Below are 110608 nucleotides of genomic sequence, written 5' to 3'. Positions count from 1 at the left end.
GACACCGTGCACGTCCTCATGAAGGTCGAGACGCACAACCACCCGACGGCGATCTCGCCCTTCCCCGGCGCCGCGACCGGGGCGGGGGGCGAGATCCGCGACGAGGGGGCGACCGGGCGGGGCAGCGCACCCAAGGCCGGGCTCACCGGCTTCGCCGTGTCCCACCTGCATCTCCCCGGGACCGACGAGCCCTGGGAGAGTGCCGATCCGGGCCCGGGCGCGCCCGAGCACCTCGCGACCCCTCTGGACATCATGATCGAGGCGCCGCTCGGTGCCGCGGCCTTCAACAACGAGTTCGGTCGGCCCGGGCTCGGCGGCTTCTTCCGGGTCTACGAGCAGACCGTCGACGGCGTGCGCCGCGGCTACCACAAGCCGATCATGAGCGCCGGTGGCCTGGGGGCGATCAGCGCCGACCAGACGGAGAAGGTCCGCTTCCCCGCCGGCACCCTGCTCGTGCAGCTCGGGGGTCCCGGCATGCGGATCGGCATGGGTGGCGGGGCGGCGAGCTCGATGGCGGCCGGCACCAACGCCGCCGAGCTCGACTTCGACTCGGTGCAGCGCGGCAACCCCGAGATGCAGCGGCGCGCGCAGGAGGTCATCAACCACTGCTTCTCGCGCGGCGCCGACAACCCCATGCTGGCGATCCACGACGTCGGCGCGGGCGGCTTGTCCAACGCCTTCCCCGAGCTCGTCGACGACGCCGGGGCTCGGCGCCCGCTTCGACCTCTCCCAGGTGCCCCTGGCCGAGTCCGGGCTCTCGCCCAAGGAGATCTGGTCCAACGAGAGCCAGGAGCGCTACGTCCTGGCCATCGCCCCGGCGTCGCTGGACTCCTTCGCCGCCCTCTGCGCGCGCGAGCGCTGCCCGTATGCCGTCGTCGGCGTCGCGCAAGCCGAGACCGAGCTGGTCGTGACCGGTGGCGCGGAGGAGGCCGACGGCGCGGTGGCGGAGGCCGACGACCCGGTGGACATGCCGATGGGCGTGCTCCTCGGCAAGCCGCCGAAGATGACCCGGGACGTCCACCGCCTCACCCGCCGGACCCCCGAGCTCGACGTGGACACCCTCGACGGCGAGGCGCTGCGGGAGGCGGCGTATGCCGTGCTCCGTCACCCGAGCGTGGCCTCCAAGCGCTTCCTCATCACCATCGGTGACCGCACCGTGGGCGGCCTCAGCCACCGCGACCAGATGGTCGGCCCGTGGCAGGTGCCGGTCGCCGACGTCGCGGTCACGCTGGCCGACCACGTCGGGCTGGCCGGGGAGGCGATGGCGAGCGGGGAGCGGATGCCGCTGGCCGCCGTCGACGGCCCCGCCTCGGGGCGGATGGCCGTCGGCGAGGCATTGACCAACCTGCTGGCCGCCCCCGTCACCCTGAGCGGGGTCAAGCTGTCCTGCAACTGGATGGCCGCCTGCGGCGAGCCCGGTGAGGACGCCGCCCTGCACGACACCGTGCGGGCCGTCGCGCTCGAGCTCTGCCCGGCCCTGGGCATCTCGGTGCCGGTGGGCAAGGACTCGCTCTCGATGCGGACCCGGTGGACCGAGGAGCAGGCCGGGCGCGGCGTCGTCCAGCAGGTGACCTCACCGGTCTCGCTCGTGGTCTCGGCCTTCGCCGCGCTGCCCGACGTGCGGGGCACGTGGACCCCGCAGCTCGGCGCCGACGACGCGCTGCTGCTCCTCGACCTCGGCGCCGGGGCCGACCGGCTCGGCGGCTCGATCCTGGCGCAGGTCCGCGGCGAGTTCGGCGGCACCGTCCCCGACCTCGACGACCCGACCCGGATCACCGGCCTCGCGACCGCGCTCGGCGAGCTGCGCGCAGCGGGCCTCGTCACGGCATACCACGACCGCTCCGACGGTGGTCTCTGGGCGACCCTGTGCGAGATGGCCTTCGCCGGGAGCGTCGGCGTCGACGTCACGCTCGGCGACGGTGTCGGAGTGGCAGGGCTCTTCGCCGAGGAGCTGGGGGTCGTGCTGGGCGTGGCCGCCGGTCGCGTCGAGGAGGCCGAGGGGATCCTGGGCCGCCACCTGGACGAGGGCCTCGTGCGCCGGCTCGGCCAGGCGACCACGAGGCGGCGGGTGGTCGTGCGCGGCGAGCGCGTGGCCCTGGAGGAGCCGGTCGCCGACCTCGCGCAGGCCTGGGACGACGTGTCCTGGCGGATCGCGACGCTGCGGGACCACCCGGCGTGCGCGCAGGAGGAGCACGAGGCCGTCGGTCGCGACGAGCCCGGTCTCGTCGTGGCGCCGACCTTCGACCCGACGCAGGACGTCGCGGCGCCCTACGTCTCGCGCGGCGTCCGCCCCCGGGTCGCCGTGCTGCGCGAGCAGGGCGTCAACAGCCACGTGGAGACGGCCTTCGCCTTCGACCGCGCCGGCTTCGACACGCTGGACGTGCACATGACCGACCTCCAGGCGGGCCGTGTCGACCTCGCGGACCCGGCTCTGGTGGGGCTGGTGGCCGCCGGCGGCTTCTCCTACGGCGACACGCTCGGGGCGGGTGAGGGCTGGGCGCGCTCCGTGCTCTTCAACCCTGGCCTCACGGACGCCTTCGCCGGCTTCTTCGCGCGGCCGGACACCTTCGCCCTCGGGATCTGCAACGGCTGCCAGATGTTCGCCGCGCTGACCGAGCTGATCCCCGGGGCGTCGGCCTGGCCGCGCTTCGTGCGCAACCGCAGCGAGCAGTACGAGGCCCGCCTCTCCCAGGTCGAGGTGCTCGAGAGCCCCTCGCTGCTCTTCGCCGGGATGGCCGGGTCGCGGCTGCCGATCGCGGTGGCCCACGGCGAGGGCCGGGCCGACTTCTCCCGGCAGGGGGACGAGGCGGGCGTCGCGGCGGCCATGCGCTACGTCGACGGACGCGGCGACGCGGCGACCACCTACCCCGCCAACCCCAACGGCTCCCCCGGTGGGCTCACCGCGGTGACGACGCCCGATGGCCGGTTCACCGCGATGATGCCGCACCCGGAGCGGGTGGCCCGCAACGCCCAGCTGTCGTGGACCGACGGCGCCATCGAGGACCCCAGCCCGTGGCTCCGGATGTTCCGCAACGCGCGGGTCTGGGTGGGCTGAGGCGGCTCAGGTGTGCCGGGTCCAGGCGTCGAGGGCCGCCTGGACCTCGTCGTCGGTCATCGCGACCGGCGTGCCCATGATCCACTGGTGACCGAAGGGGTCACGGAAGCGGCCCTGGCGGGAGCCGTAGGGCTGGTCCGCGACCGGGAAGATCTCCTCGGCGCCGTGCTCCAGCGCCCGCGCCATGAGCGCGTCCGGGTCGTCGGTCAGCAGGTCGAGGATGACGCCCCCGCCGCCCTCCGGCGGGGCCGGGTCGGTGTCGTCGGCCTCCTTGAGCTGCAGCCGGCCTCCGTGCCGCAGCGCGAGCTCGGCGAAGACGACGGCCGGGCCCATGGCATACCTCGTGCGCAGCCGGGCGTCGAGCACCGCGCCGTAGAAGTCGATCGCCGCGTCGGCGCCCCGCACCGCGAGCTTGGGTGTGATGGTGAGATCGCCCATGCCCTCACCGTGCCACAGGAGCGTCGGTCGCGTCCCGTGGGAATCGGGACCGGCCGCGACTCCCACGGGACGATCCGGTGGAGGCAGAGGTCTGTCGGGGGTCGGGTCTAGGGTCGTCGGGTATGGAGCACACGTCGCCACCGCGCAGCGAGCGGCCGGCCCTGCCCGAGGGCTATGGCCTGCCCGAGTCGACCGACGGGCTGCTGGCCTGGGAGCAGGTGGAGCCCCGGCTGCGGGACTCCCAGCACTACTGGCTCTCCAGCGTGCGCCCGGACGGCCGCCCGCACGCGGTGCCGCGCTGGGGCGTCTGGCTGGACGGCCGGTTCTGGTACGACGGGGCGCCGACGACACGGCATACCCGCAACGTCGAGGACAACCCGGCGGTCACGCTGACCCTGGAGAGCGGCACCGAGGTGGTCATCGTCGAGGGCGAGTCGCACGCCACCCGCGCCGATCCCGACTACCTGGGCCCGCGCCTCTCCGCGGCGTTCGGCAAGTATGCCGAGTCCGGCTACACCCCCGGCCCCGACTCTTGGGCCGGGGAGGACGGCGGCGGGCTGCGGGTCATCACCCCGCACCGCGTGCTCGCGTGGTTCGCCTTCCCCACCGACTGCACGCGCTTCACCTTCACCGGCGGCTGAGCATGGGGTGGCGTGCGGGCGGGAGCCAGGAGCGGCCGGCGATCTTCTTCGACGGGCCGGAGGACTTCCGCGCCTGGCTGGAGGAGCACCACGAGAGCGCCGACGAGCTGTGGATGGGGTTGTTCAAGAAGCACGTGCCCGACCGCGGGCTGACCTGGGCGGAGGCCGTCCCGCAGGCGCTGTGCTTCGGCTGGATCGACTCGGTGAGCCAGCGGATCGACGACGACGCGCGTCGCCAGCGATGGACCCCACGCCGGTTGCGCAGCATCTGGAGCGCGGTCAACGTCGCGCACGTGCAGCGGCTCACCGCCGAGGGGCTGATGCGGCCGGCCGGGATCGCGGCGTTCGAGGCGCGCACCCCCGAGCGGACGGCCGTCTACTCCTTCGAGCGGCCCGACATCGAGCTGGAGCCGCACCAGGAGTCGGCGCTGCGGGCCGACCCGGCCGCGTGGGCGTTCTGGTCCGCGGCGACCCCCGGCTACCGGCGGATCGTCACGTCGTGGCTGAGCACCGCCAAGCGGGAGGACACCCGCGCCTCCCGGCTGGTCACCCTGGTGGAGGCCAGCGCCGCGGGGCTGCAGATCCCCTCCCAGCGCTTCGGTGACACCCCCGCCTGGCAGGGGCGTGCCGCGGCGGCAGCGCAGGCGGCGTCAGCCGCGCAGGCGGCGCCAGCCGCGCAGGCGGCGCCAGCCGCGCAGGCGCCGACCGGGCGTGACGACCGCGATGAGGCCGGTGAGGGTGACGCGAAGGCGACCACCGAGGGCGACATGAAGACGACCACCGAGGGCGACGCGAAGACGACCACCGAGGGCGACGCGAGGATGGCGACCGCGGGTGTCGACGCAGACGCGGAGGGGCGCCCGTGAGCGCTGGCGGTGCGGGGCGCGGCTGGACCCTGGCCGACGTCGCCCGGATGCGGGTGCTGTCTCAACGACTGGTCGACCCGATGCCCGACCCCGCAGCGGTGGTCCGCCACCTCACCTGCACCCAGGGTCAGGACTACCCCGGCTCGACCACCTCCATCGCGCTGCGCACGACCTCGCGACGGCTCGCGGACGTCCGGGCCGCCTACGACGACGGCGAGATCGTCCGCAGCTGGCCGATGAGAGGCACCCTCTTCGTCGTGGCCGCCGAGGACCTCGGCTGGATGCTCGGGCTGACCTCCACCAAGATCCTGCGCGAGACCACCCGTCGCCGGGAGGCGCTCGGCCTCGACACCGCGACCCTGACCACCGCCGAGACGATCGCTCTGGAGGCCCTCGCGGGCGAGGGACTGACCCGCGGCGAGCTGCTCGCGGCCTGGGAGGACGCCGGACTGGCCCCGAGCGCCGGGCGCGGCTACCACCTGCTCTTCCACCTCTCCCTCCACGGGCTCATCTGCCAGGGGCCCACGAGCGGCAAGGAGCAACGTTTGGTCCTCATGGAGGAGTGGATCACCAGCCCCCGGTCGCTGGCCGGCGAGGAGGCGGTCGCCGAGTGGTTCACCCGCTACGTCCGCAGCCACGGGCCGGTCCCCGCCGCCGACTTCCTCTGGTGGACCAAGCTGCTCAAGCGCGACCTCGCGCCCGTCCTCCCCGCCGCGAGGGAGGAGCTCGAGGTCATCGAGGTCGACGGCGTCGAGCACTGGGTCGACCCGCAGGTGCTCGCGCGGCACGCCGAGTCCTCCCGACCCAGCGCGGCACCCCTGCTCCTGCCCGGGTTCGACGAGCTGGTCCTCGGCTACGGCGACCGCCGGGCCGTCCTCGACCGGGCCGAGGAGGAGCTGGTGGTGCCGGGGCGCAACGGCGTGTTCCGCCCCACCGTGGTCAGCGCCGGCAAGGCCTTCGGCACCTGGAAGCGCCCCACCCGCCGGGGCGCCCCGGTCACCGTGGACCCCTTCGGCGCCACCCTGCCCGGCCCGCTCGAGCGGGCCCTCCCCCGGCTCACCGCCGACCTCCCCGCCTGAGCGCGGCCCTCCCCACCTGTCCCCACGGCATACCCCGTCCCCCTCGCCCGCCCAACCCCGCCCTGCCCCGCCCGCCCCTGCGGGAGTGACCACGGGATAGCACGGGCTTCATCGGGAAGTTCGCCGATGAAGGTCGTGCTAGGCCGTGGTCGGTCCGTCGTCGGGGGGCGCGTCCTGCGCCTCGCGCAGCACCAGCCGCAGGCGCTCCAGGTCGCGGCGCATGGCCCGCTTCATCCCAAGCGTCACCGCGCCGGAGGCGAGCGTCGTCATCGCCTTGGGGCGGCCGGCGTTGCGCAGGCTCATCCCGGTGCGCGCCGGCCCACCCTCCTGCGCCGGGTCCTCGTCCCACCACGTGTAGGTCGTCTCCATCGGGAACGGACCGTCGTCGGTCCGCATGACGAGCCGCTCGTCCGGCACCAGGTCGACGATCTCGTAGGTGTAGGCCAGCTGCCGCCCGAGGAAGCGCGCCACGAAGTCGACCCGGGCGCCCTCGACCACCTCCGGCGCCGACTGCCAGCGCACGGAACGGATGTTGGCATACCACCGCATCGCCTGGTCGGGGTCACCCGCGATCGCGGCGACCAGCGGCCGCGGCGCGTCGAAGGTGGTGGTGACGGTCACATCCATGGAGGACACAGTATGCCGCCGCGCAGCGGGGTGCCCGGCGTCCACCGCCGGCAGACCGCGCCTGCGGGGAACGGCACGCCTCCGAGGTCGTCACCCCAGGCGTGCGCCTGCGAGCACGAGCCTCCGGCAGGGTCAGGCCTCCTCGCGCCCGAGAAGGTCGTGCCGGACGATGACCTCGTCGCGCCCGGGACCGATCCCGATGACCGAGATCCGGGCGCCGATGAGCTCCTCCAGCCGCTCGACGTAGCGCTGCGCGGCCTCCGGCAGGTCACCGAACTCACGGGCCGCCGTGATGTCCTCGCTCCACCCGGGCATCTCCTCGTAGACCGGGCGCGCGTGGTGGAAGTCGGACTGGTTGACCGGCATCTCCGCGAAGCGCTCGCCCTGCACGTCGTAGGCGACGCAGATCGGGATGGTCTCCAGACCGGTGAGCACGTCGAGCTTGGTGAGCACGACGTCGGTGAGGCCGTTGATCCGGCGCGCGTAGCGCCCGATGACGACATCGGCCCAGCCGCAGCGACGCGGACGGCCGGTGGTCGTGCCGAACTCCGTACCGACCTCCCGCAGGTGCCGACCGTTGTCGTCCTCCAGCTCGGTGGGGAACGGCCCCTCCCCGACCCGGGTGGTGTAGGCCTTGAACACCCCGATCACGCGGTCGATGCGGGTGGGTGGCACCCCCGACCCGGTGCAGGCCCCGCCCGCGGTGGCGTTGGAGGACGTCACGAAGGGGTAGGTGCCGTGGTCGACGTCGAGCAGGGTCGCCTGGCCCGCCTCGAAGAGCACGGTCTTGCCCTCGTCGAGTGCCTCCCCGAGCTCGAGCGCGGTGTCGGTGACCATGGGCCGGATCCGCTCGGCGTGCCGCAGCAGCTCTTCCATGACCTCATCGACCTCGACGGCCCGGCGGTTGTAGATCTTCAGCAGCACCTGGTTCTTCATGTCCAGGGCCGCCTCGACCTTCTGCCGCAGGATCGACTCGTCGTACAGGTCCTGGACGCGGATGCCGACCCGGCTCATCTTGTCGGCATACGTCGGCCCGATACCCCGGCCCGTGGTGCCGATCCGGCGCTTGCCGAGGAAGCGCTCGTTGACCTTGTCGAGGACGCGGTTGTAGGGCGGGATGACGTGCGCGCTCGCGCTGAGCCGCAGCAAGGAGGTGTCGATCCCCCGCGCCTCCAGCCCGTCGAGCTCCTCGATGAGCACGCCGAGGTCGACGACCACGCCGTTGCCGATCACCGGGGTGCAGCCCGGTGAGAGGATGCCGCTGGGCAGCAGGTGCAACGCGTACTTCTGGTCCCCGATGACGACGGTGTGCCCGGCGTTGTTACCGCCGTTGAACTTCACGACGTAGTCGATGTCGGAGCCCAGCAGATCGGTCGCCTTGCCCTTTCCCTCGTCACCCCACTGGGTGCCGACCAGGACGATCGCTGGCATGGCTCGGTGCCTTCCTCTCGTGGCAGCTGACCCCTCACTCTATCGAGGCCGGGCGCCGTCCCCGACCACGAGTCAGTCGACCAGCCCGCGGCGGCTCACGGCGAGACCCAGCTGGAACCTCGTGTCGGCCCCGTGCTCGTCCATGAGGGCCGCGATCCGCCGTCGCACCGTCCGCAGGCCCAGGCTCATCTGGCGGGCGATCGCCTCGTCCTTGAACCCCAGCGAGAGCAGCTCGAGGAGCTTGACGTCCTGGGCCGAGGCGTCCCGCGACATGACCGGCTCCGCCCTCCTCCACAGCTCGTCGAAGAGCGCGACGAAGGCGTCGATGATGGCCGGCGCCCGCAGCAGGAGGAAGTCGGCGTCCTCACCGGGCTCCTCGAGCATGACCCCCGACCGGCCGAAGATGCCGAACTCCACCCGGATCGCGTCGTCCGCGAGGTAGCGCTGATGCTCCCCCGCGCGGGCACGCCACTGCGCGAAGGAGTGCCACTGCGGGTCGGTGAGCACCGACAGGGGGAAGATGGCACGCAGGTCCCGGCCGCTGCTGGCCGCGCCCTCCCACTGCCGGCGCACCGACTCCTCGTGCCCCGGACCGGTCCCGATCTTGGCGCTCACCTGCATGATCGGACCGCGGGACGTCCGCGACAGGTGCTCGACGACGGCCGCCGCCTCGGTCGGGGCGACCTGCTCCCACGGGGGCACCCGCGGCCCGGAGAGCTGGAGCCCGCGGCGGTAGTCGGACTCGAAACTCTCCAGGGACTCCCGCAGGTTGAGCAGCCGGCGCCGGCGGTCGTCGAGCTCGGACTCCTCGGAGTCCAGCAACCGCCCGACGCTGGCCCGAGGGTCATCGACCTTGACGGTGCCGTCGGCGACCCGGCGCGCGAGGCGCATCCGCTCCAGGTCGCCCATGACCCGCTGCGCCTGGGAGGCCCTCCACCCCAGGGTCTCGGCGTGCTCGCTCAGCGTGGCCGGGGTGGAACGTAGGACGTGACGATAGAGCTGTTCCGCGTCGTCGGACAGGCCGACGGACCCTGGTTGACCGTTCATCTATGGCAGGATAGGGCCACTGGCACAGTTGGGACAGCCACGGGCTTCTCCTCATGGTTGTATGTGCTGGTCGGACCGCACGTCAGGGGACGCGATCGATCCGACGCATGGGGAGCGAGCGGCACCCGGGGCGGTCACGGACCCGGGCGCCGCTCGCACATGTCAGGGGTTCAGAGACCGAGCTCACGGGCCGCGGTCGCCGAGGACGCGCGGAGGAACTCCGTGCACCGGTGCTCCTCCTCGCTCTCACCGATCCGCCCCGCAGCCTTCGCGAGCGCCCCCAGGGCGCGCAGGAAGCCCTGGTTGGGCTCGTGCTCCCACGGCACCGGACCCTGGCCACGCCACCCGGCGCGGCGCAGCTGGTCCAGCCCCCGGTGGTAGCCGGTGCGGGCGAAGGCATACGCCGCCACGTCGTCGCCCTCGTGCAGAGCGTCCTCGGCGAGCATCGCCCACGCCAGGCACGAGGTGGGGTATGCCGCCGCGACCGTCCGCGGGTCACCCTCGGCCAGCGCCCGCGCGGCGGGGTCCTCGGGCAGCTCGGTGACGGGGATGCCGAGCAGGTCGGAGGACCCGGGGCCGGCGCTCATCGGTGGGTCCCGGCGGAGCGGAGGTTCTCGCAGGCCTCGACGACGCGGGCCGACATGGCGGTCTCGGCCACCTTGCCCCAGGCGCGCGGGTCGTACTGCTTCTTGTTGCCCACCTCGCCGTCGACCTTGAGCACGCCCTCGTAGTTGGACAGCATGAAGCCGGCCACCGGTCGGGTGAAGGCGTACTGCGTGTCGGTGTCGATGTTCATCTTGACCACGCCGTAGTCGACGGCGTCGGAGATCTCCTGGGCGCTGGAGCCCGAGCCACCGTGGAAGACGAGGTCGAAGGGCCGGCTCTCGGCGTCGCGGCCCAGGGCCTTCGCCGCCGCCTCCTGCGCGGTCTGCAGGATCTCCGGGCGCAGCTTGACGTTGCCCGGCTTGTAGACCCCGTGCACGTTGCCGAAGGTCAGGGCCGTGAGGTAGCGGCCCTTGTCACCGGCACCGAGCGCCTCGATCGTGGCGACGGCGTCCTCCGGCGTGGTGTAGAGCTGGTCGTTGATCTCGTTGGCGACGCCGTCCTCCTCGCCGCCGACGACCCCGATCTCGACCTCGAGGATGATCTTCGCGGCCCGGCACTGCTCCAACAGCTCCTCGGCGATCTGGAGGTTCTCCTCCAGCGGCACCGCCGAGCCGTCCCACATGTGCGACTGGAAGTAGGGCAGGCCGCCGTCCTTCACCCGCTCGACCGAGGCCGCGAGCAGCGGACGCACGAAGCCGTCGAGCTTGTCCTTCGGGCAGTGGTCGGTGTGCAGCGCGATGTTGACGTCGTACTTCTTGGCGACCTCGTGGGCGAAGGCGCTGAAGGCCAGGGAGCCGGTGACCATCTCCTTGACGCCCTGGCCGGACCAGTACTCCGCGCCGCCGGTCGAGACCTGGATGATGCCGTCGGAGCCGGCGTCGGCGAAGCCCTTGATGGCGGCGTTGAGGGTCTGGCTGCTGCTGACGTTGATGGCCGGGTAGGCGAAGCTGCCGGCCTTCGCCCGGTCGATCATGTCGGCATAGACCTCGGGGGTGGCGATGGGCATGTGGTCCTCCTCGGGACGCGGATGACGTCAGGTCAGCACCCATGCTTCCACAGGGCGCGGGGGGCCTCCTCTAGGGTTGCGCCATGACAGGCGCGTTCACCGACTACCCGACCACGCCGTCCATCTACGACGAGACCGTCGCCCACCGCGGCGAGGTCAGACCCGGCTACGAGCAGATCGCCACGCAGTTCGACACCTTCGGCCTCGAGGACGTCCGCAACCGCGGCGAGTACGTCAGCAAGAGCTACCACGACCAGGGCGTCACCTTCGACTACGAGGGCGAGGAGCGGCCCTTCCCGCTCGACATCGTGCCGCGCGTCATCGACGCGCAGACCTGGTCCCACGTCGAGGCCGGGGTGGCGCAGCGCGTCACCGCGCTGGAGGCCTTCCTCGCCGACGTCTACGGCCCGATGCAGATCATCACCGACCGGGTCATCCCCCGGCACATCGTCACGACGAGCAACCACTACCACCGGGTCGCCTTCGACATCCAGCCCGGCAACGGCGTGCGCGTCCACGTCTCGGGGATCGACCTCATCCGCGACGGCGAGGGCGCCTTCCGCGTGCTCGAGGACAACGTCCGCATCCCCAGCGGGGTGTCCTACGTCCTCACCAACCGCCGGGCGATGACCTCGACCCTGCCCGAGGTGGTCGGGACCCACCGGATCCGGCCGGTCGCGGCATACCCCAGCCGTCTGCTGCGGGCCCTGCGCGCGGCCGCACCGTCGGGCATCACCGACCCCGAGGTCGTCGTGCTCACCCCCGGGCCCTACAACTCGGCCTACTTCGAGCACTCGCTGCTGGCGCGGCTCATGGGCTGCCGCCTCGTCGAGGGCCGCGACCTGGTGACCCAGGGCGGGCGGGTGCTCATGCGCACCACCCACGGCCTGCAGCCGGTGCACGTCATCTACCGGCGCGTCGACGACGACTTCCTCGACCCGGTGGCCTTCCGCAACGACTCGGTGCTCGGCTGCCCCGGCGTGCTCAACGCCGCCCGCGCGGGCAACGTCACCATCGCCAACGCCGTCGGCAACGGGGTCGCCGACGACAAGCTGATGTACTCCTACGTGCCCGACATCATCCGCTACTACCTGGGTGAGGAGCCGATCCTGCCCAACGTCGACACCTGGCGGCTGGAGGACCCGACGCACCGCGAGGAGGTCCTGGACCGCCTCGACGAGCTCGTGCTCAAGCCGGTCGACGGCTCGGGCGGCAAGGGCATCGTCATCGGCCCGCAGGCGAGCAGGGCCGAGCTCGACCAGCTGCGCGAGACCGTCAGCGCCTCCCCCCGCGGCTGGATCGCGCAGCCGGTGGTCCAGCTCTCGACCGTGCCGACGATGGTCGACGACGGGCTGCGACCCCGGCACGTCGACCTGCGACCGTTCGCGATCAACGACGGCGAGAAGGTCTGGGTCCTGCCCGGCGGCCTGACCCGGGTCGCGCTGGGCGAGGGCGAGCTCATCGTCAACTCCAGCCGCGGCGGCGGGTCCAAGGACACCTGGGTGCTCTCCGGCGACGGCCGCCGCACCCGCGTCGAGCCCCGCGCGCAGCGCCAGGTGCAGATCGGCACCGCCCCCCAGGTCGCGCTCAAGCGCTCGGAGGCCGAGCCGGCCGAGCAGGAGCAGCAACAACAGCAGCAGCTCGCGGACCAGGAGGTGGGACCGTGCTGAGCCGGATCGCCGAGTCGCTCTTCTGGATCGGGCGCTACCTCGAGCGCGCCGAGGACACCTCGCGCCTGCTCGAGGTGCACCTCACCCTGCTGCTGGAGGACCCCGTCGTCGACGAGGAGGCCACCAGCGAGGTCCTGCTGCGGGTCATGGGCATCGACGGCGAGGCCAGCCCCGACCACCAGACCGTGCTGCAGCTCCTGGGCTGGGACGAGACCTCCCTCACCTCCATGGTCGCCGCGTTCTACGGCGCGCGCGAGAGCGCCCGCCGCTCCCGCGAGACGGTGTCGCTGGAGATGTGGGAGGCGGTCAACACCACCTGGAACATGATGCGCGGCAACCGGTTGCAGCACGTCCCCGCGCACCGCGCCTGCCAGCTGGTCCGCGAGCGCTGCGCCGTCGTCGGAGGCATCGCGGACACGACGATGACCCATGACGAGGGCTGGCAGTACATGATGCTCGGCCGGCAGCTGGAGCGGGTCGACATGACCTCGCGGATCATCGAGTCCGCGGCCTACAACGCCGAGAGCCCGTATGCCTGGACGCAGACCCTGCGCGCCTGCGGGGCCCACCACGCGTTCATCCGCACCTACCGCGGCGCGGCGACCGACGCCCAGGCGGCCGAGTTCCTGCTGCTCGACCGGATGTTCCCCCGCTCGGTGCTCGTGTCGTTGCAGGCCGCCGAGGACGCCCTGGCCTCGTTGGAGTCGACGACCGGTGGTCGTCGGACCGGCCTGACCGGTGAGGCGCTGCGCGCGCTGGGCCGGGCCCGGGCCGAGCTGGAGTTCGGATCGTTGGAGGAGACCATGGCCCACCTGCCCGAGCGGATGAGCCGGCTGCAGCGCACCTGCAGCGCGGTCAACGACGCCGTGTCCGACCACTACTTCGACGGCGCCGGCGCGTCCGTCTGGCGGGCGGGGGTGCGCTGATGCTGCTCCGGATCGTGCACCGCACCGGCTACGAGTACGCCGGCATGGCCTCGCACTCCTTCAACGAGGCCCGGATGTCGCCGCGCTCGACCCTGCACCAGGCGGTGCTGCATACCAAGGTCGACATCTCCCCCACGGCGTGGACCAACACCTACACCGACTACTGGGGCACCACGGTGACGCAGTTCGAGGTGCACGAGCCGCACCCGCGGCTGGCGGTCACCGCCTCCGCCACCGTCGACGTGCAGCGCCCGGAGGTCACCGGTCACGGCCTCGGCTGGGACGCCGTGCGCAGCTCGGAGGTCTTCGACGACCTCAGCGAGTACCTCCTGCAGTCGCCCATGGTCGAGCCCCCGGCCGAGCTCAAGGCCAGGGTCGAGGAGATCGCCGGGCGCAGCGCGACCCCGGGCGACTGCGCCCGCGAGGTCGTCGAGCTCGTCCACGACGAGATGGAGTACGTCTCCGGGTCGACCGGGGTGCACACCCGCGCCTCGGAGGCGTGGGCCAACCGCTCGGGCGTCTGCCAGGACATGTCCAACCTCACGATCGGCTGCCTGCGGGCGGTCGGCATCCCCGCCTGCTACGTCAGCGGCTACCTCCTGCCGGCCCGCGAGCCGGAGATCGGCACCCCCTACACCGGGGAGTCGCACGCGTGGGTGCGCTGGTGGGACGGCGAATGGGTGGGCATGGACCCGACCAACGCCATCCAGCCCGGCGGGCGGCACGTCGAGGTCGCCAAGGGCCGGGAGTACGGCGACGTCCCGCCGCTGCGCGGGATCTACACCGGCACCAAGAGCAGCTCGATGTTCGTCGAGGTGGAGCTCACGGCCCTGCGGCCCTGAGGCCGGTCGGTCTCAGCCGATCGACACCGTGCCCTGGTGGTCGTCGGTCGGCAGGTCGCCGTCGACGGCAGCGCTGACCTTGAGGGTCCGGAAGGTCAGCCCGCCGGAGTGCACGGTGAGGAAGGACGTCTCGCTCGCGTCGGCCCCCGCGCAGATGCGCACGAGGGACTCCCGCGGCGCCAGGCGGGTGGGGTCGACCACCACCCAGCGGTCCTCGACCGCGGCCTCGACGACGGCGTGGAAGTCCATCGGGGAGAGCCCGGGGGCGTAGCAGGCGACGAGACGGCTCGGTATGCCGCGCGCCCGGAGCAGCGCGAGCGTCAGGTGGGCGAAGTCGCGGCAGACACCCCGCCGGGCGAGGTAGGTGTCGCTGGCGCCGTCGGTGACCGTGGAGGATCCGATGACGTAGCGGACGTGGTCGTGCACCCACGCGGCGACGTCGAGCACCCCCTGCTCGCCGACCACGTCGCCCACCTCGGCCCGCGCGACGGACTCCAGGCGGTCGAGGTCGACGTAGCGGCTGGGGCGGACGTAGTGGATGCGCTCCAGCGGGCTCACCGCGGCGGCGGCGCCCCCGTCGGTGACCGTCGCGGCGTAGCTCACGGCCAGCTCCCCCGGGGCCACGTCACGCACGACGTGCCACCGGGTGCCGGACGCCTCGTCGAGGACGTCCTGCACCTCGACCGGCGCTCCGTCGAGGGTGACCGAGAAGCGCTCCTCGCCACGGGTCACCTGGTCGGCGACGGTCACCCCGATGGTGGCCTCGACCGGGCTGGTCACGGTGGCGGTCAGGTCGGCGGTGAGGTTACGGCGCATCCGCTCATGGTGTCAGGTCGCCGGCGTGCTCCAGCGCCCAGTGGTACATGACGATGGCCGCCGCCGCGCCCGCGTTGACCGACCGCGTGGAGCCGTACTGCGTGATCGCCAGGACGTCCTGGCAGCCCTCGACCGCCTCGGCGCTCAGACCGGGCCCCTCCTGGCCGAGGAAGAGCACGCAGTCGCGGGGCACGGCATACCCCTCCAGCGGCACGGAGCCGGGGACGTTGTCGACGCCGAGGACGGGCAGGCCGTTCTCGCGCGCCCAGGTGAGCAGGCCCGCGACGTCGGCGTGGTGATGCTCGTGGAGGTAGCGGTCGGTGACCATCGCCCCGCGCCGGTTCCACCGACGCCGTCCGACGATGTGGATCGCCGCGGCGTTGAAGGCGTTCGCGGTGCGCACCACCGACCCGATGTTGAAGTCGTGCCCCCAGTTCTCGATCGCGACGTGGAAGCCGTGGCGGCGGGTGTCGAGGTCGGCGACCACCGCCTCGTGGCTCCAGTAGCGGTAACGGTCGAGCACGTTGCGCCGGTCGCCGGTCGTCAGGAGCTCCGGGTCGAGGTGCGCCGGCAGCTCACCGGAGGCCGTCGTCGGCCACGGTCCGGCCCAGGGGCCCACACCCACGGGAGGCTCGCTCGGCTCGCTCATCCGCAGGATTGTCGCACCGCAGCGTCCCGCTGCCATGGCCGACCTGCAGGTTTCGCACTACGGTGGAGGTCGGTCGCGGGCACCAGCCCGCCACAGACCCGACATGCGGCCCCGCAACGGGCCGCCGAACGGAGGGACCACGATGGACAGCCCAACCGCCTGGATCCTGTTGATCCTGCTGCTGCTCCTCATCGGCATCGTCGTCTTCTGGCTGCTGCGCCGCCCTGGCGACGACGGGGACGCGGCGCTCGACGCCCGCGACCGTGACCGTGACGAGATCGGCAGCCACGACGCCCGCGACACCACGACCACCGGGGCCGGCACGACCACCGACCCCGCGCTGAGCGAGGACCTGCACCGCGATGGCGCGGGTCGCGACGCCCACCTGGACCGTGACGCGGACCACCAGGTGACCGGGCAGACCGGACCGGCCCCGATGGGTGAGCCCGTCGGCGGGACCGAGACGCACCAGGGCGCCGATGCGCACCGGGCGACGGACGCCCACCAGGAGCCGGACGCTCACCTGGAGCCGACGCACGAGGACTCCGCCCCGCTGACCTCGGCCGAGTCGCGCTACGACGCCCAGCCGCAGGAGCCGGTCGGTGACGGGACCCAGGAGCCGACCTTCGACGGGACGCCCGACGCGACCGCCGACGGCGAGGACGACCCCGGCCGCTGGCGCGAGGCCGCCGCGATCGGTGCCACCGGGGCAGCGGGCGGAGCCACGGCAGCCGCTGCGCACCGGGACGGGCAGGACGACACGCTGCGGGACGCGCAGGGTGTCGACCCGGTCGCCCAGGACGGCTCGGCCTACGAGGACGAGTCGACCTACCAGGAGGGCGCGGCGACCTACCAGGACGACGCCGACGGCCGCTCGATGACCCAGGACCAGGGCGTGCAGCCCCTCTCCGACGAGCAGATCGACGCCGGGGCGAGCGACGAGCCGCTCACCGCCGATGAGGTGCTGGCCTCGCAGGGTGGGGGCTCGACCCAGGAGTACCCCGTCGGGGACGACGCGACCACCTACCGCGCCGACCAGGGTGACGCCGTGGCCATGGGTGAGGGCGAGCGTGGTCGCGACGACCTCGGCACCTACGACGATGGCGATGCAGGCGTGGGCCGGAGCGATGAGTTCGCTGCGACCGAGGACCACGGTGACGCCGGGGACGACGAGCGCCGCTCGGACGACGGCTGGGGCACCGCCGGTGCCGCTGGCGCTGCCGGAGCAGGTGCAGCCGGAGCGGGTGCGATCGACGCGGCGGACGACGAGCGTCAGCCCGACCTGTGGAGCGAGACCGGCACCCCGGACACCGCCGACCCGGCCACCCCGGTGACCGACGACCGCGACACCTACGCCGGTGACGACCTCCAGGGCCAGGACGGGAGCCCCGACGACACGTGGGTCACCCCGGACACCGCGGACACCGCCACCCCGGTGACCGACGACCGCGGCACCTTCGCCGGTGACGACCTCCAGGGCACGGGCCAGAATACCTGGACGACCCCGGACATTGCGGACACCGCCACCCCGGTCACCGACGACCGCGGCACCTACGCCGGCGACGACGGCGGCACCTACGCCGGCGACGACCTCCAGGGCCAGAGCCGCGACCAGGACGACGCCTGGGCCTCCACCGGTGCTGCCGGCGCGGGCGCGGCCGGGGTGGCTGCTGCTGCCGGGGCCGCGGGAGCTGGTCAGCAGGAGCGCCAGGACGACACCTGGGGTTCCACCGAGACGGCCGACACCGCCACCCCCGTGACCGACGACGGCTCGTCGGCCACCGGTGACGAGGCGCCGGTCTTCGCGGAGTCGATCTACGGCGCGGGCTCGGCCGAGCCCCTCGAGGACGGCTCCGGGCCCTCCGGCTGGACGGTCAAGGGCAACGCCGGGTCGATGCTCTTCCACACGCCCGACTCGCCGAGCTACGACGGCGTGCGCGCGGAGGTGTGGTTCGAGAACGAGGAGGCGGCGCGGGCCGCTGGCTTCGCACACTGGGACCGTCGCCAGCGCTGAGCTGAGCCACGCCCGACGGGGCCTGTCGCCACCTGGCGGCGGGCCCCGTCGGCGTCTGCTCGCCGTGACTGGTGACCGGCTACAGGCCGAGGTCCCCCAGCGAGTAGGCCGCGCGGTACTCGATCCCCTGCTCCTCGACCCTCTCCTGGGCGCCGCTCGCGCGGTCCACGATGACGACGACCGCGACCACCTCGGCACCGGCGTCCCGGACGGCCTCGACCGCGGTGAGCGGGGAGTTGCCCGTCGTCGAGGTGTCCTCCACGACGACGACCCGGCGACCGGCGATGGCCGGCCCCTCGATGCGCTGCTGCAGCCCGTGGGCCTTCTCGGCCTTGCGCACGACGAAGGCGTCGAGCGGTCGGCCGTCGCGTCGGGCCGCGGCGTGCAGCATCGCGGCCGCGACCGGGTCGGCGCCCATGGTGAGGCCGCCGACGGCGTCCACCTCGAGGTCGTCGACCAGGTCGAGCATGACCTCGCCGACCAGCGGGGCGGCCTCGCCGTGCAGCGTCACCCGGCGCAGATCGACGTAGTAGTCGGCCTCCGCGCCGGAGGACAGGGTCACCCGGCCGTGGACGATCGCCAGGTCGGTGATGTGGTCGAGGAGCAGGTCGCGGGAGCTCGTCATGGCACCCACCCTAGCCAGCGGCCCCCGGTCGGAGCGCGAGCACGACCAGGGCCGCGGTCCACGCGAGCGGGGCCACGGCCGCCGGGTCGCCGTCGTGCAGGACCTTCTCGGGCAGCGCGCCGGCGTCGGTGCGGTGCTCGTCCAGCCAGGTGACCCACCGGGCGGCCTCCTCCGGGTGGGCGTTGTGGGCTGCCGCCACCGCCTGCAGCGCCGTCTGCGGGGTCCAGCTCACCCCGTCGTTGCGCCACCCGGCACCGGCGCCACTCCCCCGGCCGGCCGGGCCTGGCCGCCTGGGAGCGCCGCCGCGCGGCGTCCGCCCCGCGGACCGGCTCGTCGACGAAGGGCGGAGCAGCAGGGTGACCGCGGCGTCGGGGCGGCCGCCGACGTGGCGGGGGAAGCCGGGCCCGAAGTCCGCCTCGATCCGGGCCCGGGAGTCCCGCAGCCGCGGGGCGAGGGCAGCCGGGTCGACCCCGCCGTCCAGCCACGCCACGTCCGGCACCAGGCCGCGCGCGTGCAGCTCCGCTGCGGCCTCGAGCCCCATGAGGCTCGTGGCGGCGATCCCCAGCGTGAGGTGCTCCTCCGGCCGCTCCCAGTAGTCCGGTGAGGGGCGCGGCAGCCCGGTCGCGGGGTCGGTGCGCTCCAGCAGTCGACTCGCCGAGCGCACCACCAGCGGCGTCAGCTGGGCGGCCACCTCCCGTTGCGACGCGGCGGACGCACCCGACCCGCGCCGTGCCTGCGGCGTCGCCGCCGCGGACCCGCCGGACGGCATACCCGACTCGATCACCTCGACAGCCGCCCACAGCACCCACCCCGGGCCGTCCTCTTGGGCGGGCCGGTCGTCCGGCACCCCGCCGTCGCCGGCCGGCAGGTAGCGCGCCTGCAGCGACCCGTCGTCGGCCTGCAGCTCCTGCAGCAGGAGCAGGGTGTCGAGAGCGTCCTGCTGGTGGCCCGTCCGGGCCAGCGCCACCGCGACGCACGAGGCGTCCCGCGGCCAGACGAAGCGCCAGGCGGGCGAGGCTCCCGCCAGCACGGCCCCGGGAGCGGCGCCCGCCGGTGCGGTGAGGGTATGCAGATCGCGCAGGGCCGTGCGCACCATCGCCGCGTGCGGGTCGGCCGGGTCGGGCACCCACCCGGAGGCGAGCCACGCCTGCACCCCGGCCTCGCGGGCGGCGAGCACCGACACCTCGAGGGGCACGGTCTCGGGGTCGGTGGACAACGGCAGCCACCCGTCGGCCGAGCGTCCGGGCGCCACCTCGACGAGCTCGCCCCAGGCGTCCACGGTGACCGCCTCCTGGTGCAGCAGGACCTGCCGGTGGCTGCCCTGCCAGACCAGGGCCCCGCCACTGGCCAGGAGCACCACGAGCGCGGCGGCCAGCCGGCCCCGGCGGGTCATCCCCGCCGTGCGCCGGCTCGCCGCCGCGTCGCGAGAGAGCTGGCGACCGACCGGGTGACCCGACGAGGCAGGACCCGCAGCACACCCACAAGGGCGGTGTAGGGCACCGAGGGCACCGACACGACCGAGCCCCGGGCGACGTCGTCGAGGCCCGCCCGCACCACCTCGGCCGCGTCCAGCCAGAGCGCGTCCGGCAGCCGGGCCATGTTCATCTCGGCGCGTTGGTGGAACTCGGTGCGCACGAACCCCGGGCACAGCGCCGTCACCGCGACACCGTGCGGCGCCAGCTCGGTCGCGAGGGCCTCGGAGAAGACGGTGACGTAGGACTTGATCGCCGAGTAGTGCCCCATGACCGCGAAGGACGCGACCGAGGAGACGTTGAGGATGGCCCCCCGACGACGCTCGCGCATGGCACCGCCCGCGGCGTGCGAGAGGACCATGACCGCGCGCACCATGACGTCCAGCGCGGCCTCCTCCTCGGCGAGCTCACCCCGGACGAAGCCGCGGCGGCTCCCGAAGCCCGCGTTGTTGACGAGCAGGTCGACCGGGCGGTCACGGTCGGCCACGCGAGCGGCGACCGTGGCGAGGGCAGCGCGATCGGACAGGTCGGCCGCCAGGACCTCGACGTCGACGGCATACCGGGCACTGAGCTCGTCCGCGAGGGCGCGCAGCCGCGCCTCGTCGCGGGCGACGAGGACGAGGTCGTGGCCGCGCCCCGCGAGCTGGCCCGCGAACTCCCGTCCGAGTCCCGCCGAGGCTCCGGTCACCAGCGCTGTTCCCATGGGCCCCAGGGTATGCGGTGGCGCCAGGCTAGAGGTGCTCGCGCAGCCAGTCGAGGTCGGCGACGTGCTCGCTCGCCCCGCCGGGTGTCTCCACCACCACGGGCGCACCGGCGGCCCGGACGACGTCGGCCAGCTCGTCCGGCGGCACCTGCCCCGCACCCAGGTTGGCGTGCCGGTCGGCGCCCGAGCCGGCCGCGTCGCGGGAGTCGTTGGCGTGCACGAGGTCGATGCGGCCGGTGATCGCGAGCACCCGGTCGACGACGTCGTCCAGCGCGATGCCCCCGGCCCAGGCGTGGCAGGTGTCGAGGCAGAACCCGACCTTGTCGGCGCCCTCCGCGGCCCCGACCGCGTCCCACACCCGGGCGATGCGGTCCAGGTGGCGGGCCATGGCGTTGTCGCCGCCAGCGGTGTTCTCGATGAGGACAGGGGTGTCGCCGATGGTCAGCGACTCGATCGCCTTGCGCCAGTTGTCGTAGCCCTTCTCCGGGTCGTCCTGCGCCCCGACGTGGCCGCCATGGACGATGAGCCCCTTGGCGCCGATCTCGGTCGCGGTGTCCAGGTGCTGCTGGAGGAGCTTGCGCGAGGGGATGCGGATCCGGTTGTTGAGGGTGGCGACATTGACGATGTAGGGCGCGTGGACGTAGAGGTCGACGCCGGCCTCCTGCGCCGCGGTCCGCAACGCCTCCGCGCCGCCGGGGTAGCGCACCTCAGGGCCCTTGTAGCCCTGCGGGTCCCCGAGGAAGAACTGCACCAGCGGCGCCCGCCGGGCCTGCGCCTCGGCGATCGGGTCGGACTGCTCGACGTGTGCCCCGAGGGCGGGTGTGCTCATCCCTGCATCGTAGGCACCCTGTGGCCTAGGGTGAGGCATGGCCGAGTTCTGGTTCGACGTGCTGGTCCCCGGCTCCCCCGAGCAGGTGTGGGCGCGGTTGTGGGACCTCGACCGGCACACGGCGGCGATCCCCCTCACCACGACCCTCGGCGGCCCGCTGGGCGCGGGCGCCGACTTCGTGGCCCGCACCCGTCTGGGCCCGCTGCGGGTCGACGACGAGATGCACGTCCGTGAGTGGGAGCCCCACCACCGTGCCGTCGTCGACAAGGTGGGCCGGCCCCTCGGCGGCCGGATCACCGCCACCCTGCGCCCCGCCGGCCCCGACACCCGGCTGCGTTGGGAGCAGAGGTATGCCGTGACCGGGGTGCCCGACGCCCTCGCGGCGCTGGCGGCCCCGGTCGTGCGGGCGGCATACCTGCGCGCGGTGAAGCAGATCACCCGACCCTGATGAGCTCAGGTCTCGGTCAGTGGTTGGCCGGGCCGGGTCAGCCTCCCCAGACCGACGTGGCGCCGCTGTGCCCGGCGAGGGTGACGACGACGACCGTCCAGACCGCCACGAGCGCGGCCAGCACCCCGAGGCCGGTCCCGACCCATCCCGGCCAGCGCGCCGCCCAGCGCGAGCGACCCCGTTCCGAGGTCACGACCCAGTGCAGGATGCTGAGGCCGCCGAGCACCAGGCCGGCCAGCCCGGCCTGAGCCCCCCACTGCTGGTGCTCGACCAGCGCCTGGCTGCCTCCGCCCGTGCCCATGAGGATCTCGCCGTAGCTCTGCGCCACCCGCCCGGACACCGCGCCGGCGCCGGCGAGCAGCGGCATACCCCAGTCGAACCAGCGCCGGAAACGAGGCACGGCGACCGCGAGCACCTGGGCGCCCGCGGCGAGGAGGAGCAGGACGATGGCGAAGTGGACGAGGAGCGGGTGCGCCGGGAGTCCCATGACCATGGACGGCCACCTCTTTCCGGGGTCGGGGGTGAGAGACGTCCGGCGCCTCGGTGCGGCGGCGTCTCACCTGTCGTCGAGGTTTTCGGTGGCACCGATGTCGGCGGATGTCGGGCCGCCGGGAGCGTCGGGCCGGGCGCATAGGCTGACCCGATGCGCATCGCCACGTGGAACTGCAACAGTATCCGGACCCGCGTCGACCGGGCGGTCGCCTTCCTGGAGCGGCACGACGTCGACGTGCTGGCCCTGCAGGAGACCAAGTGCAGGGACGACCAGTTCCCGCTCCTGCCCTTCGAGGAGGCGGGGTATGAGGTGGCGCACGTCGGGCTCAACCAGTGGAACGGCGTCGCCGTGGTGAGCAGGGTGGGGCTGGAGGATGTCGAGATCGGCTTCCCGGGGCAGCCGACGTGGAGCTCGGGCGAGGCGGACCCGGTGCGCGAGGCGCGCGCGCTCGGGGCGACCTGCGGCGGGGTGCGGGTGTGGAGCCTCTACGTCCCCAACGGGCGCTCGCTGGACGACCCCCACCTGGACTACAAGCTGGCGTGGTTGGAGGCGCTGCGCCAGGCGGGGCAGGGGTGGCTGGCCGGGGACGGTGACGCGCCGATCGCGCTCATGGGCGACTGGAACATCGCGCCGCTCGACGAGGACGTCTGGTCGGTCTCCTACTACGAGGGCAAGACGCATACCAGCGACGCGGAGCGGGCGGCCTTCCGCGGCGTGGTCGAGGCGGGGTATGCCGACGTCACCCGCGAGCACACGCCCGGGCCGGGCACCTTCACCTACTGGGACTACACCCAGCTGGCCTTCCCCAAGCGGCGCGGGATGCGCATCGACTTCTGCCTGGGGTCGCCGGCGCTGGCCGCCCGCGTCGAGGGGGCCTTCATCGACCGCGAGGAGCGCAAGGGCAAGGGCGCGAGCGACCACGCCCCGGTGGTCCTCGACGTGCGGCCGACAGCCCCCTGACCCTCCGGGAGTGACCACGGGATAGCACGGGCTTCATCGGGAAGTTTGCCGATGGAGGTCGTGCTATCCCGTGGTCGGTCCGGCTCCGGGAGGGGTGGGGCGGGGCCGGCGTGGGTATGGGGTCGGGCTGGTCAGGCGCGGGTGCGGACCAGGGCGAGCGGGAGGGTGAGGAGGGAGATGAGGGCGACGAGCGCCATACCCCAGCCGAAGCCGGCGCCGACGGCCACCCAGCCGACGAGCAGGGCACCGGTGGCCGTGCCGGAGTCGAAGCCGGCGTTCCACACGGTGCTGGCCGTGCCGACCCGGCGCGGCCCGGCGGCGGCGAAGGCCTGGAGCATCGTGAGGTTCTGCAGCGCGCCGTAGCACAGGCCCACCACGGCGCACGTCGCGATCCAGGCGGCGGCCTGCGCGGAGGTCACCTCGTCCCGCACGAGGAGGGCCATCACCCCGAAGACCACGGCGGTGAGCACGACGAAGGGCGCCACGAGGCGGTCCACGCCGATCCGGTCGGTGACGGTGCCGATGCGCCACCGGGTGATGGCCGAGACCACCCCCATCGCGAAGAGGCCGGCCGCCGAGAGCCACGGCTGCGCCACCAGCTGCGGGGCGAAGGTGATGACCGCGCCGCCGGCGAGGGTGACGGCCAGCAGGATGATCGTGGGCCGCAGCAGCGCCAGGTAGGTGCTGGTCGTGGCCTCGGGCTCGTCCGCCGCGGGGTGCCTCGGGTCGTGGGTGGCGCGCGCGGGCAGGTGCCGGGCGACCTCGAGGCAGGCGGGGATGCCGAGCAGCGGCAGCGCACCGACGACGAAGACCGGCCAGAAGCCGAGCGCCGAGGCGGCCCAGCCCCCGAGCGGCATGAAGATGACGTTGGGGATCGACAGGGCGGCGGAGTATGCCCCGACGGCCGCACCGCGGCGCGAGGGCTCGACGAGGAGCACGGCGGCGGCGTTGGCGGCGACGGTGAGGATGCCGAAGCCGATGCCGCGCACGGCCGACAGCGCCAGCGTGGGCAGGAGCGCGTCGGTGAGGCCGTGCAGCAGGGAGGGGACCCCGAGGAAGACCATGCCCAGCGACAGCACCCAGGCCCACCCGGCCCGGCTGATCGACCAGGGCACGGCGAACTGCGTCGCGACCGTCATCCCGAGCAGGACGAAGTTGACCAGCCCGGCTCCCCCGCTGTCGGCCCCGCCCTCGACCGCCCACAGCGGCGCGACCGGCAGCAGCGCGGCATACCCGGAGAAGCCGATGAGCGCCACGAGACCGAGCGCGACCATGCCGGGCGCGGACCACACCGACGGGGTGCGCGTCGCCGGCTGCTCCGGCGGGACGGGAGGTTCGGGGGCGTGAGCGGTCACGCCTTGGCAGCCTTGGCGGCGGCCTTCTTCTCCTTCTTGTAGGCCCTGACCTGCTGGAGCGAGGCGGCACTGGTGACGTCGGCGATCGACATGTGCACGCCGTCCGTGCCGTAGTCGCCCGCCGCCTCGCGCCAGCCGTCGGCAGCGAGGCCACGCTGCTTGCCGAGCAGGGCGAGGAAGATCTTGGCCTTCTGGTCACCGAAGCCGGGCAGCGCCTTGAGCCGCTTGAGGACCTCCGCGCCATCAGGGTCGCCGTCGGTCCAGATCGCGGCGGTGTCGCCGTCGTAGTCCTGGACCACCGAGGTCGCCAGATCGTGCACCCGCTGGCCCATGGACTTGGGGAACCGGTGGACCGACGGCGGCGTCGCGCAGAGCGCGATGAACTCCTCGGCGTCGGTCGCGGCGATGACCGCCGGATCGATCGAGCCGAGCCGCTCCACGATCTTGCGAGGGCCGTCGAAGGCGACCTCCATCGGGATCTGCTGGTCGAGCAGCATGCCGGTCAGCAGCGCGAAGGGATGCTCGGAGAGGATGCGGTCGGCCTCGGCCTCGCCGACGAGGTGCAGGGTGTCGCTCATACCCCCAGGGTAGGGGGTGGGTGGGGCGGCGGCCTGCCCGCAGGCGACCCGGCAGCGACCCCCGGGGCGCTGGCGCGGCCCGGGGCCTCGCTGCGTCTAGGGTTGCCGCCATGACTCTGGTTGCCGGCGCTGACGGATCTGCTCTCGGGAATCCCGGCCCGGCCGGGTGGGGATGGTTCATCGACGACGAGCGCTGGGCCAGCGGCGGGTGGGAGCGCGGCACCAACAACATGGGCGAGCTCACTGCGGTGCTGGACCTGCTCCAGCAGACCGCCGACGTCGAGGAGGACCTGCTCGTCTACTGCGACTCGCAGTACGCCATCAAGTCCATCACCCAGTGGATGCCGGGGTGGAAGCGCAAGGGCTGGCGCAAGGGCGACGGCAAGCCCGTGGCCAATGTCGAGATCATGAAGGCGCTGGACGCGGCGATGCGGCCCAACGTGCGCTTCCAGTGGGTCAAGGGGCACGCCGGGCACGAGCTCAACGAGGCGGCCGACCGGCTCGCCAACGCCGCCGCCCAGGCGTATGCCGCGGGCCGGGAGCCCGAGGCGGGTCCCGGTTTCGCCGGATCGCCCGCGGACGGCGGGGGGCGGTCCGAGCACGCGTTCGTCGTGACCGGCCGGGAGCCCGAGGCCGACCTCTTCTCGCTGGCCGAGGAGGTGAGCGACGAGGACCAGGTCGTGGCCCTGGAGCGCTCGCTGCTCACTGACGAGGTGCGGGCCGACCCGGCTGGCGTCGCCGGGCTGCTGCACCCCGCGTGGCAGGAGATCGGCCGGTCGGGGCGGCTGTGGACGCGCGAGGAGATGCTCGCGCAGATCGCCCCGCTGCCCGGGCCGGTGGACCTCGAGGTCGTCGGCACCCACCGTCTGGGCAGCGATGTCATCCTGCTGGTGTGGCGCAGCACTGGGGACGGGGCCGGCGCCCTGCGCAGCTCGCTGTGGCAGCGCACCGGCCAGCAGTGGCAGCAGCGCTTCCACCAGGGCACCCCCGAGGACTGATCGCTCAGGGAGGCGGTGGTCGGTGACTGGTCCCGCCGACCGCGCGGAACCCCAGGCCGAGCGCGAGCAGGGCCGCCAGCGCGGCGGCATACCCCGCTCCGGTGAGGACGGTCTGCACCTGCACCACGGCGGCGTCGAGCAGGGCGTCGGTGTCGGTGGGGTCGGCGAGCGTGCCGACCTCGAGGTGGAAGCGGCGCAGACCGAGCGAGGTGAGCAGCGCCAGGCCGACCACCATGCCGACCATGCGGGCGACGACGACCAGTGAGCTCACCGTGCCGTGGCCGTCCTCGCGGGCGTCGGCGAGCGCGGCGTCGTTGACCGGCGCGATGGCCAGCCCCACGCCGAGACCGGCGCCGACGAGCGCGAGGGTGGTGCCGACGAGCTCCTCGAGCGAGGCGCGCTCCCAGCGCGCCATCGCGAAGATCGACACGGCCGCGATCGCCAGGCCCGTGGCAGCGACCAGCGCGGGCCCGACCCGGCGCAGCATCCACCCGCCGAGCAGCGCACCGACCGGCACGGCGACGAGGAAGCGCACGAGCACGAGGGCGGCGTCGGTCTCGTCGGTGCCCTGGGTGAGCCGGGAGAGCAGCGGCACGTCGACGACCACCGCCACGATCGCCGCGCCGACCAGCAGGCTGACCCCGAGCGCCGGCCAGACGCGGCGGCGCACGACGCCTGACGGGATGAGCGGGTGGGCTGCGAACCGCTGCCGGAGGAGGAAGGCGAGCGTGGCGGCAGCCCCGAGCGGCAGCAGCCATACCCCCCAGGGGCCGAGCACCTCGGTCTCGGGGTTCGCGGTCGAGAAGGTCAGGACGAGCGAGCCGAGCGCCACCGCCACGAAGGTCGCCCCCAGCAGGTCGGCACGGAGCAGCAGCGGCAGCCAGCGCGGCAGCGTGAGGAGCACGAGCAGCAGGCTGACGGCTGCGGCGGCGAGCCCGATCGGCGTCGCCACCCGGGAGGTCGAGTCCGGATCGAGCGGGACGAACGGCAGCCCCAGCTCGATCGAGGTCGTCAGCGCCTGCGGGGCCCAGAGGGTGAGAGTCCAGAGCGCGGCAGCGAGGGCGGCGAGGAGGTATGCCGTGCCCGTCACCCACCATCTGCGACGCTCGGTGGCCCCGTGAGCAACCATCTGCGGCGCTCGGTCGGGGGTGGGAGCAACCATCTGCGGCGCTCGGTCGGGGATGGGCGCTTGGTCGGGGGTGGGCGCTCGGTGGGGGGTGGGGTCGGGGGTGGGGGTGCGGATGAGGGCCACGCCGAGCAGCGCCAGGAGGCCGAGCGCGACATTGAGCCAGAAGATCTCGCGCCAGCCGGCGACCGCGAGCACCAGCGCACCGAGCAGCGGACCGAGCACCGAGCCGAGCTCCTGGACGGCGCCGACGATGCCGAGCGGCATACCTCGTCGTCCGGGTGGCCACAGATCCGCCACGAGGGCGAGGGTCGCGGGCACCAGCCCGCCACCGCCCAGGCCCTGCAGGAAGCGCCCGCCGACCATGACCGGCAGCTCGACCGCCGCTGCGGTGACCGCCGAGCCGATGACGAAGATCACCAGGCACCACAGCAGGATGCGCCGCCGGTCCACGAGGTCGGACAGTCGGCCGATGAGCGGCAGCACGGCGATGTAGCCGAGCAGGAAGCCGGAGATGATGGGCGTTCCGCGCTGCAGCGACTCGATGCCCACCCCGACCCCGGCCATCATGTCGGTCAGGGCGAGGACGACGACGTAGGTGTCGGCGGCGGCCAGCGCGACCGCGAGCGCGGCGACCGTGAGCAGGGCGCGGGCCCCGCGCGCCGGGCGATCCTGCCGCGGCCCTCCCGGGCCGGCGGCGTCTCCGGGAGCTACCGGCTGCTCGCCCGGCATCCTCAGGGCTTGGTCACGGTGACCGGCTCGCCGTAGGCGTCCAGGGTCACGGTGTAGGTCGAGGTGGTCGGCGGGTAGAAGGGGCCGGTGATCTCCACGCTGCGCACCTCCCAGGACTCCTCGACCAGGCCGTAGGTCACGTCGAAGTCGGACTCCGCGTCACCGACGTAGAGCAGGTCGGTCACCGCCTCGCCGGGGAGCGTCCCGACGACCTCCTGCACGACCTCCGACCCGGCCCGGGCCCGCTCGCCGAACTCTGGGTCCCCCGTCTGGTCGAGCAGACCGACCAGTCCCACCTCGGGGTCGAAGAGGGTCGCCGGGTCGGGCACGCCCAGCTCGGCGGGGTCGGTGTTGACGTGGGCGGGGACGTAGGGGAGCTTCACCCACAGCTCGCCGTCCAGCGCGACCGTCGGGATGTCCGCCTGCACGCCCGCGACGACGGCGGTGATCGTGCCGTCGAAGGCCGGGGGCTCCATCGTCCCCGAGCCCTCGGCGCTGATGATGTAGGACGTCTCGTCCTCGGGCAGGTCCGCACCGGCCAGCGTCATGCTCACCGAGCCCGCCTCCACGAGGACGTCGTGCGCCTGGGCGAGCCGGTCGGCGGCCGTGGGTGGAGGTGGCGCCGAGGTGGTCGCGGTCTCCTCGGTGTCGTCGCTGCAACCCACGAGGACGAGCGCGGTCGCCGCGAGCACCGCCCCCACGCCCCGGGTGCGCGTATGCCGTCCGACCAGTGACTTCATACGCCCAGTATCACGCACGGTCCCCACGGCCGTCGCGCCATCCGACGGCCGGTCGGGGTGCCGACCTGACGCGCGACGCGTGCGTCCACCGGCACGGCGGCTCCTGATCCGACCGGGCCCGTGCCGCGGTTGGCCCAGTCACACTCATCCCACCCGCACCCACCTGCCGGGAAACGAGGATCTGCCTGCGTCAGGATCCCCCGCAGATCCTCATGTCCCGGCACCACGGTGCTGCTGTGACTGCTGCGACGCCGCCGCCGGGCGGGCGCCGTGCGGATCAGCCGAAGCGGCCGGAGATGTAGTCCTCGGTCGCCTGCTGGCTGGGGTTGTTGAAGATGTTCTGGGTGGAGTCGTACTCCACGAGCTCGCCGGGCTTGCCGGTCGCCTCGAGGTTGAAGAAGCCGGTCTTGTCCGACACCCGCGCGGCCTGCTGCATGTTGTGGGTGACGATGACGACGGTGTAGTCGACCTTGAGCTCGTTGATGAGGTCCTCGATCGCCAGGGTCGAGATCGGGTCCAGGGCCGAGCACGGCTCGTCCATGAGGATGACCTCGGGCTGGATGGCGATCGCGCGGGCGATGCACAGCCGCTGCTGCTGACCACCGGACAGGCCCGACCCGGGCTTGTCGAGCCGGTCCTTGACCTCGTTCCACAGGTTGGCCCCGCGCAGCGCCTTCTCGGTGAGCTCGTCGGCGGCCTTGCCCGAGATGCGCTTGCTGTTGAGCCGCACCCCGGCGAGGACGTTCTCCTTGATGGACATCGTCGGGAACGGGTTGGGCCGCTGGAAGACCATGCCGACCTGGCGCCGCACGTCCACCGGGTCCACCGTGCGGTCGTAGAGGTTCTGGCCGTCGATGGCGACCTGACCCTCGACCCGGGCACCCGGGATGACCTCGTGCATGCGGTTGAGGGTCCGCAGGAAGGTCGACTTGCCGCAGCCGGAGGGGCCGATGAAGGCGGTGACCGAGCGGGGCTCGATCGACATGGTGACGTCCTTCACGGCGTGGAAGTCGCCGTAGAAGATGTCGAGGTCGGTGACGTCGATGCGCTTGGACATGGGTATGCAGTGTCTCCTGTGGTCAGCGGCCGGTCTTCGGCGCGAACAGCGTGGCGATGAGCCGGGCGAGCAGGTTGAGGGCGATGACGAGCAGGACGAGCAGCAGCGCGGCGGCCCACGCGCGCTCCAGGCTCGGCTCCCGCACCGCCGGGCTGAGCGGCTTGGTGAACATGAAGTAGGCGTAGACGGCCAGGGTGTTCATCGGGCCGTCGAAGGGGTTCCAGTTGAGGCCGCGCGCGTAGCCGATGGCCACGAGCAGGGGCGCCGTCTCGCCGATGACGCGGGCGATGGCCAGGGTCACGCCGGAGGCCAGCCCGGAGGCCGCCGTCGGCAGGACCACCTTGGCGATGGTGCGCCACTTGGGCACCCCCAGCGCCAGGGCGGCCTCGCGCAGCTCGTTGGGCACGATGCGCAGCATCTCCTCGCTGTTGCGCACCACCGTCGGGATCATGAGCACCGACAGCGCCACCGCTCCGGCCAGACCCATCTTGGCGTCCCGGATCCCGAAGATCTGGGTGAAGAGGGCGAAGGCGAAGAGGCCGGCGACGATCGAGGGGATGCCGGTCATGACGTCGACGAGGAAGCGGATGCCCCGGCCCAGCCGCCCGCCGGCGCCGTACTCGACGAGGTAGATCGCGGTGAACATGCCGATCGGGACCGAGATGAGGGTGGCCAGGCCGGTGATGAGCAGCGTGCCCATGATGGCGTGGTAGGCACCGCCCACGAAGCCTGCGCTGCCCTCGGCATACTCCTGGTCGTTGAGCCCGGTGACGCCGTTCATCGTCTGGTTGAGGAAGTCGGGGTCGAAGGCGCGGCCAGCCCCCTGGCCGATCACCGTCCACAGCACCGAGGCCAGCGGCACGACTGCGCAGACGAAGGCGAAGTAGACCAGGCTGCGGACGAGGTGGTCGACGGCGACCCGCGCCCCACCGATCCGGCGGTAGGTCGCGTAGATCGCGCCGAGGTAGAGCACGAAGGACAGGAGCAGAGCCGCGGCGACGTGGAGGCCGAGGCCGAGCCAGAGCACCAGGGCCAGCACGGCGGCCAGGCTCGCGATGACGATCGCCGGGCGACGCCCGGCAGGGTGCACCTGCGAGGGCACGATGCCGCTGACGTCGTCCAGCCGGGAGTGGTGGATGTCGCCACCGGAGGGTGGTGAGGCGGGGGTCTGGGTAGGCGTGCTCATCAGTTGGCTCCGGAGAACTCGGCGCGACGGTCCACGATCCATCGGGCGAAGAGGTTGACCCCGAGGGTGATGACGAAGAGCACCAGCCCGGCCGCGATGAGCTCGGACAGGCGCAACCCGGCTGCCTCGGGGAAGTTCAGGGCGATCTCGGCCGGGATCGTGGAGTTGCCGTTGCCGATGAGGTTCCAGGTGAAGACGCCGGGGGCAAGGATGATCGCCACCGCCATCGTCTCCCCCAGCGCCCGGCCCAGGCCGAGCATCGTCCCGCCGATGACGCCAGGCATCCCGAACGGCAGGACCGCGGTGCGGATCATCTCCCACTGGGTGGCGCCGAGGGCGAGCGCGGCCTCCTCGTGCAGGCGCGGGGTCTGCAGGAAGACCTCGCGGGACACCGAGGTGATGATGGGCAGGATCATCACCGCCAGCACGATCGAGGCGGTGAACAGGGTGCGGCCGGTCGAGCTCGCGTCCGCGAAGATGGGGACGAAGCCGAGGTACTTCTCCAGCCAGTCGAAGAGGGGCACCAGCCGCGGGGCGAAGACCGCCATGCCCCACATGCCGAAGACGACGGAGGGGACGGCCGCCAGCAGGTCGATGACGAAGCCGATGCTCTTGCCCAGCCGGCGGGGCGCGTAGTGCGAGACGAACAGCGCGATCCCCACCGCGATCGGGGTCGCGAGGACCATGGCGATGAGCGAGGCGACGACGGTGCCGAAGACCAGGGGGGCGACGTAGGACCAGAAGCCACGGCCACCGCTGATCTCCTCCGTGGGGCGCGGTGAGCGCCGGGATGGCCTCGACGACGAGGAAGAGGGCGACGCCGGCCAGGATGAGCAGGATGAGGACCGCGGAGCCGACGGAGGCGCCGGAGAAGAACAGGTCTCCGGGACGTCGCACCGCACGGGCGCTGCCGCGGTCACGCCGCGTGGGCGTGGCAGGGGCCTTCGCGTTCATGGGGTTCCTTCACGGGAGGAGAGAGGGGAGAGACGCGGCCCGACCGGCGGTCGACGCGAGGTCGACCGCCGGTCCATGGTGCCAGGTCGGACGCTCAGGTGTCAGCCGCCCTGGATGGTGTCGATGAGGGCCAACGCCTTCTCGCGGGTGTCCGCGGAGATCGGCGCGGAGCCGGCGGCGTCGGCCGCCGCCTGCTGGCCCTCCTCGGAGACGACGTAGGTCAGGACGTCCTTGACGAGGTTGGCCCGCTCCGGGTCGTCGTAGGAGGTGCAGGCGATGTGGTAGCTGACCAGGACGATCGGGTAGGCACCGGACTCGGTGGTGTCGCGGGCCAGCTCCAGGGCCATGTCGCCCTCGACGCCGGTGTCGGCCGGCTCGGAGGCGTCGACCACCTTGGCGGCGGCCTCCGGGGAGAAGTCGACGAACTCCTCGCCGACGCCCACCGCGGCGGACTGGCCGGTGACGACCGAGGCGTCGGCATACCCGATGGTGCCCTCGTTGTCATTGATCACCTGGATGACGCCGGTGTTCTGCGCGGCGGCCTCGGCCGGGACCGGCCAGGCGGCGTCCGCCTCGTGCGGCCAGGAGTCGGGGGCGGCGGCCGAGAGGTACTCCATGAAGTTCTCGGTCGTGCCCGAGTCGTCGGAGCGGTGCACGACGGTGATCTCGGTGTCGGGCAGCTCGGCGTCGGGGTTGTCCTCGGCGATGGCCGGGTCGTTCCAGGTCGTGATGTCCTGGTTCATGATCTGGGCCAGCGTGTCGGCCGAGAGCTGCAGGTTGTCGACACCGGGCAGGTTGTAGGGCACGGCGACCGGGGAGATGTAGACCGGGATGTGCAAGGCGCCACCCTCACCGCACGACTCCTTGACGGCCTCGCGCTCCTCCTCGTCGAGGTAGGCGTCGGAACCGACGAAGTCGGAGGCGCCGGCGATGAGGTTCTCCCGGCCGGCGCCGGACCCGACGGAGTTGTACTGCAGGGTGACCTCGGGCTGGACCTCGCTGTAACCGGCGATCCAGGCGGTCATCGCGGCCTCCTGCGAGGAGGCGCCGGAGGCGAGCACGTCGCCGGACATCTCCTCGGAGCCGCCCTCCTCCGCGCTGGAGTCCTCGGAGCCGGAGCCGCCCTCCGCGTTGGCGGTGGGGTCGTCGTTGCCGCAGGCAGCAAGCGTGAGGGAGGCCGCCATCGCAACGGCGACGGCGGGACCAAAGCGGTGAAGCTTCACGGGGTACCTCTCTGAAATGCGTCTGTCAGGTCCGCGCCGCGTCAGATGGGGCCGAGGGCGCGGAGGCGGCGTCGCCAACCGCGGTCGACGCTAGGGAGCGGACGTGACGCGCTCGGGCGCCTCAGGTGAATGCGGCGTGAACGAGGACCGAAGATCACGGACGCGCGCGGCTGACCCGCACCGCATCGGTGCAGGTCAGCCGCATCGTGAGAGGTATGCCGTCGGCTCAGCGCAGGAGCAGGTCGCCTCCGCTCTCGTCGACGTCGACGACGACCTGTGCGCCGTCCCGGACCTCGCCGGCAAGCAGCCCCCGGGCCAGCCGGTCCCCGATCTGGGTCTGCACCAGGCGGCGCAGCGGCCGGGCCCCGTAGGCGGGGTCGAAGCCACGCTCGGCCAGCCACCGGGAGGCCGCGTCGGTCACCTCGAGCCCGATCCGGCGGCCCTCCAGGCGGCGGCCCAGCTCGGCGACCTGGAGGCCGACGATGGTGGCCAGCTCGTCCTGGCTCAGCGGGTCGAAGATGACGACCTCGTCGAGCCGGTTGAGGAACTCGGGCTTGAAGTTGGCGCGGACGGCACCCATGACCTGCTCACGCTTGGTCTCCTGGTCGGTGGTGGGGTCGATGAGGTACTGGCTGCCGAGGTTGGAGGTCATGACGAGGATGACGTTGCGGAAGTCCACGGTGCGGCCCTGGCCGTCGGTGAGGCGACCGTCGTCGAGCACCTGCAGCAGGATGTCGAAGGTCTCCGGGTGGGCCTTCTCCACCTCGTCCAGCAGCACGACGGAGTAGGGCCGGCGGCGGACGGCCTCGGTCAGCTGGCCGCCCTCGTCGTAGCCGATGTAGCCGGGCGGCGCTCCGATGAGGCGCGCGACCGCGTGCCGCTCGGCATACTCCGACATGTCGATCCGGACCATCGCCCGCTCGTCGTCGAAGAGAAAGTCGGCCAGGCTCTTGGCCAGCTCGGTCTTGCCGACGCCGGTCGGGCCGAGGAAGAGGAAGGACCCGGTCGGCCGGTCGGGGTCGGAGATCCCGGCCCGCGCGCGGCGGACCGCGTCGCTCACCGTGCGCACCGCGAGCCGCTGCCCGATGAGCCGCTCGGCGAGGACGTCCTCCATCCGCAGCAGCTTCTCCGTCTCGCCCTCGAGCAGCCGGCCGGCGGGGATGCCCGTCCAGGCGGAGATGACGTCGGCGATGTCGTCGGCGCCCACCTCGTCCTTGACCATCGGCACGCCCTGGGTCTCGACGCTCAGCGCCGACTCCTCCTCCTGCGCCGCGACGAGCTGGGTCTCGGCGGCCGGGATCTCGCCGTAGAGCAGCCGCGAGGCACCCTCGTAGTCGCCCTGCCGCTGCAGCCGCTCGGCCTGGGTGCGCAGGTCGTCCAGCCGCGCCTTGAGCTCACCGACGCGGTTGAGCCCACCCTTCTCGGCCTCCCAGCGGGCGGTGAGCGCGGCGAGCTCCTCGCGCCGGTCGGCGAGGTCGGCGCGCAGCTTGGCCAGCCGCGCGCGGGAGGCGTCGTCGTCCTCGCGGGCGAGGTGCATCTCCTCCATCGTCAGGCGGTCCACCTGCCGCTGCAGCTCGTCGATCTCGACCGGGGAGGAGTCGATCTCCATCCGCAGCCGGGAGGCGGCCTCGTCGACGAGGTCGATGGCCTTGTCCGGCAGCTGGCGTCCGCTGATGTAGCGGTCGGACAGGTCCGCGGCGGCGACGAGCGCGGAGTCGGCGATGGCGACCTTGTGGTGCGCCTCATACCTCTCCTTGAGGCCGCGCAGGATGGCGACGGTGTCCTCGACCGAGGGCTCACCGACGAAGACCTGCTGGAAGCGGCGCTCCAGGGCCGGGTCCTTCTCGATGTTCTCGCGGTACTCATCCAGCGTCGTGGCGCCGACCATCCGCAGCTCGCCACGGGCGAGCAGCGGCTTGAGCATGTTGCCGGCGTCCATCGAGGAGTCGCCGCTCGCGCCCGCGCCGACGACGGTATGCAGCTCGTCGATGAAGGTGACCACCTGGCCGTCGCTGCCGGTGATCTCGGCGAGCACCGCCTTGAGCCGCTCCTCGAACTCGCCGCGGTACTTCGCGCCCGCGACCATCGAGCCGAGGTCGAGGGAGATGAGCGTCTTGTCGCGCAGCGACTCGGGCACGTCTCCGGCGACGATCCGCTGGGCCAGCCCCTCGACGACGGCGGTCTTGCCGACGCCGGGGTCGCCGATGAGGACCGGGTTGTTCTTGGTGCGACGGGAGAGCACCTGGACGACCCTGCGGATCTCGGAGTCGCGGCCGATGACCGGGTCGAGCTTGCCCTCGCGCGCCATCGCGGTGAGGTCGGTGCCGTACTTGCCCAGGGCGTCGAAGGTGGACTCGGGATCGGCGGAGTCCACCCGCTTGCCTCCGCGCAGGGCGGGGATCCGCTGCTCGAGCGCGGCGGCGTCCACTCCGGGGAGGGCGCCGGAGCGCGCGAGCGCGAGCAGCAGGTGGTCGGTCGAGACGAAGGAGTCGCCCATCGCGCTCATGGCGTCCTGGGCCTGCTTGACTACGCCGTGCATGGCGCGGGACAGCCCCGGGTTGCCCATGCTGGAGCCGCTGGCGGTCGGCAGCGAGCGCAGCGCGGCGGCCGCGGCGGCGCGCGCGTCGGCCGCTGAGCCTCCCGCCGCCTCGAGCAGCGGTGCGGTGGTGGTGTCGCCCTGCTGGGCCAGCGCGGCCACGAGGTGGGCCGGCTCGACCTGGGCGTGCCCGGCAGCGGCGGCGTCGCGCACCGCGGTCGACAGCGCCTCCTGGGCCTTGGTGGTGAGGTTGAGATCCATGGGTATGCGTTGCTCCTTCCGACCGCGCCACGCAAGGGGCGCGATCTCTGTCTGTCATCAAGGATGTCTACTCAGGACTACGCTCGTAAAGTTGAGTGCATTCCACTCAACTTTGCGTCTTGATCGTGGTCACAGGGCTGTCCGGGTGCGCAGGGCACCCGCTCGTGCCTAGACTGGCTGCCGGTTCGAGCCATGGCATGATCCTGCCTGGCCGACCTTCCACCCCGAGGACGAGCAGCGCCGACCAGGCCGAGGGCCACCTCACCGACGAGATCGCCTCGGAGCCGGAGCAGGTCCGTCGGTGCGAGACCCTGCCCGGCTCGACCTTCCCGTTCACCTTCCCGCTGCCGAGCGCAGGGAGCTGACCGTGGGCAAGGTGTCCGTGGACATCGAGGCGATGCGTGACCTCGTGCGTGGGCTCGAGGACGTCGAGGACGACCTGACGCAGGCCGAGTCCGACGTCCGGCAGTCCCTCGAGGCCCTCGACCTGCCGACCGGCTGCCTCTCCGCCCTGGGCGAGATCGGCGATTGGGCGACCCGCAAGCAGCGCACCCTGCGCAACCAGCTCTTCTACGCCGAGTGGCTCGCGGCCAGCGAGCCCGGCATCCAGCACACCGTGAGCTACGACCACACCGCCGTCCCGGACCTGCCCTACGAGAAGGCCAAGGAGTTCGCCGACCGCGCCCGCGACCTCATGGACGAGGACGTCATGCCCCCGCCGCGGGAGCTCATCGACCTGCTCGAGCGCTACGGCGGCGACTCCACCTTCGCCCTGCTGCTCCTGGACGGCTACCGCGAGGGCGACGGCTACGCCACCATGGACACCGGGCCGAGCATCGACGTGGACTACCTCGCGGCCCTCGACGACTCGCCGGCCGCGGAGCGCTTCCTGCAGCTCTACGCCGGCTCCCTGGGCGGGCTGAGCCGCGAGTTCGGCTTCCCGGGCGCGCAGGACGTCACCCATGCGCGCGCCTTCGCGCTGCTGGCCAGCCGTGGTGAGTTCTCCACCGACTGGCTCGTCGCGCTCGGCGACGACATCATCGCCCTCGAGCGGGAGGACCCCGAGGCGTGGTCGGCCGAGATGGCCGAGACCTCCCGGTTCCGCTACGACCGCCTGCCGGTCTTCCGGGACCCGCTCGGGGCCGACGTCATCGACCCGATGCCCTGGCTGCTGGAGGCGATGGGCCGCAACCCCGAGGCGCTCAAGGCCTTCCTCCTCGGCGGCGACGACGTCCCGATCCGCATCGAGGACGGTGACGACGAGCGTGACGTCGACATCCCCGCCACCCTGCGGCACCTCGCGCTGGAGCGCACGTGGATGCAGGACAAGGGGGCGAGCCTCGGCGCGGCCCTGGTCATGCTGGCCGCTGTCGACCCCGATGCCACCACCCCGCACCTGGAGAACCTCGACCGGCTCAAGCCGATGGACGGCTTCAACCCGCTGTCCTTCTTCACCCACCTCGGGCTGGACCTCGTCGGGCTGGTCCCCGGCCTCGGCGAGTGGGCCGACGGCGTCAACGTCTCGCTCTACCTCGGCGAGGGCAAGTATGCCGATGCCGGGTTCTCCGCCGCCGCGGCCGTGCCCGGAGCCGGCACGGGCTCGACCATCGCCAAGTGGATCAACCGGCTCAACAAGGCGGGCGATGCCGGCGGTGCGACGCTGACCGCCAAGGACATCCAGGACCTCATCCGCTTCCGCCACCACGTCCCCCAGGGCGAGAAGCAGGAAGGCCCGGGCCTGGACGTGCTCGACGTCACCGGCGTCGAGCAGCAGCACGTCGGTGGCTGGCAGGGCAACCGCGCCCGCTGACCATTCAGAGGCGCAGCAGGACCAGCGAGACCACCATGACCACCGCGCCGAGGAAGAGGCCGACCAGCACCTCGCGGTGACCGACGGCATACCTCCGCGCACCGGGCAGCAGCTCGAGCAGGCTGACCGCGATCATCATGCCCGCCACGAGGGCGAGCGAGAGGTCCAGCCAGCCCGGCGGCAGCAGGCTGCGCAGGAGGAGATAGCCCAGGAGCCCACCGAGCGGCTCCGCCAGCCCGCTGAGGGTGGCCCACAGCAGGGCCTGCGAGCGGCTGCGCGTCGCGGCGTAGATCGGCGCCGCCACGGCCAGCCCCTCGGGCACGTTGTGGATGGCGATGGCTACCGCCAGCACGAGCCCGCCGGCCGGGTCCTCCAGCGTCGAGACGAAGGTCGCCAACCCCTCCGGCAGGTTGTGCAGCCCCACGACGAGCGCGATGAGCACCCCGCTGCGCAGCAGGCCCGGGTCCAGCCCGCGGACGTCCGGGGTCGCGGCCTCAGCCCCCACGTGGCCGGAACCGTGCGGGAGCAGCCGACCGAGGGCCAGCACCACCGTCGCACCGAGCGCCATCACCCCGAGCACCGCGGCGAGGGCCGTCGAGGCGTCGACTACCGTGCTGAGGCTGCGCACCGACGCGGGAGCGATCTGCAGCAGCGAGATCGTCAGCATGAGACGGGCCGCGAACGCCAGCGCCGCCGCGAGGACGCCGGGCCGGACCACGGACGACCGGACCCCGAGCAGCCCACCCAGGCAGGTGGACAGGCCGGCCAGGAGCGTGACGGCCAGGGCGAGGAGCACGGCAGACCTCCGCACGGCGTTCGGGGCGACCGCGACGGTGGCCGCGGTCGGTGGGGTCGGGGTGGCGGCACGACGCTACCCCGGGCGCTCGGCGCAGACCGAGCCCACTGGCCTCGTCGACACCCGGACCTGCGGGAGGGCACGATGGGAGGTATGCGGATCACGGCGGAGCGCGGGGACCTCACCGAGGCCAGGGTGGACGCCGTCGTCAACGCGGCCAACTCGACCCTCCTCGGCGGGGGCGGCGTCGACGGCGCCCTGCACGCGGCGGCCGGGCCGGAGCTGCTCGAGGAGTGTCGGCGGGTGCGGGCGGCGCGCTGGCACGACGGGCTGCCTGTCGGCGAGGCGGTGGCCACCGGGGCCGGGCGTCTCCCGGCCCGCTGGGTCATCCACACCGTGGGTCCGAACCGGCACCGCGGCCAGACCGACCCCGCCCTGCTCGCCTCGTGCTTCCGGCGCAGCCTGGAGGTCGCGCAGGACCTCGGCGCGACCAGCGTGGCCTTCCCGGCGATCAGCGCCGGGGTCTACGGCTGGGCCGCGGCCGAGGTGGCGGACGTGGCGGTGGCAGCCGTGCGGCAGGCGGCGGAGCATGCGCCCTCGGTGGAGCAGGTGCACTTCGTGCTGTTCAGCGACGCGATCCTGGCGGAGTTCGAGCGCGCCCTCGCCGCGCAGCCCTGAGCCGTGGGGGCGCTCCTCTCGGCCTCGGTCGTGACGGGACCGGACGGTAGCGTCCCGCCATGACCCCGAGCCTGACCGAGACCCCCACGCTGACCGCCGACCTGGTCCGGTTGCGCCCGGTCACCGCTGACGACGTGCCGCGGCTGCATACCCTCATGCAGGACCCCGAGGTCGGGCGGCTCACCGGGTCGGCCCACTCCGACGACGAGGCGGGCGCCGTCCCGTGGACGGTCGAGCAGCTGCAGGAGATCTACGCCCGGTGGGAGGGCGAGGACGATCGTCTCGTGTGGGCGGTCGAGGACCTCGCCTCCGGGGAGGTCGTCGGCGAGGCGGTGCTGCTCGACCACGACCCGGGCAACGCCTCGATCGGCTTCCGCATCTGGCTCGGCGGGGCTCGGGACCGGGGGCTCGGCACGGAGGCGACCAGGCTGGCGGTCGGCCATGCCGTCGAGGTGCTCGGGGTGCACCGCGTCGAGCTGGAGGTCTACGCCTTCAACCCTCGGGCGCGGCGGGTCTACGAGAAGGTCGGGTTCACTCTGGAGGGCACGAAGCGGGAGGCGCTGAGGTATGCCGACGGCTGGGTCGACTGCCACGTCATGGCGATCCTGGCCCAGGACTGGCGTGGACCGAGCGACCCAGGGTCTCCGGTGCGCCCAGCCACACCAGCGCCCCGAGGACGCTGACGACGCCGGTTACGGCCAGGGCGGCGCCGAAGCCGACCAGGTCGACGACCGCCCCGATGAGCACCGGCCCGACGATGACGCCCACGTCGGTGGCCATCTGGTAGGTCGAGAGCACCGTGCCGCCCTTGCGCTCCTGGCCCACGATGTCGGCCAGCGCCGCCTGCTGCGCGGGGTTGACGAAGCCCGCACCGACACCGGAGACGAAGCTCAGGCCGAGCAGCACGGCGAGGGAGGCGGTGACGTCCAGCCCCGGCAGCAGGCTCAGGCCGAGCACCCCCAGCGACAGCCCGGAGGTGAGCATGCCGGCGATGATGAGCGGTCGGCGCCCGATCCGGTCGGCCAGCCGCCCGGTGATCTGCAGCGTGATGGCGGTGCCCAGCGCGGCCGTGGTCAGCGTCGCGCCCGCCACCCAGGGCTGGTCGAGCACGGCGGCGGCCAACAGAGGGATGACCGCCATCCGCACGCCGAGGTTGGCCCACCCGTTGGCCACACCGCACGCGAGCGCCGCCCGGTAGGCCCGGTCGCCCAGCGCCTCCCGCACGGTGAGGGAGGGTCGCCCGGCGTCCTCCGGCGGGGGACGCAACCGGGCGCCGCCCAGCCCGACGGCCACGACGAGCGCGGCGAGGACGAGGGCGACGGCATACACGAAGAAGGGCAGGCGCATCCCCCACCCGGCGAGCAGGCCGCCGATGACCGGGCCGACCATCGAGCCGATGATGAAGGAGCTGCCCCACAGGGAGGACACGCGTCCGCGGATGGTCGGCGGGGCGAGCCGGACCACGAGCGCGATCGCCGAGATGGTGAACATCGTCGACCCCAGGCCGCCCAGCCCGCGGAAGACGAGCAGCTGCCAGTAGGTCTGCGCGAAGCCGGTCGCGACCGAGGAGACGGCCACGACGAGCAGCCCGGTGAGGTAGACGGGCCGCTCCCCGAGCCGTTGCACCAGCGCCCCTCCCGCCGGCGCGAAGATCAGCCGGCAGAAGGCGAAGGCCGACACCACGACCGTCGCCGCGGTCGCGCCGACGTCGAAGGACCGGGCGAAGCCGGGCAGGACCGGTGAGACGAGGCCGAAGCCGACGGCGATGACGAAGGACGCGCCGACGAGGATCCAGATCTCGGAGGGTATGCGGACCCGCTCGGCGGTGGCGGCGCTCACCCGCGCCTCAGGTGCTCGCGCAGGTAGGGCAGCGCGACGTCGACCAGCCCGTGACCAGCCGGCACGATGAGCTCGCGGTCGATGAGCCGGCTGCGGACGACGTTGCCGTGCTGCTTGCTGATGTCCAGCCGCGCGGCGACCTCCCCCGTCGAGGAGGGGCCGTCGTCCTGGGCCATCGCCCGCAGGTAGTCCAGCTGGCCCTGCGGCACCTCCCGCAGGGCCGGGGTGTGGACCAGCCGGCTCATCCGGTCCACGACGATCGGCAGGGTGGTCTCGACGTCGGCGAGGGTGATGACCTCGTCGTCGCCCGCGGCCCGCCAGGCCTGGTAGCCCACGAGCTGGAGGAGGTAGGGGTAGCCGTGCGCGATCGCGGCGAGCCGCTCCACGGCCTCGGGGCTGATGACCCGGCCGGCCTCCCGGACCGTCCGGACCGCGGCGTCGCGGACCTCCTCGTCGCGCAGCGGCGCCAGGTCCACCCGCTCGGCGCGCCGCAGGAAGGTCGAGCCCTGCTGACCCAGCAGGCTCGCGATCCCGGTCGGCAGCCCGGCGCCGACGAAGGCCACCTCGCGCTCGTCGCGCAGCAGGTGCTGGTAGGCCGAGGCGAGCCGGGCGACGTCCTCGATCGGGGCGGCCTGGACCTCGTCGAGCGTGAGCAGGACCCCGGTGCCGTGCTCCTGGGCGATCTCGGTCAAGCGCTGCAGCATCGTGGCCACGCTCTGGGTGGCGGGGAAGGTCTGCGAGATCTGTGTGGAGACCGAGCCCACGGCACTGATGCTGCCCCCGGTGACGCGCCGCTGCTCGGCGGACGGGTCGTGCTCGGTGAGCTCGGCGGGCAGGACGCTGCGCTCCAGCTCGGCCACCAGCCCCGGGCCCTCCGGCAGCCGCAGGACGTGCCAGCCGCGGACCCTGGCCCGCTCCTCCAGCTCGTTGAGCAGGACCGTCTTGCCCATCCCCCGGGCGCCGCTGACGAGGATCGAGCGCATCGGGGAGCCGGGGCCCTCGTCCAGCGCGACGTCGAACTCCTCGAGCAGGTCGGTGCGCCCGGCGACGACCCGCGGACTGGTGCCGAAGCTGGGTCGGAAGGGGTTGCCCCGCACGTCGTCGCTCCTGCCTCGAAGGTGTGTTTTACCTGTTATACCACAGGAGGCGTGTTTGACCTGTTTTACTGCGCCACGAGCTGGGTGAACCTCTCGAGGTCGACGTTGCCTCCGGTGAGCACGACGCCGACCCGTTCGCCCGCCCGCACCGGGACCGCTCCGCTCAGCAGGGCGGCGAGACCGAGGACGCCGGTCGGCTCGACCACCTGCTTGAGGGTGCTGGCGACGACCCGCATCGCCTCCACGAGCTCCTCGTCGGTGGCGGTGACGACCGCCTCCACCCCCTCGCGCAGGATCGGGAAGGTCAGCTCGCCCAGGTGTTGGGTCTGCGCACCGTCGGCGATGGTCACCGGGGTGTCGATGTGGACGATCCGCCCCTGCTCCAGCGAGCGTCGGGCGTCGTCGCCCGCGGCAGGCTCCACGCCGTAGACCCGGGCCTGAGGGCAGAGTGCCCGCGCCGCGAGGATCGACCCCGAGAGCAGCCCTCCGCCCCCGAGCGGGACGACGAGCACGTCGAGGGCTCCCGCGTCCTCGATGAGCTCCTTGACGGCCGTGCCCTGGCCGGCGATGACGTGCGGGTGGTCGTACGGCGGGATCACGGTGGCCCCGCTCTCCGCGGCGATCTCGCGACCGATCTGCTCGCGGTCCTGGGTGTAGCGGTCGTAGCGGATGACGCGTGCGCCATACCCCTGCGTCGCGGCCACCTTGAGCGTGGGCGCGTCCAGCGGCATGACGATGGTGGCGGGTATGCCGAGCTCGCGGGCGGCGAGCGCGACCGCCTGCGCGTGGTTGCCGGAGGAGTAGGCGACCACGCCCGCCGCCCGCTGGCCGTCGTCGAAGGCGGAGAGCGCGGTGTAGGCGCCGCGGAACTTGAAGGCGCCCACCCGCTGCAGGTGCTCGGCCTTGAGCAGCACCCGCGCGCCGACCCGGTCGTCCAGCCTGGTCGAGGTGAGCACCGGCGTGCGGTGGGCGGTGCCGGAGATCGCGGCGGCCGCGGCCTGGACGTCGGCGTAGGTCGGGAGGGCAGCGGGCGTCATACCTGCAGCCTGCGTGATGCCGTAAGGATTCGGCAACACCGCGGGTCGCGGGGCCGCCCCACGCTGAGCGGTATGACACGTACCCCAGTGACCCTGCTCGCCGCCCTCGCCACCGCCCTGGCGGTCGCCTCGTGCGGCACCACGACCGAGGAGACCGACGCCGCGGCGCCCGCCTCCACCTCGGAGGAGATGACGGAGGAGATGGATGACGAGATGACCGAGGAGGAGATGGATGACGACATGGCGTCCGAGGAGATGACCGAGGAGGACGACATGGCCTCCGAGGACGACATGGATGACGAGATGACCGAGGAGGACGACATGGCCGGCGAGATGATGAGCGGCTACGTCGACTACGAGACCTACGCCGCCGACCCGGCCGCGCACGCCGCCGACGGCCACCCGGTCGTCCTCTTCTTCCACGCCGACTGGTGCCCCGACTGCCGGGCCACCGAGGAGAGCCTGACGGCCGAGGGCGTGCCCGAGGGGCTGACCTTCGTCAAGGTCGACTACGACTCGATGACCGACCTGCGCCAGCAGTACGGCGTCGTCCAGCAGCACACCTTCGTGCAGGTCGACGCGGACGGCGAGGAGATCACCACCTGGACCGGTGCGCGCTCCGGCGAGGAGATCCTCGCCCAGACCCAGGACTCCTGAGTGCTCGCCCTGCTGGGCGCACTGGTCGCGGGCGTCCTGACGACGCTCGCGCCGTGCGTGCTGCCCCTGCTGCCCGTCATCGTGGGCGGCTCCCTGGCGGGTGATGTCTCACGGGCGGCGCAGACCCGGCGAGCGGTCGTCGTGGCCGCCTCGCTGGGTCTGTCGGTGGCGGTCTTCACCCTGGTGCTCAAGGGCACGACCGCCCTCATCGGAGTGCCGCCCGGGGTCTGGCGGTGGCTCTCCGGCGGCATCCTGCTCGCCCTCGGTGCGGTGATGCTCTTCCCCGGGCTGTGGGAGCGGGCCAGCGCGAGCCTGGCGCTGGCCTCCCGCAGCCACGCCGGTCTGCATACCGCCCGCCGGCGCGAGGGCGTGGGTGGGCAGGTGCTCACCGGAGCGGCGCTCGGGCCGGTCTTCTCCTCGTGCAGCCCGCCGTATGCCTACGTCGTGGTCACCGTGCTCCCGGCCGAGTTCGGCTACGGCCTGACCCTGCTCATGGCCTACTGCATCGGCCTCAGCGGCACCCTGCTCGCCGTCGCCCTGGCGGGGCAGGGTCTGGTGCGGCGGGTGGGCTGGGCCGCGGACCCGCGCGGCTGGTTGCAGCGCAGCCTCGGGCTGGTCTTCGTGCTCGTGGGGATCGCCGTGGGCCTGGGCTGGGACCGTGAGCTGCAGGCGTGGATCCTGGAGTACTCCCCCATCGCCCCCTGGGAGCTGGACTCCGGCTTCATCCCCGAGGGCGGACCGTAAGGGCCCGAGGCGGACGGGGGTCGGCCAGCCCCCGCCGTCGCTCGCCTTGCTGCTGTTCGCCGTGCCATCGCTCCCCTACCGCCCGGGTCGGGCGCGCCCAGGCATGATGGACCGCGTCGATCCCCCTGACGAGAGGCCCTCCGCATGACGCACCGACCGACCCGCTGGGAGCTCGGCGGGGAGCAGAACGCCGGCTACGCCCGCCGCTTCGGCCAGCTCGTGGCCGACGGGGTCGACGTCGACGGGGAGGCCCGGCTGGCGGACGTGCTCGTCGGGAGGGGCGCCCGGATCCTCGACGTCGGCTCGGGTATGGGCCGGGTGGCCGATGCCCTCGCCCGCCGGGGGCACCGCGTGGACGCGGTCGAGCCGGACCCGGCCCTAGTGGAGCAGTCGGCCCGCACCTACCCCGAGCTGCGCGTCATACCGGGCGACATCCTGGAGGTCGCCCTGCAGCCGGGCTACGACCTCATCGTGCTGGTCGGCAATGTCATGGTCTTCCTCGCCGAGGGCACCGAGCGGGAGGTGCTGACCCGGGTGCGCGGGCTGCTGGCGCCGCAGGGTCGCGTGCTCGTCGGCTTCCACCCGGTCGACGGGCCAGAGACGGCCCGCGACTACGCGCCGGAGGACTTCGCTGCGGATGCCCGGGCCAGCGGGCTGCGCGTCGACCTGCGAGCCGGCTCCTACGAGCTGCACCCTCCGGCCGAGGACTACGCGGTCTGGGTCCTGGCGCGCGACGACAGCCCCCGCCCGGTCACATGGCTCGGGCACGCGTGCGGCCCGGGGAGCGCGCCCCCCGCAGCGGGCCGTTCCGACTGACCCACGTCTCAGCAATCACACCAGCACCGGGTTGCCAGGTCATGAGGATCTGCCCGGGACAACACCCCGCGCACAGCCGGATATCCCGGCACTCGGTAACTCGTGGGGCTGCTGAGGCCCGACCGGCGAGCCGGGCGCCGATGACGAGGCAGGCCGTCCGGGGTCGGCTACCGGGTGGCCAGGGCGTCGCCGGCGGCGGGCGAGAGGGGCAGCCGGACCGTCACGCGACATCCAGGTGGCCGGTTGACCAGCTCGATCGAGCCGCCGGCATCCTCCACGAGCGCCCGGGCGATGGTCAGGCCCACGCCGGCGCCCGCCCCGCTCGAGCGCGCCAGGCTCCCCCGCCAGCCGGGCTCGAACACGCGCGCAAGGTCGTCCTGCTCGAGGCCGCCGCACGCGTCGTCGACCTCCACGACGGCGTCCCGGCCCTCGGCCCGGACGGTGACCGCGACGGCATACCCCGAGGCCGTCTCGCGCACGGCGTTGCTCACGACATTGGCGACGACCCGCTCCAGCTGGCCGGGGACGCCATCGACGCCGACCGGGCCGGCCGCCGCCAGGTCGAGCCGCACCCCCTGCCCGGACGCGACCGGCTGCTGGCCGCCGACGACGCCGCGCACGAGCTCGGCCAGGTCGACTGTCTCCACGTGCCCCGAGGACATACCGGAGCGGATCCGGCTCATCTCGAGCAGGTCCTCGACCATGAGCGTCATCCGGTCGGCCTCCGCGCGGATGCGCCGGTGGTAGTCGTCCGGGTCGGGCGCCACGTCGTCCTCGAGCGCCTCGGACATCACCCGGATCGCCGACAAGGGGGTGCGCAGGTCGTGCGAGGCCCAGGTGATCATGTCCTGCTGCGAGCGGGCCAGGGCCACCTCGCGCTGCTCGTCGGCCAGCCGGGCCTGGGCCTGCCGGTCCAGCCGGCGGACGCCGCGGAAGAGCAGGACCCCGATCAGCAGCGCCACCGGCGCCGCAGCGAGCAGGACGAGGGAGATCAGGGCGGAGTCGTGCTCAGAGAGGAACATCGCGCGGGTCGTCACGACCACCCCCGCAGCGATGCTCGGCACCCCGACGACCGGCCCCAGGAGGGTCGCGGCCGCCGGCGAGCGCCGCGCCACGAGCAGCGTCAGGCCGGCCCCGGCCAGGCCGACCGCCCCCGCCGTGCCGGCGGCCAGGGCGACCGCCTCCAGCTCAGGTCTCATCGGCATACCCCTCAGGTATGCGGTCCCACCGGTAGCCCTGACCCCACACCGTGCTGATCCGGGTCGGGTGGGAAGGATCGGCCTCCACCTTCTCGCGGAGCCGCCGGACGTGGACGGTCACCGTCGAGCGGTCCCCGACCTCCCAGCCCCAGACGTCGCGCAGGAGGTCGTCGCGGTCGAGCACGACCCCCGGGTGGGTCATGAGGTGGACGAGCAGGTCGAACTCCCGGCTCGTCAGGGTCAGGTCGGTCCCACGGAGCGTGGCGCGGCGGGCGTCCCGGTCGACCACGAGGTCGCCCTCCCGCACCGTGCCGCCCGCCCGATCGGCGCCGGGGCCCGTCCCCGCTGCCCGCCGCAGCAGACCCTGGACCCGTAGCACCAGCTCGCGGGCGCTGAACGGCTTGGTGACGTAGTCGTCGGCCCCGATCTCCAGGCCCGCGATCCGGTCCTGCTCGGCGGCCTTGGCGGTGAGCATGAGGATCGGCACGGCCGGGTCGATCGCCCGGATCCGGCGCAGCACCTCGAAACCGTCGATCCCCGGGATCATGAGATCGAGGACGACGAGGTCGGGGCGCACGTCGGGGAAGGCGCGCACGGCCACCAGCCCGTCCGCGGCCTCGTGGGTCGGCAGCCCGGCGCGGTGCAGGTAGGCGCAGACCACCTCCCGCACCGTCGCCTCGTCCTCGACCACCAGCACCGTGCTCACCCGTCGAGGGTATGCCGCGCCACCCGACCCGAGGTCTTGCCGGACCCTTACGGCATACCGGGCTTCCGCACTGCCTCCCCTGCCCTGCCTCGGTGGCCTTCCCACCCCGCCCCTGCCGGAGTGACCACGGGATAGCACGACCTCCATCGGCAAGATTGACGATGAAGGTCGTGCTTTCCCAACGTTGGTCCGGATGGGTGAGGACTCGTCCGGGGCGGGTGGGTGGGGGTGGGGTTGCGGCTAGCGCTCGGCGTCGTGCACGAGGAGGGCGATCTGGACCCGGTTGGCCACCCCCAGCTTGGCCAGGATGCTCGACACGTGGGCCTTGACGGTCGGCACCGAGAGGAAGAGCTCGCGGGAGATCTCGGCGTTGGACCCGCCCTGCGCCACGGCGCTCGCGACCTCCTGCTCACGCTCGGTCAGCCGCGCCAGCGCCGCGGTGGCCCGGCTGGCACGGTCGTCACCGGCTCCGCCCGGGCGCCCGGAGACCTCACGGACCAGTAGTGCTGCGACCGACGGTGAGAGCGCGTGGTCGCCGGTCGCGACCTCGTGGACGGCGGCGACGAGCTGGGCCGGCGGGGTGTCCTTGAGCACGAACCCACGGGCCCCCGCCCGCAGCGCCTCCAGCACGAGGTCGTCGGCGTCGAAGGTCGTGAGGACGAGCACCTGCGTGTCGGGGTATGCCGCCAGCACCTGACGCGTCGCGCTCACCCCGTCCACACGCGCCATCCGGACATCGATGACCAGGACGTCCGGACGGTGCCGCCCGACGAGGCCCACGGCCTGGTCGCCGTCCTCCCCCTCGGCGACGACCTCGACCCCGTCTGGCCCGCCGAGGAGCATCCGCAGTCCCGCCCGCACCAGCGGGTCGTCGTCGATCATGACCACCCGGGGGCGGCTCGTCCGCTCGCTCATCGCGTCTCCCACGGCAACCACACTCGCACGCCGAAGCCCTCGCGCTCCGCACCGGCCCGGAAGGTGCCGCCGACGAGGGTGACGCGTTCCTGCATACCGGTCAGTCCACGCCCCGGCACCCCGGGATCGGCCGCCACCGGTCGCGGCACGATGTTGTGCACGACGAGGCTCAGGCCGGCGTCGGCGTCCCCGCCGAGATGCACGCGCACGGGGGCACCGGGCGCGTGCTTGCGCGCGTTGGTCAACGCCTCCTGGACCACCCGGTATGCGTGCCGGCCGACGCGGTCGGAGAGCTCGACGCTGCGGTCCCACAGCCCGGGGGCCACCGCCAGGTCGACCGGGTGTCCGCTGCTCGTGACCTCGGCCACGAGGGAGGGGACGTCGGTGAGGGTGGGCTGGGGAGCCTCGGTCGCCGACGCCCCGTCGGCCGGTTCGTCCTCGCCGCGCAGCACCCCCAGGACGTCACGGAGCTCCTGCAGCGCCTGGTGCGCGCCGTCGCGGACGATCTCGGCGCTCTGCCTCCGCTCCTCCTCGGTGAGGTCGGGACGGTGGGCCAGCGCCCCAGCGTGCATCGCCACCAGCGAGAGCCGGTGCCCCATGACGTCGTGCATCTCCCGCGCGATCCGGGCCCGCTCGGCCGTCCGCGCCTGGGCCACCCGCGCCGCCTGCTCCCGGTGAGCGGTCTCGGCCTGCGAGCGCCAGCTCGCGACGAGCTCGCGACGACCACCGATGTTCCACCCGATGAGGGCGACGGTCGCGAAGAGGAGGACGCTGATCATCGCGACGAGGCCGGCGTGCCACGGCGAGCTGAGGTCGGTCGCCATCTCGACGCCGAGCGCCCGCGCGACGACGAGCTCGTAGTAGATGCCCGCCACGACGTGGACCACGGCCACCGCCACCAACGGCCGCCAACGGCGACGGCTCGCCAGTGAGACGACGCACAGCATCGCCGCCGGGATCGCGAAGGTCGAGACCGCGAGCAGCGCGTTGGTCACCACGGCCACGGTGGTCGGGAACCTTCGTCGCCACAGGGCGAGCAGCACGGCGAGGTGACCCACCAGCAGGTCGACGAGGAGCAGGGCGTCCACCCGACCCGGGTAGTCCCCCGCCGCCTGGCCGGCCGGCGAGGCGGCGAAGGTGAGGACGAAGAGCAGCACACCCAGGACCCACGCCAGCGCGACGCGCCACGCGTGACCCCACCAACGCAACGGCGGTGGCCCGGGGACCGGGTGCGGGGACGGCGTCATACCGCAGAGCGTAGGCGGGTCGGCGGACCCGGCGCCTCGTCCACCCGTCGGAGCGACCCCCGACTTTGGTCGGGGGTCGGGCCACGGGCGCAGGACCAAAGACCGGCGGGTCACCGACCGCCGGTCGATGCGGCGGGGGTGGGGCGCGGCGGAGGCTGGAGCCATGATCGAGATCGAGAACCTCACCAAGAGATACGGCGCCTTCACGGCCGTCGACGACATCAGCTTCACCGCCCGCCCCGGGCGCGTGACCGGCTTCCTGGGCCCCAACGGCGCCGGCAAGTCCACCGCGATGCGGATGATGTGCGGCCTCACCCCGGCGACGTCGGGCACCGCCCGCGTCCTGGGACGGCCCTACGCCGCGCTGCCCAACCCGACCCGGCACGTCGGGGTGATGCTCGACGCCAGCGCACAGCACGCCGGGCGCACCGGACGGGAGATCCTCACCCTCGCCGCCATCCTCGTGGGCGCCGGTCGCGACCGGGTCGACGCCGTGCTCGACCGGGTGGGGCTCACCTCGCGGGAGGCGGAGCGACGGATCGGCAACTACAGCCTCGGTATGCGGCAGCGGCTCGGCCTCGGCGCCGCACTGGTCGGCGACCCCGGCGTGCTCATCCTCGACGAGCCGGCCAACGGCCTCGACCCCGGCGGCATCCACTGGATGCGGGGGCTGCTGCGCGACTACGCCGCCGAGGGCGGGACGGTGCTGCTCAGCTCGCACCTGCTGTCCGAGGTCGAGCTCATCGCCCAGGACCTCGTGCTCATCGGCCGGGGCCGGATCGTCGCCCAGGGCACCAAGGAGGAGCTGCTCTCCGTGGCCGGCGTCGTGGTGGACGCCACCGACCGGGCCGGGCTCGGGTCTGCGCTGGACCGGGCAGGACTGCAGCCGGTCGAGCGCGCCCAGGGCGGCTTCACCGCCCAGGCCGACCCCGAGCAGATCGGCACCCTCGCCCTGCGCGAGGGCCTCGTCATCACCTCCCTCACCCCAGCCGGGGGCGGGCTGGAGGAGATGTTCCTCACCCTGACCGCTGACGACGCCCGGGAGGTGGCGGCATGAGCACCACATCGACCCAGACGAGCAGGGAGCCCGCGGTCGAACCCGACGCGCGGACGGCATACCCCCAGAGCCGGGGCGGCGCGCTCGGCGACGAGCGGGGACTGCCCTTCGCCCGCCTGCTGCGCACCGAGCTCCGCAAGACGGTGGACACCCGAGCCGGGCGGTGGCTGCTCGTCGTCATCGCCGCCCTCACCGTCCTGGCGATGGGCCTGGCGATGTGGCTCGCGCGCGACGGTGGGGCGTCATACCCCATGCTGCTCACCACGGCGATCCTGCCGCAGGCCGTGCTGCTGCCGGTCCTCGGCATCCTCACCGCCGCCTCGGAGTGGAGCCAGCGCACCGCGCTCGTCACCTTCACCCAGGAACCGCGGCGGATGCGGGTCATGGCGGCCAAGACGCTGGCGGCGCTCGGGCTCGGTCTCGGCGTCGTCGCGCTGACCTTCGGGCTCGCGGCGCTCGCGCACGTGACGTCGGCCGGGCTGGCCGGCGGTGAGATCGACCTCGACGTGCCGTGGCACCTCTACGTCGGCGTGGTCGCGCTGCAGGTCATCTACGTCCTCATGGGCGTGGCCTTCGGTGCGCTGCTGCTCAACGTGCCGCTGGCGATCGCCGCCTTCTTCGTGCTGCCGGTGCTCATCAGCGTCGCCACCATGAGCATCGGCTGGCTGTCCGAGCGCGCGGGGTGGATCGACCCGAACGTGGCGGCGGCGCCCTTCACGACCCTCATGCAGGCCCCGACCGGCGAGCAGTGGCAGCAGCTCGGGGTGACCTCGATCTGGTGGGTGCTCCTCCCGCTGGCCCTCGGCCTGTGGCGCGTCGCCCGGCGCGAGGTGAAGTAGGCCCGCCCCCTTCGGAACCGACCACGGGATAGCACGAGCTTCATCGGGAAGATTGCCGATGAAGCTCGTGCTATCCCAACGTTGGTCCCGCTTCTGGCTCGGTGGCGGCCCGCCGCTGAGCCGACCGGGGCACCGTGCGCGGCGTCGTTGTGGATAACTTCTGCGGGCGGGCGGCGGTTCCGGTCACAGTGAGGTATGCCCGGACCCACCGCCAACGACACCCTCACCCCCGCGCAGCGCGAGGAGCTGCAGCGCCTGTTGGCCGCTGACCACGGCGCGACGACCTCGCGCGCACTGGCCGCGCTGGGCCTCGGCCCGGCGAAGAGAGAGGCGCTCGTCCGCCACGCGGTGCTGCTCCGCGTGGGTCGCGGCGCCCTCGTCGACGCTGCGGCATACGCCCTCGCCCCACCCCGGGAGCAGCACCTCCTGCGCGCCGTGGCCATCGCCCGCACCTGGCCCGCGGGTGTCGCGATCAGTCACATCAGCGCCACCCCTTTGCTCGACCTGCCCCTGCCGATCCAGCCGCCGGAAAGGGTGCACGGCTGCCGGATGTCGACGGGCCAGCACCGCAGGAACAGCGTCTACACGATCCATACCGGGTATGCGGGTGCGGCCTTCACCCACCTCTACGGGGTGGACGTGCTGGAGCCGCGATTCACCATCATGGGTGTGGCCGAGCAGCTCGGCCGGGATGCCGCCGTCATGGCCGCCGACGCCGCTCTGCACCGAAACATGGTGACGAAGGAGTCCCTCACCGAAGCCTGCGACGCTCGGCCCAACCACCCCGCCCACGCCACTCTCCAGCGCGCCATCGACCTCGCGGACGGGCGCACCGAGTCCCCGGGCGAGACGCGGAGCCGCCTGTTGCTGCTCGGACTCGGCTTCACGCCCATCCCTCAGGTCGAGATCCGGGACGTGGACGGCGACTTCATCGGGCGGGTGGACTTCCTGCTCGAGGGGACGCGGGTCATCGTGGAGTTCGACGGGATGACGAAGTACGGCAGCCACGAGGACCTCGTCGCCGAGAAGCGGCGGGAGCTCCGACTCCAGCGGGCGGGATATGTCGTGGTGCGGCTCGTGTGGGCCGACCTGGCCCACCCGGACAGGGTCCGCCACCTACTCAACGGGGCCCTGGCTGCTGCGGCTGCCTGAGCTCTGTGCCCTGGGCGCGGACTGGTGGCCGCCGCCTCTTCCCCGGCCCGGCCCTTGGCCTGCCCCCGATCAGCCCGCCGCCGCATACCAACCCCTCCTCCCACCGGGACTGACCACGGCATAGCCCGACCGTCATCGGGGTTCTTGCCGATGGAGGTCGGGCTATGCCGTGGTCAGTCCGGAAGGGGCCGGGCGCCGGAGGGAGCGATCCGGTGGTCGGTCAGGGAGCAGGCGACGGTATGCCGACCGCTCAGTCCGTGGGCCAGCCCCGAGGGCGCCAGAGGGCGAGGGCGGTGCTGGCCGGGCGTCCGTGCGGGCGCTGCCCGGCGCGGACGGCCACGACCTCCCCGCTGAGGTCGGCGGCGAAGACCCGGGTGCCCTGGACGGCGCGGTCGCGCAGCCGCTCGTTGTCGGCAAGGAGCTGGGCGACCCGGTCGCGCAGCGCCTCCACCTGCACCTCGAGCTCCATGATCCGCTGGATCCCGGCGAGGCTCACGCCTTCACCGGAAAGCCGCTGCACCTCCCGCAGACGGTCGACGTCGCGGGAGGAGTAACGGCGGCCCCCGCCCCGGGTCCGGGACGGCGTGACCAGGCCGAGGCGGTCGTACTGCCTCAGCGTCTGGGCGTGCATCCCGGCCAGCTCGGCCGCGACCGAGATGACGTAGACGGGGGTGTCGCGATCGACCATGGTCGCCTCAGCTCGTGGCCCGGGCGATGAGGTCGGCCCGCGGGTCGGTGCCGTCCTCCTCGGCGCGCAGGGCCTCGACGGCGTCCTTCGCGGCGTCCGAGAGCTTCTGCGGCACGACGACCTGCACCTTGGCGAGCAGGTCACCGGTGGCCTTGCTGGTCGCGATGCCCCGGCCCTTGACCCGCAGCACCCGCCCGGAAGGAGTGCCCGGAGCGACCTTGACCTTGACGGTCTTGCCGTCCAGGGTCGGCACCGTGACGGTGGCCCCGAGGGCAGCCTCGGCGAAGGTCACTGGGAGGTCGACGGTGAGGTTGTTGCCGTCCCGCCCGAAGACCGGGTGCGGGGTGACCGACACCTTGAGATACATGTCGCCCGGCTCGCCGCCCTGCATGGGCGCGGGCATGCCCTTGCCCCGGAGGCGGATCTTCTGGCCGTCCTTGACCCCGGCAGGTATGCGCGTGGTGATCCGTCCGCCGTCCGGCTTCGACAACGTGACGGTGTCGCCCGCTGCCGCCGACCGGAAGTCGAGCGTGATGGACGCCTCGACGTCCTGGCCGCGCGGCATACCTCCGCCGTAACCACGACCGGAGAACCCGCCGCCACCACCCGGAAAGCCTTGTGCCCCACCGGGAAAGCCACCCGGGAAGCCCTGGCCGCCGCCCTGCTGCTGGAACCCACCGGCCCCGCCGAAGGCGCCGAGCAGGTCCTCGAGGTCGATGCCGCCGGCGCCCTGACCACCGGCGCCGAAGCGGACGTTCTGCGCCCCTCCGGCACCGCCGAACATCTGGGCGAAGACGTCCTCGAACCCACCGCCGGCACCGCCCGGGCCGCCGGCGCCCGCGGTGAAGCGGGCGCCGCCGCCCATGGCGCGCACGGCGTCGTACTGCTTGCGCTGCTCGGGGTCGGAGAGCACCGCGTAGGCCTCACCGATGTCCTTGAACCGCTGCTCGGCCGCCGCGTCGCCCGGGTTGCTGTCCGGGTGGTGCTGACGCGCCAGCTTGCGGTAGGTCTTCTTCAGCTCCTTGGCGTCCACGTCCTTGCTGACGCCGAGGATCCCGTAGAAGTCCTTCTCGAACCAGTCCTGGTTCACCATGGGTGCTCACCTCCTCCTTGTCCTGGCAGGTATGCCGCTCAGCTCGGGTCCGCGACGGCGACGCGCGCGGCCCGGACGACCTGATCGCCGACCTTGAAGCCAGGCTGCATCACCTGCACCACGGTCATCTCGGTCGTGCCCTCGGGCAGCTGGGCCTGATCGGCCGGCAGATGCATGAGCGCCTCGTGGACGGTCGGGTCGAAGACGTCGCCGACCGCGCCGACCCGCTCGACGCCGAACCGGCCGAGGGCCTGCTCGAGCTTGTCGGCGATCGCCGCGAACGGGCTGCCCTCGGTGATGTCGCCGTGCTCCCGCGCGGAGTGCACGTCGTCCAGCACCGGCAGGAGTGCCTCGACGACAGCACCGGTGGCCCGGCCGCGGTCGGTCTCCCGCTCACGCTGGGTGCGGTTGCGGAAGTTGACGAACTCCGCCTGCATCCGGCGCATCTCCTCCAGCCGCTCGGCGGCGAGCTGGGTGTCGGGGTGCGCCTCGCCCTCGCCCGGGGTCACGGGCTCTGGCGTCTGCTCGTCCGCCGCCTGGCCGGCGTCGGACGTCGACCCCGCCTGCGCGTTGCTCTGGTCCGTCACAGCCTCTGCACCTTCCGTGCTCTGCCGCAGCTTGCCCGTCTCCGGGTCGATGCGGCGCTTGTCGCGGATGACCGGGCCCTGCCCCGGGCGCTCTTCATCGGAAGCGCCCGGGGTGGGGTTGCCCTGCGGCTGGTCGGTCACTTGGTGTCCTTGTCCTCGTCGTCCTCGACGACCTCGGCGTCCACCACGTCCTCGTCGGAGCCGGCGGTGCTGCCACCGGCCGCGTTCGGGTCGGCGTCCGCCGCCCCGGCGCCGTCGAAGCCAGCGCCCGCGCCGGCCCCGGCGCCCGCACCCGACTCCTGCTGAGCGGCATACATCGCGGAGCCCATCTTCTGGCTCTCGGTGGAGAGGGTCTCCATCTTGGCCTTGATGTCGTCCAGGCTGGCGCCGCTGTCGGCCTTGAGGGCGTCCTTGAGCGCGGTCAGCGCCTCATCGACCGGGCCGCGGGTGTCCGCGGGCACCTGCTCACCGGAGTCGGCGAGGAACTTCTCGGTGGAGTAGACGAGCTGCTCCGCGGAGTTGCGGGTCTCGGTCTCCTCGCGGCGGACCTTGTCCTCCTCGGCGTGCGCCTCGGCGTCCTTGATCATCCGCTCGATCTCGTCCTTCGGCAGCGCCGAGCCACCCGAGATCGTCATCGACTGCTCCTTGCCGGTGCCGCGGTCCTTGGCGGACACGTGCACGATGCCGTTGGCGTCGATGTCGAAGGTGACCTCGATCTGCGGCACGCCACGGGGGGCCGGGGCGATGCCGGTGAGCTCGAAGTTGCCGAGCAGCTTGTTGTGCGCCGCGATCTCGCGCTCACCCTGGTAGACCTGGATGCCGACCGAGGGCTGGTTGTCGCTGGCGGTCGTGAAGACCTCGCTGCGCTTGGTCGGGATGGCCGTGTTGCGCTCGATGAGCTTGGTCATGATCCCGCCCTGGGTCTCGATGCCCAGCGAGAGCGGGGTGACATCGATGAGCAGGACGTCCTTGCGGTCACCCTTGAGGACACCGGCCTGCAGGGCGGCGCCGACGGCGACGACCTCGTCCGGGTTGACGCCCTTGTTGGGCTCCTTGCCGCCGGTCATCTTCTTGACCAGCTCGACGACGGCCGGCATACGGGTCGACCCGCCGACGAGGACGACGTGGTCGATCTGGTCGACGCTGATGCCGGCGTCCTTGATGACCTGCTCGAAGGGCTGCTTGACGCGGTCCAGCAGGTCGGAGGTCATCTGCTCGAACTGCGCGCGGGTGATGGTCTCGTCCAGGTGGATCGGACCGTTCTCGCCCATCGAGAGGTACTGCAGGTTGAGGGAGGTGCTGGAGCCCGAGCTCAGCTCCTTCTTGGCCTGCTCGGCGGCGTCCTTGAGCCGCTGCAGCGCGATCTTGTCGGTGGACAGGTCGACGCCGGACTGGTTCTTGACCGTGGTGACCAGGTGGTCGATGACGCGCTGGTCCCAGTCGTCACCACCGAGCTTGTTGTCACCGTGGGTGGCCTTGACCTGGATGGTCGCGAAGCCGTCGTCGGCGTCCTTGCCCACCTCGAGCAGGGACACGTCGAAGGTGCCGCCACCGAGGTCGAAGACGAGGATGAGCTCGTCCTCCTTGCCCTTGTCGAGGCCGTAGGCGAGGGCCGCCGCGGTCGGCTCGTTGACGATGCGCAGGACGTTGAGGCCGGCGATCTCACCGGCGTCCTTGGTGGCCTGGCGCTCGGCGTCGTCGAAGTAGGCCGGCACGGTGATGACCGCGTCGGTGACGTCCTCGCCGAGGTAGGACTCGGCGTCCCGCTTGAGCTTCATCAGCGTGCGGGCGCTGATCTCCTGCGGGGTGTACTTCTTGCCGTCGATCTCGGTGCTCCAGTCGGTGCCCATGTGGCGCTTGACGGAGCGGATGGTCCGGTCGACGTTGGTGACGGCCTGCCGCTTGGCGACCTCACCGACGAGCACCTCGCCGTTCTTGGCGAAGCTGACGACGGAGGGGGTGGTGCGCCCACCCTCGGCGTTGGCGATGATCTCGGGCTCGCCACCGGTCAGCACGGCGACAGCCGAGTTGGTGGTGCCCAGGTCGATACCGACTGCACGTCCCATGAACTGCTCTCCTTGGTATGTCGTGGCGCACCTCATGCGCCCGGGGTTGACACGTCTGCACTCAACTCTGGCGATGGGCCGGCGTGTTGTCAAACCGAGGCTCACCGAAGTTGAGTTCACTAGGCTCAACTACGGGCCGGTCGGCGTTGTTCCCTGGTTGGGTCTCAGATTCCTCCGGGCGCGACTGTAGGTTCCGCCGTAACTTGTCGTTGTCCAGGTTTCTTGTCGTCGGCGTGTCGTTGTCCGGGGATCTTGTCGCGAGGTGGACCCTGGAGCCGTGGCCAGGGAGAAGCCGGGAAGGCTGGTCGAGGTCCGCTACACGTCCCGAGACGGCGAGGACGTCGTGACGACTTGGGATGCTGTCCGAGCGGACCTGGTGGTGCGCGGGCTCCCGGTTCGCCGGTTCGGGTCGTACGCGGGGATGGGTCACTACCCGGGCTGGTGGTGGGCGGCGACGATGGGTGACCTGGTCGGGTACGAGAGCCTGCTCGAACGGGACCGGCTCATGCTGGCTGACTTCGACCAGGACGTGGTCGCCGTAGCCAGTCAACCGTTCGGGCTCGCCGGTCGTGATGGCGACGTCGTGCGCCGACATGTCCCGGACTACCTGCTGCAACGACGTGATGGGTCGGTCGAGGTGGTCGACGTCAAGCCCGGACATCTGGTCGACAAGCCAGAGGTCGCCGAAGTTCTCGGCTGGACGGGCCGGGTGCTTGCTGAACGAGGGTGGCGCTACTCGGTGTGGTCCGGCACCGACTCGCGTCGGTTGACCAACGTCCGGTTCCTGGCTCAGGGGCGCCGGGCACACCTGGTGGACCCCGGAGCCACGATCCAGCTCCATCGCCACGGCGCCGTGGACCGGTCACTGGGCGAGTCGCTCAGGGCCGCGAGCCGCGCCACCGACTACACGGCGCACGCCCTGCGGGCAGCGATGGTTGGCCTCCTTTGGCACCAGGCGTGGGAGATCGACCTGGATGAGCCCCTCAGCTCGGCGACGCGGATCGATCGCGTCCGGGAGGTGTCCCGAGGGTGACAGGGTCCTTGCTTGAGGTCCGGGTCGGCACTCGACTGTGGTTCGACGGCGAGGGCTGGGCCGTCTGCGAGGTCCGCGGCACGTCTGTGCGTCTGCAGGGAGACGGTGGACGGTATCGGACAGCTGCGGTGACGGACCTGCTCGAAGGTGCCTCCGGACTGGACCCCGACAGTCACGCCGTCGATGCAGGGCAGCGGGACCTCCTGTCAGCTATCGGCCTGGAGTCCTTGACCCTCAAGCAGCGCACCCGGTTGGAGGCGGAGGTGGAGATCTTCGCTGAGCTGCTCGCGGTTCGAGGAGCTGACGAGGCGCCCGCCCGGATGCGCTCAGCGGCCACGAAGCTGGGGTTGTCGCTGCGAACGGTGCAACGGCGCCTGCGCCGGTTCGACGAGCTGGGCCCGGCCGGGCTGATCGATGAGCGGCTCCTGAAGGACACCAGGCGCAGCGTCGATCCCCGCTGGGATGATGCGTGCACCGAGGTCCTCTCCCGCTATACCAACCGGTCCACACCCTCGCAGCAGACGGTCATCCGGGAGACGAACCGGGTGTTCCTGGAGTCGGTACCCGACGGCGTAGTACCCACCCGGTCGGTGGCCTACGAACGCGTTGTCGAGCTGGACGCCGGCCGGCACACGTTCGGGGACGCTCCGCGGCGTCGTTCGGTTGCCAAGCGCCCGCAGGGTGTCCTGGGGCAGCTGCGTCCGAACCGTCCCGGTGAGTACGTGCTGATGGACGGGTACAAGCTGGACGTGTTCGCGATGGAGCCGGTGACGATGCGGTGGGTGAACACCGAGCTTACGTTGGCGATGGACCTGTACGACCGCTCCGTGAAAGGCCTGCGTCTGCGCCCGGTCGCGGCGAAGTCGGCGGACGTGGCCAGCGTGCTGCTGCAGTGCCTGACCCCGCAGCAGTGGGGACGGAGACCCGACTCCCCGTCAGGTCCGTACGCCGGCGTCCCGGAACACGTGGTCCTGGGGTCGGTCGGGGTGTTCCCGGACACCATCGTCATCGACCACGGCAAGGTGTACCTGTCTGAGCACACGATGGGGGTGTGCCGCCGGTTGGGGATCTCGGTGCAGCCGGCGATCCCGGACAAGCCGACCGACAAACCGGCACTCGAGCGGTTCTTCAAGAGCCTGCGATTGTCCTTGCTGGACAAGCTGTCCGGCTACAAGGGTCCCAACATCGCCTACCGCGGCAAGGACGTCGAGAAGGGCGCGTTCTACTACGTCACCGAGCTGGAGGACCTGATCAGGGAGTGGGTCGGTGACGTCTATCACCTCCGCGCGCACCGGGGGCTGCGGGACCCGTTGCTGCCGAAGGTCGACCTGTCCCCGCAGGAGATGTTCAACCGGGGCATCGAGTTCTCCGGGCTGCTGCGGCTCCCGGCGGCCGAGGACCTGCGGTATGAGTTGATGGAGGTCCAGTGGCGCAAGATCCATCACTACGGCGTCGACATCGACGGGCGCCGGTACGACGGTCCGGGCTTGAACACCTACCGGGCCAGGAGATCGGACTACGGCGGCGCCCATGCCGGGAAGTGGCCGATCCTGGTCGATGTCGACGATGTGCGGGCCGTCTACTTCCAGGACCCGGCCGATAAGAGGTGGCACCGCCTGGAGTGGCGGCTCGCCAGCGGGATCAACGCCCCGTTCAGCAAGGACGCAGCTGACTACACCCGCCGGATCAGCATCGCCGAGCACCGGCACGTCGACCCGCAGCAGGCTGTGGAAGACCTCCTGGCCCGGTGGGGCCGGGAGGAGGTGATGGGCCGCCGAGAACGCAACCTTGCGATCCGGCTGGCCACCCAGCCCAGCAGCCACGTGTTCGACGCAGGCGAGGTGACCGACCGCGCCTCCGTGCCCGGGGTGATCGACCTGCTCACCGCCCGCGAGGCCCGGAAGGCCGCGCCGACGCAGCACCCGGACGACCTGGACGTGTTCGAGCGCTACTACGCCGAGCACCCGGACAGCGAGGTGCTGGAGGTGTTCGACGAATGAGCAACCCGTGGGCCCGGTGGCTGGCCGTGCACGACACCGCCTTGTTCCAGATGTCCCGCAAGGCCGGGTGGGACGCGTTCGTGAACGCGGCTCCCCGGCCGGACTTCCCGACCTTGACCCTCGCCGAGATGGCCGATCTGAGTCCGGAGGAGGCCGAGGACTACGGCGAGGCCCGGGTTGTCTGGAACACCAACCCTCCGACGGTGCGCACCCAGCAGCTCGTCTCGGCCTACCAGGTGATCGATGAGGTGATGGCCTCCAACCGTCGCGATGCGGACAAGTTGCGCGGGTCGGTGGTCATCGACGCCGAGCCGTACCTGGGCAAGACCACGATCGCGACCCGGTACGCTCGCGACTTCCACCGGCGGATCTACCGCCGCTACGGGCACACCACGGCTGAGGGGAATCAGCGGCTGCCGGTGGCGTTCGTGCCGTTGAACGAGGGCATCACCCTCAAGGGCCTGAACCAGAAGCTGTTGGAGTTCTACGGCCACCCTGCGGCCCGTCGCGGCTCACGCACCGAGCTGACCGCACTGGCCATCGACTGCGTCGCCAGCTGCGACACCCGCCTGATCGTCATCGACGAGCTGCACTTCGTCGACTTCGCCGGGCGCCACGGCACCGAGGTGTCCAACCACCTCAAGGGCCTGGCCAACGAGCTACCGGTCACGTTCATCTACGTCGGGGTCGGGCTGCGTGAGCGACGCTTCTTCGACGAAGGTTTGCACGGCGACCAGGCCGTCCTGGCCCAGACCAGCCGGCGGGCTACCCGCTGCCCGGTCGTCCCCTTCTCCACTAGCACCGACGCCGGTGCCCGTGCCTGGGCCACGCTCCTGGCCACCCTGGAACCGCACTACAAGCTGGCGCGGGCCCGCCCGGGGATGCTGACCGACCACGCCGACCTGCTGCACAAACGCACCCAGGGTCGTATCGGGTCGCTGGCGACCCTGCTCGAACGTGCCTGCGCACGAGCAATCACCACAGGGACCGAGGTGCTCGACGCCGACGTACTGTCATCGGTCCGGATCGACAATGCCGCCGAGCATCTCAGCCAGAGCACCTGATCCCCTCCCCCGGCCGGTCACCGGGCGTGCCCGGGCGCGGCTGGTACCGGGCGGGTACGACATCACCCGGCTCCCGCTGGCCGTGCCTCCGGCCGCGGGGGAGCAGCTGGCGTCGTGGCTGGCGCGGTTGGCCCACCGATACAGGCTGCCGGTCTCCGGTCTTCTGAGCGAGCTCGGCGTGGCGGTCGTGGCCGGCCCGGCCGCCCGCGTCGAGGCGCACCTGGCACCGCACGTCCAGACCCTGGCCACCGCGGCGGGGCTCGACTCCCGCCCGCCGGGCACCGACTGCGGCGATGATGCGCTGCCTTCCCAGGTGGCCCGGTACCTGGGCGCCTATCACGGCCGTGGCCAGGTCGCCCCGGACCGGACCCGCTTCTGCCCCTCCTGCCTCGCCGAGACCGGCGGCATCTGGCAGCAGGCCTGGGCGGCACCGCTGAACCTGGTCTGCACGACGCACCGACGGCTCCTGGTCCGCCGCTGCCCGGCGTGCCACCGCGCACGGTTCACCAGCTCGGCATGGATGACCCACGACAACGCCCCCTGGGTCTGCAGCGAACCCGCGCCCGGACAGCACACCCCACGGACCAGGTACCAGGTGTGCGGGCACGACCTGCGCGAAGCCCCCGCACCGCCGGTCGACCAGGACGTGGCAGCTGTCCAGCTATGGCTGCACGCCGTGGCCCGACAAGCCGACGACGATCCGGCACACGTGATCCGGGCCTGCGGGTTCGAGGTGTCCCACGCGGACCTGTTCGACGCCGCCCTGGAGCTCGTCGTCGAACGGCTCGGCGACGTCAAGCACCTGACCCGTCCCGGCCGTGCCACCGGCGACCTGCTGGACGCGGTCCTGGCCGCACGAGCAGTGATCGCACAACCGGACCCGGCCGCCGCGGGAGCAATCGCCGACCGGCACGGGCTGCTGCACCCGGCCGGGCCGGTCACCCCCATCGGCCCTGACCACGTCCTGACCAAACGCCGGCGCAACCCTCTGCTGGCCGCGGTCCGCCTCACCTCCCTGAGAGAGCGACTACCCGCCAGCAGCCAACTGGTCTTCCGCACCGGAAGCGACAACCCGCGCTACCCCTGCCCTACCCAGCACGGTGCGCCCAGCCCGGCGCCGGGACAGGCACGGCTGGCATGGATCCCGCAGCTGCTCTGGCCCGGCACGCTGCACCCGTGGATCCGCGACAGCGACTACCGGGACCGGGCCGCCGCCAGCATGCTGCTGGCCAAGGTCGGCAGCACCCGGCCCTGGCGACTGATCGCGATCGACCTCGGCCTACCGGCCTCGTTCACGGTCCACCCACCGAACCTGGTCCGGCACCTGCGCCGCACCGGCGCCTGGCCATCCGTGCTGCGCCGCCTGGACGAGGTCGCGACCCTCCTGGAGGCCACTCCCCCGCCGATCGACTACCAAAGCCGCCGGTGGATCGCCGCCGACCAGGACCTGCTCGTCGCCGCGGTGAACCACACCCGCAGCCTCCTCTGCGCGTGCCACGGCTGGGTCAGCACCAGCGCCCTGGTCGAACTTTTCTGGTCCGTCTACACCGGCGGTGACCTACGGCTGGCCGCGCCCACCGAGGGAACACTGCTCAACCCCGACCTGTACCACCGCGACGACGAGGAGGGCGCCCACACCGACCCGACCGCCGACCCCGACCTGGCCCGATTCCTGGCCATGGTCGCCACCGCAGTCGCCGAGGCGGCCGGCCACAACCCTGGCGAACCGTTGACGTGGCGACCTCCTTGAAGCAGCCAGTCTCCCGGGCCGGCACGGCCGCCGGTACGAGATGACACCGGGTCAGCGCCGGCGTTGCTGCCATGGTCCGTGCACTGGGACCACTCCACGGTGATCAGCAGGACGGTCAGCATCCTCCTTGCCGAGGACGAACTACCGTCGCAGGCGTTCTCACCGGCTGCTGCGGCCGTCCTGGACAGCACCTACGGCATCACCAACCCCGACCTCCTGGCCCACCTCCTCCCCACCGCGCGCGCCACCTACCAGGCGCTGCGCGGCCTCCCGCACGACAAGCACATCGTCGACCCGCTGGTCCACCGACAGATCCGCCACACCCTCGCCCTCGACACTGAGGACCTATCCAGGCGCGGTCACATCACCTGGGAACTGGACGGGGACCACCGGGCAGCAACCCGAGGCTGAGACCCGCGGCCGCACATCAGCCCTCGTGTGGCAGGTTCTTGAGGGGCGCCTGCAGGACGACGCCACCGTCCCGCGTGAGAGTCTGGCGGTAGACCCCGGTCGTCTCTTGACCGCGTTGTTCGAGGTTCGCATCGATCGCGATCCACGCATCACCGATATCAGAGGGCGGTGTGTCGAAACGGACACTGGCACCGTGCTCGGCTCCCTCGACCCGGACTGCCTCGAGGCCTGGGATGACGCGTGCATCAGAGGTCGGAGCCCCTGCGGTGACGACGATGCTGTCCTCGGAGGTCCCGTCGTACGTGAGCACGATGTCGACGTCGGTGACGCCGTTCTTGGCCAGCTGGTCCCGTACTCGCGGCAGTAGATCGGCGACCGCGTCGCCGATCTCCGACTCATCCGCCACGAAGGTCTGCAGGGCTGCCAGTTGCAAGGTAGGTAGCGTGCCGAGCTCGAGGTTGTTCATGATCGTTCGGTGTCCTCTCTGGAGAGCGGTGAGGCGCTTTCGCACCTCCTTCAGACGCGCTGAGTCCTCGTCGATCTGGGCCACGAGCTCGTTCTCACGAGCTCGCAGGAGCTCCTTGAGTCGCCGCTCCGAGAGTTGCCCACCGAGAAGATCATTGATCGCGTCGAGGCTGAAGCCGACGGCTCTCAATGACGCTATCGCCCGAACCCGGCCAACTTGATTCCGCGCGTACCGGCGGTAGCCGGTGAACTCATCGACGGAGGCCGGCGCGAGCAGACCTACCTCTTCCCAGTGCCGCAGCATCCGCCGGGACACCCCGGTCACGTGCGCCATATGTCCGATACTCAGCATGTCGACAGCCATCTGACGCCCTTCCACAGTGTCAAGGTCAACACATGCCCTGGGCGCCCGTCCCCGGAGGGCGGGCGGTCGGCATCACGTGGTTGCTATCCTCCTCACCATGTTCCGCTCCTGACGTCGCCTCTCATCCCCACGTCATCGACCATTGGAACGGAACCCTCATGCCTTCTGACCTGCTCAGCATCACGCTGCCTGCGGCCGGCGATCCACCCGCCGCTCATCCCGCCGAGCGCCTCATGCCTCTCGATCAGTCCCAGCGTGAGAATCTGGCTCGGCTCTACCTGGCCAGCTACCCGCCCCAGGTGGGAGCCGAGGACCTGGACGACGCCCGACGCGAGATCGATGAGACCTTCACCGGCCAGTTCGGAACCCTGCGAACGGATGCGAGCTGGCTCGCGCGCGTTCGCGGCAGGCCGGCGGGCGCGATCCTGGTCGTCGAGCGTTCCATCTGGGACGACCACCTCGACGGGCCCTTCGTCATCGACCTGTTCGTGCATCCCGAAGCGCGGGGCCTTGGCTTGGGCCGGTCGCTGGTGCTGGCCGCGATGGAGGCCTGCACAAGCGCTGGCGACCGGCAGCTGTCGCTGCGCGTCGGGCAAGGCACTTCCTCCGCCGCGCACGGCCTATACCGCGGCCTGGGATTCACGACAGTGCAAACCACCTAGCGGAGGCCCGCGCTGGGGTGTGCTTTGCAGGTTCACAGGTGCATGCGCCGCCTTCGAGCTTGCTGAGCCCGGATTTCGAGCCTGAGGATTCCCTACAAGTTGGTGAGACAGCCCTCGTCTCACCATCTTGTCGCCCTGCAGGTCAACGAACCACTCCCCCGACAGATCGGCCGAGAACCTACATCTTGCCAGCTGTGGGATCTCATCTAACGTGTCGGTTTCTCACTTAACTGGCGGACGCGTGTCGGTCGTCCCAGTTAATGGCGGAGTGTCACGCTGAGTCTCGTGACAGTGGAACCGCTGCTGAGCACACGGTGTTGTGGGATTGCTGCTCGTGCCTGGTTCAGAGCATGGAGCCCAGGTCTGATCCGACGGTGGGGTAGGCGGCGGTCATCGACTTCAGCTGGCGGGTGGTGAGTCGCAGTTTCATGGCGAGGGCGAGGATGTTGACGAGTTCGGCGTACTCGGGTCCGAGCAGGTGTGCTCCCACGATGGTGTCGTCGGAGCGGTCGATGAGGATCTTGGTCGCGGCGGTCGTCTCCCCGATCCGGTAGTTGGAGTACCAGCTGCTGGTGTCGGTGTAGCGGACGTCGATGTCAATGCCCCGGTCGCGGGCTTCTTCCTCGAGCAGGCCGACCCGGGCGAGTTCGGGGATCGTGAACACCGCGGTGGACACGCCGGTGTAGTCAGGGGCGGTCGTGGTGCCCTTGAGCATGTTGGACGCGGCGACCTTGCCCTCGAACACGGCGACCGGGGTCAATGGCATGCCAGGGGTGCTGGCCGCGTCGCCGGCGGCGTAGACCGCCGGGTTGCTGGTGCTCTGCAGATGGGCTGCTACGCGGATCCCGTCCTCGTCCCACTGCACGCCGGCGGTCTCCAGGTCCAGGGTCGTCAGCTCGGGGACCCGGCCTGCGCCGTGCACGACAAGGTCGAACTCCCTTGTCGTTGACCGCCCTGGTTCATCGACGCTCACCTGATAGCCGGTGCTGGTCTTCTCCACGGCGGTGAGCGTCGCAGAGGGCCAGTTCTCGATGCCGGCCTTGGTGCCGCGGTCGATGAGGAGGTCGACGAGGTCGGGGTCGAAGGCCTTCAGCGGTCGTGGTTTGCGGTCCAGGATGACCGGGGTGCTTCCGGCCCGGGCGGCGATGTGCGCGAACTCGAAGGAGATGAAGCCACCGCCGACGAACAGGATCCGTCGCGGCAGCTCGGTCAGGTCCAGGAAGCCGGTGCTGTCCAGCAGGTGCTCGTGCCCGGGCAGGTCTAGCGGGCGGGGGCGCGCACCGGTGGTGATGAGGAAGTGTCGGCTGGTGCAGGGGGCGTCGTCGATGGCCACGGTCTGGGGACCGGTGAACCGCGCCGTCCCGTGCAGGGTGGTAACGCCGTTACCGGTCAGTCCTGCCTCCATACTGGCGGGGACGGGGTCGGTGAAGCCGTGCTTGTGCGCCATGAGGTCGGCCCAGTCGACCGACAGGCCGTCGTCGTTGATGCCCTTACCCCGCATCAGGCGGGCACTGTCGATGATCTCGGCACCGCGGCGCAGGATCTTCTTGGGATCACACCCTCTCAGGGCACACGTGCCGCCGTAGGGAAGGGCGTCGACGATCGCGACCTTCCATCCAGCGGCGGCGCACTTGTTCGCCGCCGTGACCCCGGCCATGCCGGCACCGATGACGATCAGGTCGTAGTCGTAGATCATCGCGTGACCTCCTGGGTCAGCCCCAGCGCTGCGTGTAGCTGTTCCAGGGTCGGTGCCCCAGCAAGGCCGTCGGCCGTGCGATAGACCCGGCAGGAGAGGCCAGCTGCTGAATCGGGTGAGCCGAACGCGTCGGCCCCGTCGACCAGGACGGTCGGTGAGCCCCGAAAGCCCACCCGCTCGGCCTGCTCGAGGGTCTCGACGCGCTGACGCCGGATCCTGACTTCGGGGTGTTCGGTCGCGATCGCGACCAACCTGCGGTCAGTCACCTTCCAGCTGGGGCAGTCCTCGAAGTAGAGCAGGCAGACGTCCATGCCCGCGACGCTAGACCTTGTACCGTGGTGCAAGGTCAAGCGCGAGAGGTGGGAGACGGGCGAATGCGGATCGGAGAGCTGGCCGAGTCGGCCGGAGTGAGGAGCTTGTCACGATGTTTGTGTAAGTGATGTGGGTCACATTGGGTTTACAGGTAGGCGTTTACGCGGTCGGGGTAGACGAGGGCGAGCTCGCCAAGGGCGGCTTTCCAACCGGTGACGGCGGCGCCTTCGATCAGGCGGGGCACCGACTTTCGGTCTTTGCCCTTGCTGGCCTGCTTGGCTCGTTCTCGGGCTCGTTTGTCCTCGATGTTCATGATTGCCAGCCAGAGCAGCTTGATCACGGCCTCGTCGCTGGGGAAGTGGCCGCGGTTCTTGATGATCTTGCGCAGCTGGTAGTTCAGGCTCTCGATGCTGTTGGTCGTGTAGATGACCTTGCGCAGCGCGGGCCCGAACGCCAGGAAGGGGATGAACCGGTCCCAGGCGTTCTCCCAGGTGGCGACCGCAGCGGGGTACTTCTTGCCCAGGTTGGAGTCGGCGAAGGCGGCCAGCGCCATGAGCGCTGCGTCCTCGTCAGCGGCGGTGTAGATCGGGCGCAGCATCGCGGCGACGGCCTTGCGGTCGGCGTAGGAGACGAACCGCATCGAGGCCCGGATCAGGTGCACCACGCAGGTCTGCACCATCGCGTGCGGCCAGGTCGCCTCGATCGCCTCGGCCAGGCCGGTCAGCCCGTCGCAGCAGACGATGAGCACGTCCTTGACGCCGCGGTTGGCCAGCTGGGCGCACACGCCGGCCCAGAACTTGGCGCCCTCGGTGGCCTGGACCCAAATGCCCAGGACGTGCTTGACGCCGTCCATGTCGACGCCGACGGCCACGTGCGCCGAGCGGTTGGTCACGTGCGACCCGTCGCGGACCTTGACCACCAGGGCGTCGAGGTAGATCACCGGGTAGAACGCCTCCAGCGGGCGGGACTGCCAGGCCTTGACCTCCTCGAGCACGGCGTCGGTGACGTTGCTGATCGTCTCGTGGCTCAGCTCGGTGCCCAGCGTCGCGCCCAGATGATGCTGGATGTCGCGAACGGTCATCCCGCCGGCGTACAGGGAGATGATCATGTCCTCCAGCCCGCCGAGGCGGCGGGCGCCCTTGGGCACCAGCGCCGAGGAGAACGTGGAGTTGCGGTCCCTCGGCTGGTCCAGGGCGATGTCACCGACCTCGGTGCCCACCGTCTTGGGGGTCGTGCCGTTGCGGGAGTTCCCCGAACCTCGGCCGGCCGCGTCGCCCTTGGCGTACCCGAGGTGGTCGGTCAGCTCGGCTCCCATGCCGCGCTCCAGGACGGTCTTGATCATCTCGGGCAGGAAGCCACCGGCCCCGGTCAAGGACACCCCGCGCTCACCGGTCGCCGCGAGCAACTTGTCGACCAGCTCGTCGTCGAAGAACTCCTCACGCAGCCGCGCAGCCGCGGCCCGATGCTCCACCTCGACCTGGTCCAGATCCTCGGCCCTCATCTCGTCGTGCGTCATGCTCACAGTCAATCTCCTTCTCGGTCGGAGACCCGGCACTTACACAGACCATCTGACACCCCCGGAGTGAGCAGTCAGACCATCCGCTTCTACGAGCGCCAGGGCCTGCTGCCCGAGGCCGAGCGAGGGGCGAACGGCTACCGCGTCTACGACGACTCCGCAGCAACACGGCTGCGCTACATCGCCATGGCGCAAGCGGCCGGGCTCACGCTGTCACAGATCCGCAGCATCCTGGACCTACGTGACCAGGGGTCCACCCCCTGCCAGCACGTCACCACGCTCCTGGACACCAAGCTCGCTGACGTTCGGACACGGATCCGCAACCTCCTCACGCTGCAGGCAGAGCTCGAGGCCCTGCTCCAGCGCAGCCAGCTGCTTGACCCCGGCCACTGCGCAGACCAGGACATATGCCACATCCTGTCCCCGTCGCAGTAACAGCCGCACAGGGTATGACCCCCCAGAACGAGAACGGGTGCACACCCGCAGCATTGGGCATCGCCCTGTAACAGGCGTGACTCGTGGGAATTCCGGATCCGCGAAGAGGATCGCCCGCCGGCCTCCTCTCCAGTCGGGAGAGAACATCCGGACATCGGCGTCATGCGTGAGAGTGATGTCACGACCATTGGCAAGGGGCTTGGGGGCGGCCCCCGACCGACTCTGAGAGTCTTCGCTGAGGATTCCGACAAGTTAGGGAGACCTGCGGCCTCTCATCAGCATGTCGCTCCGCAGGTCACGTACCCGCTCCCCCCGACAGATCGGCCGAGAATCTACAAACAGACCAGCCTGTAGGTTGCTCGCGCAAGTTGTCATAGCCACCCGGTGGTCGAGAATGGAGAGCCCGTTGACCAACTTGGTGCAGGGGTCAGGAGATGGAGGCAAGTGTTGCGACTCGAACTCTTCTACTTCGACGGCTGTCCGCACTGGACCGTCGCGAATGAGCGACTGTCCGAGGCGTTGACCCGACTGGGTCGTGTCGACGTTGTGGTCGAGCGGCGCAAGGTTGAAACACCTGAGGACGCCGAACGGGTTGGTTTCGCCGGATCACCCACGATCCGCATCGACGGCCACGATCCATTCTCCAGCGGCGCCGAGCAGGTCGGTCTGGCGTGCCGGGTCTACCAGATACCAGCAGGTCTCGCGGGCTCACCGACCGTAGATCAACTCACCGAGGTGCTCTCGTGAGGCGTGTACTGAGGCTGCTCGCTGGTGGCTACCTACTTCTCGCTCTCGGCAACAAGGCAGCCGAGGCGGCCGGAGCGATCAGGTGCGGCTGCGCGGAGGACTGCTGGTGCAGACGTCCTGGCCTGAATCTGTTCCGGTGGGTCTTCCCGTGGGGACACCGCAGCACCCACACCGCCCATGAAAAGGCCTCACTCGAGGTATCGCAGGAGTAGTCGCAGGTCGACGTCCGTCCCAACGCTTCCTTCGACGAACGCGACGCCACCGATTCGGATGTGCGGAGAAGCGGCCTACCGGTTTACCGCGGCTCGCTCGGGCGGTCAGCACCAAGGGTGTTCCGCGGAGGACCCCTTCGCCGGGTGCGCGAGGGTTGCCGCCAAGACAGCAGACTCGCCGTTAGGCCACTCATGTGGCGCCACGCCGGGCCTAGCCCTGGCCGTGACCAGGAGCAGGGCGCACCCAGGAGCCCCGGTGCCAACGACCCGGAGAGAAGCACGTTTGCTGGGTCAGCCTCGCTGAGCGGACGCTGTCACCTTCGGGGAAGGCGGGCGGCACCGCGCCCAGTGATGCGGTACCCGGGCTGCAGGACTGCGTGGCCGCCCACTTCTCCGTCAGCATGAAGCACTTCCACTTTCCAGCTCGAACCACCCGACCACGCCCGAACGCGAGCACGCCGCCCACGCATGAGGCAGGCATGCCCGCCCTAATGCGCTTGCCGTCACCGTGATCAATTCAGTCGTTGCTGTATTGTTCAGCGTGTGCTGACCGTTGCTTCTCGTCTCGATGTGATGAACCGGTTGGGTCGGGCGCTGGCCGATCCCACCCGGTCACGACTTCTTCTGGTGCTGCTCGAGCGGGCGGCCTACCCGGCGGAGCTGGCGAGCGACCTAGGGTTGACGCGCTCTAACGTGTCCAACCATCTCGCGTGCCTGCGGGACTGCGGCATCGTGGTCGCCGAACTCGAGGGCCGTCGGACGCGTTATGAGATCGCGGATCCACACCTTTCGCGGGCGCTGAACGCACTGGTTGAGGTCACTCTCGCAGTATACGAGAACGCGCCGTGCCTCGATCCTGCCTGCTCTATTGACGGATGCTGCATCGCCGAGGCGCGCGCATGATCCTGTCCTCGATCCTGCAGGCGATCGGCCTGTTCATCGCGACCAACATCGACGACATCATCGTGCTCTCGCTGTTCTTCGCCCGCGGTGCGGGACAGCCCGGGACGACCGCCCGGATCGCCGTCGGCCAGTATCTGGGGTTCGCGGGCATTCTTGGCGCGGCCGTGCTCGTCACCGTGGGCGCGGATGCGTTCCTGCCCTCGGAAGTTATCCCGTACTTCGGACTCATCCCCTTGGCTCTGGGTCTATGGGCCGCCTGGCAGGCCTGGCGCGGGGACGGTGACGATGATGACGACGCCAAGGTCGCCGGCAAGAACGTCGCGGTCTGGACCGTCGCCGGGGTCACCTTCGCCAACGGCGGGGACAACATCGGCGTCTACGTGCCGGTCTTCCTCAGCGTGGGACCGGCGGCCGTGGTGGCCTACTGCATCGTGTTCCTCGTGCTTGTCGCGGCCCTCGTCGTGCTGGCCAAGTTCGTGGCCACCCGCCCCCCGATCGCCGAAGTCCTCGAGCGGTGGGAGCACATCCTGTTCCCCATCGTCCTGATCGGCCTGGGCATCGCCATCCTGGTCGGTGGCGGAGCCTTCGGCCTCTGACCAGGGCCGACGGGGCTACGATCGTGCGCCAGTTACCCAGCCTCCGCGTTCCGAACACTCCTGACGTTCCACGGAAGCCGACGGGGCGCAGTGCGTCGATGAGTTACCTCTGTTGCAACGAGTCGCGGTACGGATGCCCATGGACTCTCACGGCACGTCAACCCTTGGATCAGTTCCGCAGAATCGGCCCCGAGGCGACCAGGCGTGGGATGGCCTTGACGTAGATCACCATGCCGAGGAGCTCGACCATGGTTTGGGTGACGACGACGAGCGGAACCAGGCCCAGGGGCGCCGGCAGGGCCAGCGCCAGCGGGAGTACCACTAGCGAGTTTCGAGTGGCGCCACTGAAGATCACGGCCCTCGTGCTGCCCGAATCGAGCCGTGCGACTCGTGCGCACGCCATCCCGAGGGGAACCATCACCACCAGAAAGGCTACGTAGAGAGGGACGACGGCCAACAGCGCGGTGACCTCTTGCCCAACTGCGTGGATCTGCGATGCGATCACCACAGCCAGTGTCGCCATCATGAACGGGACCATCATCGCCTGCACAACGGTCATCACGGTCTTGCCGGCTGCCTGTTCTCGGGACAACCACTGGGTCAAAGCCGCCAAGGTGAGCGGGACGATGATGAGCCCGATGAGCGCTTCGAGGAAGGGGCCTGGCTCGATGGCCGAGACGAGCTCCGGCCCGACGAAGAGGAGCAGGTAGAAGGGCAGCAACAGCATCTGGGCCAGCATGAGCAGCGGCGCTGTAGCGAGCAGACGCTCACTGGAGCCGCCGGCCAGCCCGGCGAAGACGATCACGTAGTCGATGCACGGGGTCAGCAGCACCAGCAGCACACCCACCAGCAGGGCCGGGCTGTCGGCCACGAACCGCGACAGGGCAAAGACCACGGCGGGAACGATGACGAAGTTGAGGACCAGGATCGTGGCGATGAAGCGCACATCGCGCACGGCCTGACCGATCGCCGAGAACGGGATCCCCAGGAACGTGGCGAACAGCAACAGCCCGAGCACGGGAGTGATGGCATTTTCAAGAGGCCCGGCGGCAGCGGGCAGCGAACCAGCCAAGGATCGCTCCACCTGCGATGGCGAGGAGATACAGGCCAATCTGGTGGCGCTCTATCGCTTGGATCAAGGGGGTCAACGGCACCGTGCCAGCGTAAAGAGGCCCGCGCTGGCGACTCGTACCTGGGGACGGGTCCACGCTCGGCGTGAGCGTTGTTCAGGCGCAGCAGCTGGTGGGGATGGTGGTCCGGAACAGGCCGGCCGCTATGCGGAGGGCTTCGCTCATCGTGAGGTAGGGCGCCCAGGTGTCGGCCAGGTCGTCGACGGTCAGCCCGAACTTGATGGCGTACGTCGCGGCGAGCATGAGCTCTCCGGCGCCGTAAGGTGCGGCGTGCACACCCAGGACCTTGCGGGTCTGGGCGTCGATGACGAGTTTGAGGACCCCCCGAGTGTCCTGGCTGACCAGTGCGCGCGGAATGTCCTGTGCACCCAGGATTCGGCAAGTCGCAGTCGTGGCCGAGCTCGAGGGCGCGGGCTTCGGTCAGTCCGGCGCTGGCCATCTGCGGAGTGGTGAAGGTGACCCCCGGCAGGCCGCGCGGTAGTCCACCGTGGAGGGCTCACCCAGCGCACCGGCCGCGGCAACTCGGCCAGTCTTCGCGGCGACGTAAACGTACTGCGGCGCACCGGAGACATCCCCGGCCGCGTGCACGCGGTGGTTGGTCGTGCGCAGGTTCTCATCCACGTGCGTCGGTGCCGATCCCGGCGGCCTCCAGCCCAAGACCGCTGGTGCTGGCGCGGCGGCCGGTGGCGATCAACAACCGCTGGCCATGGACTTGAACGCCGCTGTCGGTGGTGACGATGACCCCTCCGGCGTGAGGCGCTACTTCCCGCCCGCATTCCTCGAGCACCGTGATGCCCTCCTCCTGGAAGGCGGTGCGGAGCACGTCAGCGACCTCGGGTTCGGCGTAGGGGGGCCACTCGGCCCACGAGGGTGACGTCGACGCCCAGGTGTGCCCACAGCTGGGCCTGCTCCAAGCCGACGTACCCACCACCGAGCACGACCATGGAGGTGGGCAGGTCCTGTTGCTCCATGGCGGTGGTCGAGGTCAGGTCGGCCGGCTACGTAGATTTGGACTTGCAGCGATGATCGGTATTGGTCGATGCTAGCGTCCATGCGGGATGAACGGCAACGAGGCAAGACCGAGGCCCAGGGAGGGCAGCTGTGCTGATGAACCGGATCGAGACGATGCTCGTCGACAGCCCACCCCGGGCGTGGCTGCAGCGTTCGTACGAACTGCCGCTGTTGGAGCGTCTGGGCGCCCGGATCGCCGGCCTGCGCGTGGTCGAGATCGGTTGTGGGCGCGGCGCCGGTGCCGAGCTGCTGCTGCAGCGGTGGGGCGCCGCGCATGTCACAGCGGTGGATCTGGACCCGGTGATGGTCCAGCGTGCCCGGCGGCGCTTGGCGCGGTTCGGGTCGCGGGTCGATGTGCGCGTCGGTGACGCATGCGCGCTGCCGGTCGCCGACGCGGCGGTGGATGCCGTCGTGGACTTCGCGGTGGTCCACCACGTCCCGGTCTGGCGCGAGGCGGTGGCCGAGGCGGTGCGGGTGCTGCGCCCGGGCGGGCAGCTTGTGTTTGAAGAGGTCACCCGCCACGCGTTGCAGCGCTGGTCCTACCGCACGTTCCTCGAGCACCCGAAGGTCGACCGGTTCAGCGCCGAGGAGTTCGTCGAGGCGCTGGGGGAGCTGGGTCTCTCGCTGCCGGTCCCTGCTGTGACACGGTTCTTCGGTGACTTCGTCCTCGGCGTCGCCGTCAAGCCGGCGGCCGCGAGCCCAGGTCCGCTGTGAGCGGCCATGCGATCCTCGGTCTGGCGCTGTTCGTCGTGTGGGCCTTGCTCGCCGGGGGTGGGTCGCATGGCCGTCCAGCGGCGGCGCACCGGTGACAGCGGATTCCGCTTCGCGGCCGCCGCGCGCGGCACCCGGCAGTGGTGGGCCAATCGCATCAGCGGTGCGGGTTCTCTCCTGGTCGGCGTCGCCGCACCGGTCGCAGACCTACTCGGGCTCGACCCGGTGGTGTCACCGCTGAGCTCGCCGGCCCTGCGCACTGCAGCGGCCGCGGTGGCCGCGTCAGGCATCTTCTGCACCTACGCTGCGCAGCTGGCCATGGGCACCGCCTGGCGCATCGGTGTCGACCCGACAGAACGCACCGAGCTGGTCACCTCCGGGCCTTTCGCGTTCGTCCGCAACCCGATCTTCACCACCGCTCTTATCACCTTCACCGGGCTCGCGTTGGCCTCCCCGAACCTTGTTGCCTTGGCGGGCCTGGTCCTGGTCTATGCGGGCATCCAGATGCAGGTCCGCGCCGTCGAGGAGCCGCACCTGCTGGCCACGCACGGGCGGGCCTATGCCGACTATGCCGCCCGCGTGGGGCGGTTCGTCCCCGGGATTGGACGCCTGCGTCCGACTTCTTGAGTTCCAGGTAGCCACGCTTTAGGCCCTGGTGCCCCAGGGACATGACGTCGCTGGAGGCCAGCGATTGCGGGATGGCGTTTCAGGTCGGGTCCGTCTTGGCCACGGGCGTCGGTCACTTGACGGCCATGATCTTGCTGGTAGTGGTCGGAGTCGACGTTCTTGGGGTTGCTGGCGTTCATCAGCCGCATTCACGGTGTAGCGGAAGGCGTCACGTGCTCACCCCCGAGTAGCTGTGCAGGCCGGTGATGAGCAGGTTGACGACGGTGTAGTTCAGGATGATGCAGAGCATGCCGAGGAGTGCCACGTAGGTGGCGTGTCGTTTGGTCCAGCCGCTGGTGGCGCGGGAGTGCAGGTAGGCGGCGTAGACGACCCAGATGATGAAGGTCCAGATTTCCTTAGGGTCCCAGCCCCAGTAGCGGCCCCAGGCCACCTCGGCCCAGATCGCGCCGGTGATGAGGGTGAACGTCCAGAGCGGGAAGGCGAAGATGTGGATCCCGTAGGTCATCGTCTCCAGTTTGTCTGCCTGGGGCAGGCCGGCCAGCCAACCCCGGATGCGGTTTCTCTTCTCGGCTGAGTCGCGGAGCAGGAAGGCGACGCCGAGGGCGGCCCCGATGATGAACAGCGCCACGGACAGCGTGGCGAGGGTGACGTGGATGGACAGCCACATCGTGTTGTCCAGGGCGGGCATGAGTTGGGAGGCCTCGGTGTACCAGATCTTGCCAGCGCCAAGGACGGCCATGACTGGCAGCACGACGAAGGGACCGAGCCACAGCCGGTCGCGTTTCAGGCTCCACGTGGAGTAGACGATGAGGGCGAAGGATGCGGCGACGATCGCGAACTCGTACATGTTGCCCAGCGGCCAGCGTTGTACCGACAGGCCACGCAAGATCGTGCCGCCGACGACTCCGAAGGTCGCCAGCCAGGTGAGTTGGACCCCGATGATGCCCCAGCGGCGGGTGACCTCGGCGGGATGACTGACTGTTGGTGGCTCGACTGCGGCGGTGGTCGGCGTGGTCGAGTCCGTCAGTCCAGTGGCACAGTCGTCAACGACTGTGTCTGCTGGCTGCTCACCGTCGGCGCCAACACCCACGCGGACCTTCTCGCGGGCCTTGATTTTATCGTGGCGTTCCCTGGCGGTTCCGGTGACGGCCAGGTGTGCCGAGAAGGAGATGAGGGCCAGCGCGAGCACGGCCAGGCTGGCCCAGATGGCGATGTCGCTGGACAGGGCCAGCTGTGGGTCGGTCATACCGTGTCCTTGTCTCGATGGTGGGTTTTAGGAGTATTGGTCCGGCCACCCGTGGTCCCGGTGATCCGGAGCAGGACGTCGTCGACGACGGCCTGGAGTCCGGGGTCGCTGCCCTTGGACTGGCCACCGATGCTCACTAGTGTCTGCATCGGACCATTGATGGGGTGTTCAGGGTTGATCCGTACGTAGATCCGGCGTCGCTTGATACCGAGCATCAGGGCCAGGCCGACGGTGGTGGCGATCGCGAAGCCCAGGGCTGGTATCCGGCCCGGGTCGTGCCGCACCAGTAGCCCGGCCCAGCGGATTATGCCGTCGAACTCCACGGTGGTGCCGTCGGGTAGCTCGAAGTACTCGCCCGGGCGGATCAGCATCGCGACGGGGTTGCCCTCCTCGTCGGTGAGCTGGGTCATCTGGTCGGTGTCGATATTGAAGACCGACTGCGGGCGCCCGTCGGGGAACAGGTTTCCCTCGAATGCCGTCAGTGCCAGCACGGGGTCGACCAGGCCGGGGAAGGAGGACGTCATCCCCAGCTCGGGATCAATGCGCAGGGTCGGTAGGAAGCCGCCGACCAGACCGAGGCCGGGGTCTCGCGCGGTGACCTTGATGGCGCCCTCGCTGGCGTAGTTGTTGTCCTGTGGGAGGAAGGTGACCGCGTCGGAGTAGAGGACTTCTCCGTCGGGGTCGCGGATGGTCACGATGGGGGCGTAGCCGTTGCCGAGCAGGAAGATGGAGTCTCCGGCCACGGAGATCGGGTGGTTGACTGCGAACTCCTGCTGCTCGGGTTCCCGGCCGGGGACCTCGACGGTGGCCAACCCGTCGAACCTGCGGGGTTGGCCGAACTGGGCGCCTTCGGCCTGACTCTCGAAGGCTACGTCGAGTTTGTTGAGCTCCACGGTGAACGTGGGAATGTCCCCCTCACCGGCCAGCGGGCTGAAGTTGAGCGTGTCGAAGGTGCCGGCAGTGGCCGTCCACGACTGCCCCTCCTGGATGATGATCTCCCCGCGCCAGCCGAACAGGTTACCGGCGGCGAAGGCGACGATCACACCCAGCAGAGCCAGATGGAAGAGCAGGTTTCCGGTCTCCTTCAGGTACCCCTTCTCGCCAGTGACCCAGAGATCGCCGTCTTCGGCCTCGCGCAGCCGGTAGCCCTTCGCCTTCAGCGACTGCCGGGCTGCGGCCAGTACCTCGGGTGCCTCGGCGGTGAGGGTTCCGTCGGCGCGGGCGTGCAGCCTGGCCAGGCGCCGGGGTGCCGGCGGCGGCTGGGCTCGGATCGAACGCCAGTGTTGGCGCATCCGCGGGATGATGCAACCGACCAGGCTGATCACCAGCAGCAGATAGATCGAGGCGAACCACGGGGAGGAGAACACATCGAAGAGGAACAACCGGTCCAGCCAGGGCGCCAGGTCGGGGTTGTTCTCGAAGAAGGTGCGCACCTGCACCGGGTCCACGGAACGTTGCGGGAAGATTGAGCCGGGGAAGGACGCGGCCGCCAGCAGCAGAAGCAGGTAGATGGCGGTGCGCATGCTGGTCAGCTGCCGCCAGGCCCAACGTGCCCAGCCCAGTGCGCCGAGCCGGGGGCCGCCCAAGGTGGTGCGGTCCTTGGGATAGGACGGCTCGATCCGTTCCGGTGTTCGCGTGCTGGCCATGTCAGATCACCGTGGTGAAGTTGCTGGTCAGTCGGGTCTGGACCCACGCCATGGCCTCGGCCCAGATGCCGGCGATCATGAGCAGGCCGAGGAGGACGAGCAGCCCGCCGCCGACGCGCTGCACGAGCAGGTAGTGGTCGCGCAGCCAGCGCGAGGCGCGGCTGGCCCAGCCCAGCCCGGCGGCGGCGAGCACGAACGGCACCCCCAGTCCCAGGCTGTATGCGGTGCCCAGCACCAGGGCGCGGCCCACCTGGTCGTCCCCCGGGAGGATCGAGGTGCCGAGCGTCTGGATCGCGGCGAGCGCCGGTCCGGTGCAGGCGCTGAATCCCAGGCCAAAGGCGACCCCGAGCAGCGGAGCCCCGGCGATCCCGGCGGCCGGTCGCCACCGCACCGAAACTGATGCTGTCGGCTGCAGCAGCATGACCAGGCCGAGGCCGAGGACGACCGCGCCGGACAGGCGCAGCAGCAGCCCCTGGTGCTGCGCCAGGGCCATGCCCAGGGAGGAGATGACCACGCTCATCGCCATGAAGACGGCCGAGAAACCCATAACGAACAGCAGCGCCCCGACCGTCGGGCGCCACCGCCCCGGCGCGTGAGCGCCCGACATGGGCGACGCCATTCCCGAGAGGTAACCGACATAGCCGGGGACCAGCGGTAGCACGCACGGCGAGGCGAACGAGACGAGACCTGCCAGCGCGGCGATCGCGGCGGCCAGCAGCAGCGGCCCGCTGAGAACGACCTCGCTCACCGGGCGGACTCACTCTTCAGCACGTCCTCGACCAGGCCGCGCAGCGTCGACGCCTCCACGGGTCCGCTGACCCGGGCGGCGAGGCGCCCCTGTCCGTCGAGGACCATCGTGGTCGGCGTCGCGACGGCCAGCCCCTGCAGCTGGGCGCGGGTGCGCCCGCCGTCGTCCTGGAGCGAGGGGTAGGACACGTCGTACTTCTGCTGGAAGGCCAGGGCGCTGGGTACCGAGTCACGGCTGTTGACCCCGATGAACTGCACCGGCTCACCCGCCTCGGCGAACTCGGTGGCCACCTCCTCCAGGTCCGGCGCCTCCTCCACGCACGGCCCGCACCACGACCCCCACACGTTGACCACCACGACCTCGCCCAGGTGGTCCTGCGAGGACCACGCCTCGTCTTCCAGGGTCGTCCCCTCCAGGGTGATGACGGTCTCGCGCTCCTCCGGCGCCAGCACCTGGATGGTGCCGTCACCGGCGACGTATCCCTTCTGGTCGCCCTGACGCATTTGGTCGTTGATCGTCGAGCCCTCGCCACCGCAGCCGGCCAGGACCACTGCTACGGCCGCGAGCAGGGCCAGGAGGTGCCCGCGGGTCACCGGAGCAGCCCGTCGAAGTCGCCGTGTGCCCCGTTTGCGAGCATGCCTCGCGAGCGCACGACCGAGATCGTCTGTCGGCGAGGCCGTCGACCGCTGGCCGGCTCGAGGGGGTCGGGGCGTCCTGCTCGTCCACCGCCTCGCTCCACCCGGGGTCGCCCTATGGTGCCCATGCCGCTTACCTTCCATCCGCTACCACTCTGCCTGCCGAACGCGATGGTTGAGGGTCGCCACGGTGGTGACGAGCCGGCCACACGGCCGCCCGTGCGACTCTACCCTTTGCTGACAGCAGCGTCACTCGCTACCATCGCCGCATGTCGATTCTAACCCCGCCCGGTGGGTCCCAGCCTGACCCGCCAGGAGCTGGGGGCAACCAGAGGCGCTCCAACCGCCTTGCGGCGCGTGGCCCTCGAGCAGCAGGCGTGTCCGGTTCTGCCCCGGCCGATCCCCGCCAGCGGGTGTCAACGACCCCTGGTGGGCGTCGTGTGGGATGGACAGCAGCGTCCGTGACGAAACTGGCACCGCGTCGCGCCGTCCTGGTGGCCGGTGCCGCGGCGGTGGCGGTGACGGACCTGTTGGTCAAGGCGTGGGCTGAGAGCGCGCTGGAGGCGGGGCTGGCCCTGGGTCCAGTCGACCTCGTGCTGAGTCACAACCCGGGGGTGGCGTTCTCCCTCGGCGCTGACGCGCCGGCCGCACTGGTCGTCGCGCTCACCGGCCTGGTCATCGTCGCGATCGCCGTCGTGGCCTGGCGGGCCGCTCCGACGTGGGACTGTTGGCGGCTCGCCGCAGTGACGGCGATTCTTGGTGGTGGGTGCGGCAACTGGATCGATCGCTCTCTTGACGGTGTGGTGACCGACTATCTGCACAGCGGGTGGTGGCCCACGTTCAACCTGGCTGACACCGCGATCGTCACCGGGGTCGTCTTGCTGGCGCTGCTCGAGCTGCGCTCACCACGGCAGCCGGCCGGGACCGACACCAGCGGCTGACCGCGTGGCCACGTCGCCCGCCTGACCCACCACACACGACCGAAGGCATCACCCTGTGCTCACCTCAGTCCTGCAGGCCTTCGGGCTGTTCATGGCCACCAACATCGACGACATCATCGTGCTGTCACTCTTCTTCGCCCGGGGCGCCGGCTTGCGCGGCACGACCAGGAAGATCGTCGTGGGTCAGTACCTGGGCTTCGGCGGCATACTCGTCGTCTCGGTACTGGTCTCCCTGGGCGCGGTGACCTTCCTGCCCGAGTCGGCGATCGCCTACTTCGGGCTCATCCCGTTGCTGCTCGGCCTGCTGACCGCATGGAAGGTCTGGCGCGGCGACGGAGACGATGACGACCGGGTCGCGGACAAGACGATCAGCGCCCTGACGGTCGCCGGTGTCACCTTCGCCAACGGCGGTGACAACATCGGCGTCTACGTCCCCGTCTTCGTCACCGTCGGCGCCGGCGCGGTCGTGGCCTACTGCGTCGTCTTCCTCGTCCTCGTCATGGTGCTTGTCCTGCTCGCCAAGTTCGTCGCCACCCGTAGGCCCATCGCAGAGGTCCTGGAACGCTGGGAGCACGTCCTGTTCCCTCTGGTCCTGATCGGACTCGGCGTGGCGATCCTCGTCGAAGGTGGCGCCTTCGGCCTGTAGGTAGGGGCGCATCGGTCCCTGCCCTGTCCGAATGGCGTTTGTCGCACCGGGCCAGAGTCTTCTCAGGGTCTGGCTCTACGATCCGCGTCGGGACTTCCCGCATCCTCGGCCAGACTGGCCGATCGTCCGTGTCGCCTGATGAAGGAGTGCCCGTGCGGCGCAACGTGATCCTGTCCCTCCTGCTGATCGCCGTCTTCGTTGCGGTGGTGGCCGTCGCCGTTGGCGTGACCCGCCCGCCGTCCGGCACCGGTGTCGCGGACTCGGCGCGAACGAGCTCGGCGGTGCCGGTCGTGAGGGAGGACAGCCACGTGCTCTCCGACGCCGGTGAGGGCGCGCCGGTGCTGGTCGAGTTCCTGGACTTCGAGTGCGAGGCGTGCCTGGCGGCCTACCCGCTGGTGGAGCAGATCCGCGAGGAGTACGCCGGGGAGCTGACGTTCGTGGTCCGGTACTTCCCGATCCCCAGCCACGCCAACGCGATGAACGCGGCGGTGGCGGTCGAGGCGGCGGCCCAGCAGGGCCGGTTCGAGGACATGTACACGCGGATGTACCAGACGCAGAGCGAATGGGGCGAGCAGCAGGACTCCAAGGCGCCGCTGTTCCGGCAGTTCGCCCAGGACCTCGGGCTGGACATGGCCGCCTACGACGCCGCCGTCGCCGACCCCGCCACCCAGCAGCGCGTGGAGCAGGACCGGCAGGACGGCATGGCACTGGGTGTCCAGGGAACCCCGACCTTCTTCCTGGACGGTGAGCTGCTGCAGCCCACCTCCGAGGGCGACTTCCGCGCCCAGATCGATGCAGCCGTCAACCGCTGAGCCCGCCGCGCTCACCGCTCCTTCCCAGGAGCCCGGCGCGCCGGTCGGGAGGGCCGTGGGGTGGGTCCTGCTCGTGTGCGGCTGGGTCGGTCTGTCGGCGGCGTTCGTGCTGCTGGTGGAGAAGATCCGGCTGGTCGCCGACCCGAGCTACGTGCCCAGCTGCAGCATCAGCCCGCTGCTGAGCTGCGGGTCGGTGATGAGCACCCCCCAGGCGGAGCTGTTCGGGTTCCCCAACCCGATCCTGGGCGTGGCCGGCTTCGCCGCCCTGGTCACCGTCGCCGTCACGATCATCAGCGGCGCCCGGCTGCCGTCCTGGTACTGGATCGGCCTGACCGCGGGTACGGCGCTGGGCACGGTGTTCGTGCACTGGCTCATCTTCCAGAGCGTCCACCGCATCGGTGCGCTGTGCCCGTACTGCATGGTGGTCTGGGTCGTCACCGTGGCCGCGTTCGTCGCGGTACTGGCCCGGTGGTCCCGCGCCGGGGCGCTTCCACGGTGGGTCGGAGACTACGCCGTCACGATCGTCACGACATGGTGCCTGGTGGTCGCGGCTCTGATCGCCGTCCGGTTCTGGGACTACTGGATCACCCTCGCCTAGGACGCTTGCCGCGGCTCAGGCGCCGGGACGGCCGGCATCCGGCTATGATCGGCGCATGACGATGACATCACAGAGCGCACCCGCGCCAGGCGACGGCACCCGAGCTGAAGGGCTCGACGTGGCGGCCGCGCTGTTCCACGGTCTGTCAGACCGGTCACGGTTGGCGATCCTGCAGCACCTGACGCTGGGGGAGCACAAGGTGCGCGACCTCACGGAGCACCTGGGGCTGGCGCAGTCCACGGTCAGTGCGCACCTGGCCTGCCTGCGAGACTGCGGCCTGGTGGTCTCGCGCCCGGAGGGCCGGGCCTCGATGTTCTCGCTGACCAGTGCTCCGGAGCTGCTGGACGTGCTGGACGCGGCGGAGCGCCTGCTCGCGACGTCGGGGTATGCGGTCGCGCTGTGCCCGAACTACGGCGCGGGGACCGCGGGGAACCCGGCCCCCGAGCAGCTGCGCCCCCACGCCGGGCAGGAGGCGGGGGCGTGAGCGGGCCGCAGACGCCGCAGCGGGAGGTGGCGGTGGACGCGTGCGGATGCGAGGCTCCCGTCGCCCCACCAGCTCGAGCAGGAGAGGTCGAGGAGCCGGCGACCCGGCTGTGGCAGGTGCGGGAGGTGCAGCTGGGTCTGGCCTCCGGTGCGCTGCTGCTGGCCGGGTTCCTCGCCGGGCTCGGGGGATGGGAGACCGTCGAGCTTGTGCTCGCCGCGGCGGCGCTGCTCGTGGGTGGCTCCACGTTCGTGCCGGGTGCGCTGCGCCGTCTGGCGCGCGGCAAGCTCGGCGTGGGTCTGCTGATGACGATCGGCGCGGTCGGGGCGACCCTGCTGGGGCAGGTCGAGGAGGCTGCTGCGCTGGCGTTCCTGTTCTCCCTGAGCGAGGGCCTGGAGGAGTACTCCCTGGCCCGCACCCGGCACGGCCTGCGGGCGCTGCTGGACCTGGTGCCCAAGGAGGCGAGCGTGCTCCGCGACGGCCGGGAGCTCGTGGTGGACCCGGCACAGCTGGTCATCGGCGACGTGATGGTGGTGCGGCCCGGGGAGCGGCTGGCGACCGACGGGACCGTGCGGACCGGTCGAAGCACCCTGGACACCTCGGCCATCACGGGTGAATCCATGCCGGTGGAGACCGGGCCGGGCAAGGACGTCTTCGCCGGGTCGATCAACGGCACCGGCGCCCTGGAGGTGGAGGTCACCTCCACCGCGCAGGACAACTCGCTGGCCCGGATCGTGCACGTCGTGGAGGCCGAGCAGTCCCGCCGCGGCGCCACCCAGCGACTGGCCGACCGGATCGCCCGCCCGCTGGTGCCGGGCATCCTGGTCGCCGCAGGCCTGACGGCCCTTCTCGGCGCGCTCCTGGGCGACCCGTCGGTGTGGGTGCACCGGGCCCTGGTGATGGTCGTCGCCGCCTCTCCCTGCGCGCTGGCGATCTCGGTGCCGGTCACCAGCGTCGCCTCGATCGGGGCCGCCAGCCGCCGCGGGATCCTGGTCAAGGGTGGCGCCGCCATGGAGACCTTGGGCAGGGTGCGCACCGTCGCCCTGGACAAGACCGGCACCCTGACCCGCAACCGGCCGGCCGTGGTCGACGTCGCCACCAGCGCCGGGACCGACCGGGAGCAGGTGCTGGCCTGGGCGGCCGCGCTGGAGGCCCGCAGCGAGCACCCGCTCGCCGCAGCGATCCTGGCCGCCGCCGACCGGGCGCCTGCCGCGCAGGACGTCGACGCGGTGGTCGGCGCCGGGCTGGTCGGGACCGTGGACGGTGCCCGGGTCCGGCTGGGCAAGCCCGACTGGGTCGACCCGGGCACCCTGTCCGGGGACGTCATCAGTATGCAGCGGGCGGGGGCGACCGCGGTCGTGGTCGAGGTCAACGGTCAACCGGTCGGCGCGATCGCCGTCCGGGACGAGCTGCGGTCCGAGGCCGCCGAGGTCATCGCCCGCTTCCGCGACCGCCGCTACACCGTGGCCATGCTCACCGGCGACAACCACGCCACCGCCGCAGCGCTGGCCGCCCAGGCCGGGATCGAGCAGGTGCACGCCGACCTGCGCCCGGAGGACAAGTCGAAGGTCGTCACCGGGCTGCGCGCCCACGGCGCGACCGCGATGGTCGGCGACGGCGTCAACGACGCACCAGCGCTGGCGACCGCGGACGTCGGCGTGGCGATGGGCGCCATGGGCACCGACGTGGCGATCGAGACCGCCGACGTGGCCCTGATGGGCGATGACCTGCGGCTGCTGCCGTTGGCGTTCGACCACGCTCGCCGCACCCGGACGATCATGCTGCAGAACGTCGTGCTGTCCCTGGTCCTGATCGCGGTCCTCATCCCGTTGGCCCTGTTCGGTGTGCTTGGCCTGGCAGCCGTGGTGCTGGTCCACGAGCTGGCCGAGGTCCTGGTCATCGCCAACGGCGTCCGCGCCGGACGCACCCGGCAGCTGCCCACCCTGACCGCCTCCCCGGCGGATCCCGCCCGTCTGGAAGGAGCGACTGCATGAGCGCCGGTCACGACCACGGCGTCGGGACCAGCCACAGGGGCCGGCTGGCGGTCGCGTTCGCGATCACCGCGACCATCCTGGTCGCCGAGGTGATCGGTGCCGTGTGGACCGGCTCCCTGGCGTTGCTGGTCGACGCGGGGCACATGCTCACCGACGCCGCCGGGCTGGCCATGGCACTGGTCGCCGCGTCGCTGGCGCTGCGCCCACCCACCCCGGCCCGGACCTGGGGGTTCCGCCGTGCAGAGGTCCTCGCCGCCGGCGCCCAGGCGACCGTGCTCCTCGGGGTCGGGATCTACGCCTTCGTCGAGGGCGTACGGCGGCTCTACGAACCGCACGAGGTCAGCTCCACCGGCCTGCTCCTCTTCGGCATCGTCGGCCTGGCCGGCAACATCGCCTCGATGCTGGTCCTCAGCACCGGTAGGGCCGCGAACCTGAACATGCGCGCCGCGTTCCTCGAGGTCGTCAACGACGCCCTCGGGTCCGTGGCCGTCATCATCAGCGCCATCGTCATCGCGACCACCGGGTGGGTCCGCATCGACGCGATCGCCGGCATGGTCATCGCCGCCCTCATCGTGCCCCGGGCGATCGCCATCCTGCGCGAGGCCGGCCACATCCTGCTGGAGTCGACCCCCAAGGGTCTGGACCTGGACGACGTCCGTGCCCACCTGCTCGCCGTCCCGCACGTTCAGGACGTGCACGACCTGCACGCCTCCACCATCGCCACCGGACTGCCCGTGCTGACCGCCCACGTCGTCCTCGACGAGGAGTGCTTCACCGACGGCCACGCCGCCGAGATGCTCGCCCAGCTCCAGGACTGCGTCGCCGCCCACTTCACCGTCAGCATCGAGCACTCCACCATCCAGCTCGAACCCCCGCACCACGCCGAACGCGAGCACGCCGCCCATGCATAGGCTGGCCCGTCCGGTCCGGACGGGCCATGGATACTTCCTGCTGGTGCTCGCGGCACGCATGCTGCTCGGTCTGCTGGGCGGTGCCGCCCTGTGGCTGGCGTTCCCGGGGAACGACGTGTGGTGGCTGGCGATCGTCGGGTGCGCTGCGCTCGCGCTGGCCACGGCCGGGGCGTCTTGGTGGGTCGGTGCGCTGTCCGGGTTGCTGTTGGGACTGGCCTGGTTCACGCCGATGTTCACCTGGGCCGGCACCTACGCCGGCGCTCCGGCCTGGCTTGCCATGAGCGTGGCCTCCGCCTTCTACCCGGCCGCCCTCGGCGTGCTGCTGACGCTGCTGCAGCGCACGGGCGCGGTCCGCCCCGTCGTCGGTGCCGCGGCGTGGGTACTGATGGAGTGGGCACGCTCGGTCACCCCGTTCGGCGGCTTTCCCTGGGCACGGCTGGGCTTCAGCCAGGCGGACTCACCGATGCTCGGCGCCGTCAGCCTCCTGGCAGTCCCGGGATTCGGCTTCCTCCTCGCCTTGACCGGTGGTCTGCTCGCCGTGGCCGTGCAGCGGTTCCTCGCACCTGGGCGCACGCACCTGGGCAGGGCCACCGGAGCGCTGGTTGCTGCCGCTGTCCTGGTGGTCGGGCCGGTGCTGGTTCCCCGCCCGACCGGGGGAGAGCCGGTGCGCGTGGCCGCGCTCCAGGGAGACATCCCCGAGGGGTACACCCGGACCCTGACCGCCGAGCCGGGGACGATGCTCAACCGGTATGCCGACCGCACCCACGAGCTAGCGGCCCGTGTCGACGCCGGCCAGGCTGCGGCTCCGGACCTGGTCGTGTGGCCCGAGGGCGCCACCGACCTGGACCCGCTGGACCCGCGGGTCGGCCAGGCGGCCAACGACCAGATCATGGCGGCAGTGGAAGCCGTCGGCGCCCCGCTGGTGCTCGGTGGCCTGTCCCGACAGGGCGGTGCCGGGCCACCCGCCAACATGGTGTTCAGCTACCTGCCCGGGCTAGGGCTCGACCAGACGTACAGCAAGATCTATCTGGCGCCCTTCGGTGAGGTCATGCCGCTGCGCCCGCTCCTGAGGCACCTCAGCCCGTGGGTGGACCGGATCGTCGACCTCAGCGCCGGCGACCGCCCCGGCGTGGTGCCGGTGCCGCTTGCCGACGGCCGGCCCGTGGACCTGGGCCTGGCCATCTGCTTCGAGCTCGTCGTGGACCGGGCAGTGCGCGACCTCGTCACCGGCGGCGCGCAGCTGCTCGTGGTCCCCACGAGCAACGCCTGGTTCGGCGAGGGAGACCAGTCCGTGCAGCATCTGGCCATCTCCCGGGTCCGGGCGGTCGAGTACGGCCGCTCCGTCGCGCACGTCAGCAACGTCGGTGTCTCCGGACTCATCACCCCGGACGGAGTCGTTCACCAACGCAGCGACCCGTACACCCAGGCGACCCTGCTGGGGCAGCTGCCGGTGCGCACCGAGCAGACCCTCGCCGTCCACACCGGCCCCTGGGTCGTACCCGCCGCCGCCCTCGTCGTCGCCGTTGGGCTCTTCTGGCAACCACGGCGACGGCTGCCTCGCCGTGGATCACCCGGGGCCCACACAGGCGCCTGATCCAAGGTGGGGGCCATCACGCCAGGGGCGGCTTATCCGTGGCGTACGGCAGAGAGTCCGACCCCGACGGCCACGCTCGCCGCGAGGAAGAGCGTGAAGAAGCGATACAGGCCCACGGCTGCTCCCCCGCCACGCACCGCGGTCGCGAAGATCACGAGGGCCGCCAGCAGCACCAGCCCCCCAACGGCGACCACCACGGGGATCCCGGGCATACCACCGACAAGAACGATGCCGCTACCGAGGTTCCACGCCATGACCTCGGACCAGACTCGCCACGACGCCAGCTCCGACCCGCCCACGAACGCCTGACCGCCAGCAAGGACGATCTGGCCGACCCCGACCACTAGCACGAGGTAGGCAGCTGCCCATGACCCCATGGGCAGCGCCAGAGGCCCTGTGACGGCAGCGAGCAACCCACCCAGCACGACCCCCACGGACCCGAGGACCAGGAAGGGTCGATAGCTGGTCCAGACCTGCCGGTCCACCACGAACTCGGCTGGCTCAGCACGGGACATGCGATACCTCTCCGAAGACTGCAACGACCCGGTCCCCGCGACTCCGCGGCCCCGGGCGACGGATGAACCACGCCTCGGCGGGGCAACCAGAACCGGGGCACCGCAGGTACAGCGGCAACCTGCAAGCACACGGTAGGTGTCAATGGCCAGTTGTAGGCGACCGGTGCTTCACCAGTTGGCCGCTGAGCCGAGTTGGACAGGCTCGCCGGTCACCGGCGTTCCGGACACCACATCTGCAGCCCGACGAGGGCCCGGGCTATCGGCACGATGCGCAAGGGCAACCGCACTGAGGGCAGGCTGCAGGGCATTTACGTGCGCCGGATCCGCGCGCTGGAGCCGACCGCCGATGAGACCGCGGGCCACGTGTTGTGGCAGGAGAAATAGCAGTCTGTCGGGAAGTCTTGCGCTCGTCCCGTTCCGGACCGGGACGGTGGTTTCGCGTCACCGTCACCCCGATCGCTGGCGGGACTCAGGTGGACCTCGTCCTCGGCAGCGTGGTCTGGGGCAGGTCGCAGCGGCTGCTACGACCCCATCCGGCTCGGGCAACTGCTCGCGAGCCGCAACGCTCTCTATCGACTCGGGATGGTGATCGAGGAAGATGCGGGGAGCGCCCCCCGCTAGCCGCCCACGAACCGATGCTGCCGACCCCCAGCCAGCCTGGTCTGCAGATCAGGGCCGAGATTCCGACAAGTTGTTGAGACAGCCGGAGTCTCACCAAGATGTCGCTGCGCAGGTCAGTGGGCTGCGCGCCCGACAGGTCGCCCGAGAACCTACAGCCAGGCTGTCGGATCCCATCTGAGATGTCGGAGTCCCACTTAACTGGCGGACGCGTGTCGGTTCGTCCCAAGTTAAGTGGCGGGAGTGTCACGCTGAGTCTCGTGACAGCGAGCAGCGAGCAATGATCAGAACCTGTGGATGGCTCTCGGCGGGGTGACGTGAAAGTGGCGTACCTCCCGAGCAAGATCTGAAGCCCATACAAGTTCTGATCAGGGTCGGCGTTGGAGCGCCGGCTCGGGAAGGTACGCCCATGCTCAAGGTAGTCCAGGAGAACACCGAGTCCAACGTCGACGCGACCGTGCACGGTGGGTCGTTGCTCGATGAGATCGTGCGTGACGGCGCCCGGCAGATGCTCGCGGCCGCGCTGCAGGCCGAGGTCGCGGCTTACGTCGAGCGGTTCGCCGGGGAGGTCGACGAGCACGGTCACCGGCTGGTGGTCCGCAACGGGTACCACGCACCCCGAGAGGTGACCACGGCCGCCGGCGCGGTCCCGGTGCGCCAACCGCGGGTCGACGACCGCCGGATCGATGAGGCCACCGGTGAGCGGAAGCGGTTCGGCTCGGCGATCCTGCCGGCGTGGGCCCGTAAGTCACCGCAGATGGCCGAGGTGCTGCCGCTGCTCTACCTGCACGGTCTGTCCTCCAGCGACTTCGGACCGGCGCTGACCCAGTTCCTCGGCACCTCGGCCGGACTGTCGGCCAAGACGATCACCCGGCTCACCGAGCAGTGGCAGGCCGAGGCCCTCGCCTTCAACCAGCGCTCCCTGGCCGGGACCGACTACGTCTACGTGTGGGTCGACGGGATCCACCTCAAGGTCCGCCTCACCCAGGACAAGGTCTGCCTGCTCGTCATGGTCGGGGTCCGCGCCGACGGCACCAAGGAACTGATCGCCCTGGACGACGGGCACCGGGAGTCCACCGAGTCCTGGGCCGACCTGCTGCGCTCGTGCAAGCGCCGGGGCATGGCCGCTCCGGTCCTGGCCGTCGGCGACGGCGCCCTAGGGTTCTGGGCCGCGCTGCGCGAAGTCTTCCCCACCACCCGCGAGCAACGGTGCTGGTTCCACCGGATCGCAAACGTGCTCAACGCCCTGCCCAAGTCCGCCCAGCCCGGCGCCAAGGCCGCGCTGGCCGAGATCTGGAACGCCGAGGACCGCGAGCACGCCGAGGCCGCCGCCAGGGCGTTCGCCGCCGACTACGGCACGAAGTGGCCCAAGGCGGCCGCGAAGATCACCGACGACCTGGACGTGCTGCTGGAGTTCTACGACTACCCGGCCGAGCACTGGGTGCATCTGCGTACGACCAACCCGATCGAGTCGACCTTCGCCACTGTCCGCCTCCGTCAGCGCGTCACCAAGGGTCCTGGCTCGCGCGCCGCGGGCATCGCGATGGCGTTCAAGCTCATCGAGTCCGCGCAACGACGCTGGCGCGCGGTCAACGCCCCGCACCTCGTGGCCCTCGTCCGCGCCGGCGCCACCTTCGAGCGCGGCAAGCTCGTCGAACGACCCGAGGAATCAGGACGCCAGCAAAACGTCGCATGACACGCCGATCCACAGGTCTTGACAATTACTCGCGAGCAGCTGCTGAGCACCGAGGTCCGGTATGTCGATGCCGACGGCCAGGACGTCGTGACGGCGCTTCGGAAGGTCGACCCCGAGAGATTGGCTCGCGCGCTTCCGGTACGGCGCACCTTGTCTCGTGCCGGACAGCGTCACTACTCGGGCTGTTCTGGTTCCCTTCCAGCTCGAACCACCCGACCACGCCCGAACGCGAGCACGCCGCCCATGCCTGAGGCAGGCCTGCCGTCCTGATTCGCTTGCAGTCACCGTGACCAGTTCAGTCAATGCTGTATTGTTCAGCGTGTGCTGACCGTTGCTTCTCGTCTCGATGTGATGAACCGGTTGGGTCGGGCGCTGGCCGATCCCACCCGGTCACGACTTCTTCTGGTGCTGCTCGAGCGGGCGGCCTACCCGGCGGAGCTGGCGAGCGACCTAGGGTTGACGCGCTCTAACGTGTCCAACCATCTCGCGTGCCTGCGGGACTGCGGCATCGTGGTCGCCGAACTCGAGGGCCGTCGGACGCGTTATGAGATCGCGGATCCACACCTTTCGCGGGCGCTGAACGCACTGGTTGAGGTCACTCTCGCAGTAGACGAGAACGCGCCGTGCCTCGATCCTGCCTGCTCTATTGACGGATGCTGCATCGCCGAGGCGCGCGCATGATCCTGTCCTCGATCCTGCAGGCGATCGGCCTGTTCATCGCGACCAACATCGACGACATCATCGTGCTCTCGCTGTTCTTCGCCCGCGGTGCGGGACAGCCCGGGACGACCGCCCGGATCGCCGTCGGCCAGTATCTGGGGTTCGCGGGCATTCTTGGCGCGGCCGTGCTCGTCACCGTGGGCGCGGATGCGTTCCTGCCCTCGGAAGTTATCCCGTACTTCGGACTCATCCCCTTGGCTCTGGGTCTATGGGCCGCCTGGCAGGCCTGGCGCGGGGACGGTGACGATGATGACGACGCCAAGGTCGCCGGCAAGAACGTCGCGGTCTGGACCGTCGCCGGGGTCACCTTCGCCAACGGCGGGGACAACATCGGCGTCTACGTGCCGGTCTTCCTCAGCGTGGGACCGGCGGCCGTGGTGGCCTACTGCATCGTGTTCCTCGTGCTTGTCGCGGCCCTCGTCATGCTGGCCAAGTTCGTAGCCACCCGCCCCCCGATCGCCGAAGTCCTCGAGCGGTGGGAGCACATCCTGTTCCCCATCGTCCTGATCGGCCTGGGCATCGCCATCCTGGTCGGTGGCGGGGCGTTCGGCCTCTGAGGATCCCGACAAGTTAGTGAGACAGCCCCTCGTCTCACCAACTTGTCGCCCCGCAGGTCAGCCAACCACTCCCCCGACAGATCACGCGAGAACCTACACCCCTCCATCACGACCTGCGGGGGAAACGGGGATGTGCGCCGGGAAATGAGTGCGGCACATCCGGGTTTCCCGGCACCTCGGTGCGCGTGATGTTCGTGTGACTTCTTCGGTCGGGCGGAGGGCAACCCAGGCCTAACCCCCGGTCGGGAGAAGGGCAACACGCCTGACGCCCGACGTGGCGACCCCGCCGCCGTGCTGCCGGGCGAGACTGACCGCATGCCTCGAGACACTGCCAGCACCGAGCCGTCGACGCCGGCAGCGCGGCCATGATCGACCTGGCCCGCGACCGGCTCGGCGACGCCGTCCCCCTGCACGTCCACGACCTCGCCCACCCGTTGCCGTTCGACGACGACTCCTTCGACGAGGTCATCGCCTCGCTCGTCCTCCACTACCTCCAGGACTGGACCACGCCCCTGGCCGAGATGACCCGGGTGCTGCGCCCGGGCGGTCGGGTCATCGTCTCGGTCAACCACCCCATGGTCCGGACGATCACCCATCCGGACGAGGACTAGTTCGCCACCCGCGAGTACTCCGACGAGTTCGAGTTCGCCGGGCGAACGGTCTCGCTCACGATGTGGCACCGCCCCTTGCAAGCCATCACGAGGGCGTTCACCGACGCCGGCTTCGAGATCGCCGCAATGGAAGAGCCGCCCCCGGCCACCGACACCCCACCTAGAGTGCCGACTGTGCCGATGACCACTGCCACCTGGGCCGGGACCACCAGCGGCCTGCTCGCCACCGTCGGCGTCTTCCAGGCCGGCCTCGCAAGCGGCCTCCCCTGGGGGCGTGCGTCCTACGGGGGCGCCCATCACGGGGTGCTCCCCGACCGCCTGCGCACCGTGAGCGCCGCGGCAGCAGTCGGGTATGCCGCGCTCGCCGCCGTCGTCGGATCTGGCGCCGGCAGCCCCACGGTGCGGCGACGCCTCCTGACGGGGATCAGCGCAGCGATGGCCCTGTCCACCGTGCCGAATGCCGCCTCCAGATCGCCCCTGGAGCGCTGGTGGGCCCCCGTGGGCGTGGCCACCTCCCTGGCCGCCTGGCGGGCCAGGCCCGAGACCGACCGGGCCTGACCAGGGCAGACTGCCGCGGGAAGCCTCGCCGGCGGTGACGATCCGCTCGGTCGTGGCGCTGGGGGCCCTGCGCGGGCGCATACTGGGGGGTGATGACAACTCGATCGAACGCTCCCCGCCGCCACCTCGCCAGCAGCCCGTTCGCCCCCCGGGTCGAGCCCGTTGTCCCGGACTTCGCCGTCGACGACCGCGTGTCCCACCAGACCTACGGGCTCGGGCGCGTCACCGGCAAGGACAACGAGTCCGTGACCGTCGACTTCGGCAACCGCACGATGCGGATCGTCACCCCCTTCCCCAAGCTCGAGCGGCTCTGACCAGCCCACCGATCACTGTCCGACTGGTGGTGTGATCACGTGAGCTGGACGAGCACGTATGAGTTCAGCGACCCGCTGCGCGACCTCCGCCCGACTCCCCACGAAGCCGCAGCACTCCATGCCGAGCTCATGCGCGAGCTCGCCCCCGGCCACGTGCTCCACGGAGTCGACCTGCACGTGCTGGCGCGCGCGATCCCCCAGGACGAGGCGGTCGTCGAGACGGGTGACGGTCGCGTCGCGCTGGTCCACCTGTCGTGGAGCGGGCGTCCTGAGACACCGCCGTGGCCGCGCACCGAACTGGTCACCTCAGCGCAGCACCTCGAGAGCGTGCTCGAGTTCAGGTACTGAACAACTCGGCCTCCGGGTCGAGCCGCTTCGCCTTGTCCTGCCCCCTGCCCCGGCGTCCAATCCGTCGTGACTCCTCTCCGCCCGTCGTGCGCGGACGACCCGGATCTGGTGCACTGGCCTCCCGTGGCATCGCCCGACCGAGGAGACCCCATGAAGCTCATCTGGGCCGCCCCGTTGGCGGCCGCTGCCGTGGCCGGACTGACCAAGCACCGGCAGGTAGGCCGGGCCAGGCCCGAGCTGCGGGTGCCCGCGGCATACACCCCGAATCCCCTCACCGACCGGGGCCTGCCCCTCATGAAGGCGGCTCTGGCCCGGTTGCCGCACACCGAGGACACCGGGCGCACGCAGGTCTCGGTGCCGTCCCCGGACGGGCCGGTCCCGGCGTTCACCTACACCCCGACCTCGGGTGAGCCCCACGGTGCACTGCTCTGGATCCACGGCGGTGGAAGGGTCCTGGGGTCGGCCGCCCAGGACCACGACCTGTGCCAGATGTTCGCCGACCACGCCGGGGTCTTCGTCCTGAGCGTCGACCACCGCCTGGCGCCGGAGCACCCCTACCCCGCGCCGCTCGACGACTGTCACGCCGCGCTCACCTGGCTCGTGGAACGTCGAGGGACCGACGGCCCGATCGTCGTCGGCGGCGCCAGCGCCGGGGGTGGCCTCGCCGCCGAGCTCGCGCAGCGCGCCCATGACGAGGGCCTGCAGGTCGACTTCCAGCTCCTCCTCTACCCGATGCTCGACGACCGCACCCTGTCTCACGGACCGCATGACCGCGGGCGCCTCGTGTGGACGCCGGGCGCGAACCGCGTCGGCTGGTCCGCCTACCTCGGTCACCCCGCCGGGCAGGACGAGCAGCGCCCGTATGCCGTCGGTGCCCGCCGCGACGACCTCACCGGGCTGCCGCCGGCGTGGATCGGCGTCGGTGACCTCGACCTGTTCTACGACGAGGACGTCGACTACGCCCGGCGGCTCGAGGCGGCCGGGGTCGCCGTCGAGCTGCACGTCGAGGAGGGGATGTACCACGGTGCGGACGCCCTCCCCGGCGCCTCCACGACCCCCGCGATGGTCGCCCTCCGGCGCCGGATGGCCGAGGCACTCGGGGTCGCGACGGCGCGCATCTCCTCGTGACTTCCACGCCGGCCGGCGTGGCCTGAGGGGCCTAGACGAAGAAGGCCGTCAGCGTGGACTCCAGGGCGGCCAGCGCATCTGCGGCGTCGAGGCCCCCGCTGATGACATGCACAGACAATCCCTCGGCCAGGGCGAACAGCGCCGTCGCTGCGAGCTCGGGGTCGCGGTCCTGGGCGAGCTCACCTGCATGCTGGGCGCTCCGCAATTGGTGTGCGAGGTAGTCGCGGAGCCGGGCGTTGTCGACCTCCAGACGTCGGGCGGCCGATGGTGTGGTCGCTGCAGACGCCATGAAGTCGAGCGCGACACGGGCGTCGGCGAGTTGTTCCTCGTCGGTGGGAACCAGGCTGGACAGGAGGGTCCAGACCAGGAGCCTCGCCCCTGGCTCGTCGCCGAGACGCTCCACGGCTTGGGTCATCCGTGACTCGAAGCGCGAGCTCGCCGCGCTCATGGCGTAGTCCACCATCGCGTCGCGACTCTCGAAATAGTGCTGGACCATCCCGGAGGTCACCCCCGCCTGCTGCGCGACCGTCCGCAGACTGACGGCCGGCAGGCCCCGCTCGGCTGCGACCGCGACCACCGCACGCGAGATCTCGTCCCGTCGTCGACCATGGTCGACCTTCTTCGGCACCACGAGCTCCCTACCCCCGACGTCGTCCGGCGATGGCGAGGCCCGCCAGCCCGCCGAGGGCGGCGCCGCACCAGAACCGGTAGCCCGAGAAGTACATGGCCGCCAGCTTCGTCGTCGAGACCTCACCCAGCTGACTGAGCAGGGTCATCATGTCCGAGCAGATCCACTCCTCGGCGATCAGGCCGTCCTCGATCCGGTAGATCTCGCTGCTCTCGTACTCGACGCGCCGGCCGGTGGCGCGGACGCCCATGAACTCACCCTGGTGCGTGCCGGACAGCGTCATCCTCACGGCGACCCGGTCACCCGCTGCCACGACGTCGTGGAGGGAGAGGCGCACGTCGGGAAACGCCGTGAGCATCGTCCGCGCGTGCCCTCTCCAGGCCGGTATCCCGCGCCGCGCCGCCGGCATGCCGGCGATGTTGATGACGAAGTTGGGCGTCATGAGAGCGGTGCACGCGTCGAGGTCGTGTCGTTGGAGGGCGGCGAAGGCCTCGCGCATCAGGAGGGCGTTGTCGGACTCAGAGGTCGTCATGGGGACCATGATGACCTTTTTGCATTGCGACTGCAATGTAAAAGGATGCCGCCGAGCAGGGTCCCCTGCGCCACGGAGCTGTTCCACAAAGTCGTTGCCCAGGGATCGACCTTCTGACACGATCCGCCGCATGGACTTCGCTGACGTGCGCGCCACCTGCTGCACGTCCGGACCATGCCATGACTGACGCGGCCGACTTCTACACCGGTTTCGTGGCTGACGCCTACGCCGCACTCAAGGCGGAGACGTTCGACGCGGACCGGTATGCCGCGTTCGTCCGCGAGCTCGGCGGGCACGCCCTCGAGGTCGGGTGCGGCGACGGGCACCCGCTGCTCGATCTCGTGCAGGCGGGTCTCGAGGTCGACGGCGTCGACTCCTCTCCCGACATGATCGAGCGAGCCACCCGGGCGGCGCGGGCTCGGGGGCTCCAGCCCGTGCTGCGCGTGTCCCGCATGGAGGACATGGACCTCGGACGTCGCTACCGGTCGATCTACCTCGCCGGTCCCACCTTCGAGCTCCTCCCCGACGACGCCTCGGCGGCCCGGGCGCTGGCGAGCTTCCGGCGCCACCTCCACCCCGAGGGGCAGGTCATGGTGCCGCTGTGGATCCCGCAGCCCACGCCGGCGTCGGCGTTCGGCCGACCCCGTCGGACGACCGACCCCTCCGGGGTGGAGCTGTCGTTCGTGGCCCTGTCGGAGGACCTCGACGACGACACCAGGACCCGGCGGACGCAGGTGCGCTACGAGCGCACGGCCCCGGGCGCCCCGACGGAGACGATCGAGCGGGAGTGGGTCATCCACTGGCAGACCCCGTCGACGATCGCCACGCTCGCGGAGGCCGCCGGGCTGTGCCTGCTCCACCTCGACCCGGCCGACATCGGGCGCGACACCGCGCTTCGGCCGGGAGCCGAGTTCACGGCATACCTCGGCCACGCGGACCGAGTCCCCGCGAGGCGTGCGTGACGCGCAGAGGCCCGGTGACCACGCACGCCGACCGGCCGAGCCTCGCTCCTCGGTAACCTGCTCAGGTGCCTCACGGAACCCATGACCACGGCGACGACCCGCGCAACGAGCAGATCCTCATCTGGGTCAACGGTGCGCTCAAACCCCGGGCCGAGGCGGTGGTCTCGGTCTTCGACTCCGGCTTCGTCCTCGGCGACGGGATCTGGGAGGGGATCCGGGTGCACGACGGCCACCCGGTCTTCTGGGAGCAGCACCTCGACCGCCTTGTCGAGGGGGCGGCCGCGATCATGCTCGACCTCGGCATGTCGCGCGAAGACCTCACAGCCGCGGTCTACGAGGTGCTGCGAGCCAACGACATGCACGACGGGGTGCACATCCGGCTCATGGTCTCCCGCGGGGTGAAGTCGACGCCCTACCAGGACCCTCGGGTCACGATCGGCCCGCCGACAGTGGTCATCATCCCCGAGCACAAGGAGCCGCTCCCGGCCACGGTGCGCGAGGGCATCACGCTGTTCACCACGCACGTGCGCCGCGCGACGCCGGACACGCTGGACCCCAAGCTCAACGCCCACAGCAAGCTCAACGACATCACGGCGTGCATCCAGGCCTACACCGCGGGAGCCGACGAGGCGCTGATGCTCGACCCGCACGGCTTCGTGGCGACCTGCAACAGCACCCACTTCTTCATCGTCAAGGGCACCGCGGAGGAGCCGGAGGTCTGGACCAGCGACGGTCGCTTCTGCCTCGCCGGGATCACCCGGGGCAACGTCCTGCGCGTCTGCCGGGACCGCGGGCTGCCCGCGCAGGAACGCACCTTCAGCCTCACCGACGTCTACAGCGCGCAGGAGGCCTTCGTCACCGGGACCTTCGCCGGGGTGGTTCCGGTGCGCTCGGTGGACGGTCGCACCATCGGGACGGGAGCCCGGGGACCGGTGGTGGAGCGGCTCCAGGGCTGGTATGCCGAGCACGTCGCCGCCGACGCCGCCCGGCGGAGCGGGTCGTGACCGTCCGGCTGGGCATGTGGTCCGGACCCCGCAACATCTCGACCGCGATGATGCGGTCCTGGGAGAACCGTCCGGACGCCGAGGTCTTCGACGAGCCGTTCTACGCGGCATACCTGCACCGCACCGGGATCGAGCACCCGGCGCGCGAGGAGGTCATCGCCTCCCAGCCGACCGACCCGGCCGAGGTGGCCCGCGGCCTGCTGGCTCCGACCGAGGCGGCCGTGTCGTACTCCAAGCTCATGACCCACCACTACCTGGACGGCGACGACCTGTCCTGGACCGAGCAGGTGCGCAGCGTGCTGCTCATCCGCGACCCGGCAGAGGTGGTCTTCTCCTACGTCCGCTCCCGCGAGACCTGCCAGCCCGAGGACATCGGCCTGCCCCAGCAGCTCACCCTCTTCGACCTGCTCGGCTCCCCGCCGGTGATCGACGCGGCCGACTTCCTGCGGGACCCCGAGGCCTACCTGCGCTGGCTGTGCGACTGGCTCGGCATCGAGTTCACCGACCACATGCTCACCTGGCCGCCCGGACCGCGTGACTCCGACGGCGTGTGGGCGCCGCACTGGTATGACGCCGTCGTCGCCTCGACCGGCTTCGCGCCCTACCGACCGCGGGAGGTGCAGCTCAGCGAGCACGACGCGGCCGTCGCGGGACCTGCCGCCCCGCCTACGAGCAGCTGCGGGAGCACGCCCTGCGGCTCTGAGCCGGCGAGGCGCCGGCCGGGGTGAGTCGAGTCGTCGCACAGGTTCGGTCGGCCACGGAGCGGACGCCATACCCTGAACGACTCACATCAGCCACGCAGGTCACACGCACACCCGACCGCCAGGACAACGGCCTGTGCGCGGGTTGTTGTGCCACGCACAGCCTGACAACCCGGCACCGTGGTGCTCGTGATGTCGCTGTGACGTCCGCGCCGCTGTCCATCCGGCCGACCGGCCCCCAGGCGCCTGCGCCAGTCACGCAAGCCGCGGGGCACCGGGATCCGCGCCGCAGCGCACCTGTGCCTCAGCGCACCTGCGTCGCCTCAAAGGCGACCTTCGGCGCGACGAAGGCCTCTTGTGCCTGCACCAGCCGCAGCTCGCGCTCGCCGGAGTCGATCGTGACCTGCAGCAGCTCGAAGACGCTGGCCGCGGTGCGCTCCAGGGCGGTCGCCGCCGAGCCCGTCTCGCGGTAGTGCGCGGTGAAGAGGGCGCTGGTGACGTCCCCGGAGCCGTTGGCCTTGATCGGCAGCCGCGGCGTCGCGACGATCCAGGCGCCGGCGTCGTCGACCGCGAGCATCTCGATGGTCTCGCCCCCGTCCGGGCCGGCCTCCCGCTCGGGTCGCAGCACGCTGGTGACGAGCACGGTGCGCGGGCCGAGGTCGCGGGCGATCTCGACCGAGGCCAGGGTCGACTCCAGGGTGTCCGGCTCGGTGTGCGTCATGAAGCCGAGCTCGAACTGGTTGGGCGTGATGATGTCGGCGTGCGGCAGCACCTTCTCCCGGATGAGCGGCGGGATCGCCGGAGCCACGAAGCACCCGGAGGTGGCGTTGCCCATGACCGGGTCGCAGGTGTACGTCGCGTCGGGGTTGGCCGCCTTGACCCGCGCCACCGCGTCCAGCACGACGTCGACGATCTCCTCCCCGCCGAGGTAGCCCGAGAGCACCCCGTCGGCCGTCCCGAGCACGCCGCGGTCCTCGATGCCAGTGACGACCGAGCGCACGTCGTCGGCGGGGATGAGCGGGCCGCCCCACGCGCCATACCCCGTGTGGTTGGAGAAGTTCACCGTCAGCACCGGCCACACCTCGTGCCCGAGGCGCTGAAGCGGGAAGACGGCAGCCGAGTTGCCGACATGGCCGTAGGCGACGTGGCTCTGGATGGAGAGGAAGCGCATGGCCCCGATGATGGCACCTCCTCAGCGCAACCTCACATCTTGCCCGGCTTCATGCACTCTGCATGCAGTCGCGGTAGCATCACCGTATGAGCACCGAGGTCTTCCAGGTCCGCGACGTCCCCGCCGAGGACGCACGCATCTTGCGCGCTCGCGCCGCCGAGCGTCGGGTCTCGCTGTCGCAGTACCTGCGCGATCTCATCCACGAGGACGCCGCCCGACCCACGATGACGGAAGCGCTCGAGCGCATCAGCCGTCGGGCGGGCGTCGATGTCGGCTCAGACACGATCCGCAACATGATCGCGGAGGGTCGCCGCTGAATGTCGGTCGTCGACGCCTCGATCGTGGTCCGACTCCTGCTCAACCGAGCGCCCGACCAGCCTCTTCGCTCCCGGGTCGCGTCCGAGCGCCGACTGCATGCGCCGGCGCTGATCGACGCCGAGGTCGCTTCTGCCGTCCGTGGACTTCTGCTCAGTTCAGCGCCGGGCACGCACATCGACCGGGCGCGCGCCGAGGCGATGATGGAGGACTTCGCCGGACTGCCGTTGGTCCGCTACGCCATGCAGCCCCTCCAGATGCGGGTGATCGAACTCCGCGACAACCTCACGGCCTACGACGCCTTCTACGTCGCCCTGGCCGAGACGCTGGACCTGCCCCTGCTCACTGATGACCGCAAGTTCGCCCGAACTCCCGGTCATCACGCCCACGTGGAGACCTGGCCACCTGCCTGAGCGAGCAGCTCCGGCGCCCGGCGTCCTCCCTCCGCCATCTCGCAGGGCCGCGCGCTCCGCGCGCTCGGCGCTTGGCCCCCGCGCTCAACCGCCCAGCCCGAGGAACTCCCGCAGCGCCGCGGCGCCCTCCACCCGGATCTCCTCCCCGCGCCGGAACGTCCCCGGGGTCAGCACGTAGGACTGCTGCTCGGCCGGCTCGCCCTCGCGCGCGATCCACCGGCGCCCGTTGGGCTGGTAGCCCACGGCGCGGCTCACCGCCATCGAGGAGGGGTTGTCGAGGTAGGCCGAGGAGGTGATCCGCTCGATCCCGAGGTGGTCGAAGGCGAGCGCGCAGACCGCCTGCCGCATCCGAGTGCCGATGCCCTGCCCGTGGAGCCGGCGGACCAGCCAGGAGCCGGTCTCCATCGTCCGGGTCACCGGCACGTCCTCCCCCTCGAGGGCCTGGATGCCGACGACCTCCCCCGCCCTCCGCACGACGAGCTGCAGCGAGGTGGACTCCGGCGACTGCCCGGCGAGGACCCGACCGGCGTAGCGCACGTAGTTGGCGGGGAGCTCCTCGCGCGGCGCCCGCGTCCAGGGGAAGAGGAAGGGCATATCGTCGGGGTCGTGGATGCCCTCGAGCACCAGCCCCACCAGCGCGGCGACGTCCCCCTCCCGCAGCACGGACAGCGTGAGGTCACCCGCCTCCACGCGAAGCCCGAACGGCGGCCAGATCTCCTCGAGGGTGAGCGACGGCATACCCCACAGTGTGCCGGGCGGACAGGGCGAGCCCAACGCGTTTTCGCCGGTATGCCGTCCGCTCAGTCGTCGATCGAGCGGATGACCCGGGCGGGGACGCCGGCGACGCTGGTGCGCGCAGGGACGTCCTTGGTGACGACCGCGCCGGCCCCCACGATCGCGCCGTCGCCGATGCTCACACCGGGCACGACGGTGACCGACGCCCCGAGCCAGACCTGTCTCCCGATCGTCACCGCCGCGGGGATCATGTCGCCCCGCCGCTCCGGGTCGGTGCCGTGGTTGAGGGTGGTGATCGTCGACCCGTGGCCGACGAGCGAGCCGTCGCCGATGGTGATGCCGCCGGTGTCCTGGAAGCGGCACCCATGTTGATGAAGACGCCCTCCCCGAGCACGAGGCCCTTGCCGAACTCGCTGTAGAACGGCGGGAAGACCGTCACCGACTCCGGCACCTCCCGTCCGGTCAGCTCGGCGAGCAGCGCCCGGACCTGCTCCGGCGGGTGGTAGGAGCCGTTGAGCTCGGCCACCACGCGCAGCGCGTCCTGGCTCGCCCCGTGCATGAAGGCGTGCGCCGGTGAGCCGCCCTCGATGAGCTCCCCGCGGCGCACGTGCTCGAAAAGTCGGTGAGCTGCATACCGGCCATCGTCGCACCACCGCGGTGCCGATGCGCCATGCTTGGCCGGTGAGCCGAGGTCAGCACCAGCCCCGCCGCGTCGAGCGACGCAACGCGGTCTTCCAGCAGTGGGAGGCGCTGCTCACCAACCGCCGCAAGCGGACGCAGTCCGGCGAGCTGCTCGTGCAGGGGGTGCGTCCGATCAGCCAGGCGGTCACCGCCGGATTCCCCGTCCGGGCGCTGCTCAGCGACGGCCGCGCCCGCCCCTCGGAGTGGGCACGCGACCTCATGCGCAGGCACCCAGGCGCGGTCGTGAAGGTCGCTCCCACGCTCCTGGCCGAGCTCGGCGAGCGGGGCGACGGTGCACCCGAGCTGCTCGCGGTCGTCGGTCTGCCTGCGGACGACGTCGACCGGCTCCCGTCCGAGCCGAGCGGCCCGATCGTGGTCTTCGACCGGCCGGCGAACCCCGGTAACATCGGCTCGCTCGCCCGCTCCGTCGACGCGCTCGGGGGCGCTGCCCTGGTGGTCACCGGGCACGCCGCCGACCCGTGGGACCCGGCCTCGGTGCGCGCCAGCACCGGATCGATCTTCGCGGTGCCGGTGCTCCGGCTGCCCTCGCACCAGCCGCTGCTGGCCTGGGTCGAGCGGCGCCGAGCGGCGGGTCTGCCGTTCACCGTCATCGGCACCGACGAGCACGGCGACGTCGAGCTCGCCGAGGTGCCTGTGGACGGCCCGACGGTCGTGGTCATCGGCAGCGAGGCGACCGGCATGAGCAGCGGCTGGCGCGAGGCCTGCGACCTGCTCACCTCGATCCCCATGACCGGCACCGCCAGCTCGCTCAACGCCGCGAGCGCTGGCTCGATCGTGCTCTACGAGCTGCAACGACGGCGTGGGTCGGGGCGCCCCGCCGCTGGGGCATGATGCCGGTATGACGTCACGCGTGCTCGCCGTGCACCGGAGCCCGGTCCACGACTTCAGCAAGGAGCCGGTCACCGAGATCGAGCTGGTCGAGGGTCACGGCGTGGCCGGTGACGCGCACGCGGGCGCCACGATCCAGCACCTGCACCGGGTCGCCAAGGACCCCACCGCGCCCAACCTGCGCCAGGTGCACCTCATCCACGCCGAGCTCCTCGACGACCTGGCCGCGCTCGGGCATACCGTCCGCCCCGGAGAGCTCGGGGAGAACATCACGACCCGTGGCATCGACCTGCTGGGCCTGCCGCGTGGCACCCTCCTCGTCCTCGGGACCGCCGAGGTGGAGATCACCGGCCTGCGCAACCCGTGCTCGCAGATCAACGACTTCCAGCCCGGCCTGCTCAAGCAGGTGCTGCGCAAGGACACCGACGGGCAGGTGCGGCGGCTCACCGGCGTCATGGGGGTCGTCACGCGCAGCGGGAGCATCAGCCCGGGCGACACCATCACGGCGACCCTCCCCGCCGCGCCACTCCTGCCGCTGACCACCGTCTGACGCCTCGGCCGCCCGGGGGCGGGAGCACGCCGCGTCATTTCAGGGGCAATGAGGCCTGACAGTGCGTATCCTGAAGACGTCTGCGGCCCAGGGGTGCGCCTCAGGTTCATCACAGAGTTCTTTTCTATCGTGGGGAAACAATGTTGACTTTTCGCCGCCTGACCAGCCTGCCGGCGTTGACCGGTGCCCTGGTGCTGGTGACGCTGCTGGTCGCAGGCCCGCTGCGCGAGGTGGACCGCTCCCTCCACGGCTTCTGGTCCGACGAGCTCACCCCCCAGTGGACCGACTTCCTCGACCAGGTGCCCAACGCCGTCGCAGGTCAGGCTGTGTGCCTGCCCGTCCTGCTGGCCGTCGCCTTCTTCCTGGCGTGCAAGCACCGCACCTGGCGCCCGATCCTCATCGCCGCCGCTGCCGAGATCGGCTTCTACGCCGTCGTCGGCGGGCTCAAGGTCGTCCTCGGACGCACCTCGCCGAAGGCCGATGACGTCTCCGGACGGTTCCTCAACGGCGGGGCCGCGGAGCACGGGTGGTACGGCATCAGTTATCCCTCGGGCCACGCCTCCGAGGCCATTCTTTTCTACGGCGCCGCGGCCTATCTCATCGCCGTCTACGCCCACCCCGACACCCGCGTCCGGGCTCGGCTCGGCTGGGCCATGGGGCTGATCGTGGTCAACTCGATCGGCGTGGCCTACTACCTCGGCTACCACTGGCCCGCCGACCTCATCGGCGGCATGCTCGTCGGCGCGGTCGTCCTGCGGGCGATCATCGACGTCGACCAGGCCGTGGTGCGGCGGCGGACGGCGGCCATGTGGCGCCGCCTGGAGTCCCTGCCGAGCAACCCGCACCCGTCGGAGGCCCCGTCCTCGTCGGCCACCCGGGTGCCCGCCCCGACGGCGACTCCGACCTCGACCGTCGCGTCGCGACCGACCACGACCCGCGCCTCGGAGTGGGAGCCGCGGGAAGGCATACCCACGCTGCATACGGCGCCCCGTCGCTCGCTGGAGCGCGACCCCGAGCTCGTCCCGTAGTCCGTTAACCTCGCCGCGTGACCGAGCACCTGCCCGCCGTCGTCGTCGGCGGTGGACAGGCCGGTCTCGCGGCGTCGTTCTACCTGCGGCGTCGCGGCATCGACCACGTCGTCCTCGACGCAGCCGAGCGCCCCGGAGGCGCGTGGCGCCAGACGTGGCCCTCGCTGCGCCTCTTCTCCCCCGCGGCATACTCCTCGCTCCCCGGCTGGCGCATGCCCGCGACGCCGGGCGCGGACAACCCGGACGCCGCGCACGTCATCGACTACCTCGCCCGCTACGAGGAGAGGTATGCCGTGCCCGTCCGACGGCCCGTGCGGGTCCGCGGCGTGACGCGCTCGGGCGAGGGCTTCGAGGTCGTCACCGGTGCCGGCACCTGGTCGGCCGGCACGGTGATCGGCGCGACCGGCAACGGGACGCGACCCTTCGTGCCGGCGGTGCCCGGCCTGAGTGACTTCGAGGGCGAGCAGAGGCACAGCTCGGGGTATGCCGGGCCCGAGGAGTTCGCGGGGCGGCGCGTGCTCGTCGTCGGCGGCGCCAACTCCGGCGCGCAGATCGCGGCCGACCTGCTCCCCGTCGCCGAGGTCACCTGGGCGACGCTGACGCCGCCGCGCTACCTCCCGGACGACGTCGACGGGCGCGAGCTCTTCCGGGTGGCGTCGGCGCGGCTGCGCGGTGAGGGAGGTGGCGTCGGGAGCCTCGGCGACATCGTCGCGGTGCCGCCGGTGCGGCGGGCGCGCGACGAGGGCGGCCTCGTCGCGACGCCGATGGTGCGGAGCATCACCCGCACGGGTGCGGTCGGCCCTGACGGCGTCGAGCGGGGGTTCGACGCGATCATCTGGTGCACCGGCTTCCGCCCCGACCTGTCCTGGCTCTCGGGGCTCGACCTGCCGCGCCGCGACGGGCGGGTCGTCACCGACGGCACCCCGGTGGTCCCGGGGGTGCCGGGGCTGTTCCTGCTCGGGTACGGCGACTGGTGCGGCCCGGCCTCCGCGACGCTCATCGGCGTGGGGCAGTGGGCGCGGCTCGTGGCCGACCGGGTGGCGGCGGCTCTCGAGCCCGCCTGACCCGCCTTCTGGTCCCAGCCTTCTGGTGCGGCGGGGGGCGGGGCACGACCCTGCCCGGAGCAGTCTTTCTTGATCGGCGTCATCCGCTAACATCGTTTCCTTCCGATGGAAGGACGGATCATGGGGTGGCTCGCCCTCGCACTCTTCGCGCTGTATGCCGCGCTGGGCTTCGGCTGGCGCGCCTGGCTCCAGCGGCGGCGCACCGGCGACACCGGTCTGCGGGGCTTCCACGGCCGCCCGGGCTCGCTCGGGTGGTGGGCGGGCGCCCTCTTCCTCATCGGCGCCCTCCTCGTGCCGGTCGGCGCGCTCGCCCACGCCCTGGGTATGCCTCCCCTCCCCGGGGTGGGCGCCGCTTCGCTCGCGTGGGTCGGCTTGGTGCTGGCCCTCCTGGGCGTCGTCGGCACGGTGTGGACCCAGCTGGCCATGGGGACGAGCTGGCGGGTCGGCGTCGATGAGACCGAGCGCACCACCCTGGTGACCGAGGGGCCCTTCGGCCTGGCCCGCAACCCGATCTTCACGATGATGGTGCTGACCGTCCTCGGGCTGACCCTCATGACCCCGAACCCCCTGGCCGTCCTGGCCCTCGTCGTCATCACGGTCGCCATCCAGCTGCAGGTGAGGGTCGTCGAGGAGCCCTACCTCGCCCGCACCCACGGGGAGGGGTATGCGGCATACCTCGCGTCAGTGGGTCGCTTCGTGCCCGGGGTGGGCACGGTCGGCGAGGGGGTGCGCCGATGAGTGGGGCGCTGGTCGAGCGGGCCGAGCCCGACGCGGCGCTGGCGGCGGCCTGCCTCTTCCACGGTCTGGCCGACTCCTCGCGCGTCGCGATCCTGCGGCACCTGCTGCTCGGCGAGCACAACGTCCGCCAGCTCACCGGCCATCTCGGCCTCGCGCAGTCGACCGTCTCAGGACACCTCGCCTGCCTGCGGGACTGCGGGCTGGTGAGCTCGCGCCCGGTGGGGCGGTCCTCCGTCTACGCCGTCTCCGACCCGGGCCTGGTCACCGCGCTGTTCGCCGCGGCGGAGAAGCTGCTGGCCGCGACGGGCGACGCGGTCGTGCTCTGCCCGAGCACCGGGGCGGTGGCGACCCGATGAGCATGCTGCACCTGGAGAGCCCGGCGGCAGCCGGTCGTCGCCGCACGTTGCAGCGCCGCGCGAGGGCGCTGGCCCTCACCTCGGTGGTCTACAACGTCCTCGAAGCCGTCATCGCGATCGCCGCCGGCCTCGTCGCGGGGTCGATGGCGCTGCTCGGCTTCGGGCTGGACTCGGTCGTCGAGGTGAGCAGCGGGCTGATCGTGCTGTGGCAGTTCAGCCACCATCTGCCGCAGGAGCGTGAGCGCACGGCGCTGCGTCTCATGGCCCTCGCGTTCTTCGCCCTCGCGGCCCTGGTGTCGATCGGGTCGATTGGTGCTCTTCTCGGCGGGCACGAGCCGCAGGCCTCGCCGATCGGCATCGGCCTCGCCATCGCCTCGCTCGCCGTCATGCCCCTGCTGTCCTGGGCGCAACGGCGGACCGGGCGGGCGCTGGGCTCCAACGCGGTCGTCGCGGACGGCACCCAGACTCTGCTGTGCACCTATCTGTCGGCCGTGCTCCTGCTCGGGCTCGTCCTCAACGCCACGCTCGGCTGGGCTTGGGCCGACCCGGTCGCGGGGCTCGTCATCGCCGGCATCGCCCTGCGCGAGGGCGTCCTCGCCTGGCAGGGCAAGGGCTGCTGCGGCCCGGTCGGGTCCTCGTGCGGCTGCGCGGGCGGCTCCTGCACCTGCTGAGGCCACCACTCGGTCGGCCGCGCGGGCGGGTCCTCCGCCTGCTGGGCTCCCCATCCCCGGACTCGCTACTGCCGCGCCGACCGCCCGTCCACTGCAGCCACGTCCGCCCCGGAGCCCTGGCCGCGCGGGCGCGCATACCCGCCAATCACACGCGCACCACGTTGCCAGCCTGTGCGGATCTGCCCGGGATAACGACCCGCGCACAGCCTGATTTCCTGGCACCGAAGGAGGCCTGATGCTCCTGTGCTGCGTGGGACAGGGCCATGGGCCCTGCACTCAGGCCCCGACCCTCAGGGCCTCGTGGCACCCCGGACGCGCGCGAGGTGGGCCAGGGCGACGTCCTCGATGAGGTCGAGCGGCAGCTCCGCGCCGTGCGGGAACTTCAGCGTCCCCCTGCCCGCGACGTAGGGCTCCATCCGCTCGGCCAGCGCAGGGTCGTCCGAGGCGTCCGGCACCGGGTAGACCGCGACGTGAGCGGCATACCCGCCGGTGTGGCAGACGGTCCGCCCGTCGAGGGTGAAGGTGAGGATGCCGTAGGAGATCTTCTCCCCCAGCCCGTCAGCGCTGGAGTGGATCGCCGAGTGGATCTGCTCCACCCGCTGCCGTGCGGTCGGCGGCAACGAGTCGAGGTATGCCGTGACGGCTTCGGCCTGGTCCATGCCTCGAACCTAGCCCCTTCTCCTCCTCGGCGTGCCAACCATTCGCGGCGCCCGGTGGGGTCAGGGGCAGCCATTCACGACGCCCGGTGGGGTCAGGGGCAACCATTCACGACGCTCGGTGGGGGATGAGGGGCGGAGGGGGATGCGGGGCCGGCGGACCTATGCTCGTGAGGTGGTTCAGAAGCTGACCGACACCGCGCTGATCTGCGAGGGCGGGGGGATGCGGGCGTCATACACCTCGGGGATGGTGGTGGCGCTGCTCGAGGCGGGATTGCACCTGCCGTGGGTCGGCGGCATCTCGGCCGGCGCGAGCAACACGTGCAACTACCTCAGCCACGACCCGTGGCGGGCACGGCACTCCTTCACCGACTTCGCCTCCGACCCGCGCTTCGGCAACTGGCGATCGTTCGCGCGGGGGCAGGGGTGGTTCAACGCGCAGTACATCTACGAGGAGACCTCGCTCCCGGACCAGGCGCTGCCCTTCGACTGGGACACCTTCGCGGCCAACCCGGCGCAGGTGCGGATCGGTGCCTTCGACGCCGCCGCCGGGGAGCAGGTCTGGTGGGGCCGCGAGGACCTCGCGACGCTGCGCGACCTCATGGTGCGGGTGCGCGCCTCCTCGACGATGCCGGTCGTCATGCCTCCGGTGACGATCGACGGACGGGTGTATGTCGACGGCGCGCTGGGGGCGAGTGCGGGCATCGCACTGGACGCGGCGCGGGCGGACGGCTTCGAGAGGTTCCTCGTCGTCCTCACCCAGGAGCGCGGCTATCGCAAGGCGGAGCAGCGCGGCGACTGGTACCTCCGCCAGCACTTCCGTCGCTTCCCCGCGATCCCGCAGGCGCTCGCGGCGCGGCCGGCGCGCTACAACGCGGTGCGCGAGGAGCTCTTCGACCTCGAGGCCAGCGGCGCGGCCTACCTCTTCGTGCCCGAGCAGATGCCGGTCGGCAACGGCGAGCGAGACGTGGCGAAGCTCGCGGCGAGCCACGAGGCCGGGCTGGCGCAGGCACGCCGCGAGATCCCCGCGATCCGGGACTTCCTCGGGGTCACCTGACGCCGGCGTCGCCTCAGGCGCCCAGGGCGCCGGGGGTACTCACGGTGCGCGAGGCGCTGCAGGGGCGCGGGGCGCTCAGGTGCGCGAGACGCCCAGGGTGGGCGGTCCGCTCAGGTGTCGAGGAAGTCGCGCAGAAGCTCGACGAGGGCCTTGGGTGCGTCCTCGTTGAGGGCGTGCCCGGCACCCTCGACGATGCGCAGCCGCGCGGAGGGTATGCCGTCGGCCAGGGCCCGCGCGCCCGGCTGGTTGGCCTTGTCCTTGGCTCCGACGAGGACGAGCGTGGGCGCCTGGATGCGGGCCAGGGCGTCGGTGAGGTCGGCCGACCGCGACATCTCGAGGGCCTGCAGCAGCCGCTCCTTGGACACACCGGCGTCGGCGAGACGCGAGGCGGGGACGAGCCTGAGCGCTGCCGACTGCGCCCGCATCGCGAGGCGCGGCGGGCGCACCTGGCCGGCGATGAGCACGAGGCGGCGCACCCGCTCGGGGAAGTCGGCGGCCAGCCGGGTCGCGACCATCGCGCCGTAGGACAGACCGCACAGGTCGACCTGGTGCATCCCCTCGAGCATGAGCTGCTGGTCGAGCGCCGCGGCGGAGTCGCTCAGCGCGACGACCTGCTGCTCCGTCGGCCGTAGCCCGGGCACCCAGGGGGTGAGCAGCCGTCGGCTGCCGTAGAGCGCGACGACGACGTCCTCCCACGCCATCGGCGCCTGGCCGACGCCGTGGAGCAGGACGAGAGGGGTGGGGTCGGCGCCCGGCGCCTGCGCCCCTGCGTCCGCACCCGCCTCGGTCACCGGTCGCCCCCGTCGAGGTCGTCGTCGTCATCGTCGTCGAGCCCGTCGTCATCGTCACCGTCGTCGAGGTCGTCCTCGTTGTCGAGGCCGTCGTCCTTCGCCCCGCCGCCGCCGTGGCGCTCGTCGAGGCTGTCCTCCCCCTCGACGTCGGGTTCGGCGTCGAAGTCCTCCGCGCCGTCCTCGTCGGTGCTCGTCGTCCCGCCCTCGTCGCCGCCGTGCGGGTCGCTGACGCAGAACTCGTTGCCGGCCGGGTCCACCATCACCGTCCAGCCGAAGCCCTCCACGTCGTGGGTGCGCACGACGTCGGCGCCCAGCTCGACGAGCCGCGCCACCTCGGGCGCCCGGTCGCCGCCGGAGAGGTCGAGGTGCAGGCGGTTCTTGCCCGGAGTGGGGCTCTCCACCCGCTGCAGCCCGATCGCCGGGGCGCCGCGCAGGACGATGTAGTCCTCCCAGTCGACCGCGATCTCGGTCCCCAGCGCCGCGGTCCAGAACTCCGCCAGCTTGCGCGGGTCCTCGCAGTCGATCGTCACCATCGTCACAGCCACCATGTCGCCCATCGTGTCAGGTCCGGCAGACAGACGACGGAATGCCGGGCCCGGCCAGGTGGTTGACGCCCGTGACAGCAGTCCCCGATGAAAGGACGACGTATGCCCACTCGCACCGCACGCACCGACTGGACCGGCACCCTGCAGGAGGGCTCCGGCAAGGTCGAGCTCAGCAGCTCTGGCATCGGCACCTACGACGTGTCCTTCCCCAAGCGCTCGGCCGACGACGCCAACGGCGCGACCTCCCCCGAGGAGCTCATCGCCGCGGCGCACTCGGCCTGCTACGCCATGCAGCTCTCGGCCTTCGTCGCCGAGGCCGGCGGCACCCCGCAGTCCCTCGACGTCAAGGCTGACGTGTCCCTCGGCGCCGACCCGGCCGGTGGCTTCAAGCTCACCGGCATCACCCTCACCGTGCGCGGTGAGGTCGAGGGTCTCGACGAGGCCGGCTTCGTCAAGGCCGCGGAGGCCGCCAAGGAGGGCTGCCCCGTCAGCAAGGCGCTCACCGGGGTCGAGATCACCCTCGACGCCGCGCTGGAGGCCTGAACCCAGCACCACGCATACCCGGGTGGTCGGCCACGGCGTTCACATGAACGCCTGAGCCGACGACACGCCCACCCGCACCGGCCCAGTCGTTCACGTGAACGGCTGGGCCGGTTCGCGTCGGGCGTGTCGAGGGTGAGGCGGCGGCCGCGGCCCGGCCTGGACCCATCTGCGATGCTCACAGGTATGCCGCGTCCGAGCACCGACCATGTCCGGGTCACCCGGCGCCCCGACGGCGTCGCGCACGTCGTCCTCGACCGTCCGGACAAGCTCAACGCCCTCACCCTGGGGATGCTCGACGAGCTGGTCCGCACCGCCCGGGCCCTGGGCCGCGACGACAGGGTGCGGGCGGTGGTGCTCCGTGGGGAGGGCGACGCCTTCTGCGCCGGGCTGGACCTGCGCCGGGCGCTGCGCGACCCGGTCGGCATCGGCAGCCGCTTCGTGCCGCGCCCGTGGCGGGGCACCAACACTTTCCAGGAGGCCTGCTGGGTGTGGCGGCGGCTGCCCGTGCCGGTGGTGGCGGCCGTTCATGGTCACTGCCTCGGCGCCGGCATCCAGCTCGCGCTGGGCGCCGACCTGCGCACCACCACCACCGACGCGTCGTGGTCCGTGCGCGAGGTGCGCTGGGGGCTCGTGCCCGACATGAC

At 71.4% G+C, this 110608-nt stretch carries 117 protein-coding genes and 3 pseudogenes (2 of these 120 cut by a window edge); 64 read left to right on the top strand and 56 right to left on the bottom strand.

What is annotated here, in order from left to right; genetic code table 11:
- Positions 1-3055 (top strand): annotated as a pseudogene (purL, locus tag FA582_RS17630) (phosphoribosylformylglycinamidine synthase) (it extends 915 nt beyond the left edge of the window).
- Positions 3056-3061: 6 nt separating this feature from the next.
- Here purL and FA582_RS02120 read toward each other — a convergent pair.
- Positions 3062-3493 (bottom strand): VOC family protein, encoded by a 432-nt coding sequence (locus FA582_RS02120; protein WP_147899724.1) that lies wholly within the window; start codon positions 3491-3493, stop codon positions 3062-3064.
- A 122-nt stretch (positions 3494-3615) separates the two neighbouring features.
- On the opposite strand from FA582_RS02120, the gene FA582_RS02115 reads away from it, so the two are divergent.
- From FA582_RS02115 to FA582_RS02105, 3 genes are read left to right on the top strand one after another with little or no spacing between them, the layout of a single operon-like run.
- The gene (locus FA582_RS02115) at positions 3616-4134 is read left to right on the top strand and encodes a pyridoxamine 5'-phosphate oxidase family protein (protein ID WP_147899723.1); all 519 of its coding nucleotides are present in this window, start codon (positions 3616-3618) and stop codon (positions 4132-4134) included.
- A gap of 2 nt (positions 4135-4136) precedes the next feature.
- The gene (locus FA582_RS02110) at positions 4137-5000 is read left to right on the top strand and encodes a YdeI/OmpD-associated family protein (protein ID WP_010148288.1); all 864 of its coding nucleotides are present in this window, start codon (positions 4137-4139) and stop codon (positions 4998-5000) included.
- The gene (locus FA582_RS02105; RefSeq protein ID WP_010148289.1) at positions 4997-6079 is read left to right on the top strand and encodes a winged helix DNA-binding domain-containing protein; all 1083 of its coding nucleotides are present in this window, start codon (positions 4997-4999) and stop codon (positions 6077-6079) included. Before FA582_RS02110 ends, FA582_RS02105 begins: the two co-directional genes overlap by 4 nt.
- 138 nt (positions 6080-6217) lie before the next feature.
- Here FA582_RS02105 and FA582_RS02100 read toward each other — a convergent pair whose 3' ends face one another.
- From FA582_RS02100 to fbaA, 5 genes are all read right to left on the bottom strand, one after another.
- A complete protein-coding gene (locus tag FA582_RS02100; RefSeq protein ID WP_010148290.1) occupies positions 6218-6706 on the bottom strand; it encodes an SRPBCC family protein in 489 nt (162 codons plus the stop codon).
- Between the two features lie 132 nt (positions 6707-6838).
- Positions 6839-8137 (bottom strand): adenylosuccinate synthase, encoded by a 1299-nt coding sequence (locus FA582_RS02095; RefSeq protein ID WP_010148292.1) that lies wholly within the window; start codon positions 8135-8137, stop codon positions 6839-6841.
- Between the two features lie 72 nt (positions 8138-8209).
- On the bottom strand, positions 8210-9184 hold the full coding sequence (locus FA582_RS02090; protein ID WP_010148293.1) for a helix-turn-helix domain-containing protein: 975 nt from the start codon (positions 9182-9184) through the stop codon (positions 8210-8212).
- A gap of 170 nt (positions 9185-9354) precedes the next feature.
- Entirely contained in the window at positions 9355-9771 is a 417-nt protein-coding gene (locus FA582_RS02085) for a DUF3151 domain-containing protein (protein WP_010148294.1), read from the bottom strand.
- Complete coding sequence (gene fbaA / locus FA582_RS02080) at positions 9768-10796, bottom strand: class II fructose-bisphosphate aldolase (RefSeq protein WP_010148295.1); 1029 nt, start codon at positions 10794-10796, stop codon at positions 9768-9770. The genes FA582_RS02085 and fbaA overlap by 4 nt, the downstream gene beginning before the upstream one ends.
- An 83-nt stretch (positions 10797-10879) precedes the next feature.
- Between fbaA and FA582_RS02075 the strand changes: the two genes are divergently transcribed.
- From FA582_RS02075 to FA582_RS02065, 3 genes are read left to right on the top strand one after another with little or no spacing between them, the layout of a single operon-like run.
- A complete protein-coding gene (locus FA582_RS02075) occupies positions 10880-12466 on the top strand; it encodes a circularly permuted type 2 ATP-grasp protein (protein ID WP_010148296.1) in 1587 nt (528 codons plus the stop codon).
- Complete coding sequence (locus FA582_RS02070) at positions 12460-13392, top strand: alpha-E domain-containing protein (RefSeq protein WP_010148297.1); 933 nt, start codon at positions 12460-12462, stop codon at positions 13390-13392. Before FA582_RS02075 ends, FA582_RS02070 begins: the two co-directional genes overlap by 7 nt.
- A complete protein-coding gene (locus FA582_RS02065) occupies positions 13392-14234 on the top strand; it encodes a transglutaminase family protein (RefSeq protein ID WP_010148298.1) in 843 nt (280 codons plus the stop codon). Before FA582_RS02070 ends, FA582_RS02065 begins: the two co-directional genes overlap by 1 nt.
- 12 nt (positions 14235-14246) lie before the next feature.
- On the opposite strand, the gene FA582_RS02060 is transcribed toward FA582_RS02065, so the two are convergent.
- Together FA582_RS02060 and FA582_RS02055 are read right to left on the bottom strand one after the other, a co-directional pair.
- Positions 14247-15050 carry a transglutaminase-like domain-containing protein gene (locus tag FA582_RS02060; protein WP_010148299.1) on the bottom strand — a complete coding sequence of 268 codons (804 nt, stop codon included), beginning with the start codon at positions 15048-15050 and terminating at the stop codon, positions 14247-14249.
- A 4-nt stretch (positions 15051-15054) separates the two neighbouring features.
- On the bottom strand, positions 15055-15699 hold the full coding sequence (locus tag FA582_RS02055; RefSeq protein WP_010148300.1) for a TrmH family RNA methyltransferase: 645 nt from the start codon (positions 15697-15699) through the stop codon (positions 15055-15057).
- Positions 15700-15841: 142 nt separating this feature from the next.
- Here FA582_RS02055 and FA582_RS02050 point away from each other — a divergent pair, with 142 nt between their 5' ends.
- Positions 15842-17713: a sunset domain-containing protein gene (locus tag FA582_RS02050; protein WP_010148301.1), complete on the top strand. Its 1872-nt coding sequence runs from the start codon at positions 15842-15844 to the stop codon at positions 17711-17713.
- 79 nt (positions 17714-17792) lie between these two features.
- Here FA582_RS02050 and pyrE read toward each other — a convergent pair whose 3' ends face one another.
- Genes pyrE through FA582_RS02030 form a run of 4 tightly spaced genes read right to left on the bottom strand, consistent with a single transcriptional unit; the run spans position 17793 to position 21342 of the window.
- Complete coding sequence (pyrE, locus tag FA582_RS02045; RefSeq protein WP_010148302.1) at positions 17793-18338, bottom strand: orotate phosphoribosyltransferase; 546 nt, start codon at positions 18336-18338, stop codon at positions 17793-17795.
- Between the two features lie 10 nt (positions 18339-18348).
- On the bottom strand, positions 18349-19731 hold the full coding sequence (locus FA582_RS02040; protein WP_147899722.1) for a glycoside hydrolase family 15: 1383 nt from the start codon (positions 19729-19731) through the stop codon (positions 18349-18351).
- Positions 19728-20513, bottom strand: coding sequence for an SDR family NAD(P)-dependent oxidoreductase (locus FA582_RS02035; RefSeq protein WP_033229164.1), 786 nt, complete (start codon positions 20511-20513; stop codon positions 19728-19730). The genes FA582_RS02040 and FA582_RS02035 overlap by 4 nt, the downstream gene beginning before the upstream one ends.
- A 28-nt stretch (positions 20514-20541) precedes the next feature.
- On the bottom strand, positions 20542-21342 hold the full coding sequence (locus FA582_RS02030) for a deoxyribonuclease IV (RefSeq protein WP_010148305.1): 801 nt from the start codon (positions 21340-21342) through the stop codon (positions 20542-20544).
- A gap of 37 nt (positions 21343-21379) precedes the next feature.
- On the opposite strand from FA582_RS02030, the gene FA582_RS02025 reads away from it, so the two are divergent.
- Positions 21380-21790, top strand: coding sequence for an SRPBCC family protein (locus FA582_RS02025; protein ID WP_010148306.1), 411 nt, complete (start codon positions 21380-21382; stop codon positions 21788-21790).
- Positions 21791-21827: 37 nt separating this feature from the next.
- Here the strand turns inward: FA582_RS02025 and FA582_RS02020 are convergent, their stop codons facing one another.
- Positions 21828-22283 carry a DUF2231 domain-containing protein gene (locus FA582_RS02020; protein ID WP_010148307.1) on the bottom strand — a complete coding sequence of 152 codons (456 nt, stop codon included), beginning with the start codon at positions 22281-22283 and terminating at the stop codon, positions 21828-21830.
- A gap of 150 nt (positions 22284-22433) precedes the next feature.
- On the opposite strand from FA582_RS02020, the gene FA582_RS02015 reads away from it, so the two are divergent.
- Positions 22434-23243, top strand: a complete 810-nt coding sequence (locus tag FA582_RS02015; protein ID WP_010148308.1) for an exodeoxyribonuclease III — start codon at positions 22434-22436, stop codon at positions 23241-23243.
- A gap of 131 nt (positions 23244-23374) precedes the next feature.
- On the opposite strand, the gene FA582_RS02010 is transcribed toward FA582_RS02015, so the two are convergent.
- Both FA582_RS02010 and FA582_RS02005 read right to left on the bottom strand, forming a co-directional pair.
- On the bottom strand, positions 23375-24598 hold the full coding sequence (locus FA582_RS02010) for an MFS transporter (protein ID WP_010148309.1): 1224 nt from the start codon (positions 24596-24598) through the stop codon (positions 23375-23377).
- Positions 24595-25176: an HhH-GPD-type base excision DNA repair protein gene (locus FA582_RS02005; RefSeq protein ID WP_010148310.1), complete on the bottom strand. Its 582-nt coding sequence runs from the start codon at positions 25174-25176 to the stop codon at positions 24595-24597. The genes FA582_RS02010 and FA582_RS02005 overlap by 4 nt, the downstream gene beginning before the upstream one ends.
- Positions 25177-25286: 110 nt before the next feature.
- Here FA582_RS02005 and FA582_RS02000 point away from each other — a divergent pair, with 110 nt between their 5' ends.
- Positions 25287-26174, top strand: a complete 888-nt coding sequence (locus FA582_RS02000; protein WP_010148311.1) for a ribonuclease HI family protein — start codon at positions 25287-25289, stop codon at positions 26172-26174.
- 4 nt (positions 26175-26178) lie between these two features.
- On the opposite strand, the gene FA582_RS01995 is transcribed toward FA582_RS02000, so the two are convergent.
- The 7 genes and pseudogenes from FA582_RS01995 to clpB form a co-directional block, all read right to left on the bottom strand.
- Positions 26179-28032 (bottom strand): MFS transporter, encoded by a 1854-nt coding sequence (locus FA582_RS01995; protein WP_010148312.1) that lies wholly within the window; start codon positions 28030-28032, stop codon positions 26179-26181.
- 2 nt (positions 28033-28034) lie between these two features.
- On the bottom strand, positions 28035-28772 hold the full coding sequence (locus tag FA582_RS01990; protein WP_081480596.1) for an LppX_LprAFG lipoprotein: 738 nt from the start codon (positions 28770-28772) through the stop codon (positions 28035-28037).
- A 277-nt stretch (positions 28773-29049) separates the two neighbouring features.
- Positions 29050-29829, bottom strand: coding sequence for a phosphate ABC transporter ATP-binding protein PstB (pstB, locus tag FA582_RS01985; protein WP_010148314.1), 780 nt, complete (start codon positions 29827-29829; stop codon positions 29050-29052).
- A 22-nt stretch (positions 29830-29851) separates the two neighbouring features.
- Complete coding sequence (gene pstA / locus FA582_RS01980; RefSeq protein WP_010148316.1) at positions 29852-31015, bottom strand: phosphate ABC transporter permease PstA; 1164 nt, start codon at positions 31013-31015, stop codon at positions 29852-29854.
- Positions 31015-31969 (bottom strand): annotated as a pseudogene (gene pstC / locus FA582_RS01975) (phosphate ABC transporter permease subunit PstC). The gene pstA and the pseudogene pstC overlap by 1 nt, the downstream one beginning before the upstream one ends.
- 101 nt (positions 31970-32070) lie before the next feature.
- On the bottom strand, positions 32071-33153 hold the full coding sequence (gene pstS, locus FA582_RS01970) for a phosphate ABC transporter substrate-binding protein PstS (protein ID WP_010148318.1): 1083 nt from the start codon (positions 33151-33153) through the stop codon (positions 32071-32073).
- Positions 33154-33418: 265 nt separating this feature from the next.
- On the bottom strand, positions 33419-35989 hold the full coding sequence (gene clpB / locus FA582_RS01965; RefSeq protein ID WP_010148319.1) for an ATP-dependent chaperone ClpB: 2571 nt from the start codon (positions 35987-35989) through the stop codon (positions 33419-33421).
- A gap of 197 nt (positions 35990-36186) precedes the next feature.
- Between clpB and FA582_RS16300 the strand changes: the two genes are divergently transcribed.
- Entirely contained in the window at positions 36187-36354 is a 168-nt protein-coding gene (locus FA582_RS16300; RefSeq protein WP_158640849.1) for a hypothetical protein, read from the top strand.
- Positions 36355-36356: 2 nt separating this feature from the next.
- On the top strand, positions 36357-37799 hold the full coding sequence (locus FA582_RS01960) for a hypothetical protein (RefSeq protein WP_010148320.1): 1443 nt from the start codon (positions 36357-36359) through the stop codon (positions 37797-37799).
- Positions 37800-37803: 4 nt separating this feature from the next.
- Here FA582_RS01960 and FA582_RS01955 read toward each other — a convergent pair whose 3' ends face one another.
- Positions 37804-38595, bottom strand: a complete 792-nt coding sequence (locus FA582_RS01955) for a ZIP family metal transporter (RefSeq protein ID WP_010148321.1) — start codon at positions 38593-38595, stop codon at positions 37804-37806.
- 153 nt (positions 38596-38748) lie between these two features.
- Between FA582_RS01955 and FA582_RS01950 the strand changes: the two genes are divergently transcribed.
- Together FA582_RS01950 and FA582_RS01945 are read left to right on the top strand one after the other, a co-directional pair.
- Positions 38749-39273: an O-acetyl-ADP-ribose deacetylase gene (locus tag FA582_RS01950; RefSeq protein ID WP_010148322.1), complete on the top strand. Its 525-nt coding sequence runs from the start codon at positions 38749-38751 to the stop codon at positions 39271-39273.
- A gap of 59 nt (positions 39274-39332) precedes the next feature.
- The gene (locus FA582_RS01945; protein ID WP_010148323.1) at positions 39333-39956 is read left to right on the top strand and encodes a GNAT family N-acetyltransferase; all 624 of its coding nucleotides are present in this window, start codon (positions 39333-39335) and stop codon (positions 39954-39956) included.
- Here FA582_RS01945 and FA582_RS01940 read toward each other — a convergent pair.
- The 3 genes from FA582_RS01940 to FA582_RS01930 form a co-directional block, all read right to left on the bottom strand.
- Complete coding sequence (locus FA582_RS01940) at positions 39868-41112, bottom strand: MFS transporter (protein ID WP_010148324.1); 1245 nt, start codon at positions 41110-41112, stop codon at positions 39868-39870. The two genes, FA582_RS01945 and FA582_RS01940, sit on opposite strands and share 89 nt — an antisense overlap.
- Positions 41109-42209, bottom strand: coding sequence for an ATP-binding protein (locus tag FA582_RS01935; RefSeq protein WP_010148326.1), 1101 nt, complete (start codon positions 42207-42209; stop codon positions 41109-41111). The genes FA582_RS01940 and FA582_RS01935 overlap by 4 nt, the downstream gene beginning before the upstream one ends.
- A 65-nt stretch (positions 42210-42274) precedes the next feature.
- Positions 42275-43246 (bottom strand): threo-3-hydroxy-L-aspartate ammonia-lyase, encoded by a 972-nt coding sequence (locus FA582_RS01930; protein WP_010148327.1) that lies wholly within the window; start codon positions 43244-43246, stop codon positions 42275-42277.
- Between the two features lie 72 nt (positions 43247-43318).
- Here FA582_RS01930 and FA582_RS01925 point away from each other — a divergent pair, with 72 nt between their 5' ends.
- The 3 genes from FA582_RS01925 (at position 43319) to FA582_RS01915 (ending at position 45463) form a co-directional block, all read left to right on the top strand.
- On the top strand, positions 43319-43903 hold the full coding sequence (locus FA582_RS01925; RefSeq protein ID WP_202798098.1) for a thioredoxin family protein: 585 nt from the start codon (positions 43319-43321) through the stop codon (positions 43901-43903).
- Positions 43904-44647: a cytochrome c biogenesis CcdA family protein gene (locus FA582_RS01920; protein WP_010148329.1), complete on the top strand. Its 744-nt coding sequence runs from the start codon at positions 43904-43906 to the stop codon at positions 44645-44647.
- Between the two features lie 144 nt (positions 44648-44791).
- Entirely contained in the window at positions 44792-45463 is a 672-nt protein-coding gene (locus FA582_RS01915) for a class I SAM-dependent methyltransferase (protein ID WP_010148330.1), read from the top strand.
- 167 nt (positions 45464-45630) lie between these two features.
- Here the strand turns inward: FA582_RS01915 and FA582_RS01910 are convergent, their stop codons facing one another.
- The 4 genes from FA582_RS01910 to FA582_RS01895 form a co-directional block, all read right to left on the bottom strand.
- Positions 45631-46662 carry a sensor histidine kinase gene (locus FA582_RS01910; RefSeq protein WP_010148331.1) on the bottom strand — a complete coding sequence of 344 codons (1032 nt, stop codon included), beginning with the start codon at positions 46660-46662 and terminating at the stop codon, positions 45631-45633.
- On the bottom strand, positions 46652-47368 hold the full coding sequence (locus tag FA582_RS01905) for a response regulator transcription factor (RefSeq protein WP_010148332.1): 717 nt from the start codon (positions 47366-47368) through the stop codon (positions 46652-46654). The genes FA582_RS01910 and FA582_RS01905 overlap by 11 nt, the downstream gene beginning before the upstream one ends.
- A gap of 240 nt (positions 47369-47608) precedes the next feature.
- Entirely contained in the window at positions 47609-48283 is a 675-nt protein-coding gene (locus FA582_RS01900; protein WP_029541287.1) for a response regulator, read from the bottom strand.
- The gene (locus FA582_RS01895; RefSeq protein ID WP_029541289.1) at positions 48280-49530 is read right to left on the bottom strand and encodes a sensor histidine kinase; all 1251 of its coding nucleotides are present in this window, start codon (positions 49528-49530) and stop codon (positions 48280-48282) included. The genes FA582_RS01900 and FA582_RS01895 overlap by 4 nt, the downstream gene beginning before the upstream one ends.
- A 163-nt stretch (positions 49531-49693) precedes the next feature.
- Here FA582_RS01895 and FA582_RS01890 point away from each other — a divergent pair, with 163 nt between their 5' ends.
- The 3 genes from FA582_RS01890 to FA582_RS01880 all read left to right on the top strand — a co-directional run bounded on the left by FA582_RS01890 (position 49694) and on the right by FA582_RS01880 (position 52578).
- A complete protein-coding gene (locus FA582_RS01890; RefSeq protein WP_029541297.1) occupies positions 49694-50587 on the top strand; it encodes an ABC transporter ATP-binding protein in 894 nt (297 codons plus the stop codon).
- Positions 50584-51426 carry an ABC transporter permease gene (locus tag FA582_RS01885; RefSeq protein ID WP_010148338.1) on the top strand — a complete coding sequence of 281 codons (843 nt, stop codon included), beginning with the start codon at positions 50584-50586 and terminating at the stop codon, positions 51424-51426. The genes FA582_RS01890 and FA582_RS01885 overlap by 4 nt, the downstream gene beginning before the upstream one ends.
- A gap of 195 nt (positions 51427-51621) precedes the next feature.
- Positions 51622-52578 carry a DUF559 domain-containing protein gene (locus tag FA582_RS01880; RefSeq protein ID WP_010148339.1) on the top strand — a complete coding sequence of 319 codons (957 nt, stop codon included), beginning with the start codon at positions 51622-51624 and terminating at the stop codon, positions 52576-52578.
- Between the two features lie 250 nt (positions 52579-52828).
- On the opposite strand, the gene FA582_RS01875 is transcribed toward FA582_RS01880, so the two are convergent.
- The 4 genes from FA582_RS01875 to dnaK are packed head-to-tail and all read right to left on the bottom strand — an operon-like array spanning position 52829 to position 57012.
- A complete protein-coding gene (locus tag FA582_RS01875; protein ID WP_010148340.1) occupies positions 52829-53266 on the bottom strand; it encodes a heat shock protein transcriptional repressor HspR in 438 nt (145 codons plus the stop codon).
- Between the two features lie 7 nt (positions 53267-53273).
- Positions 53274-54359, bottom strand: coding sequence for a DnaJ C-terminal domain-containing protein (locus tag FA582_RS01870; RefSeq protein ID WP_010148341.1), 1086 nt, complete (start codon positions 54357-54359; stop codon positions 53274-53276).
- 38 nt (positions 54360-54397) lie between these two features.
- Complete coding sequence (locus FA582_RS01865; protein ID WP_010148342.1) at positions 54398-55087, bottom strand: nucleotide exchange factor GrpE; 690 nt, start codon at positions 55085-55087, stop codon at positions 54398-54400.
- On the bottom strand, positions 55084-57012 hold the full coding sequence (gene dnaK, locus FA582_RS01860; RefSeq protein ID WP_010148343.1) for a molecular chaperone DnaK: 1929 nt from the start codon (positions 57010-57012) through the stop codon (positions 55084-55086). The genes FA582_RS01865 and dnaK overlap by 4 nt, the downstream gene beginning before the upstream one ends.
- Before the next feature lie 262 nt (positions 57013-57274).
- Here dnaK and FA582_RS01855 point away from each other — a divergent pair, with 262 nt between their 5' ends.
- From FA582_RS01855 to FA582_RS01835, 5 genes are all read left to right on the top strand, one after another.
- Positions 57275-58045: a TnsA-like heteromeric transposase endonuclease subunit gene (locus tag FA582_RS01855; RefSeq protein ID WP_338093014.1), complete on the top strand. Its 771-nt coding sequence runs from the start codon at positions 57275-57277 to the stop codon at positions 58043-58045.
- A gap of 128 nt (positions 58046-58173) precedes the next feature.
- Positions 58174-60045 (top strand): helix-turn-helix domain-containing protein, encoded by a 1872-nt coding sequence (locus tag FA582_RS01850; RefSeq protein ID WP_010148344.1) that lies wholly within the window; start codon positions 58174-58176, stop codon positions 60043-60045.
- Positions 60042-61109: a TniB family NTP-binding protein gene (locus FA582_RS01845; protein WP_006593183.1), complete on the top strand. Its 1068-nt coding sequence runs from the start codon at positions 60042-60044 to the stop codon at positions 61107-61109. The genes FA582_RS01850 and FA582_RS01845 overlap by 4 nt, the downstream gene beginning before the upstream one ends.
- On the top strand, positions 61078-62859 hold the full coding sequence (locus FA582_RS01840) for a TniQ family protein (protein ID WP_029541300.1): 1782 nt from the start codon (positions 61078-61080) through the stop codon (positions 62857-62859). The genes FA582_RS01845 and FA582_RS01840 overlap by 32 nt, the downstream gene beginning before the upstream one ends.
- 99 nt (positions 62860-62958) lie before the next feature.
- A complete protein-coding gene (locus FA582_RS01835) occupies positions 62959-63270 on the top strand; it encodes a hypothetical protein (RefSeq protein WP_237707530.1) in 312 nt (103 codons plus the stop codon).
- A 16-nt stretch (positions 63271-63286) separates the two neighbouring features.
- Here the strand turns inward: FA582_RS01835 and FA582_RS01830 are convergent, their stop codons facing one another.
- Positions 63287-64099: a MerR family transcriptional regulator gene (locus tag FA582_RS01830; RefSeq protein WP_006593180.1), complete on the bottom strand. Its 813-nt coding sequence runs from the start codon at positions 64097-64099 to the stop codon at positions 63287-63289.
- A 158-nt stretch (positions 64100-64257) separates the two neighbouring features.
- Between FA582_RS01830 and FA582_RS01825 the strand changes: the two genes are divergently transcribed.
- A complete protein-coding gene (locus FA582_RS01825) occupies positions 64258-64761 on the top strand; it encodes a GNAT family N-acetyltransferase (protein ID WP_006593179.1) in 504 nt (167 codons plus the stop codon).
- A gap of 343 nt (positions 64762-65104) precedes the next feature.
- Here FA582_RS01825 and FA582_RS01820 read toward each other — a convergent pair whose 3' ends face one another.
- From FA582_RS01820 to FA582_RS01810, 3 genes are all read right to left on the bottom strand, one after another.
- Entirely contained in the window at positions 65105-66457 is a 1353-nt protein-coding gene (locus FA582_RS01820) for a dihydrolipoyl dehydrogenase family protein (RefSeq protein ID WP_006593178.1), read from the bottom strand.
- On the bottom strand, positions 66454-66768 hold the full coding sequence (locus FA582_RS01815; RefSeq protein WP_006593177.1) for a thioredoxin domain-containing protein: 315 nt from the start codon (positions 66766-66768) through the stop codon (positions 66454-66456). Before FA582_RS01815 ends, FA582_RS01820 begins: the two co-directional genes overlap by 4 nt.
- Positions 66769-66914: 146 nt before the next feature.
- Positions 66915-68285, bottom strand: a complete 1371-nt coding sequence (locus tag FA582_RS01810; RefSeq protein ID WP_420853147.1) for an IS256 family transposase — start codon at positions 68283-68285, stop codon at positions 66915-66917.
- A 66-nt stretch (positions 68286-68351) separates the two neighbouring features.
- On the opposite strand from FA582_RS01810, the gene FA582_RS01805 reads away from it, so the two are divergent.
- From FA582_RS01805 to FA582_RS01790, 4 genes are all read left to right on the top strand, one after another.
- Entirely contained in the window at positions 68352-68720 is a 369-nt protein-coding gene (locus tag FA582_RS01805; RefSeq protein WP_010147201.1) for a MerR family DNA-binding protein, read from the top strand.
- A 444-nt stretch (positions 68721-69164) separates the two neighbouring features.
- Positions 69165-69467, top strand: a complete 303-nt coding sequence (locus tag FA582_RS01800; protein WP_141567572.1) for a DF family (seleno)protein — start codon at positions 69165-69167, stop codon at positions 69465-69467.
- A gap of 755 nt (positions 69468-70222) precedes the next feature.
- Positions 70223-70582 carry a Cd(II)/Pb(II)-sensing metalloregulatory transcriptional regulator CmtR gene (gene cmtR / locus FA582_RS01795; RefSeq protein ID WP_147899720.1) on the top strand — a complete coding sequence of 120 codons (360 nt, stop codon included), beginning with the start codon at positions 70223-70225 and terminating at the stop codon, positions 70580-70582.
- Positions 70579-71178 (top strand): cadmium resistance transporter, encoded by a 600-nt coding sequence (locus FA582_RS01790; RefSeq protein ID WP_006593173.1) that lies wholly within the window; start codon positions 70579-70581, stop codon positions 71176-71178. Before cmtR (FA582_RS01795) ends, FA582_RS01790 begins: the two co-directional genes overlap by 4 nt.
- Positions 71179-71347: 169 nt before the next feature.
- Here FA582_RS01790 and FA582_RS01785 read toward each other — a convergent pair whose 3' ends face one another.
- From FA582_RS01785 to FA582_RS16925, 4 genes are all read right to left on the bottom strand, one after another.
- Positions 71348-72250 (bottom strand): arsenic resistance protein, encoded by a 903-nt coding sequence (locus FA582_RS01785; RefSeq protein ID WP_006593172.1) that lies wholly within the window; start codon positions 72248-72250, stop codon positions 71348-71350.
- 154 nt (positions 72251-72404) lie between these two features.
- Positions 72405-72614 (bottom strand): hypothetical protein, encoded by a 210-nt coding sequence (locus tag FA582_RS16935; protein WP_237707524.1) that lies wholly within the window; start codon positions 72612-72614, stop codon positions 72405-72407.
- Positions 72615-72921: 307 nt separating this feature from the next.
- Complete coding sequence (locus tag FA582_RS16930) at positions 72922-73131, bottom strand: hypothetical protein (RefSeq protein WP_006593170.1); 210 nt, start codon at positions 73129-73131, stop codon at positions 72922-72924.
- Between the two features lies 1 nt (position 73132).
- Positions 73133-73252 (bottom strand): NAD-binding protein, encoded by a 120-nt coding sequence (locus FA582_RS16925; RefSeq protein ID WP_237707525.1) that lies wholly within the window; start codon positions 73250-73252, stop codon positions 73133-73135.
- Positions 73253-73415: 163 nt separating this feature from the next.
- On the opposite strand from FA582_RS16925, the gene FA582_RS01775 reads away from it, so the two are divergent.
- Together FA582_RS01775 and FA582_RS01770 are read left to right on the top strand one after the other, a co-directional pair.
- Complete coding sequence (locus tag FA582_RS01775; RefSeq protein WP_174316830.1) at positions 73416-74033, top strand: class I SAM-dependent methyltransferase; 618 nt, start codon at positions 73416-73418, stop codon at positions 74031-74033.
- Between the two features lie 66 nt (positions 74034-74099).
- Entirely contained in the window at positions 74100-74657 is a 558-nt protein-coding gene (locus tag FA582_RS01770) for a methyltransferase family protein (RefSeq protein ID WP_010148047.1), read from the top strand.
- A gap of 208 nt (positions 74658-74865) precedes the next feature.
- Here FA582_RS01770 and ccsB read toward each other — a convergent pair whose 3' ends face one another.
- The 4 genes from ccsB to FA582_RS01750 are packed head-to-tail and all read right to left on the bottom strand — an operon-like array spanning position 74866 to position 78890.
- Complete coding sequence (gene ccsB / locus FA582_RS01765; RefSeq protein WP_006593167.1) at positions 74866-75903, bottom strand: c-type cytochrome biogenesis protein CcsB; 1038 nt, start codon at positions 75901-75903, stop codon at positions 74866-74868.
- On the bottom strand, positions 75900-77549 hold the full coding sequence (resB, locus tag FA582_RS01760; RefSeq protein WP_006593166.1) for a cytochrome c biogenesis protein ResB: 1650 nt from the start codon (positions 77547-77549) through the stop codon (positions 75900-75902). Before resB ends, ccsB begins: the two co-directional genes overlap by 4 nt.
- A 1-nt stretch (position 77550) precedes the next feature.
- Positions 77551-78297, bottom strand: a complete 747-nt coding sequence (locus FA582_RS01755) for a cytochrome c biogenesis CcdA family protein (protein WP_006593165.1) — start codon at positions 78295-78297, stop codon at positions 77551-77553.
- Positions 78294-78890: a TlpA family protein disulfide reductase gene (locus FA582_RS01750; RefSeq protein WP_006593164.1), complete on the bottom strand. Its 597-nt coding sequence runs from the start codon at positions 78888-78890 to the stop codon at positions 78294-78296. Before FA582_RS01750 ends, FA582_RS01755 begins: the two co-directional genes overlap by 4 nt.
- 503 nt (positions 78891-79393) lie before the next feature.
- Here FA582_RS01750 and FA582_RS01745 point away from each other — a divergent pair.
- From FA582_RS01745 to lnt, 8 genes are all read left to right on the top strand, one after another.
- The gene (locus FA582_RS01745) at positions 79394-79873 is read left to right on the top strand and encodes a signal peptidase II (protein ID WP_006593163.1); all 480 of its coding nucleotides are present in this window, start codon (positions 79394-79396) and stop codon (positions 79871-79873) included.
- A gap of 91 nt (positions 79874-79964) precedes the next feature.
- Entirely contained in the window at positions 79965-80519 is a 555-nt protein-coding gene (locus tag FA582_RS01740) for a cadmium resistance transporter (RefSeq protein ID WP_051125172.1), read from the top strand.
- 152 nt (positions 80520-80671) lie between these two features.
- Positions 80672-81331, top strand: coding sequence for a DsbA family protein (locus FA582_RS01735; protein WP_006593161.1), 660 nt, complete (start codon positions 80672-80674; stop codon positions 81329-81331).
- Entirely contained in the window at positions 81312-81929 is a 618-nt protein-coding gene (locus FA582_RS01730) for a vitamin K epoxide reductase family protein (protein WP_006593160.1), read from the top strand. Before FA582_RS01735 ends, FA582_RS01730 begins: the two co-directional genes overlap by 20 nt.
- Before the next feature lie 55 nt (positions 81930-81984).
- Positions 81985-82413 carry an ArsR/SmtB family transcription factor gene (locus FA582_RS01725; protein ID WP_010148050.1) on the top strand — a complete coding sequence of 143 codons (429 nt, stop codon included), beginning with the start codon at positions 81985-81987 and terminating at the stop codon, positions 82411-82413.
- Positions 82410-84404: a heavy metal translocating P-type ATPase gene (locus FA582_RS01720; RefSeq protein ID WP_010148051.1), complete on the top strand. Its 1995-nt coding sequence runs from the start codon at positions 82410-82412 to the stop codon at positions 84402-84404. The genes FA582_RS01725 and FA582_RS01720 overlap by 4 nt, the downstream gene beginning before the upstream one ends.
- Positions 84401-85315, top strand: a complete 915-nt coding sequence (locus FA582_RS01715) for a cation diffusion facilitator family transporter (protein WP_006593157.1) — start codon at positions 84401-84403, stop codon at positions 85313-85315. Before FA582_RS01720 ends, FA582_RS01715 begins: the two co-directional genes overlap by 4 nt.
- A complete protein-coding gene (gene lnt / locus FA582_RS01710; RefSeq protein ID WP_029541165.1) occupies positions 85308-86909 on the top strand; it encodes an apolipoprotein N-acyltransferase in 1602 nt (533 codons plus the stop codon). Before FA582_RS01715 ends, lnt begins: the two co-directional genes overlap by 8 nt.
- Positions 86910-86941: 32 nt before the next feature.
- Here the strand turns inward: lnt and FA582_RS01705 are convergent, their stop codons facing one another.
- Positions 86942-87424, bottom strand: a complete 483-nt coding sequence (locus FA582_RS01705; protein WP_006593155.1) for a hypothetical protein — start codon at positions 87422-87424, stop codon at positions 86942-86944.
- Between the two features lie 1027 nt (positions 87425-88451).
- On the opposite strand from FA582_RS01705, the gene FA582_RS01700 reads away from it, so the two are divergent.
- The 8 genes and pseudogenes from FA582_RS01700 (at position 88452) to FA582_RS01670 (ending at position 93974) form a co-directional block, all read left to right on the top strand.
- On the top strand, positions 88452-89738 hold the full coding sequence (locus tag FA582_RS01700) for an IS256 family transposase (RefSeq protein WP_147899694.1): 1287 nt from the start codon (positions 88452-88454) through the stop codon (positions 89736-89738).
- A 321-nt stretch (positions 89739-90059) separates the two neighbouring features.
- Positions 90060-90419, top strand: coding sequence for a Cd(II)/Pb(II)-sensing metalloregulatory transcriptional regulator CmtR (cmtR, locus tag FA582_RS01695; RefSeq protein WP_040563313.1), 360 nt, complete (start codon positions 90060-90062; stop codon positions 90417-90419).
- Positions 90416-91015, top strand: a complete 600-nt coding sequence (locus tag FA582_RS01690) for a cadmium resistance transporter (RefSeq protein ID WP_147899719.1) — start codon at positions 90416-90418, stop codon at positions 91013-91015. Before cmtR (FA582_RS01695) ends, FA582_RS01690 begins: the two co-directional genes overlap by 4 nt.
- Positions 91016-91365: 350 nt before the next feature.
- Positions 91366-91626 (top strand): annotated as a pseudogene (locus tag FA582_RS16920) (class I SAM-dependent methyltransferase); the annotation flags it as partial.
- A gap of 180 nt (positions 91627-91806) precedes the next feature.
- Positions 91807-92184, top strand: a complete 378-nt coding sequence (locus FA582_RS16915; RefSeq protein ID WP_169316074.1) for a hypothetical protein — start codon at positions 91807-91809, stop codon at positions 92182-92184.
- Positions 92185-92276: 92 nt separating this feature from the next.
- On the top strand, positions 92277-92498 hold the full coding sequence (locus FA582_RS01680) for a hypothetical protein (protein ID WP_029541901.1): 222 nt from the start codon (positions 92277-92279) through the stop codon (positions 92496-92498).
- A gap of 39 nt (positions 92499-92537) precedes the next feature.
- A complete protein-coding gene (locus tag FA582_RS01675; RefSeq protein WP_010149275.1) occupies positions 92538-92846 on the top strand; it encodes a hypothetical protein in 309 nt (102 codons plus the stop codon).
- A gap of 150 nt (positions 92847-92996) precedes the next feature.
- Positions 92997-93974, top strand: coding sequence for an alpha/beta hydrolase (locus tag FA582_RS01670; protein ID WP_010149276.1), 978 nt, complete (start codon positions 92997-92999; stop codon positions 93972-93974).
- Between the two features lie 31 nt (positions 93975-94005).
- Here the strand turns inward: FA582_RS01670 and FA582_RS01665 are convergent, their stop codons facing one another.
- Positions 94006-94602, bottom strand: coding sequence for a TetR/AcrR family transcriptional regulator (locus tag FA582_RS01665; RefSeq protein ID WP_029541909.1), 597 nt, complete (start codon positions 94600-94602; stop codon positions 94006-94008).
- A gap of 10 nt (positions 94603-94612) precedes the next feature.
- Entirely contained in the window at positions 94613-95134 is a 522-nt protein-coding gene (locus FA582_RS01660) for an ester cyclase (protein WP_010149278.1), read from the bottom strand.
- A 179-nt stretch (positions 95135-95313) separates the two neighbouring features.
- Between FA582_RS01660 and FA582_RS01655 the strand changes: the two genes are divergently transcribed.
- The 3 genes from FA582_RS01655 (at position 95314) to FA582_RS01645 (ending at position 97828) form a co-directional block, all read left to right on the top strand.
- Positions 95314-96096: a class I SAM-dependent methyltransferase gene (locus FA582_RS01655; RefSeq protein WP_010149279.1), complete on the top strand. Its 783-nt coding sequence runs from the start codon at positions 95314-95316 to the stop codon at positions 96094-96096.
- 65 nt (positions 96097-96161) lie between these two features.
- The gene (locus FA582_RS01650; RefSeq protein WP_010149281.1) at positions 96162-97100 is read left to right on the top strand and encodes an aminotransferase class IV; all 939 of its coding nucleotides are present in this window, start codon (positions 96162-96164) and stop codon (positions 97098-97100) included.
- Entirely contained in the window at positions 97097-97828 is a 732-nt protein-coding gene (locus FA582_RS01645; protein ID WP_010149283.1) for a sulfotransferase-like domain-containing protein, read from the top strand. Before FA582_RS01650 ends, FA582_RS01645 begins: the two co-directional genes overlap by 4 nt.
- Before the next feature lie 277 nt (positions 97829-98105).
- Here the strand turns inward: FA582_RS01645 and pdxY are convergent, their stop codons facing one another.
- Entirely contained in the window at positions 98106-98972 is an 867-nt protein-coding gene (pdxY, locus tag FA582_RS01640; protein ID WP_010149284.1) for a pyridoxal kinase PdxY, read from the bottom strand.
- 86 nt (positions 98973-99058) lie between these two features.
- Here pdxY and FA582_RS01635 point away from each other — a divergent pair, with 86 nt between their 5' ends.
- Both FA582_RS01635 and FA582_RS01630 read left to right on the top strand, forming a co-directional pair.
- Complete coding sequence (locus tag FA582_RS01635; protein WP_010149285.1) at positions 99059-99289, top strand: hypothetical protein; 231 nt, start codon at positions 99059-99061, stop codon at positions 99287-99289.
- A complete protein-coding gene (locus FA582_RS01630) occupies positions 99290-99700 on the top strand; it encodes a type II toxin-antitoxin system VapC family toxin (RefSeq protein ID WP_010149286.1) in 411 nt (136 codons plus the stop codon).
- Positions 99701-99784: 84 nt separating this feature from the next.
- Here FA582_RS01630 and FA582_RS01625 read toward each other — a convergent pair whose 3' ends face one another.
- The 3 genes from FA582_RS01625 to FA582_RS16905 form a co-directional block, all read right to left on the bottom strand.
- Complete coding sequence (locus FA582_RS01625) at positions 99785-100438, bottom strand: GNAT family N-acetyltransferase (RefSeq protein ID WP_010149287.1); 654 nt, start codon at positions 100436-100438, stop codon at positions 99785-99787.
- A gap of 62 nt (positions 100439-100500) precedes the next feature.
- The gene (locus tag FA582_RS17470; protein ID WP_337459792.1) at positions 100501-100671 is read right to left on the bottom strand and encodes a DapH/DapD/GlmU-related protein; all 171 of its coding nucleotides are present in this window, start codon (positions 100669-100671) and stop codon (positions 100501-100503) included.
- Positions 100672-100682: 11 nt separating this feature from the next.
- Positions 100683-101042, bottom strand: coding sequence for an LbetaH domain-containing protein (locus tag FA582_RS16905; RefSeq protein WP_237707594.1), 360 nt, complete (start codon positions 101040-101042; stop codon positions 100683-100685).
- A 74-nt stretch (positions 101043-101116) separates the two neighbouring features.
- Between FA582_RS16905 and FA582_RS01615 the strand changes: the two genes are divergently transcribed.
- The 7 genes from FA582_RS01615 to FA582_RS01585 all read left to right on the top strand — a co-directional run bounded on the left by FA582_RS01615 (position 101117) and on the right by FA582_RS01585 (position 106372).
- Positions 101117-101968, top strand: a complete 852-nt coding sequence (locus tag FA582_RS01615; RefSeq protein ID WP_010149288.1) for a TrmH family RNA methyltransferase — start codon at positions 101117-101119, stop codon at positions 101966-101968.
- Between the two features lie 7 nt (positions 101969-101975).
- Positions 101976-102515 (top strand): MOSC domain-containing protein, encoded by a 540-nt coding sequence (locus FA582_RS01610; protein ID WP_010149289.1) that lies wholly within the window; start codon positions 101976-101978, stop codon positions 102513-102515.
- A 140-nt stretch (positions 102516-102655) separates the two neighbouring features.
- Positions 102656-103543, top strand: a complete 888-nt coding sequence (locus tag FA582_RS01605) for a phosphatase PAP2 family protein (protein ID WP_081480646.1) — start codon at positions 102656-102658, stop codon at positions 103541-103543.
- A 17-nt stretch (positions 103544-103560) separates the two neighbouring features.
- A complete protein-coding gene (locus FA582_RS01600) occupies positions 103561-104607 on the top strand; it encodes an ArsO family NAD(P)H-dependent flavin-containing monooxygenase (protein ID WP_010149292.1) in 1047 nt (348 codons plus the stop codon).
- Positions 104608-104727: 120 nt separating this feature from the next.
- Positions 104728-105345 (top strand): methyltransferase family protein, encoded by a 618-nt coding sequence (locus FA582_RS01595; protein ID WP_010149293.1) that lies wholly within the window; start codon positions 104728-104730, stop codon positions 105343-105345.
- Positions 105342-105701, top strand: a complete 360-nt coding sequence (locus tag FA582_RS01590; protein WP_010149294.1) for an ArsR/SmtB family transcription factor — start codon at positions 105342-105344, stop codon at positions 105699-105701. The genes FA582_RS01595 and FA582_RS01590 overlap by 4 nt, the downstream gene beginning before the upstream one ends.
- Positions 105698-106372, top strand: a complete 675-nt coding sequence (locus FA582_RS01585; RefSeq protein ID WP_010149295.1) for a cation diffusion facilitator family transporter — start codon at positions 105698-105700, stop codon at positions 106370-106372. Before FA582_RS01590 ends, FA582_RS01585 begins: the two co-directional genes overlap by 4 nt.
- Positions 106373-106662: 290 nt before the next feature.
- Here FA582_RS01585 and FA582_RS01580 read toward each other — a convergent pair whose 3' ends face one another.
- A complete protein-coding gene (locus FA582_RS01580; protein WP_010149296.1) occupies positions 106663-107031 on the bottom strand; it encodes an iron chaperone in 369 nt (122 codons plus the stop codon).
- A 142-nt stretch (positions 107032-107173) separates the two neighbouring features.
- Here FA582_RS01580 and FA582_RS01575 point away from each other — a divergent pair, with 142 nt between their 5' ends.
- The gene (locus FA582_RS01575; protein WP_010149297.1) at positions 107174-108085 is read left to right on the top strand and encodes a patatin-like phospholipase family protein; all 912 of its coding nucleotides are present in this window, start codon (positions 107174-107176) and stop codon (positions 108083-108085) included.
- A gap of 110 nt (positions 108086-108195) precedes the next feature.
- On the opposite strand, the gene FA582_RS01570 is transcribed toward FA582_RS01575, so the two are convergent.
- Together FA582_RS01570 and FA582_RS16295 are read right to left on the bottom strand one after the other, a co-directional pair.
- Positions 108196-108876 (bottom strand): alpha/beta fold hydrolase, encoded by a 681-nt coding sequence (locus FA582_RS01570; protein ID WP_010149298.1) that lies wholly within the window; start codon positions 108874-108876, stop codon positions 108196-108198.
- A complete protein-coding gene (locus tag FA582_RS16295; RefSeq protein WP_010149299.1) occupies positions 108873-109424 on the bottom strand; it encodes a VOC family protein in 552 nt (183 codons plus the stop codon). Before FA582_RS16295 ends, FA582_RS01570 begins: the two co-directional genes overlap by 4 nt.
- A 99-nt stretch (positions 109425-109523) precedes the next feature.
- On the opposite strand from FA582_RS16295, the gene FA582_RS01560 reads away from it, so the two are divergent.
- Together FA582_RS01560 and FA582_RS01555 are read left to right on the top strand one after the other, a co-directional pair.
- Positions 109524-109964: an OsmC family peroxiredoxin gene (locus FA582_RS01560; RefSeq protein ID WP_010149300.1), complete on the top strand. Its 441-nt coding sequence runs from the start codon at positions 109524-109526 to the stop codon at positions 109962-109964.
- 183 nt (positions 109965-110147) lie between these two features.
- Positions 110148-110608: the 5' portion of a crotonase/enoyl-CoA hydratase family protein gene (locus FA582_RS01555; protein ID WP_010149301.1), read on the top strand. The gene runs 346 nt beyond the window's last position; 461 of the gene's 807 nt are visible here — the first part of the coding sequence; its start codon is at positions 110148-110150; its stop codon lies off the right edge, out of view.

Source organism: Serinicoccus profundi, assembly GCF_008001015.1.
GTDB lineage: Bacteria > Actinomycetota > Actinomycetes > Actinomycetales > Dermatophilaceae > Ornithinicoccus > Ornithinicoccus profundi.
This window is presented reverse-complemented; position numbering and strand designations above follow the sequence as displayed.

Bases quoted from the DNA above. Each gene is read 5' to 3' on its own strand.
- FA582_RS01725 (WP_010148050.1), top strand. From the start codon at position 81,985: ATGACGATGACATCACAGAGCGCACCCGCGCCAGGCGACGGCACCCGA.
- FA582_RS01895 (WP_029541289.1), bottom strand. From the start codon at position 49,530: ATGACGCCGTCCCCGCACCCGGTCCCCGGGCCACCGCCGTTGCGTTGG.
- FA582_RS01590 (WP_010149294.1), top strand. From the start codon at position 105,342: ATGAGTGGGGCGCTGGTCGAGCGGGCCGAGCCCGACGCGGCGCTGGCG.
- FA582_RS01715 (WP_006593157.1), top strand. From the start codon at position 84,401: ATGAGCGCCGGTCACGACCACGGCGTCGGGACCAGCCACAGGGGCCGG.
- FA582_RS02095 (WP_010148292.1), bottom strand. From the start codon at position 8,137: ATGCCAGCGATCGTCCTGGTCGGCACCCAGTGGGGTGACGAGGGAAAG.
- resB (WP_006593166.1), bottom strand. From the start codon at position 77,549: ATGGCCAGCACGCGAACACCGGAACGGATCGAGCCGTCCTATCCCAAG.
- FA582_RS01875 (WP_010148340.1), bottom strand. From the start codon at position 53,266: ATGGTCGATCGCGACACCCCCGTCTACGTCATCTCGGTCGCGGCCGAG.
- FA582_RS16300 (WP_158640849.1), top strand. From the start codon at position 36,187: ATGATCCTGCCTGGCCGACCTTCCACCCCGAGGACGAGCAGCGCCGAC.
- FA582_RS01885 (WP_010148338.1), top strand. From the start codon at position 50,584: ATGAGCACCACATCGACCCAGACGAGCAGGGAGCCCGCGGTCGAACCC.
- FA582_RS01870 (WP_010148341.1), bottom strand. From the start codon at position 54,359: ATGGTGAACCAGGACTGGTTCGAGAAGGACTTCTACGGGATCCTCGGC.
- FA582_RS01655 (WP_010149279.1), top strand. From the start codon at position 95,314: ATGACTGACGCGGCCGACTTCTACACCGGTTTCGTGGCTGACGCCTAC.
- lnt (WP_029541165.1), top strand. From the start codon at position 85,308: ATGCATAGGCTGGCCCGTCCGGTCCGGACGGGCCATGGATACTTCCTG.
- FA582_RS01670 (WP_010149276.1), top strand. From the start codon at position 92,997: ATGAAGCTCATCTGGGCCGCCCCGTTGGCGGCCGCTGCCGTGGCCGGA.
- fbaA (WP_010148295.1), bottom strand. From the start codon at position 10,796: ATGCCCATCGCCACCCCCGAGGTCTATGCCGACATGATCGACCGGGCG.
- FA582_RS02100 (WP_010148290.1), bottom strand. From the start codon at position 6,706: ATGGATGTGACCGTCACCACCACCTTCGACGCGCCGCGGCCGCTGGTC.
- FA582_RS01560 (WP_010149300.1), top strand. From the start codon at position 109,524: ATGCCCACTCGCACCGCACGCACCGACTGGACCGGCACCCTGCAGGAG.
- pdxY (WP_010149284.1), bottom strand. From the start codon at position 98,972: ATGCGCTTCCTCTCCATCCAGAGCCACGTCGCCTACGGCCATGTCGGC.
- FA582_RS01890 (WP_029541297.1), top strand. From the start codon at position 49,694: ATGATCGAGATCGAGAACCTCACCAAGAGATACGGCGCCTTCACGGCC.
- FA582_RS01845 (WP_006593183.1), top strand. From the start codon at position 60,042: ATGAGCAACCCGTGGGCCCGGTGGCTGGCCGTGCACGACACCGCCTTG.
- FA582_RS16915 (WP_169316074.1), top strand. From the start codon at position 91,807: ATGACCACTGCCACCTGGGCCGGGACCACCAGCGGCCTGCTCGCCACC.
- FA582_RS01630 (WP_010149286.1), top strand. From the start codon at position 99,290: ATGTCGGTCGTCGACGCCTCGATCGTGGTCCGACTCCTGCTCAACCGA.
- FA582_RS02025 (WP_010148306.1), top strand. From the start codon at position 21,380: ATGGCCGAGTTCTGGTTCGACGTGCTGGTCCCCGGCTCCCCCGAGCAG.
- FA582_RS01625 (WP_010149287.1), bottom strand. From the start codon at position 100,438: ATGCCGTCGCTCACCCTCGAGGAGATCTGGCCGCCGTTCGGGCTTCGC.
- FA582_RS02090 (WP_010148293.1), bottom strand. From the start codon at position 9,184: ATGAACGGTCAACCAGGGTCCGTCGGCCTGTCCGACGACGCGGAACAG.
- pstA (WP_010148316.1), bottom strand. From the start codon at position 31,015: ATGAGCACGCCTACCCAGACCCCCGCCTCACCACCCTCCGGTGGCGAC.
- FA582_RS01880 (WP_010148339.1), top strand. From the start codon at position 51,622: ATGCCCGGACCCACCGCCAACGACACCCTCACCCCCGCGCAGCGCGAG.
- FA582_RS01690 (WP_147899719.1), top strand. From the start codon at position 90,416: ATGATCCTGTCCTCGATCCTGCAGGCGATCGGCCTGTTCATCGCGACC.
- ccsB (WP_006593167.1), bottom strand. From the start codon at position 75,903: ATGACCGACCCACAGCTGGCCCTGTCCAGCGACATCGCCATCTGGGCC.
- FA582_RS02115 (WP_147899723.1), top strand. From the start codon at position 3,616: ATGGAGCACACGTCGCCACCGCGCAGCGAGCGGCCGGCCCTGCCCGAG.
- FA582_RS01585 (WP_010149295.1), top strand. From the start codon at position 105,698: ATGAGCATGCTGCACCTGGAGAGCCCGGCGGCAGCCGGTCGTCGCCGC.
- FA582_RS01810 (WP_420853147.1), bottom strand. From the start codon at position 68,285: ATGACGCACGACGAGATGAGGGCCGAGGATCTGGACCAGGTCGAGGTG.
- FA582_RS02110 (WP_010148288.1), top strand. From the start codon at position 4,137: ATGGGGTGGCGTGCGGGCGGGAGCCAGGAGCGGCCGGCGATCTTCTTC.
- FA582_RS01995 (WP_010148312.1), bottom strand. From the start codon at position 28,032: ATGCCGGGCGAGCAGCCGGTAGCTCCCGGAGACGCCGCCGGCCCGGGA.
- FA582_RS01635 (WP_010149285.1), top strand. From the start codon at position 99,059: ATGAGCACCGAGGTCTTCCAGGTCCGCGACGTCCCCGCCGAGGACGCA.
- FA582_RS01900 (WP_029541287.1), bottom strand. From the start codon at position 48,283: ATGAGCGAGCGGACGAGCCGCCCCCGGGTGGTCATGATCGACGACGAC.
- FA582_RS01925 (WP_202798098.1), top strand. From the start codon at position 43,319: ATGACACGTACCCCAGTGACCCTGCTCGCCGCCCTCGCCACCGCCCTG.
- FA582_RS01830 (WP_006593180.1), bottom strand. From the start codon at position 64,099: ATGGCTGTCGACATGCTGAGTATCGGACATATGGCGCACGTGACCGGG.
- FA582_RS02040 (WP_147899722.1), bottom strand. From the start codon at position 19,731: ATGACCCGCCGGGGCCGGCTGGCCGCCGCGCTCGTGGTGCTCCTGGCC.
- FA582_RS02085 (WP_010148294.1), bottom strand. From the start codon at position 9,771: ATGAGCGCCGGCCCCGGGTCCTCCGACCTGCTCGGCATCCCCGTCACC.
- FA582_RS01840 (WP_029541300.1), top strand. From the start codon at position 61,078: ATGCCGCCGAGCATCTCAGCCAGAGCACCTGATCCCCTCCCCCGGCCG.
- FA582_RS02005 (WP_010148310.1), bottom strand. From the start codon at position 25,176: ATGAGCGACACCCTGCACCTCGTCGGCGAGGCCGAGGCCGACCGCATC.
- FA582_RS01730 (WP_006593160.1), top strand. From the start codon at position 81,312: ATGCAGCCGTCAACCGCTGAGCCCGCCGCGCTCACCGCTCCTTCCCAG.
- FA582_RS01820 (WP_006593178.1), bottom strand. From the start codon at position 66,457: ATGATCTACGACTACGACCTGATCGTCATCGGTGCCGGCATGGCCGGG.
- FA582_RS01775 (WP_174316830.1), top strand. From the start codon at position 73,416: ATGAACCGGATCGAGACGATGCTCGTCGACAGCCCACCCCGGGCGTGG.
- FA582_RS01680 (WP_029541901.1), top strand. From the start codon at position 92,277: ATGACAACTCGATCGAACGCTCCCCGCCGCCACCTCGCCAGCAGCCCG.
- FA582_RS02030 (WP_010148305.1), bottom strand. From the start codon at position 21,342: ATGAGCACACCCGCCCTCGGGGCACACGTCGAGCAGTCCGACCCGATC.
- FA582_RS01790 (WP_006593173.1), top strand. From the start codon at position 70,579: ATGATCCTGTCCTCGATCCTGCAGGCGATCGGCCTGTTCATCGCGACC.
- FA582_RS01575 (WP_010149297.1), top strand. From the start codon at position 107,174: ATGCGGGGCCGGCGGACCTATGCTCGTGAGGTGGTTCAGAAGCTGACC.
- dnaK (WP_010148343.1), bottom strand. From the start codon at position 57,012: ATGGGACGTGCAGTCGGTATCGACCTGGGCACCACCAACTCGGCTGTC.
- FA582_RS01950 (WP_010148322.1), top strand. From the start codon at position 38,749: ATGCGGATCACGGCGGAGCGCGGGGACCTCACCGAGGCCAGGGTGGAC.
- FA582_RS01770 (WP_010148047.1), top strand. From the start codon at position 74,100: ATGGCCGTCCAGCGGCGGCGCACCGGTGACAGCGGATTCCGCTTCGCG.
- FA582_RS01930 (WP_010148327.1), bottom strand. From the start codon at position 43,246: ATGACGCCCGCTGCCCTCCCGACCTACGCCGACGTCCAGGCCGCGGCC.
- FA582_RS01660 (WP_010149278.1), bottom strand. From the start codon at position 95,134: ATGACGACCTCTGAGTCCGACAACGCCCTCCTGATGCGCGAGGCCTTC.
- FA582_RS01580 (WP_010149296.1), bottom strand. From the start codon at position 107,031: ATGGACCAGGCCGAAGCCGTCACGGCATACCTCGACTCGTTGCCGCCG.
- FA582_RS01605 (WP_081480646.1), top strand. From the start codon at position 102,656: ATGTTGACTTTTCGCCGCCTGACCAGCCTGCCGGCGTTGACCGGTGCC.
- clpB (WP_010148319.1), bottom strand. From the start codon at position 35,989: ATGGATCTCAACCTCACCACCAAGGCCCAGGAGGCGCTGTCGACCGCG.
- FA582_RS01825 (WP_006593179.1), top strand. From the start codon at position 64,258: ATGCCTTCTGACCTGCTCAGCATCACGCTGCCTGCGGCCGGCGATCCA.
- FA582_RS01595 (WP_010149293.1), top strand. From the start codon at position 104,728: ATGGGGTGGCTCGCCCTCGCACTCTTCGCGCTGTATGCCGCGCTGGGC.
- FA582_RS02065 (WP_010148298.1), top strand. From the start codon at position 13,392: ATGCTGCTCCGGATCGTGCACCGCACCGGCTACGAGTACGCCGGCATG.
- pyrE (WP_010148302.1), bottom strand. From the start codon at position 18,338: ATGACGAGCTCCCGCGACCTGCTCCTCGACCACATCACCGACCTGGCG.
- FA582_RS01915 (WP_010148330.1), top strand. From the start codon at position 44,792: ATGACGCACCGACCGACCCGCTGGGAGCTCGGCGGGGAGCAGAACGCC.
- FA582_RS02000 (WP_010148311.1), top strand. From the start codon at position 25,287: ATGACTCTGGTTGCCGGCGCTGACGGATCTGCTCTCGGGAATCCCGGC.
- FA582_RS02035 (WP_033229164.1), bottom strand. From the start codon at position 20,513: ATGGGAACAGCGCTGGTGACCGGAGCCTCGGCGGGACTCGGACGGGAG.
- FA582_RS01945 (WP_010148323.1), top strand. From the start codon at position 39,333: ATGACCCCGAGCCTGACCGAGACCCCCACGCTGACCGCCGACCTGGTC.
- FA582_RS01910 (WP_010148331.1), bottom strand. From the start codon at position 46,662: ATGAGACCTGAGCTGGAGGCGGTCGCCCTGGCCGCCGGCACGGCGGGG.
- FA582_RS02060 (WP_010148299.1), bottom strand. From the start codon at position 15,050: ATGCGCCGTAACCTCACCGCCGACCTGACCGCCACCGTGACCAGCCCG.
- FA582_RS02055 (WP_010148300.1), bottom strand. From the start codon at position 15,699: ATGAGCGAGCCGAGCGAGCCTCCCGTGGGTGTGGGCCCCTGGGCCGGA.
- FA582_RS16925 (WP_237707525.1), bottom strand. From the start codon at position 73,252: ATGGTCGTGCTCGGTGGTGGGTACGTCGGCTTGGAGCAGGCCCAGCTG.
- FA582_RS16295 (WP_010149299.1), bottom strand. From the start codon at position 109,424: ATGGTGGCTGTGACGATGGTGACGATCGACTGCGAGGACCCGCGCAAG.
- pstS (WP_010148318.1), bottom strand. From the start codon at position 33,153: ATGGCGGCCTCCCTCACGCTTGCTGCCTGCGGCAACGACGACCCCACC.
- FA582_RS01990 (WP_081480596.1), bottom strand. From the start codon at position 28,772: ATGAAGTCACTGGTCGGACGGCATACGCGCACCCGGGGCGTGGGGGCG.
- FA582_RS02020 (WP_010148307.1), bottom strand. From the start codon at position 22,283: ATGGTCATGGGACTCCCGGCGCACCCGCTCCTCGTCCACTTCGCCATC.
- FA582_RS01610 (WP_010149289.1), top strand. From the start codon at position 101,976: ATGACGTCACGCGTGCTCGCCGTGCACCGGAGCCCGGTCCACGACTTC.
- FA582_RS02075 (WP_010148296.1), top strand. From the start codon at position 10,880: ATGACAGGCGCGTTCACCGACTACCCGACCACGCCGTCCATCTACGAC.
- pstB (WP_010148314.1), bottom strand. From the start codon at position 29,829: ATGTCCAAGCGCATCGACGTCACCGACCTCGACATCTTCTACGGCGAC.
- FA582_RS02050 (WP_010148301.1), top strand. From the start codon at position 15,842: ATGGACAGCCCAACCGCCTGGATCCTGTTGATCCTGCTGCTGCTCCTC.
- FA582_RS01815 (WP_006593177.1), bottom strand. From the start codon at position 66,768: ATGGACGTCTGCCTGCTCTACTTCGAGGACTGCCCCAGCTGGAAGGTG.
- FA582_RS02120 (WP_147899724.1), bottom strand. From the start codon at position 3,493: ATGGGCGATCTCACCATCACACCCAAGCTCGCGGTGCGGGGCGCCGAC.
- FA582_RS01740 (WP_051125172.1), top strand. From the start codon at position 79,965: ATGGCCACCAACATCGACGACATCATCGTGCTGTCACTCTTCTTCGCC.
- FA582_RS02015 (WP_010148308.1), top strand. From the start codon at position 22,434: ATGCGCATCGCCACGTGGAACTGCAACAGTATCCGGACCCGCGTCGAC.
- FA582_RS01705 (WP_006593155.1), bottom strand. From the start codon at position 87,424: ATGTCCCGTGCTGAGCCAGCCGAGTTCGTGGTGGACCGGCAGGTCTGG.
- FA582_RS01700 (WP_147899694.1), top strand. From the start codon at position 88,452: ATGCTCAAGGTAGTCCAGGAGAACACCGAGTCCAACGTCGACGCGACC.